The sequence below is a fragment of the Paenarthrobacter aromaticivorans genome, assembly GCF_019038615.1.
Taxonomy (GTDB): Bacteria; Actinomycetota; Actinomycetes; order Actinomycetales; family Micrococcaceae; genus Arthrobacter; species Arthrobacter aromaticivorans.
The window spans coordinates 1-101,956 of sequence record NZ_JAHOPC010000016.1; the positions used below are offsets into that span (position 1 = coordinate 1).

Here is a 101,956-nt window from a genome sequence, read left to right on the forward strand (position 1 = left end):
TGAAGTGACTCCGCTTCGAAGCACGCAACGGGACAACAAAATCCATAACGGACCTTTCCCCGCCCCGCACGTCAGGCCACGAGCGACACACAAACTGTCACACAGCAGCCTGACACACAGGGAGGTTCCCTGGGCTGTCGCAGTTTTCCGGCGAAGTCGTGGCAAGGGCTGGACGGCAGGCACCCGAACAGCGGGGTCCAGCCCGCAAAGGTTGCCTGCCGTCCAGCCCTGGAGAAGGCTACGCTTCCGCGAGCTCGTCAGACTCTTCGAACTCCACGGCCGCGATGATTTCCTTGGTCTCCGGGTGGATCATGAAGGCTTCCTCGTCGTCCTCCACCATGATGTAGTCACCGTGGTCGGTGGAGAAGTGCCAGGCGAGGGTCTTCACGCCGTCGTGCTCGTAGTTGGGGTCTCCCATGGTGATCTTCTGCAGCGCGTAGCCTGCCACATCGCACAGTTCCCGGATGATGACCTCGAACTCAGGAGCGCTTGCGAGGGCTTCTTCGTCTGCTTCGGCCTGGCGCTCGGCGAGGTCGGGGATGAGGGCGACGCGCTTGGCAATGTGTGCTTCCAACTCCTCGTCGGAAAGAACCAACAGCCCGGGCTGGTTCCGGAGGTAAGCGGCGTTGAGGTCGATGATGTCCTCTTCCTCCAGCAACGCTTCAAACTCGCCATCGAGCTCATCCAGGACGACGACGGCCTCGAGGGGCGCTTCGGAATCGTCCAGCTCGCCGTCGAGGTAGGCCTCGGCGTCGTCCTCACTCAACCCATCAAAGGCTGCAGCGGTGCAGTTGAACAGGTCCAGGTGCCGGGTGGCGCCCATGCCTTCCAAACCGGCACGCACGTAGGCGTCCACCTCTTCACGTTCCGGGGCGGTGAACACGTACTGGGCAAATCCCCCGGCCAACGCCTGGGTCAGGTAGAAATCAACAAAGTAGCTGTTGAGCGCAGCGGTCGAGATTTCGTCGCTGTTGAGGAGCTCCGCATACATCTGGTTCACGACGTTGACGTTGGAATCCACAACATCCGCATTGCCTGCTTCGAAGCTGGTCTTGCTCAGGACGACGGGGTACTCGTTGGTAGTCATGGGAAATCCTCACTGCTAAAAGCTGTTGGTGCTCCGGACCCTTTCAACGTACGCGCGGGAGCGGCGCGGCAATCGAGGTAGAGGTTAACAGAGGGCGAAGTTTGGGAGCCGTTTTCTGCTGACTAAGATTGAGCAGATAACCTCCTGCCGAAAGTAGCCCGACGCATGCCGTCCCACACAGACGAAACCTGGGAACTGGCCATTCAGACTCCTGCCATAAACGACCGCTCCTTGGCGGCCGGATTGGCCTATGCCATGGGCAGCCGCGTGAGCGGAATTTCGTTCGATTCGGCCACCGGCCTCTTGCTTGGCAAGGTCCGCGGCACCGGTCCGCAACCATATTCGACGTCGGCAAAGCTGGTTCGCAAGCCCAGCGGCTGGAGCTGCACAGTAGGTATTTGCAGCTGCCCTGTTCGCAAGGACTGCAAGCACGTGGCCGCCTTGCTTTTCACGGCTGAAGACCACCCCACCATCCGTGCCCAGCTCCTGTCCCAGGCTCCCGGGATCCAGACCTCGCGCCTTGGTTCCTCCGAGCAGGGCGGTTCGGCGCGGCCGGCTTGGGAGCAAGCCCTCAACAGGCTCATCGCGAAGCCGGGTACTGCGCCGAGCACTGCCGGCATTCCGCTCGCCCTGCAGTTCGAGGTTGAGGAACCGGCCGCCCACTTCTCCTACACAGGCCGCCGCGACCCCATGCGCAGTGTCCGGCAACTCAAGGCACGGCCCGTGATGATGGGCGCCAAGGGCAAATGGATCCGCGGCGACGTCTCCTGGAACAACCTCAGCTACATCAGTTTCCGCCGCGAATTCAATGAGGCCCACGTCGAGTGGCTTCAGACTTTCCTCGCTGCCCATGGTTCCAGCAATGGTCGCCAGCAACCGTCGGGCGCCATGTGGTTGAGCCTGAATGATTTCGCTGCCAAGAACCTCTGGACCCTCCTCGCCGACGCCACTAAAGCCGGCATTCCGCTGATTCACGCCGCTGGTAGCGAGCCTGTCCACGTCGAGACCCAACCCGCCGTCGTGGGACACAGTTTGGCGCGCCTTGAAGCGCTGGGCGCCGAAGACGGGAAGAAAACGCCCGACGGCGGCCTGCAGCTTGCGCCGTCGGTTGCGGTGGGCGGTGAGCAGATTGATGCCGGAACTGTGGGCTTCCTGGGCAAGCCCGCGTACGGGATCTTCTTCACGCATTCGGGCGCCGAGACCCTACCCGGGGTGCCGCAGCAGAACAACCTGATCACGCTCGCCCCGATTGAGGGTGGTATCACTGACGAACTGCTCGAGTTCGTCACCGAGGGCGAGACGCTTCTGATTCCGGCCGAAGATGAGAGCCGCTTCCTGACCTCGTTCTACCCGAAGCTGCGGCAGTCCACGCCCGTCAAGGCAGCGGATGAATCCGTGGAACTGCCAACTCTGGCGGTCCCGACGCTCTCTCTGCTCGCCAATTACGGCACTGATCACAAGGTGCGCCTGCACTGGGAATGGCACTACAAGTCCGGCACGTTGGTCACCGCGCAGCCCTTGTGGCGGCACCCGGATGACCGTGGCTACCGAGATGACGTCGAGGAAGCTCGGATCCTGGATTCGATCGGTCGGCCGTGGGACGTGGTTCCGGCGTTGGCGGAATCCGCTACCGGCGGCTGGGGCGCTCCGCGGCTCGCGGCCTCGGCTGAGCTTTCCGGTCTGGACACGCTGGCTTTCACCGAGGAGATCCTGCCGACACTCAAGGACCTGCCCGACGTCGTCGTAGAGACCTCCGGCGACATCGCTGATTACCGCGAGGCCGCCGAAGCTCCCGTCGTTTCCATCTCCACGAAGGAAACGGCGAGCGGCGACTGGTTCGATCTCGGCATCGTCATCACCCTCGAAGGCGAGCCCGTCTCGTTCGCCGCCGTGTTCTCCGCCCTCGCTGCCGGCATGAGCCGCATGCTGTTGCCCAGCGGCGCCTACTTCTCCCTCGACCTGCCTGAGCTGCACCAGCTGAGCGCACTGATCGACGAAGCCAGGTCCCTGCAGGACAACCCGGATAACAAGGACGGCACCCTGCAGATCAGCCGCTTCCAGGCCGGGCTCTGGGATGAGCTCGCGCAACTCGGCATCGTTGACGAGCAGGCCGCCGCGTGGCGTGAGGCCGTGGGCGGATTGCTCGACGACGGCGTGACCGGGCTGCCGCTGCCGGCGGGCCTTAACGCCGAGCTGCGTCCGTATCAGCTTGAAGGCTTCAACTGGCTCAGCTTCCTGTTCAAGCACAGCCTGGGCGGTGTGCTGGCCGACGACATGGGCCTGGGCAAGACTGTGCAGGCGATCGCGCTGATCTGTGCGGCCAAGGAGTTGGCTGCTGCTGTGGCACCCGATTCCTCGGCCGGGCTGACACCCCGCGCTCCGTTCCTGGTGGTTGCGCCCACCAGCGTGGTGAGCAACTGGGCCGCGGAAGCGCAACGCTTCGCTCCAGGGCTTGTGGTGAAGACCGTCGGTGAAACCTTTGCCAAAAGCGGGCTGTCACCTGTCGACGCGTTGGCGGGTGCCGACGTCGTTATTACGTCCTATGCGCTGTTCCGCATTGATTACGATGCCTACGCATCGTTCCAGTGGGCTGGGCTCATGCTGGACGAGGCGCAGTTCGTGAAGAACCATCAATCCAAGGCCTACCAGTGCGCGCGCAAGCTGCCGGCCCGGTTCAAACTGGCCATCACGGGTACTCCGCTGGAGAACAACCTCATGGAGTTCTGGGCACTGACGTCGATCGTGGCGCCCGGCCTGTTCCCGAGTCCCAAGCGGTTCGCGGAAAACTACCAGAAGCCGGTGGAGAAGAACGGTGACTCGGCGCAGCTGGCCAAGCTCCGGCGTCGTGTCCGTCCGCTGATGATGCGCCGTACCAAAGAACAGGTCATCAAGGATCTTCCGCCGAAGCAGGAGCAGGTCCTGGAAGTGGTCCTGAACCCGCGGCACCAGAAGGTTTACCAGACGCACTTGCAGCGCGAGCGGCAGAAGATCCTGGGACTGATCGACGACGTCAACAAGAACCGCTTCACGATCTTCCAGTCGTTGACGTTGCTCCGGCAGCTGAGTTTGGACGCGTCGTTGGTGGATTCGTCGTTGTCAGGAGTGCGGTCGTCCAAGCTCGATGTGCTGTTCGAGCAACTTGAGGACATCATTTCCGAGGGCCACCGGGCCCTGATCTTCAGCCAGTTCACCGGATTCCTGGGCAAGGTACGGGAGCGTTTGGATGCCGAGGGCGTGGAGTATTGCTACCTCGATGGCAGCACCCGCAACCGCGGGGATGTGGTGAGCGAGTTCAAGAACGGTGCCGCTCCGGTGTTCCTGATTTCGCTGAAGGCCGGTGGCTTCGGGCTCAACCTCACTGAGGCGGATTACGTGTTCTTGCTGGATCCATGGTGGAACCCGGCTTCCGAAGCGCAGGCTGTGGACCGGACGCACCGCATCGGGCAGGCCCGCAACGTGATGGTCTACCGGTTGGTTGCGAAGGACACCATCGAAGAGAAGGTCATGGCGCTGAAGGCCAAGAAGTCGCAGCTGTTCGCGGATGTGATGGAAGGCGATGCCCTGGCCGGTGGCTCGTTGACGGCTGATGACCTGGCGGCGCTGTTCGCGGAGTAGCTTTCCCAACTGACTGGCATTAGTTGTTGCTATGAGCACTGATAGCAACCACTAATGCCAGTCAGATTCCGCTGTTCGTCGGCGGCGAAGTGATGTCCGGGCGCTCAACGCCCTTGATGACCGCAATTTCCACATCTTCGTCAACACCGAAGAGACGTTTTCCAACGTCATTGACGTAGAGCCAGACGCCACTGCCATCAGGCATGACGTCCAAAACCAGCCCTAGCTGGAGGCCAGCGCCGGGCATCTTCACTTCGACTTCGTCGCCCGGCAAAAGGTACTCCCAAGCCTTGTAGTGCCGCAGGGGCAAAGTGCCCGCATCCAGCATTTTGAAAACACTGCTTTTCTCTCTCGACAACGCGTCTCCCCCACTTCCCGCTTGACTAGCAGTGAGGGTGGGGGACGGAAAGTGACGGCTAAATCAGTCGTCCAGGCGTACCCCGCGCAGTAACAGCATCGTTCCGCCCACGGCCACAGCCGACGCCAGGAACACCCCCGCCGCGCCTAGCCCTACCGCCACGACGCCGATTGCGCTGGGCAGGACCACCTGTCCCACCCTGTTGCCGGCGAGCCTCAAAGCCAGAGCACGGCCGCGCTGGCCTTCGGGTGCTTGGGCGGAGAGCCATGACATGGTCAGCGGCTGGCCGATTCCCAGGCCCAGGCCCAGGAATGCCATGACGATGAACAGCAGCCACACGGGCATAGGGATGGCGGCGACGGCCAGCGAAGCCGTTGAGACAGTGAGGCTCAGGACGAGCAGCCGCATCCGGCCAAGCTTCCTGGACACGCGTCCGAGGCCGAGGCGGGACACCATCGAAAAGACTGCCCTTACAGCCAGCATCAGGCCCACGGTTGCCGCCGTGATCCCCCGTTCGGCGCCCAGGGCCGGCAGGTAGACCACTGTCAGGTCGACCACAGCCAGCACCGTTGCACTTGTAGCCAACGCCCTGACGACGCCCGGGGTTTTGAGCAGTGAGACAGCACTGCCCTTACTTCGTTGAGCGCCCTTCGCCGCCCGCTTCCGCCTACTGACGCGGGAGGACACAACGAAGGTCGCCAGGAAAAGAACCAAGCTCATGCCAACGGACAAAATGAAAATTGCCTGCGTGTTGGGGCGTACCGATGCCCCGCCAACCAGCGAAATAGCCAAAGGACCAAGGGCCTGACCAAGCGAGGCTGCGAACGTCAGGTATCCGAAGGCTGAATCAAGCCGCGTCGATTCCGCATTATTAGCGACCACGGCCTGCTGACCCACGACGCACGCCAACTGACCCGCGCCGAGCAGCGCTGTGCCCGCGATCAGTGCCGCTACTGACGTCCCCCAGAAAAGCAGGAATGCGGAACAAGCGAGGACGACGGCGGACCCCACCGCCATGAGCCGACGCTCACCCAACCGGTCCACCAGTGAACCGATAGGCAGGGCAAGCAGCAACGGGAAGACCGCATAACTGGCAGCGAGGACCCCAAGTGCGAACGCGGGAACGTCGAGTTCGAGTGCCCGATACGTAGCCGCTGGACGGACGAGGAACGTCACTGCCTGGATGAGGGCCGAATGGAGCAGGAGAGCCGTGGACGAGCGCCAACCGAGTTCGCCGATCATTCGACTACGAGCCCCTGGCCAGCAATGACCCGTAGAGTCTCATCCCGGGCGGCTATGACGTGGTCGAAAGCGATCTTCGCCGCCTTATCAGGCTCCTTGGAAGCTATAGCCTCCACCAGCACTCGATGATCGGCAAGAGCCTCCTCACGACGATCAGGCGAGTTGTTGGTGAAATGCCGGTAGCGCTCAACCTGGCTCGATATCTGATCATGGAAGCGCCGGGCCCAGGAGTTGCCGGCGATCCTGGCGATAGCAGCGTGCAGTGTCACTCCATACTTCATGGCTTCTTCCGCAAACCCGACCATGGCGGCGTTGCGCTCGAGGATCCCGTGAAGTTCCTCGATGTCGGCGGGAGTGGCCCGGGCGCAAGCTTCACGTGCCATTAATGACTCCAATGCAGCACGCACATCGTAGAGCTCGGAAATCACATGTTCGTCCAGCGCCGGAACCACCACTCCCCCGGTGGCTTGCTGTTCCAGGAGGCTCTCCGAAATCAAGCGCCGAATGGCTTCCCGTAGAGGCGTGCGGCTGACCTGCAGCGCAGCGGCCATAGCGGGTTCGTAGATGCGCTCGCCCGGTTTGAGCTCGAGGCTAAGGATGCGCCGTTTGAGCTCGCTGTAGACCAGATGAGCCCCGGTGTTCCGCGGTTGTATGTCTGCCATCGCTACCTTGGGTAGAAGATGTGTACTTGTATACATCTATACATTGCACGCGGAGCCAAAGCAACGCGGGGTCACCTACGGCCCATGTTCTCGGCGTTAACCGGCCCTAAGTGACCCCGCGTTGCAGTCGAGGGCGACCACTTCTGACCAATCGCGACCGAGGCTGTTCGAGTGCCTTGTGACTCCCCCGGCGCCCTCATAGTCTCGGCTTGCCTGGCGGCGACGGAAGCCGGGCAAAAAGCACCCACCTACAACACCGAAACCCGACGATGAGGTCCTCCTATGGCGTTTACCCCGCGAAGATTCCGAAAGCCAGTGGCCGTACTGGCCGCAGCTGTCACGGCGGCAGCGAGCCTTGCTCTCGTGCCCGCAACAGCACCGCAAGCCCACGCAGATGACGCAACCGCCGTCACCATCACTCCGAACCCCGCCAGCCGCGGCGAAGCGTTCGAAGGCTGGGGAACCAGCCTCGTCTGGTTCGCGAATGCGACCGCGGGTTACTCTCCCGAGCTGCGTGAGGAGCTGTACCAGAAGGTCTTCAGCGAGGACGGGCTCAACCTCAATATCGCCCGCTACAACGTGGGTGGTGGGAACGCTTCGGACGTTGCCAACTACCTCAACGACGGCAGCGCCGTAGAGGGATGGTGGAAGCCGGTCCCCGAAGCTCAACCCGGCCAGCCGGCGTCGAACCTTTACAACCCGGACGGAACTGTTGACAAGACCCAGGCCAACAAGCTGGCCTTCCTCAACGCATGGGACCCAGACGATCCCGCCTCCTACAACCCCGACGCAGACCAGAACCAGCGTTGGTGGGTGGAGCGGCTCGCCCAAGACCAGCAGATTACCCATTGGGAAGCCTTCAGCAACTCCCCGCCTTGGTTCATGACAAAAAGCGGCTACGTCTCCGGCCAGGTCAACACCAACAAGGGTGAGAACCTCCTGCCGGAAGCGGAAGGCAAGTTCGCCGCATACACGAGGCACGCTGTAGAACTCCTTGAAAAGGGCAGTGGAATCACCGTTGACACCATCGATCCGTTCAACGAACCCAACTCCGGTTACTGGGGCACGGACATCAACGCCACCACCGGCAAGCCGCCCACGACGTACACGCAGAAGCAGGAAGGTTCGCTGATCTATCCAGCCGCCCAGGACCGCGTCACCAAGCTTTTGGCTGCCGAACTCACGAAAGGCAGCACAGGCGCGGTCATCTCCGCGATGGACGAGACTGACCCCACCAAGTTCATGACCAACTGGAACGGCTACAGCCAGGAAGCCAAGGACGCCGTCTCGCAGCTCAACGTCCATACCTACGGGACCAATGACCGCCGCCGGGTCCGCGACTTGGCCAGCTCCACCGACAAGCCGCTATGGATGAGCGAGGTAGGCGGGTTCTGGACCGGCAACCCGGCGCTCGGCGATTCCACCAGCGGTTGGGACCGCTCCAACATCACCAACGGTCTGGGCATCGCGAGCCGCATGGTCAACGATCTCCGCGAGCTGGATCCCAACGCCTGGGTCTTCTGGCAGCCTGTGGAGGATACGTATAAGCAGGAGAAGGCCGACAAAGGCTGGGGTTCCATCTACGTCGATTTCGACTGCAACTACGCCGGCCGTGAGGGCTATTCCAACCGCCGGCTCAATGACGGCGCTACCTTGGATGCAGCCAAGTGCAAGGTGCTGACCAACCAGAAGTACAACACCACCCGGAACTTCACTCACTACATCCGACCGGGCGACTTCCTCGTCCCGAACGACAACGCCAAGACCGCAAGCGCCCTCCGCGCGGACGGCACCGGAGCCACTCTGGTCCACTTCAATGACACCGCGACGCCGGAAAAGGTCACCATCGATCTCAGTCGCTTCGGATCCATCGCGCCCGACGCCAAGGTCACCCCCGTGGTCACCACGAAGTCCCCGTTGGACAACATCGAGAAGAACGCCCTTGTGAAAGGGGAGCCTGTCGCCGTCGATACCTCGGCTAAGGCCGCGACTCTCGAGGTGCCTGCCGCGTCCGTGGTGACTTTCGTCGTCGACGGCGTCAGCGGGGTTTCGGACGATGCGGCACCTGTACGCGACGGCCACAGCTACCACCTCACCGGCGAGGCCAGCGGCAAGTACCTTCATGGTGGCGCGAACGGTGCGGTGTCAATCGAGGAGCTAGGTGTGGATGCTGCGGGCGTTGCTCCGCAGATCTGGACTTTCAACGCTGTGAATGCTGACGACGAGTTCGCGAATGACCGCCGATGGGTCCTGACGAACAAGGAGGGCCGCGTACTCACGGGTAGTGGTGGGGTAATGAATGGCAGCCAATCGGGCGCTGCTTCGCTTGCCTCCCTGTCACTTGAACAGGCTAAGGCGACTCCTTCCGCTCAGTGGACAGTGACCACGGAGAACGGGAAGCAGTGGACCTTGGTGAACGCCGGCGCCGCGATTGCCCTGCAGGTTTCCGGCAACCAGACCGCCGCCGGTACGGGTGTGGCGTTGGCTTCGTCTTCGGGGACTACGGCTACTGCTTCAGCAAGCCCCCACCAGGCCTGGGCGTTCACGGACATCGCCGATTTGAAGCTCCTCGGTGTTTCCCCGATTGACGTGAGCACGCCTGTTGGCGCCCTGCCTGTCCTGCCAGCCACCGTCGTTCCGGTTTACGAGGCAGGTCCGGGCAGGCCGCTGCCTGTTACGTGGACCTCCGTTGATCCGACTGCCTGGCAGAAGGCAGGGAAAGTGACTTTGTATGGTTCCGGCGTCGATCCCTACGGGCAGGCGTTCGAGGCTGTTTTGACCGTGACAGTGGGCACTTACGCCGCGACGGATCCTGTCTCGGCGACTGTGGGTGTTGGATCGTCTGTTGCGGCCGTCCAGGCGGCCGCTCCAACCAGCGTCCCCGGGCAGATCGCCGACGGTCCAGCGCGGAATCCCCTTGCGGTGACATGGGACTGGTCCTCGCTTTCTGAGTCCGCGCTCCAGTCCGTTGGTACCGTGAGCGTTTCGGGCACCGCTGGCGGACTCCCCGCAACACTGACTGTGATTGTGGTGGACCGGGTTCTTTCCACGAACATCTGCAAGGACGATCCCGGCACATCAGTCACCGCCAGCTACACCGAGGGCTCCTACATCGCTAGGAACACCTGCGATACCAACACCTCAACGCGCTGGTCCAACTGGGTGAGTGGTGGCCGCAACGGCGACTCCCTCAGCTACTCATTCAGCCGCGACTACACCGTTTCTTCAGTGACCGTCACGTCTGCGGAGAAGGCCGCACAGAGCCTTAAAGTGCAGTACCAGGATGCAACGGGAGCGTGGGAAGACACGTCCGCGGGGGCAGTTGCGGGGCTTTCCATTGCTGCACCCGCTACCGTTTCCTTCGATCCGGTCACCACACGCGCCATCCGCGTCTCATTCGTGACCACGGGCTCCTACACCAAGGTGGCCGAGGTTGCGATTGCCGGGTCCCGCTTGGCAGATGCCGGGCTGGCGGACCTCGGGCGCCTCCTCGTCAACCAGGCATCCGTGGTTGGTTTCGGCCCGGCAACCACCGGCTACAGTGCGCTGACGGCGACGGCGACTCCCGCCGTCGCTGGCTACCCATTGGATACGAACGCCAAGGTGACGGTCCAGCAGCCCACAGCTGAAAGCCCGACGGCGGTAGTCACCGTGACCGCGCCGGACGGGACCGTGAAGGAATATCGTGTGACGATTTCGACCGGGAAGGAGGCGTGCAAGGACGATGGGTGGAAGCGGAGTCCCTCGCCTGTGTTTGCAAACCAGGGGCAGTGCGTGAGCAGCTTCGCGGCTGGGATGTAAGCTCTTCTTCGCCTCGATCTCGGGTCTCCTCCAATTGCGTGTTGGAGGAGACCCGAGGGCATAAGCGGTGAACAAGGGGATCCTTATTCGCATTTAGGCCGTCAAATGCAAATAAGGACGTCGTACTCACCGTCCTGGTCCTGAGCCGTCCCGGACTCGCTAGCCACGCTCCCATCGGTACGGGGTAGTCGTAGAGACTTTGAGCAGGCCTGAACGTTCCAGAATCGGGCGGGAGAATTCGGTCGAGTCGCTGTGGACGAGCGTCTTGCCCATGTTGAGCGCGGATTGGGCACGGCGGGCAGTGAGTGCACGGTAGATCCCCCGGCCGCACCATCCTTCGAGCGTCGCACCGCCCCAGACCCCGGCAAAGCCCGTGCCGGGGACGGGCTCAAGGCGCCCCGCACCCTAGGTAGTCAGCCGTTTCGACGGCTTGCTGCGCACCATGCCGTGCGCAACGTCGAATGCGCAGCTAAGCCCCGAAACGGGCGAGGATCTCGGCGGAGATGCGGGTGCCATCGGGAAACTCGAAGCGGCCGCCGGCATACCTGACCCCGGCATCCGGCGAAGTACCTCCCTCACCGGCGAGAATCACGACGGCGGCGTAGTCGCCGTCGTGCGCCGGGCCGGAGGTTCCCACCCAGGGGATGGTCAGTTCAGAACCCATCGGGTGCGCGCCGGGCCGGACGAACGTCCCGGACTCCACCAAAGCAGAGCCGAACCCGGGCACTTCCCGGACGGAGCTCACCATGGAAGAACCAGCATCCACCGGCCACCCGCCGATCCGCAGTGAAGCTCCGGAGGACCCCGCGCCCTCAATCCGAACCAGCCGCAGCTCAACGGCGCCACGCGTTGCGGAAACCACAGTCACAACGGGACCAGGAGTCGCCGTCCCGGAGACACCGCTGCCATGATCGGGCCCGGCGGCGGGATCGGGCTCGATCCAATTGGCCGTGAACCGCGAAGCCCCCACCTGCACGCCGCCCACGGAACCCGACCCCAGGTACTCGAACCCCGTCCGATGCGTCTGCCCACGCTTGGAATCAACAAAGACTACGCCGTTATCCAGAGACTCAGAGGTGAGGTCAGGGAAGGTGTGCGTGGAGTAGCCAAGCCGCGCATACAAGGGCGAGTCGGCCGCGGCAACCCCAACGTTTGCGTGATCCGTCGCGTGGTTCCGGATCCGCACTACCCCGTCTGCCTGGGTCCCATCCATCTGCCAGCCGGGCGCCGATATCAGCCGTTGTGTGTCGCCAAGCTCAACGGGCAAAGGTGCTTCAACGGACGTCCACACGGCATGGTCCGCCGGCAACGCGAGCCCAAGCATCCCCTTCGCGGCCCAGTATGGAGAACCGGCACCAGAGTACGCCTGCTTCATTCCAGCGAACTCGCCATGCCAACCGATCGAGAGAAGCCCATCTGAAGTGATGGAGCCATGGCGCGCGAAGTAATCCAGCATCCCCGAGGCAGCCCGACGAGTCAGGCCCGGGGCCAAACGGGTGTGCCCGGACAACTCTCCCACCCAGAATGGGGCGGCTGCGGCGAACCGATAGATCAAGCTGCGGCCCTGGATGAGAGGAGCCCCGTTGGCACCAACAAGATAGGCAGCGTCGTCGAGGAAATCAGCCAGCCGATCGCCGTCGAGTTGCTTTCTGGCCGCAACCCGCGGATCGTTAGGCGCCATGAGCGCCCACAGCTGCGGGTAGACCTGGAAAGCCCAGCCGACGTAGTGGTCGTAGGCGCGTTCGGGACCGTCGGCGAACCAACCACCACCCCGATACAGCGAGTCATGGATGGCGAGGCCGGCGTCGATGTCCTCGTCGGAATAGCGTCCGCCAACTGACGCCAGGAAGGTCTCCACCACAATCTGGAACCACACCCAGTTAATGGGCGGATATTCCTCGCCAATCACCGTCTCGAACCAGGCAATGAGCTGCTCCTGCACGCGGTGCGGCAGCTTGTCCCACAGCACGTCGCGGGTCAGCGCCAAGCCAACAGCCAACGACGCCGCCTCCACCTTCGCCTGCCCCAGCTCACCAGGCGTCGGCCACCGGTCGGGGTTCGCGGGGTTGGTCCCGGCATCGAGACCTTGCGCGTACCAGTCTGCGATCCAGCCCGTGTTCAACGGGTCACCCGCAATCCGGAACGACGCCAACAGGAACGTCCGGGCAAAGGCCTCCAGCGAATCACTCCGCGGACCGTACCGGCTGTTGGCCCCGGGCAGGTAGATGTTGGCGTGGTCATCGGTCCCAAAACGCTGTGCGGAGCGGAGTAGATAGTCGGCATACCCGGTCCAGTGGGAACGGGTGAGGCCGGTGTACGGCGAGAGGGAAAAATCCGGCGGCGGCACTACGAGCATTAGAGGGAATCCTCCAGGGCAGCATCGGCGCGCAATCGCGGGGCACCGACGGATGACTCCCGCACAATCAGCTCTGGGTTCAGGTCAATTCGATGCACGGGTCGCATCCTTCCTTCGGACAGGCGGGCAGCCATGAGCTGCACCGCTACCTTGCCGACATAGCTTTTTGGGGGCCGCACCGCAGAGATGGCAGGCTCAGCCAGGTAGGCCACTTCGTCGTCGTATCCCACAATTGCCATGCTGCCGGGAACGTCTACGCCCCGATCCACACAGTGCTGCACAAAAGCAACCGCTTGAGTGTCCGAGTGGACCAGCATGGCGGTAGTTCCGCTGGACTCGCAGAGTTCCAGGACACGATCAAAGTGCTTGGCCCGATCGCCGTTGTCCAGCTTGGCCGAGTCCTCATGGATGGACTTGTCCAGTGGAATCTTCAGCGCAGCCAGGGCCTGCTTCCAGCCCCGGACCACGTGCGGACTGGTGGGGCTGGTGGAATCCGTGAGGCAGCCGATCTTCCGGTGGCCTTCCTGCCAGAGATGCCGTACGGCCATCCCGGCGCCGAATGCGTGATCGGTGGCCACCCATTCGAGCTTGTGGGCAGGGATCTCGGACGGGGCGCGGCGTTCGGCCAGGATCACCGGAATCGGCAGGGCGTTGAGCCACCGGAGCAGTTCCTTGCCATGCTCCCCACCCATGTCCGGAGCGACAATGAGCCCATCGATGTTTTGGGTGTCAAGCAACGCTTGGACCTGACGGCGGTTGTCGGCGGCATCATAGGCCGAGCCGCGGACCACGATCCTGAGGTTTTGGGCCTCCGCTTCGCCACGCGCGCCACTGATGACCTGCGGCCAGTAGTAGTCCAGCGACGGAACCACCATGCCAATCGAGTAACTGTGTGACGACGCCCGCCCCGCCACCCCGGAGCGATCCAGGGGACTCGGCAGCGTGGCGCCTCCATGCACCCGGGACACGAGTCCTTCGTCAGCCAGGATGTTCACATCGCGGCGGATAGTCAGCTCGCTGACGCCCAATTTCGCGGCTATGTCCCTGACGGTGATGGCTCCATGCGCACGCAATTCGTCCATCAGCCGTTCACGACGTTGCAAGGAGAACAGCGATTTGCCGCCCGCTTCCGGGGTCTGTTCGGAACTCATGAATTTTCCTCCAGGGTGAGCGTAAACACGCCTGCAGCGTGGTTTTCATAGGGCATTCGGAAACGCAGCCGGGTAAGTTTTTCGCCCCAGATATCGCTGAGGAGCGGATCGTCCAGGTGCCATTCGTCCACCAGCACGACGGCGGTGGCCGGCTTCCAGCGCAAGTGCAGTCCTTTGGTGCTGCTGACTGTGGGAATCCCAACAGGTGTGACAGTCGCGGTCGCATCGTCACCGACGCGGACGGTGCCGGCGAGAAGGTAGGTGACGTCGACGTCGTGCGTTCCTTCAGGCGGGGGCGACGGAAGGTTCCAACGGTCATCAATGACTACAGATCCCGTCTTGTGGTTCAGCAGCGAAGTGCGGATCCATTGCTCGGGGTGGTCCAGTCCGTACGCAGCACCGAGGCCTAGCGCAAGGGTTGGTTCCTCGGATGTGGGCGCCTGAAGGACTGTAGCTGCGAACTCCTGGCCGGTCCCTTGTTCCAGACCAAACGGTGCGGGGACGCTGTGCCACCCGCTCTGCATGGCCCGAATCCCGTAGCGATCGGGGCCGAACGTCTGGGCCGTGTAGGTGGGCTGGCCGGCGTCCACCAGCAGCGGGATGCCATCCACTGCCACCACCACCGAGCCGACGTCCCGGTGGTTGTGGTGCTCGCCGTTGTGTCCACCTTTAGCCGCAAGGGTGAGCCCCTCTGTGGACCCGGGAGTTTGCCGGGCCACCATGATCTGGACCGACGGCAGCCACGTCCCCCAACTAAGTCGCAGTTGTGCGCGTTTTGAGGGCTCTAAACGCGCTGTGCTGCTACTTAGTTGGGTGAGGACGCGGCCCAGTCCGGAACGGGGATCGGGGTCGGGCGCGGCATCCATGAAGGTTGCGGCGAAGGCGGCAGCGTCGGAGTCCCCGAGACGGAAGGCCCAGCGGTGGAGCATGTCCCAGGGGAGTCCCTGTTGGGCGCGGGCTGGTCCGTCGGCGACGTTGAGGAACCAGTTGCCACCGAGGTGCATGCGGTGCGGGAACGCCACCAGTTCGCGGATAATGGGAAGATCCGGGTTGAGAACGCCTGCCGTAGCCTCCTCCAACAGGGCAAGCCCTTCCAGTGCGCGGCCAGCCCCATTCCACCAGTACGCAAAGCCTTCGTCGATCGCGCCGTCCGCCGGAACGGAAGCGAGGAAGCGGTCCAATCCCTCGATGCAGCGGCCCACGGCCTGCGCCTGCAACTGAGCATCTTCCACCAGCAACAGCGCGGCCACGATGATGTTCGAGTGGATCCACGGATTCCAGTTGTGCACGTCCCCATTGAGGCCTAGCCAATGCCAGTCAAGCCGGTCCAGGAACGGCCGGATCACGCGCTCGTGTGTCTCGAATCGGATGCGTTTCCGCAGGCCCGGGGCCCGTTCATCCAATGCATCACCGAGCACCAGATCCAACCACGCAAGCTGGGCAACAACCTCGCCTGCACCCAGGTCCAAGTACGGACGGGTGCGGTCTGGCACCACGTCGCCGGCACGGGTAAACACGTCGTCGTGCGCCGCCCAACTCCACGAGCTTTGCTCGCACAGCAGGTACGCGCCATCGATCACTTCATCAAGCCAGTCAGCCTCTTGGGAGATAGCGGCCATCACGACGGCGCGGGTCAGCCGCTGCTGCCTTCGCGCCACGAGTCCCTCATAAGCCGTGCGATTTCCGTCGCGGAAGTAGCGGGCGTAATGCGAAACGAGCGGTTGGGGCCAAGCCGTGCCCTTCTCCTCGACAGCTTCCGTGGCCAGCTGCCCAAGTGACGCCAACTTCAAGTGCTGCCACCCGGCGTCGGACGCTGGACGAACCGTCAGGCGATCCCGGGCGCCGCGGAGGGATCGGGCCAAAGGTGGGGCGTCGGTCTTGCCGGACCATTCGGCGAGCAGATGTGGCGCTACGACGGCAGCGTTGCCGGTTGCCATAGGGATTCTTCTCTCATTTGTTCGAGTATGAATGTTTTAGATCAATCTCGATTGAGTTGAATGAACTGTCTTGTTCATGAGTATGTACTGATTATTAGATGTGATGCAACACATAAATGTCCGGTCGAACAGGCCGGCTGAAATTCCGAAGGGAGGATCCCCTCAATGTCGCTCAAGCCCAAGGCACTGCTGGTCATGAATAGCGGAACCTTTGCTGACCAGTTCGATTCAGCGCGACTGGAGCGGCTGGCAGGACTCGTCGATCTTGGTAAAAACCCCTGGACCGATTCCCTTGACGCACCCGGGCTCGCAGGACGGTTGGAGGAGGTGGAGATCCTTCTCACCAGCTGGGGCGTTCCGCGCCTGAACGCTGAGCGTTTGGAACGCATGCCTAAACTTCGGGCTGTTTTCCACTGTGCAGGAACCGTCAGAAGCTTTGTCAGCGACGAACTGTGGGACCGCGGAATCACCGTCACCAACGGGGCCGATGCCAACGCGATCCCGGTGGCGGAGTTTACGTTTGCCTCGATCGTCCTGGCAGGTAAGAAGGCTCACGTCCTGGCCAACGATGCCCGCACCTTCCGCGAGGACTGGAGCTACATCACCGGCCGCGGTGAAGTGGGCAACATCGGCCGTGTGGTGGGTGTCATTGGTTTTTCACGCATCGGACGCCGGGTGGTGCAACTGGTCCAGCAACTCCAGGACGTCACCTGCCTTGTCAGCGATCCGTACGCCGATCCCCGCGAGGTAGCTGCGGCCGGCGGTAAGTTAGTACACCTTGAGGAGCTCCTGCCAGTGTCCGACGTCGTCAGTATCCACGCGCCCGCGCTGCCGGAAACGCGGAACATGATCGGCACCGCAGAACTGCAGTCCATGAAAGACCACGCGACGCTCATCAACACTGCACGTGGCTCACTGGTGGACACCGCAGCCCTGGAAAAAGAGTGTGCCACTGGACGAATCACCGCCCTCCTGGACGTCACAGAGCCAGAACCGCTCCCGGCGGACTCACGACTGTATGACCTCCCCAATGTGATCATCACACCGCACATTGCTGGCTCCCTCGGGACCGAAACCAGACGGATGTCCGATGCCGCGTTGGACGACCTTGAACGGTATCTCGCCGGCAAGGACCTCCTGGCCCAAGTAGTACATGACGACCTTGGCCTCAGCGCCTAGGCCCTCCAACCCCGGAGCCGCAGCTGCGGCAGACTTAAACACCCCACTAAGGAGAAACGCAATGAAGCGCACAACCCTCGCCGCAATCGCCCTGGCGGTGACAGCAGGGCTCGGGCTCACCGGCTGTGCCGGCGCCGCTGGTCCTGCTGAACCCAAGGCGGCCGAAGGCAAGACCCGCCTTACCGTCTCCGTCTGGAACTACGAGGGCACCCCGGAGTTCAAGGCACTTTTTGATGGCTACGAGGCCGCCAACCCCAACGTGGACATTGAACCCGTAGACATCCTGGCTGACGATTACCCCCAGAAGGTCACCACCATGCTGGCCGGGGGCGACACCACTGACGTCCTCACCATGAAGAACGTCATCGACTACTCCCGCTACGCCAACAACGGCCAACTGCAGGAAATCAACGGTGTGGTGGACAAGGTTGGCAAGGACAAACTGGCTGGCCTGGACGCATTCGACATGGACGGCAAATACTTCGCCGCCCCCTACCGCCAGGACTTCTGGCTCCTGTACTACAACAAAGACCTCTTCAAGGCTGCAGGTGTCGATGACCCGAAAGACCTGACGTGGGACCAGTACACGGCATTGGCCAAGAAGCTCACCACAACCGGCGCTGACGGCAAGAAGGTGTATGGAACCTACCACCACATCTGGCGTTCCGTGGTGGAAGCGATCTCCGCAGCGCAGAACGGCAAGGACCAGACCAGCGGCGACTACGGCTACTTCGAAGATCAGTACAACACCGCCCTGGACCTGCAGAAGTCCGGCGCCACCTTGGACTACGGCACAGCCAAGAGCCAGAAGACCAGCTACCGCACCATGTTCGAAACGGGCCAGACAGCCATGATGCCCATGGGCACCTGGTACATCGCCGGCATCCTCCAGGCCAAGAAGGACGGCAAGACCAACGTCAACTGGGGCTTGGCTCCCATGCCGCAAAAGAACGACGACGGCAAGGTCACCACGTTCGGCTCCCCCACAGCCTTCGCTGTGAACAAGAACGCTGTACATTCCGATGAAGCCAAGAAGTTCATTGAATGGGCAGCCGGCGAAGAGGGCGCCAAGGCCATCTCCAAGATCGGCGTAGTCCCTGCCCTGCAGGACGACGCTGTCAAGGACGCCTACTTCAAACTCGACGGCATGCCCACAGACGATCTCTCCAAGAAGGCTTTCACCCCGGACGCCACTGCTCTGGAAATGCCCGTCAGCGACAAATCCGCCGCAACGGACAAGGTCCTCAACCAGGAGCACGACCTGATCATGGTCGGCGAAAAGTCTGTGACAGATGGCATCGCTGAGATGGGCAAGCGCGTCAAAAGCGAAGTCCTCGGTCAATAGCCTCCCGGGTTCCGGTACCGCCCCATTACGCGGTACCGGGACCGGACCCTGAACTCTCCTGATCCTGAAATGGAGGAACGCTTCCGCCCCGGGAGCGGTCATCATGACTACAGAAACAATCACCCAGGTGCCTGCCCCCGTGCACAGCCGCGGCAACAGGAAGCAAGCAAGGCGGAATACGCTGATCGGCTGGACGTTCATCCTTCCGAACTTCCTTGGATTCCTGGCCTTCACCCTCATTCCCGTTGTGGCGGCTTTTGCCCTCTCCTTCATGGAATGGACCTCGTTCAGCGCCCCCAAATGGGTTGGCCTGGCCAACTTCCAGCGCATGTTCGCCAGCGACTCCTTCTGGATCGCCTTGCGCAACACAGTGGTCTATGCTCTTGGCCACGTCCCGCTCACCATGGCGCTCGCCCTCATTCTGGCGATGCTGTTGAACCGAAAGCTCAAAGGCATCGGCTTCTTCCGGGTGGCGATCTTCTTCCCGTACATCACCTCCCTGGTGGCTGTCGCGGTCGTCTGGAACATGCTCTTCAGCCCGGACAGCGGACCCATCAACCAGTTCCTGCACTCGATTGGCATCGCCAATGCGCCCGGCTGGACCTCCAGCTCCGACTGGGCACTTCCGGCAGTGATCATCACCAGCGTGTGGCGCGACATGGGCTATTACATGGTGCTGTATCTCGCCGGTCTGCAAGCCATCCCTACCGAGCTGTACGAAGCAGCCGAAGTTGACGGCGCCAGCGCCTGGCAGCGCTTCTGGAACGTCACCATTCCGTCCTTGCGCCCCACCACCTTCTTTGTGGTGGTCATGCTGACGGTCTCCAGCTTCAAGGTGTTCGACCTGATCGTGGTCATGACCGGTGGTGGTCCCGGGCGGTCCACTACCGTGCTGTCCCAGCTCATCTACCAGGAAGGCATCGGCGAAGGAAAGTTCGGCTACTCCTCGGCCATCTCGCTGGTCCTGTTCGTCATCGTGTTGACGGTCACCGTCCTGCAATTCAAGATCCAACAGCGGAGGGAACGCTGATGACCAACATGGCCGAAGACCTCAAAGCCGAGGCTCCATTCCTCGGTACCAGTGTCACGGAAGCCGCGGAAGATCGCCGTCGTACTGACCGCAAGCGCTCCCCGCGCGAGCAGAAGAAACGCACCGCGAACGTCATTATCTACGGCGTGCTCGTGGTCCTGGTGGTGGCGCTCATGGTGCCCTTCATCTGGATGCTCTCCTCATCGTTGAAGGAGAACAACCAGGTCCTGACCGTCCCCATCCAGTGGATTCCCTCCGAATTGGTGTGGAGCAATTACACGGATATCTGGACCCGCATCCCCATGATGGGTTACCTGCAGAACTCGCTGTACCTCGCGGTGGTCATCACGTGCCTCCAGGTCCTCACGGGCTCACTCGCCGCCTACGGATTCTCGAAAGTCCGCTTTCTCGGCCGCGACGTGCTGTTTCTCTGCTACATCGGCACCATCGCCGTTCCGTGGCAGGCCTACATGGTGCCGCAGTACATCATGATGCAGCAGCTCGGCCTTACGAACAGCTTCAACGCCCTGATCCTGCTGCAGGCCTTCGGCGCGTTCGGGGTGTTCCTTATGCGCCAGTACTACATGACCATCCCGGATGAACTTTGCGAAGCTGCCCGCATCGATGGCCTGAGCGAGTACGGCATCTGGGCCCGCGTTATCCTCCCGCTGTCCAAGCCCGCCCTCGCCAGCCTGGCCCTGCTCACGTTCGTGAACACGTGGAACGACTACATGGGCCCATTCATCTACCTCACGTCCAACCGGCTCTGGACCGTACAGCTGGGCCTGCGTTCCTTCGTGGGCCAGTTCGACGCCGAATACGCCATGATCATGACCGGTTCCGTGATCTCGGTAATCCCGATCCTCATCATCTTCCTCATCGGACAGCGCTACTTCATCCAGGGCATCGCGACGAGCGGGATGAAGGGATGAGTGCCTTGCGCGCTCCCCGGCGCTGGACCGGGCCAGGATTCGAGACCTTCGGAAGCATCTTCGGGTTCATTTACACCTTCCTGGCCGGAAACGTCCTGCTCGCGGTGGCCAACGCGCCACTGGTGCTCTGCCTCGCGTTGGTTGCAGACCCCGCGGCCGCATGGCCGTTCTTCCTGGCGCTCTCGGTCACCATAGCCCCATCGCTCGCCGGCATTTTCACTGCCTTCAAGGCGTTGAACGACGACGGCGGCGCGGTCATGCCGGTTGCCGCGTTCCTTCGGGGATACAAGCGCAGCTTCACTCGTTCCGCGCCTTTGGGTTTGGGCGCGGTGGCGCTGCTGTTGTTCCTGGGAGTGGACCTGGCCATTATCCAGTCCATGCCAGCTGCAGTTCTGGTACCGCTGATCGTCGTAGTAGCCGCCGTAACGGTGAGCCTGGCCGTTACGGCGATTGCCGGCGTCGTACTTTTGCCCGAAGCGAAGCTCAAAAGCATCCTCAAGGCCTCGTTGTTTCTAGTGATTCAGCGCTGGTACCTGAGCCTGGCCATGCTGGTCCTGCTGGGAATCATCGTGTCCGCGGCCGTGCTCCAACCAGTCCTGGGCATCGCACTGGCGCCCGCGCCGCTGCTGTTCGTGATCTGGAGCAACGCCTCCTACGCTTTCCACGCCGTGCTGCGCGCGGCATAGCCCAGGGCGCGACAGCGTGCCCGCCAATCCCGATGCTCTCTCACATCCTGACGCGTTTTCCCGGTTCCTCCTCACATGATGTGAGAGAACGTTCCGGATTAAGGGCTGTGATGTGAGAGAGCATCCAGGGTTGCCTGACCCGAATCGGTTCCTCTCGCACATCCCGACGCGTTTTCCCGGTTCCTCTCGCACATCCCGACGCAAGAAGGGGACCAGCTCAGCTGGTCCCCTTCTTCGCGTTCAGTGGCCGCTAGGCCGCGGATGTCATTAGCCGCGGCAGAGCTCGCCGTACTTGGTGCCGGCTTCCTGGTAGGCGGCGGAGAGCTCGCCCATCTTGTTCTCGTCCGGGGATTCCTTCACGAGTTCATCCGAGTATTCAAGGATGGCCGTGACCACGGGCTTCATCTCGTTGGAGGCAACGGGTTCAATGGGGCGGATGGCGTTTGCGACGCGAATGGTCGCAGTCTTGCTCGCGTTGCTCGGGAGGCTGGCTACGGCGACACCCACCCGGTCACATGTTTCTGCGGTGGTCAGCTGCGGCGAAGAGCAAGCTGAAGCCGTGGCAAGCAGCCCGGCAGCGATCAAGACAGTGGTGAGTTTCTTCATGATTCCCTCAATAGTCGGCGCGTCCCTTCGATTGTAAACAGTGCAGGGGCAAGGCCGCGCATTGGGCCCCGTATCGAACGGGACCGTGCACTGGCCTAGGCTGGAGATCATGGCGATTATTCACAAGGCAACCCTGTCCCCGTCCAAGCTCGAACTCATCGCTGGATACCTGCCGTCGCAGCCCTGGTTCATCCAGGATGGCGCTCCCGAGCTTATTGGGGCCTACCGTTTTGACGATCCCGCCGGCGAAGTCGGCCTCGAGACGCACGTCGTCGCCGCAGGTGAGCGCATCTACCAGGTCCCCCTGAGTTACAGGGGATATGAACTGGCAGGCGCCCAGGAATGGCTTATCGGCACCATGGATCACTCCGTCCTTGGCAAGCGGTGGGTCTACGACGCCTGCGCCGACCCCGTCTACGTCAAGGCGCTCGCCACCGCCATCCTCACCGGCCAGGAAGAGGCTGCACTGATCGTGGATGGCGAGCCCGAGCCCCGGCCCAGCACGGTTAACGTGAAGGGAAGCGGAACGCTCGACGGCGGCGTCCCCGCCCTGAGTGCCTCGGCCCCGGTTTCGGGCACGGGTGTGACGATTATCGACGCAGGCGGAGTGCGCTTGAAGGTCGCCAGGGTTCTGGAAGTCGCAACTGAGCTCCACAGCGAGTTGACCCTCAGCGGCAAGTGGGCCGGACTGGAGAACCCCGTGGAGCTGGCAGCCATAATCCCGGCCTGAAAAGAGCGCTGCGTTCGGGCACCTTTTGGTCGCGCACCCCGCAGCGTAGTCTGGCAACGGGGCCATCTACTCCGTGAGGGGTTCACATGTACAAAGCACAAAACATCATTCCCGCAGCACAGGACCTCGCAGCCGAGTGGGTGAAGCACGCAGCGGAGGGCACGTCGTCACAAGCTGACGCGGTTGTGGGTTGGGCGTTGTCCCGGATCAATCACGCCGATGTCCCATCTGTTGTGTACGGCGTAATGCTCACGCTGACCGGGAACCGTAAAGCTGCAAAGAGGGCTCAGCGCACCGCTGCCAGAGCGGTCAAGAGGACAACGCAAACTTTGAGTCGTCGAACCAGCCAGCGGAGTTCCCCGCGTGCCGGGTGGTTGGTTGCCTTAGCAGTCGCTGGCGTCGGGGCGGGCCTCGTGCTCGCATGGCGAATGATGGTGCCTCCCGGAGAGCCGGCTCCTGCCGAGCAGGCCATGAAGACCACCAAGCCTTCCCCACAGGATGGCGCTTCCGCTCCGTCTCCGGAGGTGCCGCCGGAGACTTACTGAAGCAGGTCGGATTAGTGTCCGGCTGGTCCGGTTCCTGCCGGGCTAGTCGGGCTTGGCTTCATCGTGTCGTCGCGTCCTTCTCCTGAGGACCATCCTGCTGAACAGTAAGTAGGCACCTGTTCCAGCGAGCAGGAACCCGACCACACCCACAAGGACGAGTTGTGTGATGATCCCGGCAATGACCATCGCGAAACCGGCCAAAACTGCCAGGACACCAAAAACTGAGCGCGCCACCGCACCGCGCGGACGCCCCGACTTCAGCTGGAGGTCCAGGTCAGGATCCGATGAAGCGAGATCCCGCTCAAGCTCTTCCAAACTCCTGCGTTCTTCATCCGACAACGACATCGGAATCTTCCCTCACTACACAAGCATGGGACGCTTTCCAGCGCCTACACGCCAACCACTAGCACGTGCCCTTCTTGCCGTGCCATGACTTCATTATCGTCCTTTTGTGGCCACTATCCACAGCTGAACCCAGGTGAACAGTCCTACTGGTCCTCATGTGCCGGGGCAGCCTCGTTCAGTATGCGCAGCGCGTTGAGCGTACGCGGATACCCGATGTAGGGCAGCAATTGCGTGATGACGTCGAGCATCAGCCCGCGGCTGTTTCCTACGTTCAGATTGGCAAGGACGTGGCCCCTGACCTGTGGTTCGCAGCCTCCCAGGGAGATAAGCATGGACAACGTGAGGAGTTCACGCCTCGGGACGTCAATGCCCGTACGTGTCAGGTAATCGCCGAAACAGTTTCCGGCCAGGTAGTCCTGGATGTGCATCTCATCTGATGCTGCTGCGGCACGCATCCCGTCGATGCTTTCGGCGCCTATGATCTCTTTCTGGATCGCCAGCCCTTTCTCCACCCGGTCTTTGGGCGTCGTGGTGGACTGGCCGGGAACAGGCAGTTCCACGCCGAATTCTTTGAGGATTTCATTGGTGGCGTGCAGGAAATCGGAAACTTTGCCCATGCCGACGTACGGGACGGCTTGGTAGACAAGTTCCTTCACCTCCACCGGGGTCACCCCAACGGTAAGGGCGGCGCCGAGCAACGCACGGTATTCACGCATTCCTTGTGACGCGATAAGGGATGCGAGTTGGACCATGAGCCTTGTCCGGGCGTCCAGTCTCCCGTGGCTCAAGACCTCGTCAAAGGCGAAGTTGTTGAAGACCTCCACGAGTTCGGGGTCTGTGACCGCCAAGGCGGGGAGCTGACCGGGAAAGAGGTCGTCGTGATTCCGTCGGGCCGTTTCGGTGGGTGACATCTTGGGGCCTCTCTTTCGTCACCTTAAATGACACCCCTTTTCCGCGCCCAGTCCAATAGAGCCGCCCAGCCCAATAGAGTGAGCGCCCAGCAAGCTCTCTCTGTGACGACCACGGCCGAGTGACTACTCCCCCGGCCGGGGCCTCCACACCACCACGGCTTGGGACCGCGCACGGGGTCGCTGACCGCGGGCCAGACTGACGACGTCGCCGGCTGCTCCCGCTGCGAATATGCGCGTGTCCAAGGGACTTCGACGGCGGGTCAGTTCTTCTGTGAGCTCAGCCACCCGGAACTGCAACGCCGCTACCTGGTTTTCAAGGTCCAGGATGCGCCTGATGCCTTCGAGCGAAACGCCGGACTGTGAGAGGCGCTGCACCTCCCGCAGCTTTTCGACGTCGTTCTGGGAGTACCGCCGCGACTTCCCGGGGGCACGGCTGGGCGAGACGATGCCCAGGCGGTCGTACTGGCGCAACGTCTGCGGATGCATGTCGGCAAGCTCCGCGGCGACGGAGATGACAAAGATCGGCTGGTTGACGTCGATTGCCATGACCGTCTCCTTACAACCGGGCCTTCGCGGCCAGGTCGTGACGCGGGTTGGCGTCGGTGGTCGCGGCAGCAAATGCCTTCACGGCCTCCTCCGCTTCCTTGTTCAGGTTCTGGGGGACGGCGACGTCGATAGTCACCAGGAGGTCACCGGTCGCCTTTGACGTTTTCACGCCCCGGCCCTTGACCCGGAGGGTACGACCCGACGGTGTTCCGGCCGGGACACGCACCTTGACGGTGTCGCCGTCGAGCGTTGGAACCTCAATGGTCGCGCCCAGCGCAGCTTCCGCGAACGTGACGGGCACGTGGATGCGGATGTTGTCGCCGTCGCGCTGGAAAAACTCGTGCGGCTTGACGTTCACCGTGATGATGAGGTCACCGTTTCCGGCTGGGCCAACGTTGCCCTTGCCGCGTTGCCGGACTTTCTGCCCGTCCTTGATGCCTGCGGGGATCTTGACGTCGATCACGTGGCCGTTGCTTTCACGCAGGCTCACAGTAGTGCCCTTGATGGAACCAGCAAAAGAGATGGACGTCGTCGCAGTGCGATCCGAGCCCTTCTGCGGTGCCCGCTGGAACCCGGTCTGGCCTCCACCAAAGCCGCCACCAAACAGGTCAGCAAACTCCGGAGGGATGCCACCGGTACCCGAAGGCTGACGCGCGCCGCCACCAAACAAACCACCGAACAGGTCCTCGAACCCACCGTTGGCGCCAGCACCGCCGCCACGCCCCGCCCCCGCACCGGGAGCGAACCGGGCGCCACCCATGGCACGGATGGCGTCGTACTGCTGCCGGTCCTCAGGATTCGACAAGACCGAATAGGCCTCGGAAATGTCCTTAAACTTCTTCTCCGCAGCAGCATTCCCGGAATTGGTATCCGGATGATGCTGCCGCGCCAGTTTGCGGTAAGCCTTCTTAATATCCGCGTCGGACGCGTCCTTGGCGATACCAAGGATCGCGTAAAAATCCTTTTCAACCCAGTCCTGGCTGGCCAAGAGCGTTTCCTTTCAATCTGTTCTAGCGTTGCGCTACGTGGAATATGGGCCCCCGCCCCTACGCGTGGCGGCTCGGTCCTAACGGACCAGAGCCGCCACGCTCCGGCAGGCCCGAAGCCACTCCCGGGGCCCATATTCCACTTCGCGCTGCGGTCAACTCACCTCAGGCGAGCTTACAGCGGGCGCGGAGCCGGATATGGGGCGGCGGCGTGGAGGGCATCGCGAAGCGGGCACCGCCCCATATCCGGTGAAGCGCCAAGGTGAGACTACGCCGGTACAGCCACGATCACTTGGGCCGCACGCAGAACCCGCTCACCTGAGCGGTATCCCGAGCGCAGCACCTGGCTGACCGTGTCCACGTCGATGTCCTCGCCGGGCTGCTGGATGAGTGCCTCGTGGATGGTGGGGTCGAATTCGACACCGGTTTCCGCGATGCGTTCCAGTCCGTACGTCTTCAGCGCGTTTTCCAGTTTGGTGGCGATGGCGGCGAAGGGGCCGTCTTCGAGGTCACCGTGCTGGCGTGCGGCGTCGACGTCGTCCAGCACCGGGAGCAGGGAGTTCAGGACGCCGATGACGGCCATTTCCCCTGCTACGGCGCGGTCGCGTTCGACCCGCTTGCGGTAGTTGACGTATTCAGCCTGAAGGCGAAGGAGGTCGTTGCGGAGCTCCGCTGCCTGGGCTTCAGCCGCGGCGCCGGAGGCTACCGATTCCTCGGCCGGGACTTCTACCCCGTTGAGGATTTCCTCAGCCTGGGAGAGAGCGTCACCTTCCGTGGGGGCGGCGTTGCCTTCGGTGTGAGCAGCAGCTTCGCCTTCGGGGTGGCGGGCAGCCCCGGTTTCCGGGTCAACCTTGCGGTTGTCCCGAATTACGGGCTTGCGCGGCTCGTTGCCTTCAGAGTGCTCTGCTTCGTTGCCGTGGTGGGGCATGGCTACTTCTTCGCTTCGTCTTCGTCGATGATTTCAGCGTCGACGATGTCTTCGTCTGCTGCAGTCTTCTCGCCGGCCGGAGCGCCTTCAGCACCGGCACCCGGAGCGTCAGCTGCGGCTGCCTGCGAGTAGATGGCTTCGCCGAGCTTGGTCTGGGAAGCCTGCAGCTTCTCGAAGGCCGTCTTCACAGCGGCGTCGTCGGTGCCTTCCAGCGCGGACTTGAGGGCGTCGACGTCGGCCTTGACCTCGGTCTTGACCTCTTCGGGCAGCTTGTCGTCGTTGTCGGCGATGAGCTTGTCCACTGAGTAGGCGAGCTGCTCGGCGGAGTTACGGGTGTCCGTAGCTTCGCGGCGGGCCTTGTCCTCTGCAGCGTGCTCCTCGGCTTCACGGACCATGCGGTCGATGTCTTCCTTGGAGAGTGCCGTGCCACCGGTGATGGTCATGGACTGTTCCTTGCCGGTGCCCTTGTCCTTGGCGGACACGTGGACGATGCCGTTGGCGTCGATGTCGAAGGTGACCTCCACCTGCGGGACACCGCGGGGTGCCGGAGCGATGCCGGTCAGTTCGAACGTGCCCAGCGGCTTGTTGTCGCGGGTGAATTCACGCTCGCCCTGGAAGACCTGGATGGCCACGGACGGCTGGTTGTCGTCTGCGGTGGTGAAGGTCTCGGAACGCTTGGTGGGGATAGCCGTGTTGCGCTCGATGAGGTGCGTCATGACGCCACCCTTGGTTTCGATGCCGAGGGACAGCGGCGTGACGTCGATGAGGAGGACGTCCTTGCGCTCACCCTTCAGGACACCGGCCTGGAGTGCAGCACCGACGGCCACAACTTCGTCCGGGTTGACGCCCTTGTTGGGCTCCTTGCCGCCAGCGAGTTCCTTGACGAGCTCGGAGACAGCGGGCATACGGGTGGAGCCACCGACGAGCACGATGTGATCGATGTCGGAGACCTTGATGCCGGCTTCAGCGATGACATCGTGGAACGGCTTCTTGGTGCGGTCCAGCAGGTCCTTGGTGAGGTCCTGGAACTTGGCGCGGGTCAGCTGCTCGTCCAGGTGGACCGGGCCGTCGGGGGTGACGGACAGGTACTGGAGGGAGATGTTGGTGCTGGTGGAGGAGGAGAGTTCCTTCTTTGCCTGCTCTGCAGCTTCACGGAGACGCTGGAGGGCGATCTTGTCCTTGGAGAGATCGATGCCCTTGATCTTGAGCTGGTTCAGCAGCCACTCGACTACGCGGTTGTCCCAGTCGTCGCCACCGAGGCGGTTGTCACCTGCGGTTGCACGGACCTGGATGGTGGAGAAGTTGTCTTCGTCCTTGCCGACCTCGAGGAGGGAGACGTCGAAGGTACCGCCACCGAGGTCGAAGACCAGGATGAGTTCGTCTTCCTTGCCCTTGTCCAGACCGTAGGCCAGTGCAGCCGCGGTGGGCTCGTTGACGATGCGGAGGACGTTGAGGCCTGCGATTTCGCCGGCTTCCTTGGTGGACTGGCGCTCGGCGTCGTTGAAGTATGCCGGAACGGTGATTACGGCGTCGGTGACCTTTTCACCCAAGTAGCTCTCGGCGTCGTTCTTGAGCTTCATGAGGATACGCGCGGAGATTTCCTGCGGCGTGTACTTCTTGTCGTCGATGGCGACGGACCAGTCGGTGCCCATGTGGCGCTTGACCGAAGCGATGGTGCGATCGATGTTGTTGACGGCCTGGCGCTTGGCGATCTCGCCCACCAAGACTTCGCCGGACTTGGAGAACGCAACGACCGACGGCGTGGTGCGGCCGCCTTCTGCGTTGGCGATGACGGTGGGCTCGCCACCTTCAAGGACAGAGACCACGGAGTTAGTGGTTCCGAGGTCGATACCTACTGCACGTGACATATCTTGTTTCCTTTCAATGGCCGATGTTGGAGATTGCCCCCGGCACCGTCCCGCCAGGCGGTTGGGTTTTTGGGAGCCCACTCAACAATCGGCTAGTTGAGCGTTCTGCACTCAACTGTACTCAGCCTCGTTTCAATGTCAATCCAAAGTTGAGTGAAGTACGCTCAAGTTTGGCTTTCGTACTCTCATTTGTCCCGGAAGTACGCGGCTTCCAGAGCTGGTTTCGCCCTGCGTGAACTGGCAGACTTGCGCGATGGAGTTCGCTGGATTCGTGCCGCCGGATGCGTTCTGGGCTATGAACGACGAGCTGGAAGAGAGGGTCCGGCAGGGCGCCGGGCGCCTCCCTTTGTTCCGTCTTGTGGACTGGGACGGGCCGTTGATGCTTGGTTCATGGCAGATGGACGCCACTGAGGGTGGCGTGGTGCACGGCAACGCGTTTCCTGCGAACCCAGCCACCGATCCGCTTATGGAAGTGGTCACAACTACGCGTGATCCCTTGGAGGTAGTGCGAAACCGGTGGCAGGCCATCGCCGGGCCGCCGAAGTCGCTGGAGGAATGGCAGAGCCAGTCCGCGGGATTCGCGGCACACACTACAGAGCACCTGAGCGCCATAGTGGACGGCACCCCTGCGGATTTCACCCTCTGGAACGGAACCGACTACTGGTTCGCGGCCGGGCGTGCGGGCGGCTACGGAATCGTCATCGACGCGCGGGGCCACCGTAGCGATACGCAAGCCATGGAACTCAGGCAGATTCCCGACGTCGAGCCTTTACTCCAAGCCAGGCGCGCGGCGCTCAAGGCCGCCCGCGGCGAAGCGTGACGACACGCAAACGCACCGACGTCAGTCCAGCGGGCGGGCGCCACGGATATCCGGATGTCCCTGGCGGATTTGCGTGGCGTCAGGGATTTGCGTGGCGCTTGTCCGGCTGGGCGGCGGCTCAGGTTTATACACCCACGCCACGAGCACCACGGAGATGATCATCAGCAGGAACCAGGCGAGGAGCTTATCGATCGAGACCGCCTGCCAGCCATTCAACTGGTTGGGGTAGAGCCACGCATGGGACCACGTGCCGATGTTCTCGGCGAACCAAATGAAGAGCGCCACCAAGAGGAAAGACACCAGGATGGGCATCCGGAAGCGCTTACGGAACACCCGGAAGTGCATCACGCACCGCCCGTAGACAAGCACGACGGCGGCAAGCAGCACCCAGCGAGCGTCAAAGATGTAGTGGTGGGAGAAGAAATTGACGTAGATCCCAGCCGCCACGAGTGCGGTGATCCAGCGCCACGGGTAGTGGTCGAAGTGGAGGTCAAAGAGCCGGAACACACGAACCATGTACGAGCCAACGGCCGCATACATGAAGCCGCTGAACAGTGGAACAGCCCCGACCCGGAGGAAGCCCTCGGTCTCGTAAGACCACGAGCCCACATCGGTCTTGAACAACTCCATGACCGTTCCCACCGCATGGAACAGCACGATCACCCGCAATTCGCGCAGCGTCTCCAGTTTGAAGCTGATCATCAGGACCTGAATGATGACGGCGGAGATGGTCAGGAAGTCATTGCGGGCCAAGGCGGCGTCGTCCGGATACCAGAGACGGGCTGCGATGATCACCGCGAGCAGTGCTGCGCCGAAGACGCAGGCCCACGCCTGCTTCAGCCCGAACACCACGAACTCGGTTAGCCGTAGGCGGAGCGGGCCCCTATGGGCGCGGTCCAGATAACGGTGGGCGAGGTCATCGATGGCTTGCTCCACCGAGGTCGAACTACGCATTCCCTGCCCCGCCCTTCGTCTTGAACGGGGCGGTTTCCAGGTGGCTGAGGTAGTAGTCCCTGGGCCAGTGCCGTATCCGCTTCGGGATCCGGGGATATAGGCGTCCCAGCCACCGCATGGTCCGCTCGAAGCGGCGGTCATCGATGGGAGTCCACTCCAAGCCAAAGCCTTCGCGCAAGTGGTCGGGAAGCAGGCCCGCAGTCAGGAAGCGCGCAAGCGGCATCGCCAGGCGCATTGGTGCCGGTCCACCTGCCGGATACAGCAGGTCCCTGGCTATCTTGCGGGCTTTTTCATCGGGTCGAAGCCGATCCACGTGCGATGCCCAATACCGGGCGAAGGCCGCGCGATCGGGCGGCCACATATTCGCGGGAAGCTGCAATGCCGTCCCGATGCGCGCATAGTCGCGGTACATGCGGTCGGCGGTCTCGTCGTCGAGCGGTCCATGCACTTGCTCGTAAACGGTGACGGCGGTGTCGTACAGGGTGGCGACAACCCAAAGCTGCGACTCGGGATCGAACGCGTTGTAGCCCTTCGTCGCATCATCAGGGTTCCGGCGCACCGGAGCATGGGCGCGGTTGACGGCGCGGCGAACCGCAGCAACTTGCTCGTCTGAACCGTAAACAATCGCATAAACGTAAGTCAGGGTGGCTCGTAAACGATCCTGCGGCCTTTGGGCAAAGTCGCTGTGATCAGCGACGCCGTGCCCCACCCTCGGATCAGCGATCTGAAGGAGGATGGCGCGACCGGCTCCGGCGAGCAATATGCCCTCCGCGCCGATGTCAGCAAGCCCTCGAACCATCTTGATACTTTACCGTCTGGTGCTGGTCACAGGCTCGCTGGTCACAGCCCCGCCATGCCCTGGAGGACGAGCAGCTGGTGCTCGAACAATTCCTCGCGCGCGGAAAACGTATCGCGCCCGTACTGGCCGAACACTTCAAAGCTCACAGCCCCGAAGACGGACGTCCACGCCAGCACGCCTCGCGCGAGCGCAGACTCGGGCACCGTGATCCCAAGTTCAGTCCGGATGTTCACCATGTCTGCCGCCAAGGCTGGTGGGATAACGACGGCGGGACTCGCCTGCGTCTTCAGGGCGCCCGCGCGATGGGCTGCGTCAAAAATGCTAACGAGGCGAAAGATGACACGCGTTCCGGGGACCGTGGTTCGTTCACCGGGCGCCTGATATCCGGGAACTGGGCTGCCGAAGAGCAGGGCGTAGCTGGCTGGCTCCCTGAGCGCCCACGCACGAACAGCCTTACCCAGGGCCCGGAACTGGCCTGCGAAATCATTCTCAGCGACGGCCGCTACAGCTGTATCCACTTCGTCGCCGAGCTCGTTGTAGCCGTCGATGAGCAAGAGCGTGAGAAGTTCGTCCCTGCTTTCCACGTAGCGATAAACGGCCGAAGAAACGACGCCAAGGTCCCGTGCAACAGCCCGCAGCGATAGCCCGGCCGCACCGTGGACCGCCAGGTGCTCCCGGCCGAGACGGACGATATCAGCGATGGTTTGGGCACGTGCACGCTCGCGGGGCGTTGGGGTTTTGGCTTTCGGCTGGGCTTTAGGGGCAGCTTCGGCATCCGGCGCTGTGGAAGGCATGCAACCAGCTTGCCACAAGAGAGAGCACCATCAACAAATGAGAGCACCGCTCTTGACTTTGACTTGATTGACGGTCATTCTGGATTCAGAGAGCAGTGCTCTCTTATTAGGACTGGACTTAGAGGAAAGAGATCAACATGCACGTCGTCACCGGAGCAGGACCCGTTGGTTGGACCGTCGCCGAACAACTCGCCGAGCAGGGGGAAAACGTCCGCATTCTCACCCGGTCCGGCAGCGGCCCGGACCATCCCCTCATTGAACGGATGCGCGTCGATGCCTCCGATGCCCAGCAGTTGGGCCAAGCACTCAACGGCGCTGTCGCGGTCTTCCATTGCATTCACGGATCCGCATACCGGGCCGCAGCGTGGGCGGCCGAGCTTCCGCAAGCCGAACAAGTGGTGATGGATGCAGCGGCAGCCGCGGGCGCCGTCGTCGTATTTCCAGAGAGCCTCTACTCCTATAGCCGGCCGGACAGTGTGATGACCGAAGCGGGTCCACGGGCGGCGGATGGAGGCAAACGAGGCATCCGCACGGAACTGCTGAACGCGCGGCAGGCGCACGCTGCAAATACTGTGAGTGTTGTGGCCGGCGACTTCTTCGGTCCGCTGGTGCGGACGGCGCATGCAGGCGAACGAATGGTCCCGCTGGTTGTGGAGGGAAAGTCGGTCCAGGTGATTGGCAGCGCTGGGCAACCGCACTCGTTCACATTTGTCCCTGACCTGGCAGCCGCCATGATCGCGGCAGCCCGGGATCCAAAGCTTTGGAACACCGTGCTCCACGCTCCGACCGGTCCGGCGCTAACCCAACGCGAACTTGCTACGGCGTTCGCTGACGCTGCCGGCGTTTCCGTTCCGAAGGTGAGTGCTGTTCCCGGATGGGTATTGAGGACCGCGGGTCTCTTTTCGACCGATATGCGCGAGCTTGCTGAAATGCTCTACCAGTTCGAGAGGCCGTTCGTGATGGATTCCTCGCAGAGCCAGCGCCTCCTGGGCCTCGAACCGACGCCCCTCCCGGAAGCTGCGGCAGCAACAGTGGCGTGGTGGCGGGACGCAGTCCGGGAATTGAAGTAGGCAGCAGGGTTTTCCATGCGGCAGGCGGTGGAGCGTCCAGAACGGTTGTGACGACGTCCTGCACGACGGCGGGCGCCCACCTGCAGATTCAATCGAATGGAGTTACTCCTGATTCCCCAGTGACTACACGCAACAGCGGGAGTAACCTAGTCCCAGTTGCAATTCTGGTCACCTTTCGAGTTCTGGGTTCTGCCGTGGGCTATGTGCGTTCGTCGTTGACCGACCTCCTGGGGGTACTTTCCGACGCCGTCACTCCCCAGCGCGTAAGGTTCGACGACGGCTCCCCCGACGCCGTCGCTCCCACCCCGGACGCTCCGGTCACCGTCCATGCAGTCACGCTCAACCGCGTGGGAAGGTCGCGTCGCGATGGCCCGGTCCTGGACCTCGAACTGCGGGTGGCAGTGGAATGCCATGGGCCCCAACAACTGGACAATATGGAGCAACTGCTCCTCGCCGTGGAACGCCACAGCCAGTACTCGGTAGTTTCCACCGGGGAATTCCGTCCCGAGGAGTACTCCGGAGCCATCCGGCAAGGGCTCGGGTTCCTGGTCCGGATCCCCGTGGCGCTGCGCTTCGAAGAACCTGCCGGCCCGCCCGTCCTTGAACCGCTCATTGCCAAGACCGGCGTTGCCCGCCGAATCCACGGACGGCTCGTGGACGTACACAACAAAGGCATCCCGGACGCCTACATCCATGCCCATTCTTCCGCCACGGCAGTCGTCAGCGATGCGACCGGCCACTTCGAGGTCCTGGCCTCGGCGGATGAACTCCAGCACTTTGCCGTAGCGGTAAGCGGCACCGAAAAGGAAGTCTCGGCCAGCACCAGCAGCCTGCCGGTCATCATCCGGTGGACCTGACCCGCTTGCTTGCGGGTAGGAAAGGGAGAGCACCATGGCGAACTATCAGGCGCCGGGAGTTTATGTTCAGGAAGTGCCCAGCGGCGCACGTGCCATTGGGCAGGTCAACACCAGCATCGCGGCGTTCGTAGGCGTGGCTCCGGACCAGGACGCGTTGGTGGATGAACTCCGTGTGCTGGACAACTGGACCCAGTTCGTGGACCAATATGTCGGCAACGCGACAGCGGGCACACCGCTCTCCAACGCTGTTTACGGCTTCTTCTCAAACGGAGGAAGCCGTTGTTATGTGGTGAACATTGGGGCCAACGGCAGCCTCACGGGCACGGCCACCAAGCCCACAGGCCTTACGCTTTTCGAGGCCGTGGACGACATCTCCATGGTGGCTGCGCCGGGCTTCGCGGATGCTGAATCTTATGCGGCACTAGCGGCGCATGTGGAGCACCCGCTCCGCCAAGATCGCATGGCCATCATGGACACGGTGGAAAAAGTCGACGACGTCGGGGCGCTCACCAGGGCCGCGACGTCCGGCGTTCCGGTGGGGGCGAGGGATCCCGGCGCCGCAGACGAGCGGACGACGGCGGATGAGGGTCCGGGCGGCGACGCTGGCCCGGACGATGGCGGCTCGGACGACGCCCGCCCAAGTGATGATGGCGGCTCGGGCGATGCCGACGCCGCGTCTGAGGAACCCGTGGACACGGAAGGCAGCGACAGCACGCCGTCGTCCTCCTCCTCGGTTTCCTCCGATGCCCCGGACTGGCCCGACTCACCACGACCCTCCGCCGCAGCTAGCCAGGAAGGGGCAGCCACCGAAGCCGGCGAGCAGCAGGACCTCGGCGCCCCGCAATCCCCCGGCGGATACACGGCCCTGTATTTCCCCTGGATCGTGATGATCGATCCCGTGTCCGGCAAAAAGGTGACGCAGCCGCCGTCGGGCCATATTGCTGGCGTTTGGGCGCGCGTTGACGCGACCCGCGGCGTCCACAAGGCCCCAGCCAACGAGCCCATCCAAGGCGCGATCGATCTAGTGCGGCGCGTGAGCCGCGGTGAGCAGGAGGTCCTGAACCCGGCTGGCGTGAACTGCATCCGGTACTTCCCGGGCGAGGGCATCCGGATTTGGGGCGCCAGGACCAAAGCTCCCGAAGCGAGCGAATACCGGTACGTGAATGTGCGTCGCCTAACCAACATGATCAAGGAGTCGGTGGCGGACGGGACGCGCTGGGTGGTGTTTGAGCCCAATGATCACACGCTGTGGAAGTCGATCCGGCGCGACATCGGGGCGTTCCTGACCAACGTGTGGCGGGACGGCGCCCTGCTCGGGACTACTCCTCAACAGGCATTTTTCGTGAAGTGCGACGAAGAAACCAACCCTCCAGAGGTCCGCGACGCCGGGCAAGTGGTCACGCTGATCGGGATCGCGCCCGTGAAACCGGCCGAGTTTGTGATCTTCAAGCTCATGCAGTCGGCGGACAACACCAGCGAGACAGAGAGCGCAGGAGCCTGACATGACAACCCCAACACCTGCAGCGCAGCCAGGCAACGTGGTGGACCCATACCGGGCCTACAACTTCAAGCTCGTCATCCAAGGCGTGGTTCAAGGCCACTTCACCAAAGTGGAGGGCCTCGGCCTGAAAATCGACCGGATCCTCTACCGCTCAGGCGGCGAAAACAGCACAGTCCGCGTCATCCCCGGGCAAGTGGAATACACCCCGGTGACTTTGAAGTACGGGCTCACCGACTCCACCGAGATGCTGCAGTGGCTCTTCAAAGCCGTAGACGGAAAGGTGGAACGCCGGAACGTCTCTATTGCGATGCTCAACGATGCCGGTTCCGTGGAAGTGCGCCGCTGGAACCTCCTGGGGGCCTGGCCGTGCGACTGGTTCGGCGCACCCCTTGACGCCATGGGCAAGGATCTCGCCATCGAATCCCTCAGCATCGCATACGACCGCCTGGAGCTCGACGATGCCCGCGCTCCCGTCGCCTGAGCCTGGCTTCTCGTGGCGGCGGGCGGCTGCGCACCGGTTGCGAGGTGTGGCCGCGTGGCTGGACCGTGGGTGGGGCCGGGGCTCGGGTTCTCCGGGTGCGGGCGCGCCGGCACCTTCGGGTTCGGAGCCCTCTTCGTGGGAAAGTTCGACGCCGGTGCGCGGCCTGAACGTGGAAGGCGCACCTGAGCACTGGGTTCAGTTACTGCGCGACGCCGGGTTGGTTCCTCCTGCCGTTCCGACCAACACCCCTCCTGTTGCGAGGCCCACTCTGCGTGCCTGGGGACGCTCTTGGCGCGCAAAGCAGGCCCCACAACAAACCCCCACCACGACACCCCTCGTTGTGGGGCCCGATATGCGCGACTCCGGGCCAACATGGGGCGAAGAGCAGGCCCCACAACAAACCCCCACGCTCCGCCTCCGCACAGACCGACCCGAAACACCCCTTGTTGCGGGGCACGATATGCGCGATTCCAGGCCCACATGGGGCACAGAGCAGGCCCCACAAAACGTCCCCACCCACGTTGCGGGGCCCGATGTGCGCGACTCCGGGCCAACATGGGGCGAAGAGCAGGCCCCACAACACATCCCCAGGCTCCGCCTCCGCACGGACCGACCCGAAACACCCCTCGTAGCGGGGCACGATATGCGCGATTCCAGACCCACATGGGGCACAGAGCAGGCCCCACAAAACGTCCCCACCCACGTTGCGGGGCCCGATGTGCGTGCTTCCGGGCCAACATGGGGCGAAATGCAGGCCCCACAACACATCCCCACCCACGTTGCGGGGCACGATATGCGCGATTCCAGGCCCACATGGGGCGCAGAGCGGGCCCCACAAAGCACGACCAACACCCCAGCCCACGTTGCGGGGCCCGAAATGCGTGCTTCAAGCCAAAAATGGGGCGCAGAACAGGCCCCGCAACACACCCACAGGCTGCGCCTCCGCACGGACCGACCCGAAACACCCCTCCTTGCGGGGCCCGATGTACGTGCTTCAAGCCAAAAATGGAGCGCAGAACAGGCCCCACAACGCACCCCTTCCCCACAACACACGCCCACCCACACACCCGCACCGGCGCTCAAGGGAGCCTGGCCGGAGCTCGCCACTCGGCCCGCGCCCACGGCAAACCCGGCAACCGCCCCTATAACCGAAGCGATCGCCCGCCAAGCCCGGCTCACCGACGAACATCGGGCGGTCTGACATGGAGCGCGTCGCCTTCCTGATCGAGGACACCGGGGAACACCTCGGCTGCCTGCTCAACCCGGAAACGGTGGTCATGCAGCGCTCGGCCGGCGTGGAGCCCCGGAGAAGTGCGGGCGGCAAACTCAGCGGCAGCGGACTGGCCGATGACCCCCTGCTCTTCACGGGAGGCGGCCACACCGAGCTGAGGCTGGATCTGCTCTTCGACGTCGACCTCGCGCCGGCGTCGCTTCATGTGCAGGACGTGCGGCAAATGACCAGGCCCATCTGGGCGCTCGCCGAGAACAGCGCGGAGGTGGAGCGCCAGCGGAGGCCTCCGTCGGTCCGCTTTGTGTGGGGCCGTGCGTGGAATGTGCCCGGAATCGTGACCGAGGTGGCGGAGCGCTTCGATCGCTTCGCCCCGGACGGTTCACCGCTCAGGTCCTGGATGCGGATGGTCTTTGTTCGCGTTGGCCAGTCCGCTGACGAGGAAGGCGGAGAGAATTACGAGCTAGCCCAGCGACTCCCTGTCGTGGATCTGACGGCCCCGCCGGTGGACACGCTGGCGGTCACGGGCGACGGCAGCACGGACAGGGACGCAGCAATGCCCGACGGCGGCGAGCTCCTTCCTGAGGTCCCGCCGGCTGAGTTGGGGCGACTTTCCGTTGAAGCCTTCGGGACGCCCCTGCTCTGGAAGCTGCTCCTGGAGTACAACGATATCGACGACCCCGCTCACTTCAGCGGGCCGCTCGCTGTCCCGCCGGTTGGTGAAGCACCATGAGGCGTGAAGCATCATGAGGCAAGTCCAGGGCCTTCCCGAGCTCGTCGTGACGTTGGGCAGGCGAAGACTGACAACTGCGGAGACGGCAGCCATCGTTTCAGTCCAGGTGCTGGGATCCTTGGCGAGGCCGGCCCAGTGCCTCATCAGCTGGCGGCCCGGTCCGGGCAGGACCGCCGCCGCGAGGGGTGGCGTCGATCCGGCCCCTGGTGATGCCCTCCGGGTTGAGCTCGGCGGTCACCGGACCCCGCTCTTCGTGGGGGAGGTGACCGTTGTGGAGTACAGCTACGGGGCCAACCTCGGTCAGGAAATCCGTATCAGGGCCTACGATGCCCTGCACCGGCTGAGGAAGCGCCAATTCACCAGGCTGCACGAGGACGTCGATCTCGCCGGACTGGCAAGAAAACTCTGCGAGGGCACCGGACTGGATGTAGTGGGCGGCGGCGCCAAGCTCGGGCAGGTCTACCAGTGCGCCCGCACGGACCTGAGCCTTCTCGTTGAACAGAGTGCACGGGTGGGCGCCTACCCTGTGGTGCACGACGGCACCCTCAGGCTCACAGGACTCGACGGCGAAGGCGAACCCTTGGAGCTCAGCCTCGGGGAATCCCTGCATTCGGCAGAGATCGAGGTCAGCCAGGAACCCGCGTACGCGTCCGCAATGATCAACGGCTGGCGTGCCGAGGACGCTTCAGTCCACCAGGCCGAAACGAGCAGCAGCGATGCCAAAGCCCAAGTGGCAGCTGACCCAACATTGGCCAGCGTGGGCGCAGGCGGCGAACTCCGGCGGGACAACGAAGTGCTCGACTCCACCCAGGAGGCGAATGGATTGGCGCAGTCCGAGCTGGACGTCAGGATAGCCGGGCAGGTCACGGCAGTGTTCGTGGCTGAGGGCAATCCCGGGCTCAGGGCGGGTGGGCGCGTGCGGATCAAGGGGGTGGCGCCGTCCATCGAAGGAACGTACCTGATCGCGAGCGCCTCACACCGTTTGGATGGCACGGGCTACGAAACCACCCTTACCACGCGACCACCGAGCCCGATTCCCGAAAGGCGCCCGGACGTCTTCACTCTGGGCACGGTGGTGGACGTTGACGATCCCGAGGCCCGTGGGCGTGCGCGTGTGCAACTACCGGCCTACCCGGACCTGCAGACCGCATGGGCTCCCGTGCTCACGGCAGCAGCTGGTCCTGGCAAGGGGATGGTCACACCGCCAGCTCCCGGCGACCACGTCCTGGTGCTGCTTCCCGCCACGGATCCGGCTCAGGCCATCATCCTCGGTGGCCTGTACGGCAGCGAACAGACGCCCGACAACCGCGTCAACACTCCCCGGGAGAGCCGGTACACGTTCCGGAGTGCGGACGGCCAACAAATAATGCTCGACGGCGGTGCGCGCACCGTGAGCTTCACGGACGGCCACGGCTCGTCAGTGGAGCTGGGCCCGGAGAAGCTCCGCATCACCGCTGCCACGGACCTGGTGCTGGAAGCCCCGGGCAAAGCCATGAAAATCCGTGCGAAATCAGTCGACTTCGAGGAGGCCTAAGCCATGAAGATCCTGGTCAAGGAGGCTATCCTGCGGTGCGGGCACGACGGCAAAGTGGAGAACGTCCCCTCGCAGGAGTGGGTCCGTGTCAAGGGGTCGCCGGTGCTGGTGGACAACGATCCCCAAGGCCGGGACATCAACATGTGCCCTCATATTGGCATCAACATCAAGCCTTGCAATAAGACGCTGCCGGTCACCAAAGGCTATTCAACCTTCATCAGAATCGGGGGCAAGGCCGTCTGCCTTGACACTGTGGAGGGCTTCACCGACGGCACACCCCCGGGCGCCGTGAAGTACAACGTGCGGCGGCCCGGACAAACGTTGGTGGGGTCGGGTTCATGAAAAAGGGACAGTCATGAGCGCCCCACGCTACACATCGATTGCTTTCATCCATCCGGATTTCGACGCAGCAGCCGGCGTCCCCGGTCTGCGCATCACCCCTTCAGGCAGGTTGGCGACTGTTACGGACGCAGCCTCCATCCGTCAGGCCCTCCTCCTCCTGCTGAGCACCAGGCCCGGCGAGCGCGTCAACCGCCCGACATACGGCTGCCATTTGTTCCGTTTGGCATTCGCTCCGGCTGACGACACCACCGCCGGACTGGCCATCCACTATGTGGCCCGCGCGGTGGAGCAGTGGGAGCGACGCATCACGGTCCTTTCCCTGGACGCGTCACGCTCGCCGGAGGATCCCGAAGTTCTCGAGGTGCGGCTGAAGTACTGTGTCCGCACCACCCAGCTTGAGGACGAGATCGCCATCGCATTGCCCGTGGAATCCGGAGGTGCAGTATGAGTGTCCCCGTGCCCAACCTGGACGATCGCAGCTTCGCGGACCTCGTGGCCGGCGCCCGCGAGCGCATCCAGCAAATTGCCCCTGAGTGGACGGACCTCTCGGTCCACGATCCCGGCATCACCATCGTGGAGGCCTTCGCCTACCTTACGGACACGCTCATGTACCGGCTCAACCGTGTGCCGGACAAACTTTACGCCGTTTACCTGAACCTCCTGGGCACGTCGCTGTACCCGCCGAGCACGGCCGAAACGATGCTGGAATTCAGCCGCTCATCCGCCACTGGCACAACCGCAGGCCAGGAGATCCGGATCCCCCGCGGCACGCAGGTCAGCTGCCCACCGGGCGTTCCTGGCTCACCCCAGCCGGTATTTACGACGACGGCCGCAGCCACTTTGGCTCCCGGCGAGAGCAGCGTCCTGGTCCCCGCAGCCGATGTCACCATGTACGACGCCGTACCGATTGGTTCCGGGACCGGCAGGCCGGGCCAGAGCTTCGTGATCCCGAACGCGCCGATCGTCTCGGGCGCAGGGCTGGCAATCGCCGTCGAAGTTCCGGCAGGGACGCGGCTAAGCAGTGGTGAGGCTGTGCTGGTAGACGGAAAACCTTTCCGGTACTGCAGGGAAGTGGAGGCGTTCGCCGACGCAAGGCCTGGTGAGATGCCGGTGCGGATCGACCGAAGTGCCGGCGTCGCGGTGTTCGCGTGGTGGGACGAAGAGTCCAGGACGCGAACGGAAACCGGGCAAGGGCCATTGGTACCAGGGGCAGGTGCCGAAGTTCGCGCTTGGTACCGCAGCGGTGGTGGTTCCGGCGGTAACGTCGGCGCGGGTCAGCTCACGGTGCTGCGTTCCCCTGTCCCGGGAGCCAAGGTCACCAATCCGGAGCCGGCAACGGGAGGCCGCGACGGCGAGTCCTTGGAGAACGCCCTGAGGCGCGCGCCTCAGGATTTTCAAGCCCGCGACCGCGCAGTTACCGTCCGGGACTACGAGGTCCTGGCACGGCGGCACGGCGGCGTGGGCCGTGCGAGGGCCTTCACACGCAAGGATCTGTGGGCGTTTGCCCGGCCCGGGGAAGTGGAAATTGTGCTGGTCCCATTCGTTCCCGGCGGCGGAGCAGGCGCGGCCCAACCATTACGCGCAGCGGACCTTATGTCACACGCACGCGACGAAGTGCGAATCGAAGTGGAACAATATCTCCGCAGGCGGTCCACGGTTGGCGCCGAGCCTGTAGTGCGCTGGGGCCTCTACAAACAGGTGCTGGTGGATGCGCGGATCGTTGTTCGTCCCGACGAGGATGCCGAAGCCGTGAAATCCAGGATCGTGGGCCGCCTGTCTGAAGGGATCAGTCCGCTGAGCCCGGATTCGTCCAGTTACGGATCCGGCTTTGGGAAGCCACTGCGTGTCTCCAATCTGTACCGCGCCATGGAGGAGGCCGAGCCTGGCGTTCAGTATGTGGACCGGGTCAGGCTGGAAGTGGACAAAGTTCCGGACAGTGATGCCGTGTCCTTGGTCCAGTCTGAAGGGCAAGACAAAACGTGGTTCGTGGCCCAGGGCGGCACCCTGTTCCGCACCACCAACGCCGCCGACGGCTGGGAAGCCTGTGCGGATTTTGGAGATCCCTCCGATGGCGACCAGGCGGAAGAAACCGTCCGCGCCATCGCCCCGTTCCGTTCCCCCGCACCTGGCCGGGTGGGTCCGGAGCGGCACCCGGGCATGGTGGCCGTGAGCACGGTGACCGGTACGGGTTCCCGTATTTATCTCAGCGAGGACCTCGGTGAATCGTGGCGCAAAGCAGCGGAACTGGGGTTCGTCGTCGCGGATTTGTGTTGGGTGGACCGCCAGGGTGAGCCGTTGCTGTTGCTGGCAGGCGAACGCGGCCTTTACGAACTTCCGATGAGCCAGGGTGCCATTCCCGTACAGAACGTGGTGGACACGTCCCAGCCGGATCGTGGCTTTTACGCCGTGGACGCCTTGGTGGACGTCCGCGGGCGAACAGGTGTTGTGGTGGCCGCCGAGGCCTCGGCAGGCGTCTGGCTCTCCCCCGATGCCGGTACAGCGGACAGCTTCAAGCAGGTCAAGGCCGCTGGCGAGGACATCCGCTGCATGACCATCCAGTACGACGGCGGTGCGAGCTACGTGTGGCTCGGCCGCGCAGTGCCGGAAGGGGCCGGGACGGGATGCCTGCGGCTGAAGATCGACGAGCTGGGCCGCACGGATTTTGATGAGTCCTTCATGAATTCGTGGGAGCAGTTCAGCACTGGCTGGACCGGGGGCAGTTGCTGGGGTGTCCACGTGATGGGTGACGCTGCCTACGCCGCTACCCAGAGCGGCGGGGTCTTACGGCTGCAGCTGGGCCAGGCGTCAGCTCAGTGGAGCGTGCCGGACGTTAACTGCAATCTGCCGTTGAGGGACCGTACCCGGTTCGAGCCTGTCCGTTCCGTGTCCGGCGCCATCCTTGGCGGCAAGCCCGTGGTCCTTGCTGCCGGCCCGAAAGGCGTTTATCGCAGCTGGGACAACGCCGTTCAATGGGAAAGTTGCACCCGGCGCATGGTGGAGGATGTTGTGACGCTGCCTGACACCTGGCTGTTCTGCTCGGGTGAGCACAGGATCGAGGTGGTCCATGGCAATGGCTGAGTCCGATGTGCCTCAGGAGTCCAATGGGCCTGAGGAGTCCAATGTGCCTCAGGAGTCAAAGCTGCTGAGGGTCCTGCCGGAAGTGTTCCAGGTGGCCGCCGACACCAGCTCTCCCCTGCAGGCCCTTCTTGCTGTGGCGGAGGATATGCATGGGCCCGTCCGGCAGGTCTTGGACCGCATCCATACCGTTCCCGATCCCGGGCGCGCGCCGTCGTCGTTGATTCCTTTTCTCTCGCGCTGGGTGGATCTGGACTGGTTGACGCTTCCCGGTCCGCAGGGCGGCGCTGGATCCGGCACCATTCCCGGGACCGGTGCCATTCCCATATCGCGGCAGCGGGACCTCATCGCGGCCGCGGCGCAGCTCTCCGCACGGCGCGGCACTGTGGACGGGCTCACCCGTTTCCTGCACCTGGCCACGGGCGTGCCGGGCTTCGAGGTGGAATCCGTTCCGGGTGCCTTCCATATCAGGGTGCTGGTTCCTGCGGAAGCGGGTGGGCAGCTGGAGTTGATCCAGCGGATCGTCAAAGGCATGAAACCCGCGCACGTGACGGATGAGGTCACGGTGCAGGCAAATGGATGACCCGGCATGAATAAGGAGAACCGAACCCCAATTCTCGTGGTGGTCGCCTGTGGAGTGATCGCGCTGTTAGTGCTGGTGTTCGGCGTCAGTTGCGGGGGCGGGAACAACGATGCAGCACGGGACTGGCAGGGCGGATTCTCCGGCGCAGCCGCGGGCGCGAAACTCACTTCGGCAGACCTGTCTGCCCACGGCGGTTCGTGTTCGGCATCGGATACCCAACTGGTGGTTACGGGCGCGTGTGTGTTCGATGTGAAGGAATTCGGTGGAGGCCTGTTCTATTTCGGACCTCCCACCAAGCGGGCAAGGCTCGCCCCGCAGCAGGCGGTCACCGTCTCGCTGTTGGTGCAGGGCACGCGGGCTGAGCAGAATTCAGGCCCAGGGAAAACCGTGGACCTGACCTTCGGGACCTCGGGCGGACAGATGGGAATCGTCTGTCCTGGTCTGGGGACCTGTGTGTTGCTGATCCAGGAAGCCGGAGGCTGAGATGTGCTGCTATGCACCGAAACTACAAACCGCGATCCCAGGAGTTGTTGTGCCATGACTGCCATCACCATGACGTTGAGCTCCCCGGATGTGGTTCTTAACGACGGGAAGGGATCGCTGACAGCTTCCGTCACCAACGGCTCCACCACTTCGGAGCGTGTGGTGCTCGGCGCCTTCCCGGGGCAGGTGACCAATCCGCCGTCGAAAACGTACACCACCATCCCCAACCCTCTGCGGACCATCGCTGGCGGGGCCACCGAACAGTACGTGGTCAATTTCGACACCGCAGGAGCTTCCGAGGGCAGCTACCCGGTGAAGTTGATCGCCTACTCCGCCGACGACGCACCTGAGGACTACGCGGACCAAGCGCATGTGGTCACACTGACTGTTCCGACGGCCGAAAAGCAGAAGCCCAAGCCGGGATTCCCGTGGTTGTGGGTGATCATCGGGGGTGTGGTGCTGCTGGCGGTTATCGGCGTGATCCTGTACTTCATGTTCAAGGACGCCAACGTTCCGGATGTGAAAACCAAACCGCAGGCTGAGGCGGTCAAGATCGTGACGGACGCCGGTTTCAAAGCGGCCACGACGGAAATCGAAAGCGCCTCGCCTGAAGGAACGGTAGTCAACCAGAGTCCCGCCGGCGGCGAGAAGGTAGGGCGCGGCAGCACGGTCAACCTGGAAATTGCGGTTCCCGTGAAGGCCACCGTGCCCAGCGTCCTGGGATCACGGATTGAAACAGCCCGTAACGCCTTCCAGACGGCACAACTGCAATTGGACTTCACCCAGGGTTCCGCCTGCCAAAGCTCGCCGCCCCTCTCCCTGGTGAGGTGCGTAGTGGTGGGCGTCAATCCCGACGTCGGCACCAAGGTCAACGTCAACGCGCTCGTTTTGGTACGGACTGAATTAAGGTCCAGCATCATCGTTGATCCGGTGAACATCTGTCTAAGCAACCCCCAACTTTGCGAGGTGCGGCTGAACCCGTGACTATTTCCGGACACGTTTGCCTGCCTGGGCAGCTGCCATGAAAAGATCAACCATGCGTCCGATGCAGCACTCCAGCAAACTCCAGAATGTCCGCTACGAACTCCGTGGTCCCATCCTCCAGGCCGCCAAGGCCATGGAAGCCGAGGGACACCGCATCCTCAAGATGAACCTTGGGGACACGGCACCGTTCGGGTTGGAAGCGCCGGAGTCAGTGGTGGTGGACATGATCCACCACATCCGTGGTGCCCAGGGCTACAGCGATTCCAAAGGCATTTTCTCCGCCCGGACCGCGATCTCGCAGTACTACCAAACGCGCGGACTGATGACGATCGGCGTCGAGGATGTCTTCATCGGCAACGGCGTCAGCGAACTCATTTCCATGACCCTGCAGGCGTTCATGGAAAACGGTGACGAGATCCTCATCCCGGCACCCGACTACCCACTCTGGACCGCGGCCGTGACCCTCACGGGTGGCAAAGCCGTTCACTACCTCTGCGATGAGGACGAGAATTGGTGGCCGGACATGGCCGACGTCGAAGCGAAGATCACTCCGCGCACACGGGGCATCGTGATCATCAACCCGAACAATCCCACGGGGGCCGTCTACCCTCGGCATATCCTTGAGCAATTCGCAGCGTTGGCGCGGAAGCATGATCTCGTCCTGTTTTCCGATGAGATCTACGAGAAGATCCGCTACGTCGACGCCCCGCACATTCATACCGCCGCGGTGGCGGACGACATCCCGGTTCTGACGTTCAGCGGACTTTCCAAGGCCTACCGCATGCCCGGCTACCGTGCAGGTTGGGTTGCCGTGACGGGACCATTGACCGCAACAGCTGCCTACCGGGAATCCTTGGAGCTGCTGGCCTCATTGCGGTTGTGCTCCAACGTTCCCGCCCAGCACGCCATCCAGACGTGCCTGGGTGGATACCAGAGCATCGAAGCACTCATTCGTCCCGGCGGGCGCCTGCGTGAGCAACGGGATCTGGCGTGGAAGTTGTTGACGGCGATCCCCGGCGTTTCGTGCGTCCCCGCGGCCGGCTCAATGTACCTGTTCCCCCGGTTGGACCCGGAGATCTACCCCATCGAAAGCGACGAGAAGTTTGTCCTCCAACTCCTGCAGGAACAGAAGATCCTCGTCTCGCACGGAACGGCCTTCAACTGGCCCACACCGGACCACTTCCGTTTCGTGATCCTGCCGACCGTGGAGGACATCGAGGAAGCGGTGCGCAGGATCGAACACTTCCTCGCTGCGTACCGGAACCGCCCGGTGGACTAACCCAACTAGGTCGCATTTGTGCGCGTTTTGACGGCTCAAAACGCGCTTAACTGCGACCTAGTTGGGGGTGCCAGGCAGTTAACGCGCCGGGTCGATCATGGTCATCCCGGCCACGGTCGCTGTATCGAAGCTCGGCAACAGGACCGCCGCTTCCTTCAGGCCGATGGTGCGTTCAATCAGCAGCTGTGGTTGCAGCAAGCCTTGTTCGATGAGCGCCATCATGCCTGGGTAATCAACTGCGGCCATGCCGTGGCTGCCGAGCAGGTCAAGCTCCCAGCCAATAACGCGATCCATCGGGACGCGCGGGTGCCCGTTGATGGAAGGCAACAGGCCGATCTGGACATGCCTTCCACGACGACGAAGGCTGAGGATCGCGTCGGCGCACGTTTGTTCACTTCCGACGGCGTCAATCGCCACGTGGCTGCCACCACTGGTCAGCCGGTTGACGGCTTCCGGAATGTCCGAGCCGTCAGCAAGGACGGTGTGTTCGGCACCCAGGCGTGCTGCCACGGCCAACGCCTGAGGGTTACGGTCCACGGCCACGACCCGCGCCCCAAGCGCCTTGGCAATCATTACTGCGCTCAGGCCCACGCCCCCGGCGCCAACGACGGTCACCCATTCTCCGCTCTTCACCTTTGCCCGGGCAGCGAGCGCCCGGTAGGCGGTGGCGAAGCGGCAGCCGAGGCTGGCCGCCGTCGTAAATTCAACACTGTCAGGGATTGCCACCAGATTGCTGTCCGCAGCATGCAGGGCGACGAACTCGGCGAAGGATCCCCAGTGGGTAAAGCCTGGCTGTTGCTGCTCCGGACAGACCTGGGCCTCTCCTGCCAAGCACCACTCACATTTGCCGCATCCGCAGACGAAAGGAACAGTTACGCGGTCGCCGGTTTTCCAGCGCTGGACGCCTTCGCCCACGGCAGCAATGACACCGGCGAGCTCGTGGCCGGGCACGTGGGGAAAGGCGATGTCGTCGTGTCCGGCCCAGGCGTGCCAGTCGCTGCGGCACATGCCAGTGGCCTCGACTTTCACCACCACCCCTCCGGCCGGGGCCTCAGGCGTGGTTAGTTCCCGCACTTCAGGCCGGGCCCGGACGTCATCAAATATCACTGCTCGCACGCACCGACTCTAACAAGGTCCTCAAGGCTGTCACACTTCGGCCCTCCCTTACGACATCCCTGATGTAAGGCACCACCACAGAAGGGAAACAGCATGACCCGCATCAATATCGGCCATAGCAACAAACTCGGCTACGCCGCTGTCATCGGGCTGGAAGGCTACGCCCGGAAGTCGGTTGATCCCGATTTGTACGAACTCATCAAGCTCCGCGCCTCCATCCTCAACGGCTGCGGCTTCTGCGTGGACATGCACGCCACCGACGGCAGGAAGCGCGGGATTCCCACCCGCAAACTGCATGCCGTGGCAGCGTGGCAGCATTCAAAGGTCTTCTTCGATGCCCGCGAGCAGGCCGTGCTGGCCTTGACCGACGCCATAACCCAGCTGGGGCCGGACACCGTCACCGACGAGGTCTGGAACGCGGCCGCCACCCATTTCGACGACAGCCAGATGGGTGGTTTGGTCCTGGCCATCTCCACGATCAATGTGTGGAACAGGATTGCCGTGAGCACGCAAATGGAGCCGCCGGTAGATGAGAAGAACCCGATCGTCTGAGGGGTAGCGTGGAGGGCATGAGTCTTGCGGTATCGGCCACGGCCGCGTGGCAGAGCGAGCGGAATCGTTTGCTGGGAATCGCCTACCGGATGTTGGGAGATTTCGGCCATGCCGAGGACGTCGTCTCCGAGGTTGCCATCGATGCCGTCCGGCAGGAACGGAAAACCGATGGCCGCCGAGTGGAGTCCTGGCCCGCGTGGCTGACAACGGTGTGCGTGCGGCGCTCGGTTGACCGGGTGCGCCAACTCGCCGCTGTGCGCGAGGACTACACGGGGCCTTGGTTGCCGGAGCCTGTAGATACCTCCAGGCTTCCGGAGGAAACCGTGGCCAACCGCGAGCTCCTGTCCTTGACCTTGCTTCACCTGGCTGAGCAGCTGGCGCCGGAGGCCCGTGCGGCGCTTGTGCTCCACCGCGCTTTTGGGATGTCCGCGCCGGAAATCGCGGACATCCTGGAAAAGACCCCCGCTGCCGTACGCCAAATGATTTCCAGGGCCGAGCGCCGTTTGGACATCGACCCGGACGCTCCCGCGCCCAGGACCAAGGACCGCGCGGCCTTGGAGAAGCTGGTAGGGGCCATCGAGCAAGGTGACATTGACACGGTAGTGGCCATGCTCGATCGGGACGCTGTTCTCTGGGCCGACGGCGGCGGCAAGGTCAAGAGCGCAATGAACCCGGTGTTCGGGGCCGAACGAATCGGGCGGTTCTTCGTGGGCATCCTCGGCAAGGCAGCCGCCTTCGATCCCGTACAGCCCATCACCGCCGAGCTCATCGCTGTGAACGGGGAACCAGCGCTGGTACTCCGGCACTCGGGCCGTGCCGACGTCTTGGTGCTCGATGTCTTGGCGCTCGACGGCGGCCCTGACGGCACCATCCGCGGGTTGCGGCAGATCTCGAATCCGGACAAGTTGACCCGGGTTTCGCTGTGAGTTGGCTCGAGGTAGCGGGAAAGCTGCCCGTTCGCGGGGAAACTTGCCTGCGAATTGGCAGGCTTCCCGCGAAGTCACCGCACTGGTGGCAAGGCTAGTCCCCCGCCGAGCCGCTCACGCGCAGAGCGTTGATGATCGCGGGAATGGACGCAATCAGCATGATCAGGGCCCACACGAGTGCCACCACCACAGTGATCAACGCCCAGAACTGATCTCCAATGGACACCAGCGGTCCGGGCAGGAACCCATGGATCAGCCCCAGGATCACCTGAAGCAGCACGGAAACCACCAGCAGCACCACCAGCCCTGTGACTTTGAGGAACTTGGGTTGGCTAAGGATCAGCAGCACGGCAAACACGATTTTCAGGACCAGCAGCAAACCCAGGATCGCCGCTGCCTGCCCTTTCGGAAAGCTCCCCCAAAGAGCCAGGTAGGCAATGGTTCCAAACGGGGTGGCCACGAACAACCCGATCATCAGGAACAGCTTCGCCAAGGCCAACATTGCCGTAAGGAACGCCGCGATAACCCACAGCAGCGTCACGATGAACGTTGCCAGGCCCTGGATACGGCCATAGGTTCGCAGGTCGATGATCAGGCTGAGGCCCAGCATCACCACGGTAAACAGCAGCAACCCATCCAGGAATGCAAGGAATCCGATGCCCGCGCCTGGCGGTTCGGCATCGGCCCGCTGCGTCTTGAGGAAGACATCCAGCGGAACGCCCAGGTTGTTGGCATCGCTTGCGGAGACGGGGTCGACGGCGGTCTGCCCCAGCAGGAGCGACATCCCCACCTCGACCAGGACTACCAGGGCAAAGACAACGACGGCCGCAATGAAGAAGGGACGGCGCAGGGCATCGGGGTCTGGCCCGCTGCGGAACCCCTCACGAATTGACCACGCTGCGGCCATGGCTCAATTGTGGCACCGGGGGTTTCAAATACAAGCGCCCCACCAACAATGCCGCAGCACCCAGCACGGCCGGAACCAGCAACGCCCACCCGCTGAAGAGCAAGACCACGAGCATCACGACGGCGGCCACGATCACGCCGTACCAGGCCGCGGTTCCGCGGGGCAACAGGAGTACCCCGGCGGCCAGACCAAAAGCGGTCACAGCCGTGAAGCATGCCGAGGCGGCGCCTATCTGGAATTCCATACTGAGGAACCCCACAACTGCTAGGGCGAAGGAAAGCGACGTCATGACAGCGAGTGCCGCCAGGCTCACGGAAGGCACCTCCCCTGCACCCACGCCACGCGCCAAGGGCCGCGGCAGCACGCCGTCGGACGCCAACCTGGCGCCAAGCTTGCTGGCCCCAGCCACGAACGTATTCAGGGGTCCGAACGTCAAGACGGCTGCCGCCACTGCCGTCACGGGGGCCGCCGCCGGTCCCAGTCCTTTCGCCAGCAATTCGGCCACCGGCACGCTGCTGCCCGAGAGCCCTGGACCGAGGACGGCGACGCACGCCGCCACCAAGCCGATATAGACAACACCGACGACGACGAGCGTTAGCCAGGTGGCCCGCTTCAGGTCGCGTTCGGGGTGGCGGAACTCGCCGGCCAGATGCGTCACGGCCTCCCAGCCGGCGAAACAGAAGAAGAGCAAACTCGCTGCGCCGCCCACAGCCCAGTAGCCGTTGGGGGCGAAGGGCACAAAGTTTTCTGCCTTGGCATAGGGCGCCGCCACGGCTACCGCCAGCGCAAGCAACGCCACGAGCAACACCATGAGGAGGAGTTGGAGTTTGCTTGAGACGCGGATCCCCACCGCGTTGCTCACGAAACCTGCCGCCAGGATCAGCCCCGCTGCTATGAGGGCCGTCTCCCGCCCTCCGCCCATGGCATGTGCGATGTACTCTCCGCCGATCACCGCGGTGGCGGGCGCCCCGAACGGGATGGCGAAGTAGAAGAGATAGCCGGCCACAACTGAGGCCCGTTGCCCGAAAGCGCGGGTCACGAACGTGGCGATCCCACCGGCGTCGGGCTGCTGCCTGGACATTTCAGCAAAACTGAACGCCACCGGGGTGCAGAACACCAACAGCAACGCCCATGCTAATAGCGACGCCGGCCCTGCAACTTGGGCGGCGATGGCAGGCAGAACCAGCACACCCGACCCCAGAATGGCACCTACATAGATTCCCGTGGCCCTGAACAATCCAAGGCCGGACTTACCCGAATTACTGACAGCTCTACTCACACCTCTACTGAACAGTGTTCGGGGCAGGTGCAACAAGCAGGGAAACTGCCTGCTCAGGGCAATATCCTGCCGAATTCTTGCTGCCCTTTTTGTTCCTGACCTTCTTTGAATTTCGTCGGGGCACGGTGCAACCCAAAAGGGCTGATTATCCGCCGTACCAACGCCAAAGAGAGTCAGGAAGCAGCGGCCATTTGTACCCGACGCCGAAGCCGGGCCACCAGGGTAGCGGCGAGTAGCGCCGTCGTGATTTCCAGTCCGATCACCAGCAATAGTCCGGCGGCGCCGGAAGTATCAACAGCGTTCGACGCCGGTCCGCCACCGTGCGCGTGTCCGGTACCGCCCGCTCCCAGCAGCAAGACGGAATGAAGGGCAATCATTGCCACAGCGGAAACAGTCACCTGGTGAAGAGCCCCAACGCGGCTGTGGCGCCAGATGTGAACAGTGCAGGGGACGCAGATTGCTGCCAAGGCAATCATGATGACGCCAAGCCACACGCCATGGTGTCCCCAGGCCGCGACCCAGAGGTGGACCATGCATGAGACAGCCGTGAGAGCCGCGCAGAGCCGGGGATGGAGGACGGGCCCGGTTGACTGGACCCGTCGCGTCGTGGTGGTCATGTGTCCGGGGATCCGTTTAGTGGCAGTGGCCGTGCTGATCTGAGCTGTCCGCGTCTGCAGCGGCGGTGGCAGAGCTGTGGCAGCTGGAACCTGAAGAGTTGGCCGGCACGTCCAGCACGGGGCTGCGATCGAAGAAGCCTTCGGGGCGGAGCTTGAAGCCAACCGTGTCCACGGGCATGATCGGCCAGTCCTCCACGCGCGGGAAGTGCGTCAGGCCGAACGTGTGCCAGAGAACGATGTCCTGTCCATCGATGTCGCGGTCCTGCGCCACGAATGCCGGCAAACCTGCTCCGCCGGAGTGCTGGTTCACGAAGTCACCCGTAGGGTACCGTTCCTCGTCGGAGTAACGCGTAACCCAGAGGTCCTTCGTGGCGAATGCGGCGCGCTTCGCGATGGAGGAACCTGGATCGGCCAAAAGGGTGGGCTGGTTTTCGGCGTGGAGCTTGTAGCCGACGGGCTCGCCCAAACGGTTCCGGGACCCGGGGTTGGAGATAATCCACGTCCGGCCTGCACGCGCGTTTGCTTCACGGACGCCTTCAGACTCCTTCGCCAGCACAACGCGCTTGCGGGAGAAGGCGTTGCCGCGTTCGTTGCCCGCACCCATGGCCTGGCGGACCACGTCCTCTTCCTCCACGCGGTTGGTGAAACCGTCAACGGCCATATCCAGGCGGGCGCTGAAGAGGTGCTGGTGGAACGGTGCGCCGAGCCCTGGAGCCAACTGCGAGATGTTGTCCGAACCTCCCTCGGGGAAGGCGCTGGTGAACACGACACCGGTGGCCTTGGCTTCGAACTCAATGGTGCCGTCCAGGTAGAGGTACCAGTAGAAACCGTAATCGTAGTTGCCGATGGTGGTGAAGAAGGAGATCACCAGGCGGCGGTTGCGTCGCGTGTAGGTGATCCCGGTCCAGAGGTCCGAGTGCTTGGAAAGGATGCCCCAGTCTTCCTCGTGCATGCAGATGCCATTGCGGATTTCCCGCGGGTTGCCGAAGGCATCGCTGATGACAGGGCTGAGGTAGGTGATGTCACCCAGGCAATCGCAGCCCAGTTCCAGGGAGTTTGCGTACTGGCCCACGAGGTATTCACCGGTGTCGAAGTAGTTCTGCCAAGACCGGATAGGCGACGGGTCACCGTAGGGCACAACCATCTCCGCGATGGACGCGCGATTAATGATGGGCCTAAGGCGGTCACCATCCCTGAAGGCAAGGTTGTGGAGGACCACTCCTTCGCGGACATCGAAGCCGACGTCCACGCTCCACTTCTCCCACTCCACATGGTTGCCGCCGGTGACCGTGAAACTCGGACCTTCGGGTTGGGTAATGCTGATGGGCTTTTGGGTGGTCCGGAGCGGGCCTGTGAGTTCAGGGTCGGTGTAGTTTCCATGCTCTTCAGGAATCGGCATGACGCCAAGATCAATCACCTGGGTGACTTCCTTGTTGACCACATCCACATACGCCACCAGCCCATCCACCGGGTGCGCCCAAGCGCTGTCCTCAGGGAAATCCTGCACAAAAGCCAGGCCGCGCAGGATCCGCCGGCCCCTCTCGTCGTCGTACTCAAACACGCCCGCGGACAGCGGAGCGACCCTCACCTTGGCCACATCCAGATCCCGTGCTGCCAGGGCGGCAAGCCACCGTTCATCCGTGGCGAGCAGCGTCTCAACAAGCTCGAACTCTTCCTCGAGCACGGGAAGTTCGCCGGAGACTTTGGTATCCAGTTCTGTTGCGGACAGGATCTGGCCGCGCGTCACCGACACCAGGACATCGGTGGGAGCCCCGCCGGAGATGTCATGGATGAACACACGGAAGCGGCGGTCTTCTTGTGCTTGCCCACGGGCCGGATCCACAAGGCCCAGGTAGGCGATCCGCTGCTCGTGGCCAAGATATCCGGCAGCCTGCAGGAGGCTCTGCACCTCGGAGATTTCGGCGCCTGTTGCCAGTTGGTACTGGGTTGCCTGAACGGCGGCTGCGTCAGTTGCTGTCTGGGTTGCTGTGGGCGTCATGGCTGCCTCTTGTCAGGGACCCGTGATGGGTCAGGATTTATTTTCTATAGGTGTAGAGAATAACCAGAACGTAAGATGAGTCACAAGACCTGTCCGCCAAATATTTCTCCGGGAGCTCCGCACAGTGCCAAAGATTGTGGACCACGATCAACGACGCCTCGAACTGGTGGACGCAACCTGGCGGATCATTGCAAGGCTGGGCATTGAAGGCGCCACCATGCGGGAAATTGCGGAAGAAGCCGGCTTTGCCAATGGCGCCCTCAAGCCCTACTTTCCCACCAAGGATCTGCTGCTGACGTCAGCTTTCGGACACGTTTTCAACCGCACCAACCAGCGCATAGCCGCCGTGACCACGGGTTTGGCCGGCGTCGCCGCCCTGCGCGCCTTCTGCGCCGAGGTCCTGCCGCTGGACGAGGAACGCGTCAACGAAGCGCGCATCGTGATCCCGTTTTGGCAGAAGGCACTCAACGACGCAGCGATGGCCACCCTGCACAGCGAGTCCATGAACCAGTGGCACAGCACCATCACGGCACATACAGCAGCAGCCCGCGCGGCCGGCGAGATTGCCGCCCCCATCGGGGACGCCGCCGTCGCCGATCATCTGCTCAACATGATGCTGGGCGCCCAGATCGTGGCAGCGCTGTCCCCTGCAGAGCACTTTGCCCAGGACCTTGAGGGGCAGCTGGACAACTACCTGAGGCTGCTGGCGGGATAACTACGAGCCGGCTGCCTAGCTGCTGGCGCCCGACGCCACCACGCCGACGCCCAGCCCCGCAATAATTCCGCTACTTACACGCTCGACGGCGGTACTCACCTTGGGGCGCTTGAGCCACCGCATTGCCCTAAACGCCACCACTGCGATCATCGAGAGGTAGGCAAAGGCAATGACGGCAACCACGATGCCCAGGATGAGTGATGTGCCCATGGTGTCGCCGCCATGCGGGATGAATTGCGGGACGACGGCCAGGTAGAACAGGCCCACCTTCGGGTTGAGCAGGGTGGAGAGCGCTCCTGCGCCCAGCGCCGCGAGCCTGCTGTACGGCAGGGGTGCCTCAGCGCCTGCTCCCCCAACGGATTCCTTGGCCGCCTTGGCAGCTTTACGGGACTTGATGAACGAAGAAACACCGAGGTACAGCAAGTACAAGCCGCCCGCGATCTTCAGCCACCGGAAGAGCTCCGCCGACTGTTCCAACAGCGCGGCCAATCCGATACCCACCAAGGCAGCCCACACAATCGCGGCACCTGCCGATCCAGCCGCCGCAGCGATCCCGGCGCTGGGCCGGTTCAGGGCAATACGCAGCACCAGGAACGTATCCGGGCCCGGGGTCACGGAGAGGACCAGGCAGAGACCAGCGAAGGCGGCGAGGGATGCAAGAGTCACCCGCCAAATTATCCGGTACGAACGGGGCTGCCGGAAAGCGTTCGCTTCCCGTCAAGGGCTGTTCGTGCATAGACAAGGCGACTCTGCGTGACGCCAACCACACTGGAATCATCGCCGCGCGCCTCACCGGCCGCCAAGACTTACTACCCGAGCGGAGTACCAATGGAGACTTACGACGCCTTGCTGGCCTCGATTACCGCAGCCCCCGGCCAGAACAGCCGCACGATTCTTGACCCTGCAACGGGTGCGGCTGTTGGTGAAACCCCCGTCCACACCGTGGAAGATCTTGACGCCGCTGTTGCAGCTGCCGCAGCTGCACAGCCAGCCTGGGCTGCTTTGGGCCATGACGCGCGGTCCGCTGCACTAATGAAGGCCGCCGACGCCGTCGAACGCTCTGCTGAAGAGCTCGCCCAACTGCTCTCCCGCGAGCAGGGCAAGCCCCTGAACGGCCCGAACGCCCGCTTCGAAGTCGGCGCTTGCGCAGCGTGGCTCCGCGCAACTGCTGCCACGCCGCTGGACCCTGAGACGGTGGTGGACGACGGCGAAACCCGTGCCGAACTGCACTACCGACCTATCGGCGTCGTGGGTGCGATCGGCCCCTGGAACTGGCCGATGATGATCACTGTCTGGCAGATCGCACCTGCCCTCCGGATGGGCAACGCCGTGGTGGTCAAGCCCTCCGAATACACTCCGCTGTCCGTGCTGGCGTTGGCCGCAATCATCAACCAGGAACTGCCCGAGGACCTGCTATCGGTGGTGTCCGGTGGCCGCGACGTCGGCGAGGCCCTGGCAGCGCACGAGGCAATCGGCAAGGTCATGTTCACCGGTTCCACGGCCACTGGCAAGGCGATCATCCGCTCGTCGGCTGATACGGTCAAGCGCCTGACGCTGGAACTCGGCGGCAACGATGCCGGCATCGTCCTCCCTGACGCCGACCCCAAAGCCATCGCCGAAGGCCTGTTCTGGGGTGCATTCATCAACACCGGCCAGACCTGTGCCGCGCTGAAGCGCCTCTACGTGCACGAGTCCCAGTACGAGGCCGTGTGCACAGAATTGGCCGCCGTTGCTGCTGCGATGCCGATGGGAAATGGCTTGGACGAGAACAACGTCCTTGGCCCGCTGCAGAACCGCCAGCAGTACGACATCGTGGCCCGGCTGGTTGAGGCCGCCCGCGAGTCCGGTGCCCGCATCCTGCTCGGTGGTAACCCCGACGCCGATCAGCCCGGCAACTTCTACCCCACCACGCTGGTAGCCGACATCGACAACGACAACCCGCTCGTGGCCGAGGAACAGTTCGGCCCTGCCCTGCCGATCATCAAGTACAGCACCGTTGACGAGGCCGTCGCCAAAGCAAACGCGCTCGACGTCGGACTCGGCGCCTCAGTCTGGTCCTCCGACCTGGCTGCCGCCCGCGAGGTCGCCTCCCGTATCCAAGCCGGAACCGTGTGGATCAACAAGCACGGCGCCGTGGACCCCCGCATCCCGTTCGGCGGCGCAAAGCAGTCCGGCTACGGGCTGGAGTTCGGCGCGGAAGGCCTCAAAGCCTTGGGAGTTCCGCAGATCATCAACGGCTGACTTCCCGGTTTCCTGGCCCAACTAAGTCGCAGTTGAGCGCGTTTTGACCCCTCAAAACGCGCTCAACTGCGACTTAGTTGGGTTGCCGGTCACAGGGTGGACCCGGTTGGGTTGCTGGGTGCTCAGCGTGAAACCATGAGCACCATGGCCCAGAAGATTGCGTATCAAGGTGAACCGGGAGCCAATTCGGATCTCGCGTGCAAGGAAATGTTCCCCGAACTCGAAAGCGTGCCGTGCGCCAGTTTTGAGGACGCGTTCGAACTGGTTTCCACGGGCGAAGTCGAGCTGGCGATGATCCCGATTGAGAATTCCATCGCCGGACGTGTGGCTGACATCCACGTGCTGCTCCCCCAGTCCAAGCTGCAAATCGTGGGCGAGTACTTCCTGCCGATCCGATTCGATCTCTTGGGCATTCCAGGCAGCACCATTGAAGGCGCAACAGAGGTTCACAGCCATATCCACGCTTTGGGCCAGTGCCGCAAGATCATTCGGGAAGCTGGCCTGAGGCCAGTTATCGCCGGAGATACCGCAGGATCAGCCAGAGAGGTGCGGGACTGGAACGATCCCCGCAAGCTTTCCCTCGCTCCGCCACTGGCCGCAGGCTTGTATGGTCTGGATGTCCTGGCCTCCGGCGTCGAGGATGACCCCACCAACACCACTCGTTTTGTGGTTCTGGCGCGGGAACGCGAAATCCCCACCAAGGAGGAGCTCCCGGGTCCCGCGATCACGAGCTTCGTGTTCCGTGTTCGCAACGTCCCCTCGGCCCTCTACAAAGCGCTCGGTGGTTTTGCGACCAACGGCCTGAACATGACCAGGCTTGAGAGCTACATGGTGGGCAACGAGTTCGCGGCCACCATGTTCATCTCCGACGTCGAAGGGCATCCTGCGGACGCACGTCTCCGCCGGGCGCTGGAGGAGCTGGAATTCTTCACCACGGAGGTGCGGATCCTGGGCGTCTACGCCGCCGATGGCTATCGCGAACGGAACACCGTCAACGTTTAGCTATGCCCCACTGTCAGCAAGCTCGCCGTACAGTTTCCCAACCCGGGCTTTGATATCGTCCCGGACCAAGCGCATGCGTTCCATGCCCTCGATGCCACGTTCGGATGGCTCGTCGGTCTCCCAGATCTCGAACAGCTTGCCGAAAGGCGGATCAAGTTTCGCTTCGGTTCCGAGGACGATGACCGCATCCACGAGACCCAGGACTTCGTCCGTCACCGGTTTAGGGTGTTCGCCCGTAATGTCGATACCCAACTCGGTCAGGGAGTCCACTGCTTGACTATTCAGAGATGGGCCAGGCTTGGTACCCGCTGAGTAAACAGTGATGGTGTTCCCTGCAAGATCGCGGAAAAGCCCTGCAGCAAGTTGGGATTTGCCACCGTTCTTGCTGCAGACGAAGAGGACAGCTGGTTTCTTGTGTGTCATGTAGGCACTGATTCTTTCGTGAGGGACGCCACCAAATCCTTGATCCGGTGGCGGATTTCATCGCGATCCCGCGATATCGGACTCTCTGGTGGACGGCCGTTAGCTTTGCCCGGAGCGTCCATGGGCGAGTCCGGTCGGGAATCCGATCAGGACCGGTTCGGGTGAAGCACAGCAGCCCAACTCCGCTTCTTCGTCGATGCCCGTTGCGGGAACATCGCAACTGGTCCCGGCGTCCGTGGAGCATACTCCGGTTTCCGGCAATTCCAGCTGCACCAAGTCCGCTGCCTCGTGGTCACCGGCCAGTGCAGCAGCGACGGAACGGACCTGCTCATAGCCCGTGGCCAGCAGGAAAGTGGGGGCACGGCCATAGGACTTCATCCCCACGATGTAAAAATCCTTCTCCGGGTGGGAGAGAAGCTTGGCGCCGTGCGGAGGCACCGTGCCGCAGGAGTGGAACTCCGGGTCAATCAGTGGGCCGAGCTCGGTGGGTGCCTCAACAGCAGGATCGAGGTTGAGACGGAGTTCGCGCAGGATCTCCAAGTCCGGGCGGAAGCCGGTGCATGGAACGATGACATCGACATCCAGCGTGCGGCCGTCGACAGATTCAACGCTCACTCCGGAATCGAGCGTTTTCAGGCCAGCTATGCCGAAACGTGTGTGCAGTTCGATGCTTCCGGCTTCGACGAGCCGACGAAGCCTGGCGCCGAGCTGGCCCCGGGCGGGCAATCCGTCCGCGGCTCCGCCACCGTAGACCTTATCTGCAGAGCCGCCTCGCACGGCCCACAGGATCCGGGTGTTGGGTTCTTCCTTGGAGAGGTCGGCCAAATTGATCAGGGTGTTCGCAGCTGAGTGTCCAGCGCCCACGACAAGGACGCGACGGCCGGCAAAGCTGGTCCGGTCCCGCCCTGTGACGTCAGGAAGGGGCGAGGATATGCGGTCCGCCACAGTCTCTTCGCCAATGGCGGGCAGGCCTGAGGTGCCCAACGGGTTGCGGGTTGACCACGTTCCTGAGGCGTCGACGACGGCAGCCACAACGTGATCACGGGTTTCGCCGTTTGCGTGCTCCACCCTGACCAGGAAAGGAGTGGTGTCCCGGTCACGGACGTGGGTCTTGTCCAGTCCTAGGCGGGTAACCGCGATAACTCGAGCGCCCGTCTGCAGCCGGGACGCCATGACCGGCATGTCTGCCAGCGGGGTGAGGTAGTTGTCGATGAGTTCCCCACCGTAAGGCAGCGCCGTGGGGCGGGGAGATTCCCAGCCCGTTTGCTCCAGGAGGCGGACGGCGGCTGCATCGATGTTGAAACGCCAGGGCGAGAAGAGCCGGATGTGGCGCCATTGTTCGATGGCCGCACCTGCGGAGTGCCCAGCTTCGAAAATGACTGGCTCGAGGCCGCGTTCGAGCAAGTGCGCTGCTGCGGCCAAACCGATCGGGCCGGCACCGATCACCGCGACGGGAAGATTCTTAGCTGACTCCATGGTGTCCTCTTTCATCCTTAAGATCCTCAGGCGTGGGTGGGTTCTTCCACCAGCGCCGTAGCTATGCTGTCTGCGTCCTCAAGTGCCGCCAGAAATCGTTCAGCGTCCAGCGCTGCAGCACACCCTGTGCCGGCGGCGGTGATCGCCTGACGGTAACGGTGATCAACCGCATCGCCGCACGCGAAGACCCCGGAGAGATTGGTGCAGGTGGTGGGCGAATCGACTTTGATGTAACCCTCAGCGTCCAGGTCTACCTGCCCGGCGACAAGCTCGGTGCGGGGCAAATGACCAATGGCAACGAAGATCCCTGTGGCAGCCTGTTCGCGGGTTTCTCCAGTGCGGGTATCTGTGAGGGTCACTCCGGTAACTTTGGTGTCGCCGTGGATCTTGGTGACGGCGGAGTTCCAGGCGAAACTGATCTTGGGATTGTCCTTGGCGCGCTGGGCCATGATGCGCGAGGCACGGAGTTCACCCTTGCGGACCACGACAGTCACGGACTTGCCGAACCGTGTTAGGAACGTTGCTTCTTCCATGGCAGAGTCTCCACCGCCAACCACGATGATGTCCTGTTCCCGGAAGAAGAAGCCGTCGCACGTGGCGCACCAGGACACGCCGTGTCCGCTGAGCTTTTTCTCTTCCGGCAGTCCGAGTTCCTTATAGGCCGAGCCAGTCGCGAGAATGACGGCGGGAGCTTCGTGCGTCTCCCCCGCGCCGGTGACCACCCGTTTGAGGTGAGCTTTTAGGTCGACTTCCGTGACGTCGTCGAACACGATGCGGGCGCCGAACTTCTCGGCCTGCTCCTGGAGTCCGTCCATCAACTCAGGGCCCTGGATACCGCCCGGGAAGCCCGGGAAGTTTTCGACCTCGGTGGTATTCATCAAAGCGCCACCCGCAGTGACCGACCCCGCCAGGACGAGCGGTTTGAGCCCTGCCCGGGCGGCGTAGATTGCAGCGGTGTAGCCGGCCGGGCCCGAGCCGATGATAATCAGTTGTTCGGCGCTGATGTCATTACTCACGAGAATCTCTCCTATGCGGGAAACCGGATTACTTGGACGCAGGGATGAGGGAGTCGATCAGGCCCTCGATGCGGGTCTTTATTTCATCCCGAATGGGCCGCACCGCGTCAACACCCTGGCCAGCTGGGTCTTCCAGGACCCAGTCCTCATACCGCTTGCCGGGGAAGTACGGGCATTCGTCGCCGCAACCCATGGTGATAACGACGTCGGACTCCTTGACGGCCTCTGTAGTGAGGATCTTGGGGATCTCTGCGGACATGTCGATACCAAGTTCGGACATGGCTTCGACGGCGGCAGGATTGACCTTCTCTGCAGGCTGTGAGCCCGCGGAGCGGACCTCGATCTGCCCCTTGGCGAGGGTGGTCAGGAACGCGGCCGCCATCTGGGATCTGCCGGCATTGTGGACGCAGACAAACAGTACGGAGGGCTTCTTGGCGGTTTCGGTGGTCATGGCTTCTCCTCCATGGGTGGGGCAGCAATCATCTCGGGAGTGAAATAGCGCTTGCGTGCCCACAGGGCTACATACACAAGTGCAACAAGGACGGGTACTTCAATCAAGGGCCCAACGACTCCGGCCAGTGCCTGGCCGGACGTGACGCCGAAAGTGCCGACGGCCACGGCGATCGCCAGTTCAAAGTTGTTGCCTGCCGCAGTGAACGCCAGTGTGACGGTTTTGGCGTAGCCGAGGTTCAGCCACCGCCCAATCGCAATGCCCGCCACGAATATGACGAGGAAGTAGACCAGCAACGGCAGCGCGATCCGGAAGACATCCCAGGGTTGGGCCAGAATGGTTCCACCCTGCAAGGCGAAAAGCAGTGTGATGGTGAACAACAATCCGTAAAGCGCCCAGGGACCGACTTTTGGAAGGAAGTGGGCCTCGTACCAGTCGCGGCCCTTCGCCCGCTCGCCCAACGTTCGAGTGAGGAAACCAGCCAGCAGCGGTATGCCAAGGAAAACCAGCACTGATGCCGTGATGGCCCAGAAAGAGAAGTCTGCGCTGGTGGTGGGCAGCCCCAAGAGTGCTGGAAGCCACTGGAGGTACAGCCAGCCGAGGCCTCCGAATGCGATCACCTGGAACACCGAGTTGATGAACACCAGCACAGCGGCCGATTCGCGGTCGCCACAAGCGAGGTCGTTCCAGATCATCACCATTGCAATACAGCGGGCCAGCCCTACGATGATCAGCCCCGTCCGGTATTCAGGCAGGTCCGGCAGGAAAAGCCACGCCAACGCGAACATGAATGCCGGAGCCAATAGCCAGTTGATAACCAGGGACGTAACCATTAGCCGCCGATCCGCCATCACCCTGTGCGCGTGGTCGTATCGCACTTTCGCAAGAACGGGATACATCATGACCAAGAGGCCAACGGCGATCGGCAAGGACACCTCGCCAACTTTCAATGCTTCCAGCCCCGCGTTCAGGCCACGAACAACACTCCCCAGAATCAGGCCGACAGCCATTGCAGCAATGATCCATACCGGGAGTAAGCGGTCCATGGCCGAAAGCCGCCCTGCGACGGCGGTGCCCCCTACGGGCCTCGGGGCTTTGGTCTGCGTGGAGGTGCTCACTGGTCTCCTGGATTATGCCCGGCATCACCGAAGGCAATAGATTGATGAAGTTCGATATAAGTATCATCAGCTATATCGATGATTGTCAATCTATGTGCATAATGGATCCATGGATGCTCCGCAAACCCTTCAACTGCTATCCCCGGACGAGCTCGCGGCCGTGGAGAGGCCGGCAAGTGCCGGCGATGAAGCTTGCTGCGAGCCTTCAGCCCAGCCGTCCCTCGATGCCTATGAGGCTCAGGTCCGCGCCTCCGTCTTTAAGGCGCTGGCCGATCCCAACCGCCTTCGCCTGTTGTCCATCGTCAAGAGCGCAGACGGCGGCGAAGCGTGCGTCTGCGATCTCACCGAGCCTCTGGACCTCGGCCAGCCGACAGTCTCACACCACTTAAAGATCCTTGTAGATGCGGGACTTCTGCACCGCGAAAAGCGGGGAACATGGGCCTACTACTCGTTGGTCCCGGGTTCCATTGAGCGGACTTCCGGCCTGCTGGAGACCCTGTGACGAGCCAGACTAAAAGGACAGGCGAGACTACAGGGACAGCGGAGACTGCAGGGACAGCACCCTCATCGACCAACATCCAGGTCCGGATCCGCAAAATGACCCGCCCCGATTGGCCGGTGGTCAGGGAGATCTTCGCTGAAGGCATCGAGTCCGGGAACGCCACCTTCGAACCCGCTGCTCCTGAGTGGGAGCAATTCGACGCTTCAAAACTGCAAGACCATCGGCTCGTTGCGGAGGCAGATGGCCGTATTTTGGGCTGGGCGGCGGTTTCGGCAATCTCCTCGCGAGCAGCGTATGCGGGTGTTGTAGAGCATTCCATTTACGTGGCCGGGGAAGCCCGCGGTTTGGGTGTAGGCAAGACCCTTCTCCGCGCATTGATCAAGTCCACGGAAGAAGCAGGAATCTGGACGATCCAGGCCAGCGTCTTTCCCGAGAATGAAGCAAGCCTCCGGCTGCATGTTGTGGAGGGCTTCACGATTGTCGGGCGGCGGAATCGAATCGCCCGGATGCCTCTTGGCCCACTCGCGGGGCAATGGCGCGACACCATAATGATCGAAAGACGGTCCGCGACGGTCTGAAACCGGAAGTGTCTGCGAAGAGGGAGAGTCATGGCTATGAGCGAGTTTCCGCAGCTTGGCTCTGCGAGCGCGGACCAGACGGTGTTGGGCAGCAAAGCAGCCACGCTTTCCGGGCTCACGGCAGCGGGTTTCAAGGTGCCAGCGGGGTTCGTCGTCACGTCGGAGATGGTCGGGCAACTCGGCAACGGTCTCGCCAATGCGCTGGAAGTTGCCGCCGCCATTATCGGCCCAGGGCCATACGCTGTCAGGTCCTCTTCCGCCGCCGAGGACCTCGCCGGCGCTTCCTACGCCGGTCTCTACGAAACCTTGCTGAACGTCGAGCGGGCTGACCTCGAGCATGCTGTCGGGCAATGCCTCGCTTCCGCAGGGGAGCACAGAGTTGCGGCGTATGAGACTGCTCTCGGAGCAGCGTCCCGGGGCGATGCGGCAAGCCCTTCCATGGCAGTACTCGTTCAACAGATGGTCCAGCCGAATGCCGCAGGCGTTGCCTTTACTGCCAACCCACTGACCGGCGACCCCGACGAAACCATTGTCACTGCGGTCGCCGGTCTTGGGGAGTCTCTGGTGTCCGGCGAAGCAGTCGGAGAGCAATGGACAGTCCGCGCCAGCGACATCACGTGCAACAGGGAAGGCAACATCCTCACCTCGGAGCAAGCACGGCAAGTAGCGGAGCTGGCCCATCGGATCCACGAACGAGCAGGAGTGCCGCAAGACATCGAGTGGGCGCTGGACCATGACGGCGCACTATTCCTCCTTCAGGCCCGCCCGATGACGGCGCTTCCCATGCCAGCAGTTTGGACAGCTCCGGGCGAAGGCTTATGGGCCAGGAACTTCCGCCTCGGTGAATGGCTTCCCGATCCTATGACGCCGCTGTTCGAGGACTGGCTTCTGCGCCGGATCGAGGCCGGGTATCTCGACGGCATGGAGGACGATATTCAGGTGCGGGTGCCATTTCGTTACGGCTCCGTCAATGGCTGGTACTACAACGCCCCGCCGATTCCGTCCCCACGGATTGTGGCGCCTTTGATAGTTCGAAGCCGTGGTCGCTTGCCGTGGTTCCTTTTCAACGTCCTTCTCCGGGTCTCCCACAATCCGGCTGCGGCACACCGCGCCGTTCTCCATGGGTTGGAGCTGAAATGGCGTCACCAGCTGCTGCCCGGCTATCGGGAGCTCGTGCGCAGTGCAGAGCAAGAGGTGGACACAGCTTCCCCGGCAAGGCTGATCGAGCTCGTGGATGCCATCGTCCGGCAGGCGGGAATCTACCTGTGGTCGCTGGCCGTCGTGGGCGGATCTGCCTGGAAAATGGAAGTGGCCCTGGCCAGATTCTGGCAAAGGTACTTAGCCGCTCCCCTGAGCGACATGCCGGCAGGTCGGCTCGGTCATCAGGCGCTGCTCCGCGGTCTCACAGTCAGCACAGGTATCACGGGCACTTCGACGACACCACCGGAATCAGCCGTTTATTCCCTCGACTGGTACCACCAGACCCTCGGAGAGGCCGGCATCCGAAGCCCTGAAACGGATTCAACCACCTCAGGCAAGGAGGCTCTTGACGCACAGCGAAAGGCAGCCGAAGCCGCAGCGAGGGAAGTGCTGCTTGATAATCCCAGGATCCTCACCCGCTTTGATTCCCTCCTCACGATGGCCCAGTACTACGCCGCCCTACGGGAGGAACAGTCCCTTTACCTCACTCTCGGATGGCCGGTTTTGCGCCGTTGCGCCAAACGGCTGGGAGAAAACCTGGTTGCCGCAGGAGCCATCGAGGACCCGCAGGACATCCATTTCCTCCACCTGGGTGAAGTAATTAACCCCTCGGCGGACCACAGGGAGCTGGTAGGAAGCCGCCGGGCAACCTGGGAGATGCAACGGCGCCTGGACGCACCGCTCATCATTGGGGAGCCCGGCAGGTTTGGAGCTGATCCCGTGGCAAGCGCAGTGGACGCAGCAAGGACAACCCGCGAGGTTCCCGCGGGTGCGATTGTCGGCCACCCGGCCAGCACCGGACGCGCGACGGGCAGGGTGCGGGTTATGTCAGGCCTGGAGGAATTCGACAGCTTCCTCGATGGCGAGATACTCGTGGCCCGATCCACCGCACCGGCATGGACGCCCCTTTTCGCTCGAGCCGCCGCCGTGATCACCGACGGCGGAACCCTCGCCGCCCACGCGTCGCTGGTGGCTCGGGAGTACGGCATACCGGCCGTCGTTGGAACCGGCAACGCAACCCGGCTACTCAAGACGGGCCAACGAGTCACCGTGGACGGAGGTGCGGGCTACGTCGTCGTGACCGAATAACGAACTACCGCCCCACCGCCGCCTGTTCCTCCTCGCGGGGACGCGTCACCGCATCAGGCTGGTGGCCAAGCTTCCCTGGCCACCAAATCCGGTGTCCGATGTCGTAGGCGAGCGCTGGCACCAGCAGTGAGCGGACCAGAACAGTATCCAGCAGCACCCCGAAGGCCACGATGAACGCCAACTGCACCAGGAACATGATGGGAATGACTCCGAGCGCAGCAAAAGTAGCAGCCAACACGACACCCGCGGACGTAATTACTCCACCTGTGACGCCCAAGCCACGCAGGATTCCGGGTCGCGTCCCGTGCTTCAACGATTCCTCGCGCACCCTGCTCATCAGGAAGATGTTGTAATCCACACCCAATGCCACCAGGAAGACGAACCCGAAGAGGGGAACCGTGGCATCGGCCCCTGGGAATCCGAAGACGCCGTTGAACACCCAAGCTGAAACACCCATGGCTGCCGCATAGGACAGGACCACGGACAACACCAGCAGCACAGGCGCCACAACGGAACGCAGCAGGAGCATCAGAATGAAAAGAATGACCACCAGGACGATGGGGATGATGACCACCAAGTCGCGCTGCGCGGTGATGTTGGTGTCCAGCGCAGTCGCCGTGACCCCGCCAACCAAGGCGTCGGCGTCGGCCTCTTTGACCGAAACCCGCAGCGACTTCACGGCCTCTTCCGCCTCAATCGAGTCAGCAGCAGAGTCGAGCGTCGCGTTGATCAGCACTTTTCCATCGCGAACGGCAGGTTCGGCAGGCGCACCGGGCGCGCCGGTGATTGGCACGTTGGACTCAGCCAGGAGGTAGGCGTCGCCCACGCCGTCGGCCGCTTTGACCTTGTCCAGCACTTCGTTCGCGGCATCTGCAGAGGCGACCACGACGGCGGGGCTGCCGCTGCCGGCGTCGAAATGCCGCGCCAGCGCTTCCTGGCCGTCCACGGCATCGGACGCCGAGAGGATGACGTCCGTTTGAGGGACTCCGTTGGCTTTCAATTGGAGAACACCGGCGGAGGCCACCAGGAGCAGCAGGACCGAAGCAACCCACACGACGCGCGGCCGGCGGGAAACCAGGGAAGCAGTCGCCCGCCACAGACCCTTTTGCCCTTCAAGTCCAGTAACCAGCTCGGGTTCGCGTTCGTCGTCGGGCAGGAGCTTGGGACGGAAAGGCCAGAAGGCTGCGCGTCCCAGCAGGGCCATGAGCGCCGGCAGGAGGGTAAGCGCAGCGAAGAGCGAGCACAGGATTCCGGCAGCTGCCACAGGACCCAGCACCTTGTTGGAGTTCAGGTCGGAGAAGAGCAGGCAAAGCAGGGCGATGATGACGGTGGCGCCAGACGCAAGGATCGGTTCGAAGGAGGCCTTCCATGCCGTGATCACTGCGCTCGTGCGGTTGGTGGTGTGGGTCAGGGCCTCACGGAATCGCGCCACGTAGAGCAGCGCGTAGTCGGTGGCCGCACCAATCACCAGGATGGACAGGATGCCCTGACTCTGGCCATTCAGCTGGATCCAGCCCAGCTTGGCCATCGCAAATACCAGGAGAATGGCCGCGCAGAGCGCAAACACCGATGTCAGAAGGACTGCTAGAGGCAGCACGAGCGAGCGGTACACGAGCAGCAAAATGACAAACACGGCGCCAAGCGCCACGAGGAGGAGGATTCCGTCGATGCCGCCGAACGCGTTCACCAGATCAGCCGTCAGGCCGGCGGGACCCGTGACGAACGCCCGCATTCCTTCCGGGGCGCCGGGTTGAACCACGTCGCGCAGTTCCTGGATTTTGTCACGCAGCTCATCCGAGGACGCTACCGGCACGATGAACTGGACCGCTTTGCCGTCCGCCGAGGGAAGAGGCCCGACGACGGCGTCACCCAGCCTGAGTGCCTCGATGTCCGCTTTAAGCTGGGCTGCTTCGCCAAGCTGGGCCGGGGTGAAGGCGGTCCCGTTCTCAACGATGACCACCTCGGGGATCTCCTTGGAGTCCCGGAACTTCGCCTGCCAGTCGCCAGCTTCCGTCGCTTCGGCGCCTGCTGGGAGGAACGAAGCCTGATCGTTGGAGGAGACTTCGTCCAAGCGCCCGAACGTTGGGCCCCCAATACCGGCAATGCCAAGCCATGTGATGACGAGCACCACCGGCACCAGCCATCGAAGCCAGAACGGTACCTTCTGCGGGTTCATGGGTCCTTCTTCCGGAAGCTTGATAGTCTCTTTATTCCACCACAGAATATCTCTATCATGGAAGTATTCCAAGCATACGTGGATGCCAATACCGGATTCGACGGAAGCTGCGAGTAATATCCGGAAGGCAGTTACGAAGGACAAAGCAGGCGGGAGGACGTCATGTCGGACGCTTCAGACCCGCGCCCGGAGGGTGGCGCGCCCCAGGACCTGGTGCGCCTTCTGCAGGACTTCACCCTGGAAGCCAACCACTACGTGGACGCCGCGGGCGGCAAAAACGACATGCATCGGACCGACCTCAACGCCTTGGCCGTCATCATGCGACACTCCGCTGCCGGGCGTGTTGTCACGCCGGGTGTCCTTCGAAGTGAACTGCGCCTAAGCTCCCCCGCCACCACGGCGCTGGTTGACCGGCTGCACGCTTCCGGCCACGTCACCCGTGACCGTCTCGGCACCGACCGTCGGCAGGTCCAGCTGCACATGACCCCCAAGGCCTACCGGGATGGAAGCGCCATGTTCATGCCGCTGGCCATGAGGATGGGCCAAGCCATGAGTGGCTACAGTGACGCTGAGTTGGATGTCGTCCGTCGCTTCATGGCCGACATGATCGAGGCCACCATAGCGGCCCGCACGGAAACCGCGGAGAACGGCAACCAACCGCATTCCGCCTAAATCCACCGGCGAAGTTGTAGCGTTTCCCTATGAACGCGCAGCAGCCTGAAGATGTCTACACCCACGGGCACCACGAGTCGGTTGTCCGGGCCCACGCCTCGCGGACGGCCGAGAATTCGGCCGCGTTTGTCATTCCGCATCTCACCCCGGGGACGTCGGTCCTCGACGTCGGGTGTGGACCAGGCAGCATCACGTGTGATTTCGCGGGGCTGGTTGCACCCGCGCAGGTCATAGGCTTGGATCGCTCGGCGGACATCGTCGCCCAGGCAACGGAGCTGGCCAAGGACCGTGGCGTGGAGAACGTAGAGTTCCGCACCGGCAACATCTACGATCTCGAGTTTGAGGACGAGTCCTTCGACCTCGTCCACGCCCATCAAGTCCTCCAGCATCTGACTGACCCCGTCGCCGCCCTGCGTGAGATGCGCCGCGTGGCCAAACCGGGCGCGATAGTGGCCGTCCGCGACGCCGACTTCCACGGCATGAGCTGGTACCCCGAAGTCCCCGAGCTCGACGACTGGATGGAGCTCTACCAGAAGATCGCCCGGCGCAACGGTGCCGAACCGGATGCCGGCCGTCGATTGGTCTCGTGGGCACAGCAGGCAGGCTTTGCCCAAGTGGCCCCCAGCAGCAGCAACTGGCTCTATGCCACAGCCCAACAACGGGCATGGCAATCCCGGGTGTGGAGCGAACGTGTCCTCCACTCCGCCTTTGCCGAGCAAGCCCTTGAATACGGGTTCGCCAATGAGGCCGACCTCGCCCGGATCGCTGCGGGCTGGCACCGTTGGGGAGCCACGGAGGATGGCTACTTCCTCATTCCCAACGGAGAGGTGATCGCCCGGGCCTAGGATGCGCGTGGCTTCCTGACCTTGTTTGACGTGAGTGGGACCTGAAATCAACCTCTTCAGGTCTCACAAAGGCCGCGGCGTCATCAAAACAGGTCAGGAAGGTACTTTCCCAAAAAAACTTTGCCGAACCATGTAGAAAAGTGCCCCGCAGTTCCGACCCATGAGTGAAAGCACCCAAACAGGGCGCCACTTCATAAGGAGTTTGAGATGAAATACATGATCATGATGTTCGGGTCCGCCGAGGGCATGATGGAAACCGCCGATCCGGAGTGGGTCAAGGAAATGATCGGGTTCATGATCCAGATCGACAAGGACCTTCGCGATTCCGGTGAACTCGTCTTCAATGCTGGCCTGGCTGACGGAAGCACAGCGAAGCTCGTCAAGCAGACCCCGGACGGCGTCATCACCACGGACGGCCCATACGCCGAGTCGAAGGAATCACTGATCGGGTACTGGGTGGTGGATGTGGCCAGCGAGGAACGTGCCGTGGAAATCTGCTCGAGCATCGTCAAGTACTCGCAGGTGGTGGAACTCCGCGCTATCCCGGACGGTCCCCCGGAGGTTTAGTTTGGCCGTTCCCCCACGCGACATCGAGGACCTGCTGCGCACCCTGGCGCCGCAGGTCCTTGGCGTGCTGGCACGCAACCACGGGCAGTTCGACGCCTGCGAAGATGCCGTGCAGGAAGCCCTCATTGAGGCCGCACTCCAATGGCCATCCGGGCTGCCAACAAATCCCAAAGGATGGCTGCTGGCGGTCGCATCCCGCCGGCTGGTTGATGTGTGGCGCAGTGAAAGCGCGCGCCGAGTCCGGGAGGAACGCGTCGCCGCAATGGAAATCAGCTTCCAGGACAACACTGCGTCCGAAGCCGACGACACGCTGACCCTGATGTTCCTGTGTTGCCACCCCTCCATAAGTGCACCCTCGCAACTCGCCTTGACGCTGCGGGCTGTAGGAGGACTCACGACGGCGGAAATCGCCTCCGCTTTCCTCGTCCCCGAAGCGACGATGGGACAGCGCATCAGCCGTGCGAAACAAGGGATCCAGAAGGCAGGTGCCCGCTTCGACATGCCGCCGAAATCCGAGCGCAAGGCGAGGCTCGGCGTCGTACTTCACGTCCTGTACCTGATCTTCAACGAAGGCTACGCAGCAAGCTCGGGCGACTCGCTGCAACGCGAAGACCTCACCACCGAAGCGATCCGCTTGGCACGCCTGCTGGTGAGCGCCGCACCGGCCGAGTTCGAGGCCACCGGTTTGCTCGCGCTGATGTTGCTGACGGACTCCCGCCGTGCCGCCCGCACCCTGGCTGACGGAATGCCCGTGCCGCTGTCCGAACAGGACCGGACTTTATGGAACCGCGGGCAGATAGAGGAAGGCATCGCGCTGCTGTCTTCCGTGCTCGGCCGCGGCGCGGCAGGGCCCTACCAACTCCAGGCCGCGATCGCGGCCGTTCATGCGGAGGCACCGTCTGATGCCGAAACGGACTGGCCCCAGATCCTCGCCCTGTACACGGTCCTTGAAGCCGTAGCTCCCAGTCCCGTGGTCACGCTGAATCGTGCTGTTGCCGTGGCCATGGTTAATGGGCCAGCCGCCGGGCTTGAGTTGCTCGCCGGGCTGGATTCAGCGCTCGGTCGGTCGCACCGCCTCGCCGCGGTGCGGGGTCACTTGCATGAGATGGCGGGCTCTTATCTGGACGCGCGCGCCGCCTACCTCGTGGCGGCCAAAAAGACAGGCAGCCTGCAGGAGCGGCGGTACTTGATGGGGAAAGTGGCGCGAATGGACGAGCATTGACCCCATATAGTCGAACCCATGGAACAGCGCATACTTGGTAAGACCGGCCGGTCGGTGTCCACCGTTGGACTAGGCACGTGGCAACTCGGAGCGGACTGGGGCGACGTCACAGAGGAAGACGCACTTGCCGTCCTGGAGGCCTCGGTTGACGGCGGCGTCACTTTCTTCGACACAGCCGACGTCTATGGCGATGGCCGAAGTGAACAGCTGATCGGACGCTTCCTGCGCGCCAATCCCGGGCTGGACCTGACGGTCGGCACCAAGATGGGCCGGCGCGTGGACCAGGTTCCCGAAAACTACACCCTTGCCAACTTCCGCGCGTGGACTGACCGTTCACGGCGGAATCTGCAGCAGGACACCCTGGACCTCGTCCAATTGCACTGCCCTCCCACCGCCGTCTACACGCGGGATGAGGTGTACGACGCTCTGGACACCCTCGTCAGCGAAGGGGTCATCCGCAACTACGGCGTCAGTGTCGAGCGGACAGATGAAGCCCTCGAAGCGATTAACCGCGGGAATACCGCGACCGTTCAGATCATCCTGAACGCCTTCCGGCTGAAGCCCCTCGATGAAGTTCTCCCGGCAGCAAAGCAAGCCGGCGTGGGCATCATCGCCAGAGTGCCGCTGGCCTCCGGGCTGCTGTCCGGAAAGTACACTCCGGAAACCGAGTTTCCGGAGAACGATCACCGCAACTACAACCGCGACGGCTCCTCATTCGACGTCGGCGAAACCTTCTCAGGCGTCGATTTCCCCACCGGTGTAAAAGCCGCCCAAGAGTTCAGCGCATTAGTGCCCGACGGCGTCAGCACCGCCCAGGCGGCCCTCGCCTGGGTCATCGCCCAGGACGGCGTCAGCACGGTCATCCCTGGTGCCCGATCTTCAGTGCAGGCTCATGCAAACGCTGAGGCGGGAGCGATGCAGTCCGTAGGTGCAGGGCTCATCGCTGGGGTCCAGGACATCTACGACCGGTATTTCCGCGCAGCGATCCACCCACGCTGGTAGCCGGCCTGCCGCCGTCGGACTGTCACCATCCGCTGCGGGTGGGGGTGTGCCCCTTTCGGGCCTCATCGGGCATCGACATTTCGGCGCGTAGTCCCAGAAGCCGGATGGGGCGGTCGGGCTCGATCCGGGTCGTGACGTCCAATGCCTGCGCGAGGACTTCGTCCCGGTCGAAGGTCTCTGGAATCTTCCTTGCATAGGTCTTGGTGAAGAACGGGGCGTACCGGACTTTGAGGGTCAGCCCCACCACCGGCCGCCCCTCGGCCGCCACGTCTTCGAGGACGCGCGCCGTCAGCTCCTTGATGGCGTCGCTGATCTGGGAGGGTTCCGTGAGGTCCTGCTGGAACGTGGTCTCGCGGCCGTGTGCCCTGGCAACCCACGGGGTGTCGTCCACTTCATTGGCGCCTTCACCTCGTCCCAGCTGCGCATACCAAGGGCCCATCTTGGGGCCGAACTCCGGGACCAATTGCTGAGGATCGGACGCGGCAAGCTCGGCGACTGTGGTGATCCCAAGTTTGGCCAACCGGGCCGAGACCTTGGGTCCAACGCCCCACAACTCCTTGGTGGCCCTGTTCCCCATGACCGTGAGCCAGTTTTCCGCCGTGAGCCTGAAGATCCCGGCAGGTTTGCCGAACCCGGTAGCCACCTTGGCCCGGACCAGGGTGTCGCCGATACCGATGCTGCAATGGAGGCGCGTTCGTTCCAGGACAGCAGCCTGCACCCGCCGCGCGTACGCCTCAGGGTCCTCGGTTTCTATCCCCACAAAGGCTTCATCCCAGCCCAACACTTGCACTGTTCCGCCGGGCTGCTCCCGCAGGGTGGACATCACCACGTCCGAGGCCGCCAGGTAAGCTTCGTGGTCGACGGGAAGGATCACGGCATCGGGCACTTTCCGGGCAGCTAAGCGCAGCGGCATTCCAGAACCCACGCCGAACGCCCTGGCTTCATACGATGCCGTGGACACCACAGCACGTTCCGTGGGGTCTCCCCGCCCACCCACGATGATGGGTTTGCCTGCGAGCTCCGGGCGCCGGAGGACCTCGACGGCCGCAATGAATTGGTCGAGGTCAACGTGCAGTACCCAGGGGATTCCGCTCACGGCACCAGTTTGCCCCAAGCCGTGGCTTGTGCTGTAGCTTCCTGACCTTCTTTGAGCCCAGTAGCTCCTGAAATCAACCTATCTGGGGTGCATATCGACTGGTCAGCCGCCAAAGAGGGTCAGGACCCCACGTGTCCTGACCACCCACCTGCCCGGCATAAGCTGAGGTGGTGCAGTTTTCACTTTGGCTGGCCCTGGTTGGCGCCGGCACCCTGATCAGTTTCACTCCCGGCGCCGGCGCGATCTTCACCATGAGCAACTCACTCAACTCGGGCTTCCGACGCTCTATCTGGGGCATCCTCGGCCAGCAAGTTGCGCTTGTCATCCACATCCTCATCGTCGCCCTGGGAGTGGGCGTCCTCGTTTCCAATTCACCGGTCATCTTCAACGTCATCCGCTACGCCGGCGCTGCCTACCTTGTGTACCTTGGCATCCGGCAGTTCCTGCACAAGCCTGATCTGGACAAAGAGCAGATCGATGACAAGAAGAACGAGCCCGCACTGTCCATGTTCCAGAGGGGTGTTTGGGTCAATCTGCTCAACCCGAAGGCCATCGTCTTCTTCCTGGCATTCATGCCGCAGTTCATCCGCCCGGACCAGCCGTTGGTGCAACAATATGTGGTGCTGACCGCCACCGTCCTGGCGATCGACATCATGGTCATGTGGTTCTTCTTTGCCTTAGCCGCCCGTTCCTTCCAACGCTTCACCCACGATCAGCGAGGCCAGAAGGTCCTCAACCGGATCTTCGGTTGCCTGTTCGTGCTGGTCGGTATCCTGCTCGCAACCATCCACTAGCCGAGCCAACCCAACGATTTAGCTCCGCTAACCCAGCGACGTTGAACCCCGCACCACCAGTGAGCTCTCCAGCGTCACGTGGGGCTCCACCAAATCCCGGCCTTCCATCAGCCCGCGGAGTTGCTCACCGGCCTTTCGTCCAAGCGGGGTCGCGGGCAGGTGCACGCTCGTAAGGCTGGGACTGCTGGTGGCCGAATATGGGAGGTCATCAAAGCCCGCCACAGCCAGTTCGGCAGGAATCCGTACGCCCGCCACGCGCGCTTCCTGCAGCACGCCATATGCGTGGGTATCGGTACCGCAGACGACGGCGGTAACCCCCTCACGCTGCCACGTGGGCCAAGCGTCGGCGAACGCGGCGGCGGCAGCACCGACGTCGATCGCGGTACTGATGACGTGCCCATCGGCTACCGAAAGCCCGCACGCGGCGGCCTCCTCAAGGAAGGCTTCCCTGCGCAGGTGGAAAGTGGTGGTGCCGGTAATGCCGTCCACGTAGGCGGCGCGGGTATGTCCAGACGCTGCGAGGTGCCGTGCCAACTCACGTGCGCCTTGCGCGACGTCGAGGTTTACGGACGGGGCGTAGGACTCGAGGCCGGGGGCATCAAGGAGCACAAGTGGTCCGGCCGCGGACAGGTCCTGAAGAAACTCAGCACTCGGGGCGCCCACGAGCAGGCCAGCCGGACGAAGTGCCAACAACTTGCGGACATCCTCGGCCTGCGGCGACTCCCCGGCGTCGGTCACCGAGAGCAGCAGTTGGTATTCCGGGCCGAGAGATTCCCGCACTCCGGCGATGACGTTGGCGAAGAAGGGGTTGGACACGTCCGGCGTCACGAGAATAACGATGGAGCTGACTCCGCGAGCCAGCGAACTTCCAATGCTGTCAACCACATAGCCAAGTTCGGCGATCGCGGAGCGGACCCGGGAGATGTTGTCCTCGGAGACCCGTCCTTGCGTCTTGCCGTTGGCCACCAAGGACACAGTGGCGGTTGAAACGCCGGCCCGTGCCGCCACCATGGCAGCGGTCACACGGGGCGCACGGGCGTTCCGTCGGTCCAAGGTATCCATGCATCGATCGTAGCGTCGTTGCAGCCCTCACAAATGCCGCATGGCATCAAGCGCTTGACGCAATCCACGTTAAGCGTTTGACGTAACTCATGATGCAGTGCCAGAATCACCCTGAATGCTTACCGCCCTGCTTCCGGCAAGAACCTGGCAGGCCCCAATGACGTGGAGAGAAAACGTGGACCCTAAACCCATGACAGCACGCAAGAAGATCATTCTTGACTGCGACCCTGGCCATGACGACGCCGTGGCATTGCTTCTGGCCCACGGCAACCCGGACATCGAGCTCCTGGCAGTGACAACCGTGGTGGGAAACCAGACCCTGGAGAAGGTCACACGCAACGCCCTCTCGGTAGCCACCATTGCCGGCATCACAGGCGTCCCGTTCGCCGCCGGCTGCGACCGCCCCCTGGTCCGCACCATCGAAACGGCACCCAGCATCCACGGCGACTCCGGCATGGATGGTCCGGAGCAACCCGAGTCCACCATCGAGCTGGACCCGCGCCACGCCGTCGACCTCATCATCGAAACCGTCATGGCACATGAGCCCGGCACGGTCACCTTGGTCCCCACCGCAGGGCTGACCAACATCGCCATGGCTGCCCGCAAGGAGCCACGCATCGTGGAGCGCGTCAAGGAAGTTGTCCTCATGGGCGGCGGCTACTACGTGGGCAACTGGAGCGCCGTGGCGGAGTTCAACATCATCATCGACCCCGAAGCCGCGCACATTGTGTTCAACGAAAAGTGGCCCGTGGTGATGGTGGGCCTGGACCTCACGCACCAGGCGCTGGCCACCGACGAGGTGGTGGACAGGATCGCGTCCATCGGGACCAAGCCTGCCAAATTCGTGCTTGAACTGATGGAGTTCTTCAAGAAGACCTACAAGGACGCCCAAGGCTTCGATTTCCCGCCGGTCCACGATCCGTGCGCGGTGGCCTACGTCATCGACCCCACCGTGATGACCACGCGCAAGGTCCCGGTGGACATCGAACTGCAGGGCAAGCTCACCCTCGGGATGACGGTGGCCGATTTCCGCGCACCCGCCCCGGAGGACTGCCACACGTCTGTGGCCGTGGATCTGGATCACAAGAAGTTCTGGGATCTTGTCACCGATGCGATCGTCAGGATTGGTGAACCAACGCTCGACGCCGACGCTGAAGCCACCACTGCTGCTGAAACCGCCGGTGTACTCGCAGGAGAGGCCAAGTAATGTCTTCGCTCGCAGAAACCAAGTCCTCCCGCGGCAACATCACCGCGCTCATGGTCGCCCTGCTGGCAGCCTGCGTTGCGTTCCAGCTCAACGCCTCCATGCTCAGCCCGGCCTTGGTCACCATGGGCAACGAGCTCCAGACGGACCAAGCCACCATCGGCCTGTCCCAGACCTGGTTCTTCACCGCCGCAGCCCTGTTCTCCCTCTTCCTCCCCCGCCTTAGCGACATCGTGGGCCGCAAGAAGATCCTTGTGGGCATGATGCTCCTGATGGCGGTCGGTTCGGTCATTGCGGCACTCGCACCCGATGTCACGTGGCTCTTCGTAGGCCGCATCATCCAGGGCGTCAGCGGTCCCACTGTCCCGCTCTGCCTCATCATGCTCCGCTCCGCAGTGAGCAATCCGCGCAAATACGGCACCCTCATGGGCCTGATCACAGCAGTCAACGGTGGCGTTGCCGGCGTCGACTCCTTCGTGGGGGGCTACTTCGCCGAGAACTTCGGATTCCACAGCATTTTCTGGCTCATGGTCGCCTTGGCCCTGGTGGCAACAGTCCTGATTGCCGTCCTGGCGGGCGAGAGCAAGCCTGCTGCCGGAACCACTATGGACTGGCTGGGCGTGTTCTTCATCGTGATTGCGGTAGGCGCCCTCCTGACAGCCTTGAACGAAGGCTCCAAACTAGCCACCGCTTTCGACGCGGGGACGTTAACGCTGGCTATTGGCCTGATCCTGGTTGCCGCCGTCGCGTTCTTCGCCTTCTGGACCGTTGAAAAGCGCGCCAAGCAGCCCATGGTGGAAACCGTGCACCTGCGGCAGCGTTCCACGTGGGCGCCGCTTTTGACCACCACACTGACCATGACCGGCATCTTCGCGGTCATCAATGGGATCGTCCCGGCTTTTGTTCAGGCGGCCGAACCCGGCTTCGGCGTCGGCCCCACCGAGATGTCGCTCATGATCCTCACCCCGTACGCACTGCTGGGTTGGCTCTTCGGCCCGATCAGCGGCAGGCTCGCCCCTGTCCTCGGCTACACGAAGGTCCTTCGCATCGGCCTGCTTGGCAGCCTCGTGGCTTTGGCCATTATCGCGTTCTTCGGCCTCAACAACCTGCCGATGATGATCGTGGGCACAGCCTTGCTGGGCATCATGTACGCCGGTACCGTCAACATCATGCTGAACGGACTGGGCGTAGTCCTCTCGCCCCAAGGCAACCCGGGCTTCCTTCCCGGAATGAACGCTGGCGCTTTCAACCTTGGTGCCGGCCTAAGCTTCCTGGTACTGCCCGCGGTCCTCGTTGCGACGTCCGCACTGGGTGACGCAAAGGCGTCGTACCTCACCGTTGTGGTGGTGGGTCTAGCCATGACCCTTGCCGCCTTCGCCGCCTCGCTACTGATACCCAAACCACTCGACGCAGAGGTTACAGAGGCAGAGCCGGTCGAAGCTGAGATCGCCAAATGAGCACGGATACCAGCGCGCGCACGGCGGGGATCGTCGTCGTCGGCTCCCTGAACGCCGATCTGACCATCTACTGCGACCGCCTTCCCAAGCCCGGCGAGACGGTCCACGGCAATGGTTTCGCCGTAAACCCCGGTGGCAAGAGCGCCAATCAGGCGGTGGCGGCCAGCAAGCTCGGCGCCCAGGTCAGCCTGGTGGGCGCAGTGGGCGATGACGCCAACGGCAGCATGCTCCTGGAGTCCACCGCCGACGCCGGCGTGGACGTCACCCGCGTTCGACGCTCGGACGCCGCGACGGGCGTCGCGGTCATCTCGGTGGATGCCAGCGGCGAGAACAGCATCATCATCTCGGCCGGGGCAAACGGGACGCTAACCCCGGCAGACGTGCGCGCAGCAGCGGACACCATCAACGATGCTGCGGTGGTCTGCCTTTGCCTTGAAGTCGCGATCGATACTGTGATCGCCGCTGCGCAAGCAGGAAACGACGCCGGCGCTACCGTCGTGTTGAACCTCTCGCCTTACGCGGAGGTACCGGAGATTCTGGCCGAGTTGAGCGACGTGCTGCTGGTCAATGCGCACGAGGCCTCACTGTTCCTTGGTGGCGAAGCCGACGTTCCTGACGCCGATGCGGAGGCCGAAGCATGGGAGCCGGTACGGAGCCAGTTTGCCGACAGGGGTTTGCAGCGAGTGCTTGTGACGCTGGGCGCCCACGGGTCTGTTGTATTGGATTCGTTCGCCCGGGGTACCCAGGACCAGATCACCCGTATTGCCCCTACCCGGGTTTCGGCCGTAGACACCACCGGTGCCGGTGATGCTTTCACGGGAGCCGTCGCTGCACGCCTGGCTGCCGGAGAATCACTCGCGGATGCTGCCAGCTTTGCCTCAGTGGCTGCCGCGTTGGCGGCCACGAAGAAGGGCACCCAAGCCGCCTACCCGACGCTTGCCCAGGTAGAGCAGTTGCGGGGCGTTTAGTCCCACCCAGCTAGGGGACAGGACCTGTTCTGCTAAGGCGTCAATGGAGCGGGTGTTGTCCCCTGGTTGGATAAGGCTTGGGTTAGCCAGCCTTGCGCGCCGCGCGCTGGGCTGAGCGCACGGCGGCCTTCCGGCTCAGCACGCCGTGGCCCGCGAACAGCCTCGGGACGACGAAGTACACCGCCGTGGGAACAACGAACGCCGTCAGGACGAGCGCGCGCAGCACAGGGTGCCATGGCTCCATGATCGGCCCGAGCAAGAGCATGCCGATGGAAACCAGGGGGAAGATCGCGATCCATGTGATCAGGGCGCGCATGTGCACGGACGGCGCCTGGGGCCGCGCCTGCGACGGCGCTTCAGGCCGCGCAGAAGCAATGGTCTCCTTGGCAGTCGCCGGCTCGGCAGCGTCGATTTCGGTAGCAGCTTGAGTGGTCATGGCATTCTCCAACCAGATAGTTGCAATTAGCTTGGTTTCACCATAACCGCACTCGACACCAAATACAACTACTTAGTTGGGAAATGGTAATCTGTATTTATGGCATGGGACACAGAACGCACCAAGTCACTGCTGCTCGAGGCGGCGACGTCCGAGTTTTGCACGCGGGGACTTGCCGGAGCCCGCATTGATCGCATCGCCGCAGAGGCGGGCGTCAACAAAGAACGCATCTACCAGTACTTCGGCAACAAGACCGGCCTTTTTGACGCCGTTATCGTCGCCGCTCTCAGCTCCCTCATGGATGAAGTTCCCATCCACGGCGAGGGACCAGAAGCCATGGCCAACTATGCGGGCCGCCTGTTCGATCATCATCAAGAGGACGCCACCGCACCGCGGCTCCTCTTCTGGGAAGGATTGGAACGCGGCACCGAAGTTGTGGGCCTGCCCAAACGGATGGCTAACTGTGCGTCCAAGGTCAACAGCACCATTGCAGCCCTTCCCGGAATATCAAGGGAAGATGCCGGTGATCTCCTCATCACCATCGTGAGTCTTTGCGATAGCGCCCCCGTGCTGCCCGCACTCGATGGACTCATGGCTGGGAACGACCCCGGCCGCCTCCAGAGGCGACGCGCCGCCGTCGTACGTACCGTCTACCTGGCCGCCTCCGCGCTGGCTGCCGAAGCAGCATCTCCCGGGTCATCGGCCACAGAAATTGCGCCTGTTCCAGTGGTCCAGTAGTCACCTTCATTTGCCGCCCCATACACCCTGTGACAGCTTTGACAGGAAAAGTGACTTCGTTGTGAAGTGGCCCCCTAGCCAAGAAGGGGTGCCATCAACCATGCTTGCTGCATGTACTCAACGACGAGCCCATACCGCATCATCACGGTCTGCACTGGAAACATCTGCCGCTCGCCCATGGCAGCGCTCATGCTTACCGAAGCCTTCGAAGCGGAAGGGCTCGGCAAGCTGGTAGTGGTCGACTCAGCAGGCACCACCGGGTACGAGGTGGGGCACCCCATCGATCCCCGGGCGGCCCGCAAACTGACGGCCCACCACATCGCGTCCGAGGACCACGTCGCACGCAAGTGGCGGCGCGAGTGGTTCGCTGAGCGGGATCTCATCCTGGCACTGGACGTCGATCATTTCGGCTGGCTTCAGGAGGGCGCGCCGGATCGCGAATCTCTGGCCAAGGTCCGGATGCTGCGCAGCTTCGATCCCGTGATGGTTGGGCGCAGCTCCCTGGATTTGGGCATCGAGGATCCTTGGTACGGCGGCCACACCGACTTCGAGAACACCTGGACCCTTATCAAAGCCGCTATTCCAGGCATTGTGCGCCACGTGAGCGCTGAAATTGCGGAAGACTCCGGGAGTAGCGCCACCGACTCCCGAGACGGAGCCACCGAGCAGCAGCAGGTAACCTCTATGTCATGACCCCTGCACCCGTGATCATCGCCGTCGACGGGCGGTCCGGCGCGGGCAAGACCACGCTGGCCGTTGAGCTTGCGGCCCGCCTTCGGGAGCACCACAAGGTTTCCCTTTTCCATCTGGAAGATATCTATCCCGGATGGAACGGCCTTGCCACAGGCATCGAAAGGTACGTCGCAACGGTCCTGGCACCCTTGAGCCAAGGCGAGGCAGCAGAGTGGGTCAGTTGGGATTGGGAACGGCATTACGACGGCGCGCTGCGCGTAACGTTGCCAGCCGAAATCGTGATCGTGGAAGGCGTCGGCGCTGCAGCCAACGCCGCGCGCCCCATGCTGGACGCCGTCATCTGGGTCGAAGCCGCCGGTGACGACCGCCGACGCCGGGCTTTGGCTCGTGACGGAAACACCTACGAACCGTACTGGGACACCTGGGCCGCGCAGGAGGATGTTTGGCTCGAAGCTGACCCGGTCATGGGCGCAGCAGACATCCGCGTCCAGAACCTCGCGGATGGCAACGCTCCGGATGACGTCCTGCAGGCTATGCGGTACCTGCCGTCACTGGCAGCGATCCTCTCGCCGGAACTCAGCGCGCGTCGCGGCCTGCAGCTCCGGTCCGAAAAGATCAGCGCCGCTCCTGACGCCGAGACCCTCTTTCAGGACCTCTACGGTTCCTCGACCAATGCTGTTTGGCTCGATTCCTCCAACGCATCCGTGGTTTCAGGGACGTCCCAGGCCGCTGCCCGCAGCCGCTTCAGCATCCTGGCGGACGACGGCGGCACGTTCGGACAGTCCGTCCAGCACCGTCAAGGAACCACCCAAGTAACGGCCGGAACAGCCACCGTGGAAACCGCCGGACCCTTCTTCCGCTGGCTCGATTCCGTATGGGGACGCCGGGCCGTGCGGGCCCCCCGCGGCTACGACGGCCAGTTCACGCTCGGTTGGTTGGGCTACCTGGGCTACGAGCTCAAGCGGGAAACCGGGGGGAACGACGTCGACGCCGGGACTCCCGACGCCGCACTGCTCTTCGCTGGACGGGCCGTGGTACTGGATCATCGCGAGCAAACAGTGTGGCTGCTCGCCTTGGACGCGCCCGACGCCGATGAGTGGTTGCGCGAGGCTCGAACCGCCGTCGGGGCTGCTTCAGCCGCCCCTGCTTCCGCCGTCGAGCCTGTTTCCGAGGCGGCTCCGGAATTCACTTGCCGTGACAGCGCGACGGACTATAAGCGCAAAATCGCCGACGCCCAGCATGAAATCAGCGAAGGCAACTCGTACGAAGTTTGCCTGACCACCATGCTTGAAGCCCCTGCCAGCGGGCTTGACCCGTGGCAGAGCTACCTGGCGTTGCGCCGCCGCAATCCGGCACCATTTGCCAGTTACCTTCGGTTCGGCGAGCTGGTTGTCGCGAGCACTTCTCCCGAGCGCTTCCTGCGGATTCTCTCCGACGGCGGCATGCGGGCCGAGCCGATCAAGGGGACGCGTGGGCGTTCCGCTGATCCCACGGAGGACGCCGAACTGCGCCGTGACCTGGAAACATCGCTGAAGGACCGCGCGGAAAACATCATGATCGTGGACTTGCTGCGCAATGATCTGAGCCATTTCGCCATTCCGGGCTCGGTGACGGTCAGCAGGCTATGCGCGATCGAAAGCTACGCCACGGTGCATCAAATGGTGAGCACAGTGGATGCGCACCTTCGTCCGGGCGCTCCGCGTGCAGAGGCCTTGGCTGCCGCTTTCCCCGCTGGTTCAATGACCGGGGCGCCGAAGATCAGCACCATGGACATTCTTGACCAGCTTGAGGCGGGTCCCCGAGGTATCTATTCAGGAGCAATCGGCTACTTCTCGCTGAATGCTGCCACGGACCTTGCGGTGGTGATCCGTACCCTCGTGGTGAATCCCGACGGCGACGGCGGGCGAACGCTCAGTCTTGGGGTCGGAGGGGCAATCACCGCCGATTCGGTGGCCGACGACGAGTACGAAGAGATCCGGACCAAGGCCTTTGGCGTGTTGTCGACGCTCGGGGCTGACTTCCCCGGCTGAGTCTGTGTACCGCCAGCGGCCCTCGCTTTGAGGGCCGCCCATGTTAGGCAAACTACTGGAGCGTCGCGGTCAATCTCGCGACGTTATCCACATACTTGGCCAACGGGGGTCTGTCCATCCAGTCGTCCAACGTAAGCTCACGGGATACCTCGCGGTACGTGGACTCCACGGCTCGCATGAGGTTCACGGTTTCGGCGCCCAGGAGCATCACCGAGACCTCCATGTTCAGGGAGAAGGAGCGCATGTCCATATTGCTGGAACCAAGAACCGCAACCTCGTCGTCGATCGTGAAGTGCTTGGCATGGAGCACGTACGGCGCGCGGTACAGGTAGATGCGGACACCTGCCCCGAGGAGTGCTTCGTAGTAGGAGCGTTGGGCGTGGTGGACCAGGAATTGGTCACCCTTCTCGGAGACGAAGAGTTCCACATCCACTCCCCGCTGGGCAGCAGTGGTGATCGCATAGAGCAGGGAGTCATCAGGCACGAAGTACGGGCTGCAAATGGAGATCCTGTGCTGCGCCGAGTAGATCAAGGTATTGAACAAGCGCAGGTTGTTCTCCGTGGCGAACCCCGGGCCACTCGGGACCACCTGGGCCGTGACGTGTCCCGGGGAGGGCTGGGAGGGAAGACGAAGCTGGCTTTCGAGTGACTCGTCGGTTTCGCTGAGCCAGTCCGTGGCGAAAACCACGTTCAGGGTGGCCACAATGGGACCCTCGAGCCGGGCCATGAGCTCAACCCATTGACGGCCCGCACGGCGATGCTTCGGGTTGTTGTAGGACGGCTCGATCAGATTCTGCGAACCCGTGAACGCCAACGTCCCATCGATAACCAGGATCTTGCGGTGGTTCCGGAGATCCGGGCGGCGCCATTGGCCGTGGATAGGCAACAGCGGCAACATTCGCTTCCACTGGATCTGGCCTGCCTTGAGCCGGCGGACCAGCCGACGGTAGCCCTTGATGCGCAGCGTTCCAATGTGGTCGAAGAGCAATCTGACGGTGACTCCGCGCTCGGCAGCCTTCTCGAGTTCGGTGAGCAACTCGTCCGTCACGAAGTCGCTGCTCATGATGTAGAACTCCGCGTTGACGTAGTCCGTGGCGCCGCGGACCGCCTCGGCCATGGCTTTGATGGACTCCTTGTAGCCAGGAATGAGCTCCACCTTGTTGCCGTCGACCATGGGCAGCGAGCCAAGGCGGTGGTTCAGCTCACCCGCTGACTTCACCCACTCCGGGCCGGGATAAGTGCTCACGGGATCGGCCAGGTCAGAGGTGACGGCGCGAACGCGATGATTAACTTGTTCCTGCTGCTCACGCCGCCGCTTGGACAAGCGGAAATTGCCAAAAAGCAGGAAGAGCACGAATCCAACGGTCGGGACGAGGAAAACAGCCAGAAGCCACGCCATGGCCGTAGTGGGGCGACGGTTGCCAGGGATGATGCCCAGCAGCACGATGCGCATGATGACTTCCGCAATGACCCAAGCACCCAGGAGCCAGGTCCATTCCGCGCCTATCGGAAAAGGAAAAAGCACTCCACAACCCCCACGGTTCAAGAACTAACGGTCACCACAGCCTATCCGCCCGCCCGTTTGGAGGGCCGCACTAAGCTGGGAACATGACTTCTCCCGCCCCCACGGTCCTCGTTTTCCTGGATCCGGCCTTCGAAAACGGCCGCATTGCCGATTCCAGCCAGCCCCAACTCATGGCCACTGACCTCGGTGCCACCCGTGGGGATGGCGTGTTCGAGTCCCTCTTGGCGGTCCAGGGCAGGGCCCGAAAAGTACAGGCGCACCTGAACCGGCTGGGCACTTCCGCAGCGGCCTTGGATTTGGCGATCCCGGAGCAGGATGTTTGGCGAAAAGCAATCGACACCGCCATCGCGGAGTTCCGCACAGTCCACCCGGCGCCAACGCCCGAGGAGGACGAAGTCGTGGTGAAGCTGATCGTGACCCGTGGCATTGAAGGTGCGGCGAGCCCCACATGCTGGGTACAGGCCTCGCCCTCACCCGCGGGCAGCCGCCGGCAGCGCGAGACGGGCATCGACGTCGTGCTTCTGGACCGCGGTTTTGACACCGAAGCAGGCGAGCGTGCGCCGTGGCTGCTGTTGGGAGCCAAGACACTGTCTTATGCCGTCAACATGGCGGCGTTGCGCTACGCGCACAAGCAGGGTGCCGATGACGCCATCTTCACCTCAACAGATGGCCGTGTCCTTGAAGGGCCGACGTCCACTGTCTTGCTCGCCCACCTTGACACAGTCGACGACGGCGACGGTTCCGTTAGGACGGTTCGCCGGCTCATCACGCCGCAGCACGATAGCGGGATCCTTCCGGGCACGTCGCAGGGCGCGCTCTTCGCCGCCGCGAAGGCTGCAGGGTGGGAGCTCGGATACGGGCCGCTGGTGCCGCAGGACCTGTTCGACGCAGACGCCGTTTGGCTCATTTCGAGCATCCGCTTGATCGCGCCCGTGAACCACATTAACGGCCACGAGATCGGTACTCCCGCTGTCCGGAAGCAGCTCACCGAAGAACTGAATGAGTTGTTCGCCGGGATCGAGTAATTCCGGCCGGTCAGACTGAGGCCTACTCTGCTCCGCTTGGAACTTAGCAGATGACAAGTAGAGTAATTGCTCGCATGACTCATCGATAAGGAATTCTTGGCCTCAGCATCGAGCTCCCTAGGGGTTCAATCGTGTTCCTTATCCTCCTTGCACTGGGTGTTCGTCATGTGATGAATCTTGTTCTCGTGTTAGTTGGATCACGTCCATCTGATGCCACTTCAAACTTTGCTGGCTAACTTCCCGGAGGGAATATGGGACACAGCTCCCCCACAACAGCCGAGGCATCGGCACCCGAGGTACAGTCCCAGACTGGCACCTCGCAGACAGGACTTCGCCGGTCCATGGAGGCCCGGCACCTGGTGATGATTGCCATGGGCGGCGTCATCGGCTCAGGCCTGTTCGTCAGCTCGGGCTACACCATTGCCACCGCGGGCCCCTTGGGCGCCGTTCTCGCGTTCCTTATCGGGGCCGTGGTGGTCTATCTGGTGATGGCATGCCTCGGGGAACTCGCCGTTGCGTTCCCCGTTTCAGGTGCCTTCCACATCTATGCTGCCCGGACTATCGGACCTGCCACCGGCTTCGCCACGGCCTGGCTCTACTGGCTTTGCTGGGCGGTGGCGTTGGGTTCGGAATTCACTGCCGCCGGCCTGCTCATGCAACGCTGGTTCCCTGGCGTCGACGTCTGGATCTGGTGCTTCATCTTCGCCAGCGTCCTGTTCACACTGAATGCCATCTCATCGCGCGTCTTCGGTGAATCAGAGTTCTGGTTCGCGCTCATCAAGGTTGCCGCCGTCGTCGGCCTGATTATCCTGGGCGGCGCCGCATTGATGGGCTTCCACCCGCTCGCCGCAGGCGAATACCCGTCGCTCACCAGCAACTTCAGCACACCCGAAGGGCTGTTCCCCAACGGTTTCACTGGTGTCTTCGTCACCTGTCTGGCAGTCTTCTACGCCTTCTCAGGCTCCGAGCTGATCGGTGTCGCTGCCGGCGAAACATCCAATCCCGGCGCCAACATCCCCAAGGCCATGAGGACCACGGTCATCCGTCTCATGATCTTCTTCGTCGGCGCGATTACCGTCATCGCGGCCACCATCCCCTATGAGAAGGTCAGCGTGGACGAGAGCCCGTTCGTCACGGTCTTCTCGATGCTCGGCATTCCGTTCGCTGCGGACATCATGAACTTCGTGATCATCACCGCCCTCTTGTCGGCTGGAAACTGCGGACTCTTCTCCTGCGCCCGCATGCTCTTCTCGCTGGCCGACGAAGGACACGCACCCAAGGCGTTCAGGAAGCTGACCAAGCGGGGGATCCCGATGATTGCCCTGTGCGTCAGCATGCTCGGCGGCCTCGCTTCGCTGATCAGCAGCATCGTGGCACCGGCAACCGTGTACCTGGTGCTCGTCTCGATCGCCGGCTTCGCAACCGTGGGCGTGTGGATGTCCATTGTGGCCTCGCACTTCGTGTACAGGCGCACGTTTATCAAGAACGGCGGCGACCTCAGCACGCTCCCGTACAAGGCGCCGCTCTTCCCGCTGGTTCCGATCCTTGCGTTCGCGCTGTGCGTTGTGTCCTTGATCGGCATAGCGTTCGACCCCAACCAGGTAGCGGCGCTGCTGTTCGGCGTTCCGTTTGTGGGGGCGTGCTACGCGTTCTTCTACTTCAAGTACGGACGACGGTCCAAGATTGCCGTGGCTTCCTGACCTTCTTTGCCTACAGATCAGCCCCTGTGCAACCATTTCGGGTTGCCCAGGGGCTGATGTTGTTTGAAAGTAGGTCAGGACCCCACACGGCCCACCCAAATTCACGACGGCGGCACTCACCCCGGCGTCCAGCGGCCGTGGCTTCCTGACCCTCTTTGGCGACAAATCAGCCCCTGCGCAACCATTTCGGGTTGCCCGGGGGCTGATGTCGTTGGAAAGCAGGTCAGGACCCCACACGGCCCACCCAAATTTACGACTTCGGCTTGACCGTCCTGACAGGGTGCTCGCTCAGGATGGACAGCCGGTTGAAGGCGTTGATCCCAATCGCGGCCATGCAGAGGACACTGATTTGCTCGTCGTTGTAGTGTTCCCGGGCCCGCTCGAAGAGTTCGGGGCTCGGCCGTGACGTGCTCATCCGGGTGATCTGCTCAGTGATTTCCATGGCCACGCGCTCAGCCGGCTCAAACAGCGTCACTTCCTTGTAGACAGCTACCAAGGACAGGCGCTGTTCCGTTTCGCCGTACCCCAAGGCGCGGCGATGGTGGAGGTCCAGGCAGAATGCGCAACCGTTGATCTGCGACGCAAGGTAGTTCAGAAGTTCGATGGTCCGTCGCGGTACACCTGTGCGGTCGGCTTCCCCAACCACCTGTTGGGCATAGTGGCTCAGTGTTGCGTAGAGCTCGGGCTGCTGCTTATCCAGATAACCGGCGAGACGTGCTTTTGTTTCCTGTTCAGGCATGCTTGGAGCCTAGCGCAGGGCATCAGGCCAAACACGGCGGGACGTGAGAGAGGGACCCTCAAAACACCGCGGGACGTGAGAGAGGGACCACCAAAACGCCGCAGGATGTGAGAGAGGGACCACCAAAACACCGCAGGATGTGAGAGAGGATCCTATTCGGTGGCGTCGAGCGCCAGGTGGATACCGTTCTCTGCCAGCCACACCGGGTTGAAAGCCTTGCTCAGATAGTTCGTTCCGGCGTCGGGCGCTATGGCCACCACCACCGAACCGTGGGGTGCGGCCCGGGCTACCCGCAGGGCAGCGGCCACAGCGAGCCCGGATGATGGACCCAGCGCAAGCCCTTCTTCGTCGAGGAGCCGATGCACCGTGGAGTAGACCTCGTCGTTGGGGATGCGCAGGAAACGGTCAACAATGGAGCGGTCAAAGGCCTTGGGCCATTCAGCCTGGGGCCAGGAGTTACCCACCCCGTCCACCAGGATCTCCCCGGGGTGTCCACCGCTGTAGGCGGAGCCGTAGGGGTCGGCACCCACAACTTCAAGGTGCCCGCCCGGCCGCGATGCTGCAACTTTCTCTTTCAGGAACCGGCCATTGCCGCTGATGGTCCCGCCGGTTCCGATCCCGGCCACGAAATGCGTCACAAGGCCGTGGGTCTGCTCCCAGATCTCCGGTCCGGTGGTTTGGTAGTGCGCCGCGGGATTGGCAGGGTTGTCGAACTGCATGGGCCGCCAAGCACCCGGCGTCTCCGCGGTGATTCGCGCTGCCACAGCTCGGGCGTTCTCCGGCGATTCCGAGGGCGCGCTCCAGTCCGTCAGGACCACGCGCGCACCATAGCTGTGGAGTGCGGCGAGCTTCTCCTGGGAGATGGTGTCGCCGGTAACCACCACGACGGGATGCCCAGTCAGCCGGCCAATGAGTGCCAGCCCGATCCCGGTGTTGCCGGATGTGCTCTCCACAATGGTTGCGCCCGGCTGCAACTCCCCTGAGCGCTCGGCCGCCCGGACCATGCTCAGCGCTGTGCGGTCCTTGATGGATCCGCCGGGGTTCTCGGACTCAAGCTTGATGTGGATGGTGCTGCGCAATCCACGGCCCAGGGCCTCCAATTTCACCAGCGGAGTGTTGCCCACTTTGTCCAGGACGGAGGCATCCAGGCCGTCCGGCAGCCCTGCCGCCGAGTGTGCGCCATGTTTGCGGATTGCAGTACTCATATGGTCCCTTCCCTTTCCGCCATAGGCGGCAATTCCAGCGCCACCACATCACGCAATTCCTCTCGCGCACGCTCCACGAGGTCCGGAGCCGACGGCCGATCCGCCAGCACATCAGCCAGCCGGCCCACGACGGTGCCAGTCCCCTTCCCGAGCGGCTGTGCGGCTCCCGCTTCGAGCAGCAGATACGACGCCGTCAGAGCCTCGATAGCAAGCAATTTCTCCAAAGCCCCCAAGGACTTTTCGAGTTGCTGCAACGCCAGCGGCGCCAAAGTGGAGTGGTCCTCGACGTCGGCCGAGAGGGTGGGTGCCCCGAGCGTCGCCGGCGCTGCCAGGAACTTCAGTTCGGACAGCAGTCCCGCTGCCGAGTACCAAAGCAGCCCGGGCAACTCCTCCTGCACAAGGGCTGCGGCCGGTCCGGATTCAGAAACGGCATTCGACGACGAAGCCTCCAGGTGCCCGGCGGCAGCCTCCAGATGCCTGGCCCGGATCACCCGTTGCGGCGGATACAGCTTGGCGATGCGCCGCTCGCTGGAAATCCCCACGTGCGCCAACGCAAGCCGCATGCCCTCAAAGCAAAGAGCCAGCTGCATCGGTTGGAAGTTCCCGCCGGACACCATTTGCCCGGTTTCAATGTCAACTAAAGGGTTGTCGCCACGTCCGTTGAGCTCCACGTTCAACGCAGCGCCGAGCTGTGAAACCAGGGAACGAAAAGCGCCATGCGTCTGGGGCGCAGCACGGAATGACAAAGCATCCTGCACCGAGACCTCGGGACGAACGTCCTCCAACCAGCCGCCGCGCAAAAGGTAACGAACCGCGGCGGCCGAGTCCTTCTGCCCGTCCACCGCCTTGCCCGCTTGGATAGTCGGCGAAAACGGGCTGAGGTTCCCGCCGCCGTCGTACTTTGCGATGGCCTCAAGCGAGAGGGACAGCGCGACGTCGGCGAGTTCCGCCAGCTGCTGCAGGCGCACCAAGGCGAGGGTGCCGGCGCCTACGGAGTACGCGTTGGCGCTGACCACTGCAAGGGCCTCACCGGGAGCTAGTCGCAGCGGCTGAAGTCCGGCGTCGGCGAGCGCTTTCGCCCCGGGTACCAGGGTGCCGTCCCCATCGATCGCTTCACCTTCACCGATGGCGACGGCGGCGACGGCGGCGAGCTGGGTGAGGTCCGATGAGCCGACTGAGCCTTCGCGGGGGATGGCGGGAAGAACTCCACGGTTGAGTAGTTCCGCATAGAACTGGGCGGTCTCCGGGCGTACACCAGAGCCGCCGCGGCTGAAGCCGATGAGCCGGGAGAGGATCACGGCGCGGGCGGAGGGTCGGTCCAGATAGTCGCCCACGCCACTGTTGTGATACCTGACTACTTGGATTTGATAGGCAAGGACCGACCTCTCCTCCACAGCCGTATCGCGTCCGGATCCGAGGAGGGTGTTGAGGCCGTAGACTCTCTGACCTGAGGTCGCAGCACGCTCCAGCACTTCGCGTGAGCGGCCGATCAAAGACAACGCATCGTGGTTGAGTTTCACGTGAAACGCCGGATTCAAGGCAGCCTGCGCCACGCTTGCAGGGTCCACGGGCGATGTGCCGATCACCAGGGTCCTGGGTTCGGAGGACATCGTCAGAAGTCCAGAAGATTCTGGCGGAAGCCACCGTCGCCGTAACTCTTCCTCAGCAGGCCACGGCGTCGCAGTTCGGGGGTGAGCTTGTCCAACACGCCGTGCACAGTCACGGGGTCTACGAAGCCGGAGAAGAGGAAGCCGTCGCCGCCCACGGCCTCGCCGGTTTCTTGAAGATAGTCCGCGATCTCGGTAACCGTGCCGATAATCGAATCGCCGGCACCACCGCTTCGTGCCTGCAGGATCTGGCGCAGGGTAGACCCCGGAGGCGCTGCCTTGGCGAAGTGCTCCAACGTGCCTTGGTTGCTGTTGGTGCTCAATTCAGGCAACGGCGCATCGAGGTCGAACTGCTTGAAGTCGATCACTGACAGATAGGAGATCGAGTTGAGCTGGCTGTCGATATCACGCTGGGTAAGCTCACGGCGCTGCGCACGCAACTCCTCGGCCTCCGCTGTTGAACCAACCACGGTGGGCTTCAACACGAAAAGGACCTTAACGTCGTCGGGGTTCCTGCCCGCCTTCGCAGCCTCGGCACGGATGGAATCCCGGTAAGCCTTCATGCCGTCAACGCCACGCGCCAAGGCGATCGCCACATCTGCATGCCCACCCGCGAACGCTTTGCCCCGAGGAGAAGCACCGGCCTGCACCAGTACGGGCTCCTCCGGCAGAGGCGCCGTGTTTAGTGGACCCCTGACCTTGAAGAAGTCGCCTTGGTGGTTAATCGGATGCACTTTGGTGTGGTCGGCGAACACGCCCGCCTCAACGTCCTCGAGCACAGCGTCGGGTTCCCAGCTGCGCCAAAGCTGCCGGACGACGTCGACGAATTCTTCCGCCTTCTCATACCGAAGGTCGTGTTCAATCTGCTGATCCAAACCGTAATTCTGTGCTGCGAGGTCACTGCCGGAGGTGACAACGTTCCAGCCGAGCTGCCCCTCGGAGAAGTGCTGCAGCGTGGCCAAGAGCCGGGCGGCTGTGAAAGGCGGGTAGAACGATGCGCTGACCGTCGGCACAATTCCAAGGTGCTTGGTGGCGGAAAGAAGGTACGGCACCAGGGCCAATGGATCATGCTTGGGCGCAAACGAGGCGTGTGCCAGCGAGACCTCGGCGGAGCCGCCATAAGTATCAGGAACAGTGAGAGAGTCCTCGATAATAAAAAGATCAAGGCCGGATTGCTCGAACGCGCGCACGGCGTCTTGATACAGGGCAGGTTTCTTCCAGTCGTAACCCAGGCTGTAGCCGGGAGTTCCCCATCCCTGGACACCGAAACCGTGCCCCACGAACCATCCGAAATGCAGCATGGGCTTGAGTGTAGAACTGCCTTGTCCGTTCACCGCGACCTGATTTCTTGCGAAGTTACAGGGGGTCGTACTGCGTCAATTATGCTCCTGGGGCGTCATATTTGGGCCGCTACTCCAGCACCGGCCGGTTACGCAACATGACGAGCACGTAACCGCCTGCAAGTGCGGGCCGCCACCGCGGGATGCTACTTTTTTCTTGAGTAATGAGCACCAGCGCAAAGCCCTGACTTGCTGGTCGGCAACCCTCTCTCCGGCGGGGTGCCTCAGGTGACTACTCGGCGTATCGACACTTCGAACTGCAAGCGTGACTGAGGAGCACCAGCCAATGCCTGAACCCACTGAAGAAAAACTCTCCTACCGCCTGATTACAGGTCCGGATACCCGTGAATTCTGCGAGCGGATCACCACGGCCCTCGCCGACGGCTACGTGCTCCACGGCAGCCCGGCAGCCACGTTCAACGGCACGGATGTCATCGTGGCGCAGGCGGTCGTCCTGCCCGCTGCCATCGCCAACGCAGACGCCGCCGTCGCGAATGCCGTTGACCAACTGGAGAACGACGACGACGAAGAAGCATTCGAGGGACACGCATGAGTTACGCAGGTGACCTGACCCCGCAGGACGCGTGGGCCAAGCTTGAAGAAGGCGCCATCCTGGTGGACGTCCGCACCGAGGCCGAGTGGGCCCACATCGGCATTCCCGACACGAAGGCCACAGAGAATGATCCACTGTTCATTCAGTGGAACCTTGCCGGTGGCATCCCCAACTCCCGCTTCATCGAGGACTTGCAACAGCAGGCACCCGAGGGCGAGGGCGTGGAACTCGTTTTCATCTGCCGCTCAGGCCAGCGCTCCATCTCCGCCGCCATCGCCGCGACGCAGGCCGGGTTCACTGCCTACAACGTGCTTGAGGGCTTCGAAGGCGACCCGGACCGCTACGGCGAACGCACCATCAACGGCTGGAAAAACCGCGGCCTGCCAACGAACCTGGGGAATGACTAAGTGACTTTCAATCCCGATGCCGCCAGCTGGAGCCCTGACACACAGGCAGTACGCGGTGGCCTTGACCGTACCAACTTCCAGGAGACGTCCGAACCCGTTTTCCTGAACTCCGGCTTCGTCTACGAATCCGCTGCAGCCGCCGAACGCGCCTTCACCGGCGAGGACGAACGCTTCGTTTACTCCCGCTACGGCAACCCGTCCGTGGCCACGTTCCAGGAGCGGTTGCGGCTGCTCGAAGGAACCGAGGCATGCTTTGCGACGGCGTCCGGCATGTCTGCGGTCTTCACCGCCTTGGGTGCCCTGCTGGCAGCCGGGGACCGCGTGGTCGCTGCCCGTTCCTTGTTCGGCTCCTGCTTCGTGATCCTCAACGAGATCCTGCCGCGCTGGGGTGTCGAGACGGTATTCGTCGATGGTCCCGACCTCGACCAGTGGCGTGCTGCCCTCTCAGAACCGACCACCGCCGTGTTCTTCGAGTCGCCCTCCAACCCCATGCAGGAAATCGTGGACATCGCCGCCGTCAGCGAGCTTGCGCATGCTGCGGGAGCCACCGTCGTCGTCGACAATGTCTTTGCCACTCCGCTGCTGCAGCGTTGCGGCGAGCTGGGCGCGGACGTGATCGTGTACTCCGGCACCAAGCACATCGATGGCCAGGGGCGTGTCCTGGGCGGTGCGATCCTGGGCACCAAGGAATTCATCGATGGCCCGGTCAAGCAGCTGATGCGCCACACCGGTCCGTCGCTCTCCGCGTTCAACGCCTGGGTGTTGACCAAGGGCCTGGAAACCATTGGCTTGCGCGTGAACCACAGTTCGGCCTCCGCTTTGAAAATCGCGGAATGGCTGGAGCAGCAACCCGCCATCAACTGGGTCAAGTACCCCTTGCTGAAATCGCACCCTCAGTACGAGCTCGCAGCCAAGCAAATGAAGGCCGGCGGTACCGTGCTGACATTCGAGTTGCTGCCCTCGTCCGGGCGTTCCGCCAAGGACGCCGCGTTCGCGCTGTTGGACGGACTGCGCGTCATCGACATTTCCAACAACTTGGGCGACTCCAAGTCCCTCATCACGCACCCGGCCACCACCACGCACAGGGCCATGGGGCCCGAAGGGCGCGCGGCAATCGGCCTTTCAGACGGCGTGGTCCGTTTGTCCGTGGGGCTTGAAGACGTGGACGATCTCATCCTGGATCTGGAGAAGGCCCTCAAACAGGTCTAACCTTCATGCCATGAGCGTGAAGCATCCCTATCGCCGTGCCGGAACGGTCATCGTTGCCGGCACGGCGGTGTGGTTGGCAGGGATCTCACCAGTCTCGCGCGTCTACATCACCCCCGATGCCGTCGAACGTCTTCGTATGCTCGAGGCCGGGCAGCGTGGCTGGGTTATCGGGCAGCACCTCGCTGCTGCTGGAACCGTCGCGGTGCCGGTGGGATTCGCAGCCTTTGCCCGTCGTCTTCCGGGCGGACGGGCAAAGCGGTGGGCTGTTGCAGCCGCGGCCGCCTTGCTCGCAGGTGCCCCGCTCTTTGTATCCAGTTTGTCGCGTCGGGCCTCGGACCTGGAACGCTTTGCTTACGGCCGCGGATCCAATGCGCCATTCCTGGCCTACTCGGGGCTCCACGTTCTTGCCTTGGCGGCGCTGGGCGGAAGCCTCCTGGCATCCCCCGCCAAACGATGGATCGGAGTCACTGCTGCAGCCAGCGCGCCCGTCTACGGCGCCATCCTTGTGGCCAAGAAGGACATCCCGCCTTTCGTGTTCTACATCGTCGAAGGCTTAGCGGGGGCGTACCTGATGACGTGGGAAGAGACTGACTCCGCAGAAGCCTAGGGCCTGCGGACCCTGGTCAGGATGGGCGCCCGCTCCTTGCGCGAGTCTGCGGTGGCGCCGCGAATCGTCGCCGTCACCGCATGCCCAACCACGGCCCCCAAGGCCTCGTTGCTGGGCGGACTCCCCGGCGGATTTTGGGCGTCGCGTTGCCGATTGTTGAAGCGTTCTGCTGCTTCGCGTTGCTCCCGGGCTCCGTTCCCGCGCTCAAGAATGTCCGAGATTCGGGCCTTCACGAGCTCCAGTTCACCTTGGTCATCCAGGACAGGGCTCAGGTAATCCACCAAAGCCCAGACAACGTCCGCCGCCGGTTGGGGACGGAAGTCGCCAAAGTCCAGAAGGTCTCCGCCAAGTCCCGAATTGCTCGCTTGCCAACTTGCCATCCGGAGCAGGGCTGTCGGCACCGAGGCGGGCTCAACGCCGTCGAGCATTTCCAGGGAAGCGGTCTCAACCAATGCCCTCACCAGCACGGCAATCAAGGCTGCGTCCTCCGAACGGAGGCAGACGTCAGCCACCCTGACTTCCACGGTGGGATGGTTGCGGGAGATACGGGCGTCGAAGTAGATCATGCCCTCGTCAAGGAGAACTCCTGTGTCCAGGAGGCGCTGGACCATGCGCCGGTAGGCAGTCAACGAGCCAAAAACGGCCGAAGGCCCGGACGTCGGCCATCGGTTCCAGGCCTGGATCCGATAGCTTTCGAAACCCGTAGGCAGCCCACGCCAGTAGGGGGAATTGGCGCTGAGGGCCGTCAAAACAGCAAGTTTGTCGCGGATGTGGTCAAGGACCACCACGCCCTCTTCAGGTGACTCCACGGCGGTGTGCACGTGGAAACCGCAGGTCAGTTGCTCATGGGCCGTCAACCCAAAGCGTTCAAGCATCACCGCGAAGCGGGGATCCGGGGTGGTATGGGTGTTCTTGGCCAGGGGCGAGGTGGCAATCGCGGCCACCCGGGCGTTGTGCTTCCTGGCGGCGTCGTTGGCCATCGCACGGCCACTCCGGATCTGCTGGAGGAGCTCGGTGTGGGTATGGCACGGACGGGTCTGGGTTTCGATCTGTTCCAGCTTCAGTTCGTGGCTGAGCCACATCCCGGTTTCAGGCGCCGCTTCCGGTCCTGCGAGCAGCGCATCCGCGAGAGCCAGGGGCTCGCCCGTCACAGGATCGACGATGAGTAGCTCTTCCTCCACCCCGAAAGTCCGCATGGCACCATTCTGCTTCATGCGGCATCCCGGATACAGCAACCCGGGGTCACTTACGGCCCATGTGAGGGTCGATTATGGGCTCTAAGTGACCCCGCGTTGCAGGTGGGTCTAGTCCTGGAAGTACTCCACCTTGGCGCCAATGGTGTTCAGTCGCTCGGCCAGGTCCTCGTAGCCGCGTTCGATGACGTAGATGTTGCGAAGCTCCGAGGTTCCACGGGCAGCCAACATCGCCAGGAGCAGGCACGCTGCCGGGCGCAGTGCCGGCGGGCAACCGATCTCCGCGGCCCGCCACTTGGTGGGTCCGTTGACGTAAATCCGGTGCGGGTCCAGGAGTTGGACTTGGGCGCCCAGCTTGTTGAGTTCCGTCAGGTAGATGGCGCGGTTCTCGTAGACCCAGTCGTGGATCATGGTCTGGCCCTCGGCGTTGCCCGCGATCACGGCGAAGAAGGGCAGGTTGTCGATGTTGAGCCCCGGGAACGGCATGGGGTGGATCTTGTCCTGCGGCGCGTGGAGTTCGGAAGGCTTGGTAGTGACATCCACCAAACGCGTCCGCCCATTGCGGGCCATGTATTCGCCTGAGATTTCGAGCTTCTGGCCCATCTGTTCCAGGGTGGCAAGCTCGATTTCCATGAATTCGATGGGAACCCGGCGGATGGTGACCTCGGAGTTCGTTACGATGCCTGCGGTGATCAGGCTCATGGCTTCGATGGGATCCTCGGACGGGAAGTACTCGATCTCCACGTCAATGGCTGACCGGCCAGTGATCTTTAACGTCGTGGTACCGACGCCCTCGATGGTCACGCCCAAGCCCTGCAGGTAGAAGCAAAGATCCTGGACCATGTAGTTGGGGCTCGCGTTGCGGATGACCGTGGTGCCCTCGCGGTGTGCGGCAGCCATAATGGCGTTCTCGGTGACGGTGTCGCCACGTTCGGAGAGCACGAAAGATCGGTCCTGCACATCGGCAGGGGGTGCCACCACGGAGTAGAAGCCGGACTTTGCCCCCACCGTGAGCCCGAACTGGCGCAGTGCCTGCATGTGTGGTTCGACGGTGCGCGTCCCGAGGTCGCATCCACCGGCATAGGGAAGCAGGTATTCGTCGGTCTCGTCCAGGAGCGGGCCGAGCAGCATGATGACGCTGCGGGTGCGCCGAGCTGCCTCCACGTCCATTGATTCAAGGTCCAGGACTTCGGGCCTGCGGATACGGAGGTCGCTGCCGTTGAGCCAGGTGCATTCGACGCCGATGGACGTCAGCACCTCCACGATCCGGTTGACTTCCTCAATGCGTGCCAAGCGACGCAGCGTGGTGGTCCCCCGGTTGATCAGGCTTGCACATAGCAGGGCGACACCGGCATTCTTGCTGCTGTTGACGTCCACTTCGCCGGACAGCGTGTGGCCGCCCTCTACCCGGAGGTGGGTCATCTGCGGCTTGCCTACCTTGACGATGGAACGGCCGAAGATGGCCTCCAGCCGTTCGATCATTCTGAGGCTGAGATTCTGCTTGCCCTGCTCCATCCGGGCGATAGCGCTCTGGCTGGTTCCCAGCTCGGAAGCCAACTGCCCCTGCGTCCAGCCCTTTTCGCTTCGTGCGTCGCGGAGCAGGAGGCCCACATTTTCGGCGGTAGGTTGCGTCATACTCAAGAAATATCACAAATGAGTTAGAAGCGCTGAACAAATCGCTGATTCAGCGGCAAAGATCACAGAGTACCCGCATAGTGCGATATCTTGGCTAACGCCAGACGAAACTCCACGTTCCAGCGCCGACTGCTGTCAGTACCGCAGCGGCAGCGATGACGAGGCCGCCGAGGAGTACCCAGACGTCCAGGAGGGAGTAGGTGGATTCCCGGGCCCACGTTCTCTTCCCGCCGCCGAAACCCCGTGCCTCCATGGTGATGGCCAGCCGGGAGGCCCGCCGGACCGCCTGGACCAGCAGCCCGAAGCTCTGTCCAAGCGTTGCCTTCAGCCGTTGCAGCGGGCTACCCTGCGAACCCACTCCGCGGGCACGCCTGGCCATGCCGATGGTCTGCCATTCCTCAGCCATCAACCCCACCAAGCGCATCGCGGCCAGCGAACCGAGGACAAAGCGGTGTGGCAGCCTTGCCTTCTGTGCCAGCGCATCAGCCAGGTCGGTTGGATCTGTACAGGTCATCAGCAGGATCGCGGGCAGCGCGATCGCCAAGCCGCGCAACATGAAGCCCAGCCCCAGCTGAAGGGAACCTTCGCTGATGGACCAGAGTCCGACGTCGAGCAGTACGGCGCCGCTGTCAGCCGCCACGATTGCGGTGCTCCAGCCACCAATCGCTGCAGCGATGATGAGCGGCCAGGCCCGCTGCCATAGAAGCCCCAGCGTGAGGCCGGCCAGCGGGAACAGGGCCAGCTCGGCGACGAGGGCCGTTGAAGCGGATACCCAGTCGATCGACAACGCCAGCACCAGCGAAATAAGGAACACGGACACGAACTTCACCAAGGGGTTGGCCCGCGTGAGGAGGGCCTGGTTGCCGCGCAGGTTCAAGGCGTCCCTCATGCGGCACCGGCTTCCTGGCGGGCTGGCTGGCTCTGTGAGTCAGGCACGCGCGGCGTCGCCGGATCCAGCCGGAGCTCCGTGCCGCCAAGGACCGCACTGAATTCTTCGTCGTGCGTCACGGACACAACGGCCGTTCCGGCGTCGAGCAGTTCGGACAGGAACGATGCCAACTCTGCCCAGGTGTTGGCGTCCTGGCCGAACGTTGGTTCGTCCAGCACCAGCACTTTAGGATGGGCCGCAAGGACCGTGGCCACTGACAACCGGCGCTTCTCGCCACCGGACAAGGTGTAAGGGTTCGCGTCCACCAAATGCGTGAGCCGCAAACGCTCCACCAATTCATCCACGCGTTCTTCACCGTGCCCCAGATGCTTGGGTCCGAACATCAGCTCGTCCAGGACCTTGCCCGTTACGAACTGGTGCTCCGGTTCCTGGAACACGGTGCCAATGCGCGAAATCAGCTGATCCGCCTTCCACTTGAACGGGTCGATTCCAGCGCCCTCGGAAAGCTCGACGGCGGCACTCACCTTGCCGTCCACTGGCGCCAGAAGTCCGGCCAATGTGAGTGCAAAGGTGGACTTCCCTGCACCGTTCGGACCTGTGATGGTAAGTGCCTGGCCAGCCCGTACTTGTGCACTGATACCCGATTGCACGGGAACGGGTGGGATGGTTTTGAACCGGCGACGGCGAGGCTTCTCACGGGAAACAGCCAGGTCCTGTGCCACGAGGAGGAACTGGGCGGTGGATTCATGGCCGCCCGTTTCCTGAGTTGTGGTCCTGCGGGCGCGAGTAGCCGGAACGTACCCGGGCACCCATACTCCCGCTGCCATCAACATGGTCCGGGCCTCTGTGAGCACCTGATCCGGTGTGCCGTCCAGGAGCACACCACCCCCGGCCGAGGGGGGCTGGAGGACCACGATCCTGTCCACCAGGTCCTTCCACACGGACACACGGTGTTCCACGACAACCAAAGTGGCACCGGTCTTGTCCAGGCATCGCTGCACGGCGTCCCGGACCTCAAGCACACCCACTGGATCCAGGTTGGCCGTAGGTTCGTCGAGCAGGATCAGCCCGGGACGCATCGCCAGGATGCCGGCCAACGCAAGGCGCTGCTTCTGCCCGCCGGAGAGTGCCGCCGTCGGGTGATCCAGCGCCAGACCGCCGCCTGCAGCGGTGCGCAACCCAACGTCGTCGAGCGCTTCATGGACGCGGGCCCAAATTTCATCCCGGGGAACGGCAAGGTTTTCGGCGCCAAACGCGACGTCGTCACCCACCCGGGAGAGCACTACCTGGGTTTCCGGATCCTGCTGCATCAGACCTGCGCCGCCGCGCTGTTCGCGGGGAGCGACGCCGTCGATCAACAGCGAGCCGGTCTCGTCGGAATCGTCTTCCTCATCACCCAGCACACCAGCGAGGGCGTGGAGCAGTGTCGACTTCCCTGCGCCCGATGGACCCAGCAAGAGCACACGCTCGCCGGGCTCGATCCGGAGGTCGAGGTCCTGGATGGCAGGTGTGGAACGCCCGGCATGCCGCCATGCCCACCCTTGGGCGTGGATGGCGGCAGGCCGCACGTGGTTGCTGCTTTGCGTGGCAGGCATTAGTTGAAGACGGGCTCCGAAGCAGCCTTGCGCGACGCGAAGGAGCTCAGGACGCCGGTCTTGGCCAGCCCGCGGGTGGCAACCCAGGACAGCGCGCCGGCGATGATCGCACCGGAGAGCGTGGTGAAGGCGATGTAGGCCAGCTTGTCGATTGCTTCGTAGGCGATGTTCCAGCCCCAAGGCAGGAAGGAATCGTTGAGACCGCAGAAGAGGCCCGAGCCCGCACCCGCGAGGAGTGCAGCGGAGAGGTCGAACTTCCTGTACCGGAACGCAGCGAAGACGAGTTCCGCACCCAGTCCCTGGAGGATGCCGGAGATGAGGACGGTGGTGCCGTACTGGGAACCCATGATGAGTTCGCCGGTTGCGGCGACGGCTTCGCAGAACAGGGCAGCGCCCGGCTTGCGGATGATGAGCATGCCCAGGACGGCCGGGATCATCCAGCCACCGGCGATCAAACCGGTGAGCGGAGGATACGTGGCGTTCATGGGGATGGATACGATTGCGGCGCCCTGGGACCAGGCCCAGAAGATCACGCCGCCGGCGATGGCAATCAAAGCTGCCACCACGATGTCTACAACACGCCAGTTATAACTGGTTTTCTTCACGCTTGCCGTGGTCATTTTTCTGCCTCCTGAGGTACAGGAGGGGAAAGTGCTCCCCGGAAACCCCCGGCCAGCCTTCGCCGCCCGGATCCGGACACTCTGAGAAGCTCGACTCCCTTGCGCCGGTACTAACCGGATCAGGTTCGAGGGTCTGCGGCTGTCCGCACTCTCAGCGCCCTCGCGTCTCCTGCATCTCTGCAAGGTCCGACGGCGGCGCTCCCCTGTCGTTATTAATCTGCCCTTATGGGCGTGGTTCAGTTTACACCTGTAGGGGTTCGTGCGCGCTGGGGTTGGTCACAAAGCGGTTGGCTGGCCTTCCCTGCGTTGTGGGGCCCGCTCCGCGCCCCATTCTCACGACTTAGCTCGCACACCAGGCCCCGCAACAAGACCTGAGAGAATGATCCAGCAGAATCGACGCGGCAAAGGGGCATTTCATGACGGACCATCCCACTACGGACACCCCGGTTCCCGAGCCGCGGCTGGCTGCGAGCGTTATCCTGCTCCGCGACACTCCGGGCGGCCTCGAAGCCTTCGTCCAGCACAGGGTTGCCACCATGGACTTCGCCGCCGGCATGGTGGTCTTTCCGGGAGGCCGGGTTGATGCCGCCGACCACGATGGATGGGCCTATCCGGCTGAGCTGCTGGAACGGCATGCCGCAGACTGGAACCTCAGCTCGATCGCCGTCGATCCCGAACAAGCCCCGGCAAGGTCAGGCATGGTTCTCACCGCAGCCCTGCGCGAGGTTTGGGAGGAGGCCGGGCTTCGCCTTAATGCCTCAGACCTTCGTCCCTGGGCCAACTGGGTCACGCCGACGGACATGCCCAAGCGCTTCGACACGTACTTCTATGTAGCCAAGCCTGCTCCGGAAGCAGCACCCCAGCACCAAACCACGGAAGCGTGGCAATCACTCTGGATGCCGGTGGATGGGATCCTGGCGGCCGAGGCAGCCGGTCAATTGCAGCTGATGCCACCCACGTATTACCTGCTCAAGGAAATTGCCGGTCTCGGAACCGTAGATGCCGTCTGGGAAGCCGAACACGATGTTGTCCCTGTCCTTGCACCACGCGGTTCCATGGCAGCTTTCCTCAAAGAACGGGAAAACCGTCGCTAGTCCCACCCCACCGGGATGTGAGGCTAGGCTGGGGGCATGAACCTCTTTTTCAAGCTGCTGGGTGCAGGAGTAAGCCTTGCAGCCGGATTCGTCGGCACCAAGTTGGTCAACAAGGGCTGGGAAAAGGCCACGGGCAACAAGCCGCCCACAGGCCACGACGATATGGAAACGAGCCTCCGCTCTGCCTTGTCGTTCGCGCTGATTTCGGCCTTCGTCAGCACGCTCATCCAGGTTTTCGCGAGCCGTGGCACCCAGCGTGCCATCGCCCGCTTCGCCAAGACGCAAGATATCGTCTAGGCCGCGCATAGGCATTCCAACGCGGGGTCACTTAGGCTCCCTCACCGCCGTCGGGAGGGTGCGTAAGTGACTGTGAGGATTGGGGTGGCTGGTCTGGGACTGGCTGGCAGAGTGGTAGTAGTCGTTCTGCCTCGCGGGTGTGACTCTGTAAGTGACTGGCCCTGTAGAGGGTGCCTTTGAGTGG

At 63.0% G+C, this 101,956-nt stretch carries 93 protein-coding genes, 1 pseudogene and 2 riboswitches; of the genes and pseudogenes, 51 read left to right on the plus strand and 43 right to left on the minus strand.

Annotated elements, in window-relative coordinates:
• Positions 1–238: 238 nt before the first annotated feature.
• Positions 239–1,087, minus strand: a complete 849-nt coding sequence (locus tag KSW38_RS20080; protein WP_216926719.1) for a DMP19 family protein — start codon at positions 1,085–1,087, stop codon at positions 239–241.
• Positions 1,088–1,252: 165 nt separating this feature from the next.
• On the opposite strand from KSW38_RS20080, the gene KSW38_RS20085 reads away from it, so the two are divergent.
• Complete coding sequence (locus tag KSW38_RS20085; protein WP_216926720.1) at positions 1,253–4,702, plus strand: DEAD/DEAH box helicase; 3,450 nt, start codon at positions 1,253–1,255, stop codon at positions 4,700–4,702.
• A gap of 61 nt (positions 4,703–4,763) precedes the next feature.
• On the opposite strand, the gene KSW38_RS20090 is transcribed toward KSW38_RS20085, so the two are convergent.
• The 3 genes from KSW38_RS20090 to KSW38_RS20100 all read right to left on the minus strand — a co-directional run bounded on the left by KSW38_RS20090 (position 4,764) and on the right by KSW38_RS20100 (position 6,964).
• A complete protein-coding gene (locus tag KSW38_RS20090; protein WP_216926721.1) occupies positions 4,764–5,030 on the minus strand; it encodes a hypothetical protein in 267 nt (88 codons plus the stop codon).
• 93 nt (positions 5,031–5,123) lie between these two features.
• On the minus strand, positions 5,124–6,302 hold the full coding sequence (locus KSW38_RS20095) for an MFS transporter (protein WP_216926722.1): 1,179 nt from the start codon (positions 6,300–6,302) through the stop codon (positions 5,124–5,126).
• Positions 6,299–6,964, minus strand: a complete 666-nt coding sequence (locus tag KSW38_RS20100; protein WP_216926723.1) for a GntR family transcriptional regulator — start codon at positions 6,962–6,964, stop codon at positions 6,299–6,301. The genes KSW38_RS20095 and KSW38_RS20100 overlap by 4 nt, the downstream gene beginning before the upstream one ends.
• Positions 6,965–7,279: 315 nt before the next feature.
• On the opposite strand from KSW38_RS20100, the gene KSW38_RS20105 reads away from it, so the two are divergent.
• Positions 7,280–10,765 (plus strand): discoidin domain-containing protein, encoded by a 3,486-nt coding sequence (locus KSW38_RS20105; RefSeq protein WP_216926724.1) that lies wholly within the window; start codon positions 7,280–7,282, stop codon positions 10,763–10,765.
• Positions 10,766–10,924: 159 nt separating this feature from the next.
• Here KSW38_RS20105 and KSW38_RS23560 read toward each other — a convergent pair.
• The 4 genes and pseudogenes from KSW38_RS23560 to KSW38_RS20120 form a co-directional block, all read right to left on the minus strand.
• Positions 10,925–11,167, minus strand: a pseudogene (locus tag KSW38_RS23560) (GNAT family N-acetyltransferase); the annotation flags it as partial.
• A 67-nt stretch (positions 11,168–11,234) separates the two neighbouring features.
• On the minus strand, positions 11,235–13,121 hold the full coding sequence (locus KSW38_RS20110; RefSeq protein ID WP_216926725.1) for a DUF2264 domain-containing protein: 1,887 nt from the start codon (positions 13,119–13,121) through the stop codon (positions 11,235–11,237).
• Positions 13,121–14,272, minus strand: coding sequence for a LacI family DNA-binding transcriptional regulator (locus tag KSW38_RS20115; protein WP_216926726.1), 1,152 nt, complete (start codon positions 14,270–14,272; stop codon positions 13,121–13,123). Before KSW38_RS20115 ends, KSW38_RS20110 begins: the two co-directional genes overlap by 1 nt.
• Positions 14,269–16,209: a heparinase II/III family protein gene (locus tag KSW38_RS20120; protein ID WP_216926727.1), complete on the minus strand. Its 1,941-nt coding sequence runs from the start codon at positions 16,207–16,209 to the stop codon at positions 14,269–14,271. Before KSW38_RS20120 ends, KSW38_RS20115 begins: the two co-directional genes overlap by 4 nt.
• A gap of 165 nt (positions 16,210–16,374) precedes the next feature.
• Between KSW38_RS20120 and KSW38_RS20125 the strand changes: the two genes are divergently transcribed.
• From KSW38_RS20125 to KSW38_RS20145, 5 genes are all read left to right on the plus strand, one after another.
• Positions 16,375–17,388 carry a hydroxyacid dehydrogenase gene (locus tag KSW38_RS20125; protein WP_216926728.1) on the plus strand — a complete coding sequence of 338 codons (1,014 nt, stop codon included), beginning with the start codon at positions 16,375–16,377 and terminating at the stop codon, positions 17,386–17,388.
• Between the two features lie 61 nt (positions 17,389–17,449).
• Entirely contained in the window at positions 17,450–18,733 is a 1,284-nt protein-coding gene (locus tag KSW38_RS20130) for an ABC transporter substrate-binding protein (protein WP_216926729.1), read from the plus strand.
• A 103-nt stretch (positions 18,734–18,836) separates the two neighbouring features.
• On the plus strand, positions 18,837–19,763 hold the full coding sequence (locus KSW38_RS20135; RefSeq protein WP_216926730.1) for a carbohydrate ABC transporter permease: 927 nt from the start codon (positions 18,837–18,839) through the stop codon (positions 19,761–19,763).
• Positions 19,763–20,695: a carbohydrate ABC transporter permease gene (locus KSW38_RS20140; RefSeq protein ID WP_216926731.1), complete on the plus strand. Its 933-nt coding sequence runs from the start codon at positions 19,763–19,765 to the stop codon at positions 20,693–20,695. Before KSW38_RS20135 ends, KSW38_RS20140 begins: the two co-directional genes overlap by 1 nt.
• Entirely contained in the window at positions 20,692–21,381 is a 690-nt protein-coding gene (locus KSW38_RS20145) for a hypothetical protein (protein ID WP_254186743.1), read from the plus strand. The genes KSW38_RS20140 and KSW38_RS20145 overlap by 4 nt, the downstream gene beginning before the upstream one ends.
• A gap of 267 nt (positions 21,382–21,648) precedes the next feature.
• Here the strand turns inward: KSW38_RS20145 and KSW38_RS20150 are convergent, their stop codons facing one another.
• The gene (locus KSW38_RS20150) at positions 21,649–21,987 is read right to left on the minus strand and encodes a hypothetical protein (protein WP_216926732.1); all 339 of its coding nucleotides are present in this window, start codon (positions 21,985–21,987) and stop codon (positions 21,649–21,651) included.
• A gap of 109 nt (positions 21,988–22,096) precedes the next feature.
• On the opposite strand from KSW38_RS20150, the gene KSW38_RS20155 reads away from it, so the two are divergent.
• Together KSW38_RS20155 and KSW38_RS20160 are read left to right on the plus strand one after the other, a co-directional pair.
• Positions 22,097–22,717 carry a CG0192-related protein gene (locus tag KSW38_RS20155; protein WP_216926733.1) on the plus strand — a complete coding sequence of 207 codons (621 nt, stop codon included), beginning with the start codon at positions 22,097–22,099 and terminating at the stop codon, positions 22,715–22,717.
• 86 nt (positions 22,718–22,803) lie between these two features.
• Positions 22,804–23,262, plus strand: coding sequence for a hypothetical protein (locus tag KSW38_RS20160; RefSeq protein WP_254186744.1), 459 nt, complete (start codon positions 22,804–22,806; stop codon positions 23,260–23,262).
• A 42-nt stretch (positions 23,263–23,304) separates the two neighbouring features.
• Here the strand turns inward: KSW38_RS20160 and KSW38_RS20165 are convergent, their stop codons facing one another.
• From KSW38_RS20165 to dnaK, 6 genes are all read right to left on the minus strand, one after another.
• Entirely contained in the window at positions 23,305–23,607 is a 303-nt protein-coding gene (locus KSW38_RS20165) for a DUF3040 domain-containing protein (RefSeq protein WP_216926734.1), read from the minus strand.
• Between the two features lie 143 nt (positions 23,608–23,750).
• Positions 23,751–24,518 carry a carboxymuconolactone decarboxylase family protein gene (locus KSW38_RS20170; protein WP_216926735.1) on the minus strand — a complete coding sequence of 256 codons (768 nt, stop codon included), beginning with the start codon at positions 24,516–24,518 and terminating at the stop codon, positions 23,751–23,753.
• 123 nt (positions 24,519–24,641) lie between these two features.
• Entirely contained in the window at positions 24,642–25,064 is a 423-nt protein-coding gene (locus KSW38_RS20175) for a heat shock protein transcriptional repressor HspR (RefSeq protein ID WP_216926736.1), read from the minus strand.
• A 10-nt stretch (positions 25,065–25,074) separates the two neighbouring features.
• Positions 25,075–26,052 (minus strand): DnaJ C-terminal domain-containing protein, encoded by a 978-nt coding sequence (locus KSW38_RS20180; RefSeq protein WP_216926737.1) that lies wholly within the window; start codon positions 26,050–26,052, stop codon positions 25,075–25,077.
• Positions 26,053–26,318: 266 nt separating this feature from the next.
• Complete coding sequence (locus tag KSW38_RS20185; RefSeq protein WP_216926738.1) at positions 26,319–26,978, minus strand: nucleotide exchange factor GrpE; 660 nt, start codon at positions 26,976–26,978, stop codon at positions 26,319–26,321.
• Positions 26,979–26,980: 2 nt separating this feature from the next.
• Positions 26,981–28,846 (minus strand): molecular chaperone DnaK, encoded by a 1,866-nt coding sequence (dnaK, locus tag KSW38_RS20190; protein ID WP_216926739.1) that lies wholly within the window; start codon positions 28,844–28,846, stop codon positions 26,981–26,983.
• 253 nt (positions 28,847–29,099) lie between these two features.
• Here dnaK and KSW38_RS20195 point away from each other — a divergent pair, with 253 nt between their 5' ends.
• Positions 29,100–29,666, plus strand: coding sequence for a hypothetical protein (locus KSW38_RS20195; RefSeq protein ID WP_216926740.1), 567 nt, complete (start codon positions 29,100–29,102; stop codon positions 29,664–29,666).
• A gap of 21 nt (positions 29,667–29,687) precedes the next feature.
• On the opposite strand, the gene KSW38_RS20200 is transcribed toward KSW38_RS20195, so the two are convergent.
• Genes KSW38_RS20200 through KSW38_RS20210 form a run of 3 tightly spaced genes read right to left on the minus strand, consistent with a single transcriptional unit; the run spans position 29,688 to position 32,213 of the window.
• Complete coding sequence (locus KSW38_RS20200) at positions 29,688–30,620, minus strand: DUF817 domain-containing protein (protein WP_216926741.1); 933 nt, start codon at positions 30,618–30,620, stop codon at positions 29,688–29,690.
• Positions 30,613–31,419 (minus strand): oxygenase MpaB family protein, encoded by an 807-nt coding sequence (locus tag KSW38_RS20205; protein ID WP_216926742.1) that lies wholly within the window; start codon positions 31,417–31,419, stop codon positions 30,613–30,615. Before KSW38_RS20205 ends, KSW38_RS20200 begins: the two co-directional genes overlap by 8 nt.
• A 41-nt stretch (positions 31,420–31,460) precedes the next feature.
• Positions 31,461–32,213, minus strand: a complete 753-nt coding sequence (locus tag KSW38_RS20210) for a TetR/AcrR family transcriptional regulator (protein ID WP_216926743.1) — start codon at positions 32,211–32,213, stop codon at positions 31,461–31,463.
• Between the two features lie 137 nt (positions 32,214–32,350).
• On the opposite strand from KSW38_RS20210, the gene KSW38_RS20215 reads away from it, so the two are divergent.
• The 13 genes from KSW38_RS20215 to KSW38_RS20275 all read left to right on the plus strand — a co-directional run bounded on the left by KSW38_RS20215 (position 32,351) and on the right by KSW38_RS20275 (position 46,363).
• Positions 32,351–33,283 carry an NAD-dependent epimerase/dehydratase family protein gene (locus KSW38_RS20215; protein ID WP_216926744.1) on the plus strand — a complete coding sequence of 311 codons (933 nt, stop codon included), beginning with the start codon at positions 32,351–32,353 and terminating at the stop codon, positions 33,281–33,283.
• 203 nt (positions 33,284–33,486) lie between these two features.
• Complete coding sequence (locus tag KSW38_RS20220) at positions 33,487–34,140, plus strand: hypothetical protein (RefSeq protein WP_308169455.1); 654 nt, start codon at positions 33,487–33,489, stop codon at positions 34,138–34,140.
• 34 nt (positions 34,141–34,174) lie between these two features.
• Positions 34,175–35,641 carry a phage tail sheath family protein gene (locus tag KSW38_RS23565; RefSeq protein ID WP_254186745.1) on the plus strand — a complete coding sequence of 489 codons (1,467 nt, stop codon included), beginning with the start codon at positions 34,175–34,177 and terminating at the stop codon, positions 35,639–35,641.
• Between the two features lies 1 nt (position 35,642).
• Entirely contained in the window at positions 35,643–36,122 is a 480-nt protein-coding gene (locus KSW38_RS20230; RefSeq protein WP_216926745.1) for a phage tail protein, read from the plus strand.
• Positions 36,123–37,324: 1,202 nt separating this feature from the next.
• On the plus strand, positions 37,325–38,083 hold the full coding sequence (locus KSW38_RS20235) for a CIS tube protein (RefSeq protein ID WP_216926746.1): 759 nt from the start codon (positions 37,325–37,327) through the stop codon (positions 38,081–38,083).
• A gap of 13 nt (positions 38,084–38,096) precedes the next feature.
• On the plus strand, positions 38,097–39,617 hold the full coding sequence (locus KSW38_RS20240; protein ID WP_216926747.1) for a phage baseplate assembly protein V: 1,521 nt from the start codon (positions 38,097–38,099) through the stop codon (positions 39,615–39,617).
• Between the two features lie 3 nt (positions 39,618–39,620).
• Entirely contained in the window at positions 39,621–39,959 is a 339-nt protein-coding gene (locus KSW38_RS20245; RefSeq protein ID WP_216926748.1) for a hypothetical protein, read from the plus strand.
• 13 nt (positions 39,960–39,972) lie between these two features.
• On the plus strand, positions 39,973–40,407 hold the full coding sequence (locus KSW38_RS20250) for a GPW/gp25 family protein (protein ID WP_216926749.1): 435 nt from the start codon (positions 39,973–39,975) through the stop codon (positions 40,405–40,407).
• On the plus strand, positions 40,404–43,037 hold the full coding sequence (locus tag KSW38_RS20255) for a baseplate J/gp47 family protein (protein ID WP_216926750.1): 2,634 nt from the start codon (positions 40,404–40,406) through the stop codon (positions 43,035–43,037). The genes KSW38_RS20250 and KSW38_RS20255 overlap by 4 nt, the downstream gene beginning before the upstream one ends.
• A 43-nt stretch (positions 43,038–43,080) precedes the next feature.
• Positions 43,081–43,617, plus strand: a complete 537-nt coding sequence (locus KSW38_RS20260; protein WP_216926751.1) for a phage tail protein — start codon at positions 43,081–43,083, stop codon at positions 43,615–43,617.
• A 6-nt stretch (positions 43,618–43,623) separates the two neighbouring features.
• Positions 43,624–44,100, plus strand: coding sequence for a hypothetical protein (locus KSW38_RS20265; protein ID WP_216926752.1), 477 nt, complete (start codon positions 43,624–43,626; stop codon positions 44,098–44,100).
• Positions 44,101–44,154: 54 nt separating this feature from the next.
• The gene (locus KSW38_RS20270; RefSeq protein WP_216926753.1) at positions 44,155–45,084 is read left to right on the plus strand and encodes a PASTA domain-containing protein; all 930 of its coding nucleotides are present in this window, start codon (positions 44,155–44,157) and stop codon (positions 45,082–45,084) included.
• Positions 45,085–45,136: 52 nt separating this feature from the next.
• Positions 45,137–46,363, plus strand: coding sequence for a pyridoxal phosphate-dependent aminotransferase (locus KSW38_RS20275; RefSeq protein WP_216926799.1), 1,227 nt, complete (start codon positions 45,137–45,139; stop codon positions 46,361–46,363).
• 78 nt (positions 46,364–46,441) lie between these two features.
• Here the strand turns inward: KSW38_RS20275 and KSW38_RS20280 are convergent, their stop codons facing one another.
• The gene (locus KSW38_RS20280; RefSeq protein ID WP_216926754.1) at positions 46,442–47,479 is read right to left on the minus strand and encodes a zinc-dependent alcohol dehydrogenase family protein; all 1,038 of its coding nucleotides are present in this window, start codon (positions 47,477–47,479) and stop codon (positions 46,442–46,444) included.
• Between the two features lie 93 nt (positions 47,480–47,572).
• On the opposite strand from KSW38_RS20280, the gene KSW38_RS20285 reads away from it, so the two are divergent.
• Both KSW38_RS20285 and KSW38_RS20290 read left to right on the plus strand, forming a co-directional pair.
• Positions 47,573–48,031: a carboxymuconolactone decarboxylase family protein gene (locus tag KSW38_RS20285; RefSeq protein ID WP_216926755.1), complete on the plus strand. Its 459-nt coding sequence runs from the start codon at positions 47,573–47,575 to the stop codon at positions 48,029–48,031.
• 17 nt (positions 48,032–48,048) lie between these two features.
• Positions 48,049–48,957, plus strand: coding sequence for a sigma-70 family RNA polymerase sigma factor (locus KSW38_RS20290; protein ID WP_216926756.1), 909 nt, complete (start codon positions 48,049–48,051; stop codon positions 48,955–48,957).
• Between the two features lie 94 nt (positions 48,958–49,051).
• On the opposite strand, the gene KSW38_RS20295 is transcribed toward KSW38_RS20290, so the two are convergent.
• The 4 genes from KSW38_RS20295 to KSW38_RS20310 form a co-directional block, all read right to left on the minus strand.
• Positions 49,052–49,864, minus strand: coding sequence for a hypothetical protein (locus KSW38_RS20295; protein WP_216926757.1), 813 nt, complete (start codon positions 49,862–49,864; stop codon positions 49,052–49,054).
• Positions 49,839–51,143, minus strand: a complete 1,305-nt coding sequence (locus tag KSW38_RS20300) for an APC family permease (protein WP_308169456.1) — start codon at positions 51,141–51,143, stop codon at positions 49,839–49,841. The genes KSW38_RS20295 and KSW38_RS20300 overlap by 26 nt, the downstream gene beginning before the upstream one ends.
• Positions 51,144–51,316: 173 nt before the next feature.
• Positions 51,317–51,760, minus strand: a complete 444-nt coding sequence (locus KSW38_RS20305; protein WP_216926758.1) for a hypothetical protein — start codon at positions 51,758–51,760, stop codon at positions 51,317–51,319.
• A 16-nt stretch (positions 51,761–51,776) separates the two neighbouring features.
• Positions 51,777–53,759, minus strand: coding sequence for a primary-amine oxidase (locus KSW38_RS20310; RefSeq protein WP_216926759.1), 1,983 nt, complete (start codon positions 53,757–53,759; stop codon positions 51,777–51,779).
• Positions 53,760–53,883: 124 nt separating this feature from the next.
• Between KSW38_RS20310 and KSW38_RS20315 the strand changes: the two genes are divergently transcribed.
• Positions 53,884–54,474 (plus strand): TetR/AcrR family transcriptional regulator, encoded by a 591-nt coding sequence (locus tag KSW38_RS20315; protein ID WP_216926760.1) that lies wholly within the window; start codon positions 53,884–53,886, stop codon positions 54,472–54,474.
• 15 nt (positions 54,475–54,489) lie between these two features.
• Here KSW38_RS20315 and KSW38_RS20320 read toward each other — a convergent pair whose 3' ends face one another.
• Positions 54,490–55,140: a LysE family translocator gene (locus KSW38_RS20320; RefSeq protein ID WP_216926761.1), complete on the minus strand. Its 651-nt coding sequence runs from the start codon at positions 55,138–55,140 to the stop codon at positions 54,490–54,492.
• A gap of 162 nt (positions 55,141–55,302) precedes the next feature.
• On the opposite strand from KSW38_RS20320, the gene KSW38_RS20325 reads away from it, so the two are divergent.
• Positions 55,303–56,715 (plus strand): aldehyde dehydrogenase family protein, encoded by a 1,413-nt coding sequence (locus tag KSW38_RS20325; RefSeq protein WP_216926801.1) that lies wholly within the window; start codon positions 55,303–55,305, stop codon positions 56,713–56,715.
• A gap of 144 nt (positions 56,716–56,859) precedes the next feature.
• Positions 56,860–57,717, plus strand: a complete 858-nt coding sequence (locus KSW38_RS20330) for a prephenate dehydratase (RefSeq protein WP_216926802.1) — start codon at positions 56,860–56,862, stop codon at positions 57,715–57,717.
• Here the strand turns inward: KSW38_RS20330 and KSW38_RS20335 are convergent, their stop codons facing one another.
• From KSW38_RS20335 to arsB, 5 genes are all read right to left on the minus strand, one after another.
• The gene (locus KSW38_RS20335; protein WP_216926762.1) at positions 57,718–58,140 is read right to left on the minus strand and encodes an arsenate-mycothiol transferase ArsC; all 423 of its coding nucleotides are present in this window, start codon (positions 58,138–58,140) and stop codon (positions 57,718–57,720) included. It abuts the gene before it with no gap.
• Between the two features lie 99 nt (positions 58,141–58,239).
• Positions 58,240–59,616 (minus strand): FAD-dependent oxidoreductase, encoded by a 1,377-nt coding sequence (locus tag KSW38_RS20340; RefSeq protein ID WP_216926803.1) that lies wholly within the window; start codon positions 59,614–59,616, stop codon positions 58,240–58,242.
• Between the two features lie 26 nt (positions 59,617–59,642).
• On the minus strand, positions 59,643–60,620 hold the full coding sequence (gene trxB / locus KSW38_RS20345; RefSeq protein ID WP_216926804.1) for a thioredoxin-disulfide reductase: 978 nt from the start codon (positions 60,618–60,620) through the stop codon (positions 59,643–59,645).
• A gap of 40 nt (positions 60,621–60,660) precedes the next feature.
• Positions 60,661–61,083, minus strand: coding sequence for an arsenate reductase ArsC (locus tag KSW38_RS20350; RefSeq protein WP_216926763.1), 423 nt, complete (start codon positions 61,081–61,083; stop codon positions 60,661–60,663).
• On the minus strand, positions 61,080–62,201 hold the full coding sequence (gene arsB, locus KSW38_RS20355; RefSeq protein ID WP_428982413.1) for an ACR3 family arsenite efflux transporter: 1,122 nt from the start codon (positions 62,199–62,201) through the stop codon (positions 61,080–61,082). Before arsB ends, KSW38_RS20350 begins: the two co-directional genes overlap by 4 nt.
• Positions 62,202–62,310: 109 nt before the next feature.
• On the opposite strand from arsB, the gene KSW38_RS20360 reads away from it, so the two are divergent.
• The 3 genes from KSW38_RS20360 to KSW38_RS20370 all read left to right on the plus strand — a co-directional run bounded on the left by KSW38_RS20360 (position 62,311) and on the right by KSW38_RS20370 (position 65,570).
• Entirely contained in the window at positions 62,311–62,703 is a 393-nt protein-coding gene (locus KSW38_RS20360) for an ArsR/SmtB family transcription factor (RefSeq protein WP_216926764.1), read from the plus strand.
• Positions 62,704–62,798: 95 nt separating this feature from the next.
• Positions 62,799–63,281 (plus strand): GNAT family N-acetyltransferase, encoded by a 483-nt coding sequence (locus KSW38_RS20365; RefSeq protein ID WP_216926806.1) that lies wholly within the window; start codon positions 62,799–62,801, stop codon positions 63,279–63,281.
• A gap of 36 nt (positions 63,282–63,317) precedes the next feature.
• Positions 63,318–65,570 carry a PEP/pyruvate-binding domain-containing protein gene (locus KSW38_RS20370; protein WP_216926765.1) on the plus strand — a complete coding sequence of 751 codons (2,253 nt, stop codon included), beginning with the start codon at positions 63,318–63,320 and terminating at the stop codon, positions 65,568–65,570.
• Positions 65,571–65,574: 4 nt separating this feature from the next.
• Here the strand turns inward: KSW38_RS20370 and KSW38_RS20375 are convergent, their stop codons facing one another.
• Complete coding sequence (locus tag KSW38_RS20375; protein WP_216926766.1) at positions 65,575–67,746, minus strand: MMPL family transporter; 2,172 nt, start codon at positions 67,744–67,746, stop codon at positions 65,575–65,577.
• 162 nt (positions 67,747–67,908) lie between these two features.
• On the opposite strand from KSW38_RS20375, the gene KSW38_RS20380 reads away from it, so the two are divergent.
• The 5 genes from KSW38_RS20380 (at position 67,909) to KSW38_RS20400 (ending at position 72,054) form a co-directional block, all read left to right on the plus strand.
• Positions 67,909–68,418, plus strand: a complete 510-nt coding sequence (locus KSW38_RS20380) for a MarR family winged helix-turn-helix transcriptional regulator (RefSeq protein WP_216926767.1) — start codon at positions 67,909–67,911, stop codon at positions 68,416–68,418.
• A gap of 29 nt (positions 68,419–68,447) precedes the next feature.
• Complete coding sequence (locus tag KSW38_RS20385; RefSeq protein WP_216926768.1) at positions 68,448–69,263, plus strand: methyltransferase domain-containing protein; 816 nt, start codon at positions 68,448–68,450, stop codon at positions 69,261–69,263.
• A gap of 207 nt (positions 69,264–69,470) precedes the next feature.
• A complete protein-coding gene (locus KSW38_RS20390) occupies positions 69,471–69,830 on the plus strand; it encodes a YciI family protein (RefSeq protein ID WP_216926769.1) in 360 nt (119 codons plus the stop codon).
• Position 69,831: 1 nt separating this feature from the next.
• The gene (locus tag KSW38_RS20395) at positions 69,832–71,052 is read left to right on the plus strand and encodes an RNA polymerase sigma factor (protein ID WP_254186746.1); all 1,221 of its coding nucleotides are present in this window, start codon (positions 69,832–69,834) and stop codon (positions 71,050–71,052) included.
• Positions 71,053–71,070: 18 nt separating this feature from the next.
• Positions 71,071–72,054, plus strand: coding sequence for an aldo/keto reductase (locus KSW38_RS20400; protein WP_216926771.1), 984 nt, complete (start codon positions 71,071–71,073; stop codon positions 72,052–72,054).
• 22 nt (positions 72,055–72,076) lie between these two features.
• On the opposite strand, the gene KSW38_RS20405 is transcribed toward KSW38_RS20400, so the two are convergent.
• Positions 72,077–73,150: a DNA polymerase IV gene (locus tag KSW38_RS20405; RefSeq protein ID WP_216926772.1), complete on the minus strand. Its 1,074-nt coding sequence runs from the start codon at positions 73,148–73,150 to the stop codon at positions 72,077–72,079.
• Positions 73,151–73,320: 170 nt separating this feature from the next.
• On the opposite strand from KSW38_RS20405, the gene KSW38_RS20410 reads away from it, so the two are divergent.
• Positions 73,321–73,944 carry a LysE family transporter gene (locus tag KSW38_RS20410; protein ID WP_216926773.1) on the plus strand — a complete coding sequence of 208 codons (624 nt, stop codon included), beginning with the start codon at positions 73,321–73,323 and terminating at the stop codon, positions 73,942–73,944.
• Between the two features lie 27 nt (positions 73,945–73,971).
• Here KSW38_RS20410 and KSW38_RS20415 read toward each other — a convergent pair whose 3' ends face one another.
• Positions 73,972–75,006 carry a LacI family DNA-binding transcriptional regulator gene (locus KSW38_RS20415; protein ID WP_216926774.1) on the minus strand — a complete coding sequence of 345 codons (1,035 nt, stop codon included), beginning with the start codon at positions 75,004–75,006 and terminating at the stop codon, positions 73,972–73,974.
• 190 nt (positions 75,007–75,196) lie between these two features.
• Here KSW38_RS20415 and uriH point away from each other — a divergent pair, with 190 nt between their 5' ends.
• The 3 genes from uriH to KSW38_RS20430 are packed head-to-tail and all read left to right on the plus strand — an operon-like array spanning position 75,197 to position 78,635.
• Positions 75,197–76,213 carry a uridine-preferring nucleoside hydrolase UriH gene (uriH, locus tag KSW38_RS20420; protein WP_254186748.1) on the plus strand — a complete coding sequence of 339 codons (1,017 nt, stop codon included), beginning with the start codon at positions 75,197–75,199 and terminating at the stop codon, positions 76,211–76,213.
• Complete coding sequence (gene uriT, locus KSW38_RS20425) at positions 76,213–77,667, plus strand: uridine transporter UriT (protein ID WP_216926776.1); 1,455 nt, start codon at positions 76,213–76,215, stop codon at positions 77,665–77,667. Before uriH ends, uriT begins: the two co-directional genes overlap by 1 nt.
• Positions 77,664–78,635: a ribokinase gene (locus KSW38_RS20430; protein ID WP_216926777.1), complete on the plus strand. Its 972-nt coding sequence runs from the start codon at positions 77,664–77,666 to the stop codon at positions 78,633–78,635. The genes uriT and KSW38_RS20430 overlap by 4 nt, the downstream gene beginning before the upstream one ends.
• An 82-nt stretch (positions 78,636–78,717) precedes the next feature.
• Here KSW38_RS20430 and KSW38_RS20435 read toward each other — a convergent pair whose 3' ends face one another.
• Entirely contained in the window at positions 78,718–79,071 is a 354-nt protein-coding gene (locus KSW38_RS20435; RefSeq protein ID WP_254186749.1) for a putative antibiotic biosynthesis monooxygenase, read from the minus strand.
• 99 nt (positions 79,072–79,170) lie between these two features.
• Here KSW38_RS20435 and KSW38_RS20440 point away from each other — a divergent pair, with 99 nt between their 5' ends.
• The 3 genes from KSW38_RS20440 to pabB all read left to right on the plus strand — a co-directional run bounded on the left by KSW38_RS20440 (position 79,171) and on the right by pabB (position 82,532).
• A complete protein-coding gene (locus tag KSW38_RS20440) occupies positions 79,171–79,809 on the plus strand; it encodes a TetR/AcrR family transcriptional regulator (RefSeq protein WP_216926778.1) in 639 nt (212 codons plus the stop codon).
• A gap of 111 nt (positions 79,810–79,920) precedes the next feature.
• Positions 79,921–80,502, plus strand: coding sequence for a low molecular weight protein-tyrosine-phosphatase (locus tag KSW38_RS20445; RefSeq protein ID WP_216926779.1), 582 nt, complete (start codon positions 79,921–79,923; stop codon positions 80,500–80,502).
• Complete coding sequence (pabB, locus tag KSW38_RS20450; protein WP_216926780.1) at positions 80,499–82,532, plus strand: aminodeoxychorismate synthase component I; 2,034 nt, start codon at positions 80,499–80,501, stop codon at positions 82,530–82,532. The genes KSW38_RS20445 and pabB overlap by 4 nt, the downstream gene beginning before the upstream one ends.
• A gap of 52 nt (positions 82,533–82,584) precedes the next feature.
• Here the strand turns inward: pabB and cls are convergent, their stop codons facing one another.
• Positions 82,585–84,057 (minus strand): cardiolipin synthase, encoded by a 1,473-nt coding sequence (gene cls, locus KSW38_RS20455; protein WP_216926781.1) that lies wholly within the window; start codon positions 84,055–84,057, stop codon positions 82,585–82,587.
• A gap of 83 nt (positions 84,058–84,140) precedes the next feature.
• Between cls and KSW38_RS20460 the strand changes: the two genes are divergently transcribed.
• Positions 84,141–85,082: an aminodeoxychorismate lyase gene (locus tag KSW38_RS20460; protein WP_216926782.1), complete on the plus strand. Its 942-nt coding sequence runs from the start codon at positions 84,141–84,143 to the stop codon at positions 85,080–85,082.
• 251 nt (positions 85,083–85,333) lie between these two features.
• Positions 85,334–86,782: an amino acid permease gene (locus KSW38_RS20465; protein WP_216926783.1), complete on the plus strand. Its 1,449-nt coding sequence runs from the start codon at positions 85,334–85,336 to the stop codon at positions 86,780–86,782.
• 250 nt (positions 86,783–87,032) lie between these two features.
• Here the strand turns inward: KSW38_RS20465 and KSW38_RS20470 are convergent, their stop codons facing one another.
• The 4 genes from KSW38_RS20470 to KSW38_RS20485 all read right to left on the minus strand — a co-directional run bounded on the left by KSW38_RS20470 (position 87,033) and on the right by KSW38_RS20485 (position 91,667).
• Positions 87,033–87,521: a carboxymuconolactone decarboxylase family protein gene (locus KSW38_RS20470; protein WP_216926784.1), complete on the minus strand. Its 489-nt coding sequence runs from the start codon at positions 87,519–87,521 to the stop codon at positions 87,033–87,035.
• Between the two features lie 152 nt (positions 87,522–87,673).
• A complete protein-coding gene (locus KSW38_RS20475) occupies positions 87,674–88,726 on the minus strand; it encodes a PLP-dependent cysteine synthase family protein (RefSeq protein ID WP_216926785.1) in 1,053 nt (350 codons plus the stop codon).
• Positions 88,723–90,336 carry an aromatic amino acid ammonia-lyase gene (locus tag KSW38_RS20480; protein WP_216926786.1) on the minus strand — a complete coding sequence of 538 codons (1,614 nt, stop codon included), beginning with the start codon at positions 90,334–90,336 and terminating at the stop codon, positions 88,723–88,725. The genes KSW38_RS20475 and KSW38_RS20480 overlap by 4 nt, the downstream gene beginning before the upstream one ends.
• A 2-nt stretch (positions 90,337–90,338) precedes the next feature.
• Positions 90,339–91,667: an NtaA/DmoA family FMN-dependent monooxygenase gene (locus KSW38_RS20485; RefSeq protein WP_216926787.1), complete on the minus strand. Its 1,329-nt coding sequence runs from the start codon at positions 91,665–91,667 to the stop codon at positions 90,339–90,341.
• A gap of 166 nt (positions 91,668–91,833) precedes the next feature.
• A riboswitch (SAM riboswitch) is annotated at positions 91,834–91,945 on the plus strand.
• 14 nt (positions 91,946–91,959) lie between these two features.
• Between KSW38_RS20485 and KSW38_RS20490 the strand changes: the two genes are divergently transcribed.
• The 4 genes from KSW38_RS20490 to KSW38_RS20505 are packed head-to-tail and all read left to right on the plus strand — an operon-like array spanning position 91,960 to position 94,449.
• Positions 91,960–92,226 carry a DUF1737 domain-containing protein gene (locus tag KSW38_RS20490; protein WP_216926788.1) on the plus strand — a complete coding sequence of 89 codons (267 nt, stop codon included), beginning with the start codon at positions 91,960–91,962 and terminating at the stop codon, positions 92,224–92,226.
• On the plus strand, positions 92,223–92,633 hold the full coding sequence (locus tag KSW38_RS20495) for a rhodanese-like domain-containing protein (protein WP_216926789.1): 411 nt from the start codon (positions 92,223–92,225) through the stop codon (positions 92,631–92,633). Before KSW38_RS20490 ends, KSW38_RS20495 begins: the two co-directional genes overlap by 4 nt.
• Entirely contained in the window at positions 92,634–93,842 is a 1,209-nt protein-coding gene (locus KSW38_RS20500; protein WP_216926790.1) for an O-succinylhomoserine sulfhydrylase, read from the plus strand.
• 10 nt (positions 93,843–93,852) lie between these two features.
• The gene (locus KSW38_RS20505; protein WP_216926791.1) at positions 93,853–94,449 is read left to right on the plus strand and encodes a hypothetical protein; all 597 of its coding nucleotides are present in this window, start codon (positions 93,853–93,855) and stop codon (positions 94,447–94,449) included.
• Here the strand turns inward: KSW38_RS20505 and KSW38_RS20510 are convergent.
• From KSW38_RS20510 to KSW38_RS20530, 5 genes are all read right to left on the minus strand, one after another.
• The gene (locus KSW38_RS20510) at positions 94,446–95,645 is read right to left on the minus strand and encodes a glutamate--cysteine ligase 2 (RefSeq protein ID WP_216926808.1); all 1,200 of its coding nucleotides are present in this window, start codon (positions 95,643–95,645) and stop codon (positions 94,446–94,448) included. The genes KSW38_RS20505 and KSW38_RS20510 overlap by 4 nt on opposite strands.
• Positions 95,646–95,753: 108 nt before the next feature.
• Positions 95,754–97,277, minus strand: coding sequence for a UDP-N-acetylglucosamine 1-carboxyvinyltransferase (locus KSW38_RS20515; protein WP_216926792.1), 1,524 nt, complete (start codon positions 97,275–97,277; stop codon positions 95,754–95,756).
• A 94-nt stretch (positions 97,278–97,371) separates the two neighbouring features.
• Entirely contained in the window at positions 97,372–98,166 is a 795-nt protein-coding gene (locus KSW38_RS20520) for an energy-coupling factor transporter transmembrane component T family protein (RefSeq protein WP_216926793.1), read from the minus strand.
• Complete coding sequence (locus KSW38_RS20525; RefSeq protein WP_216926794.1) at positions 98,163–99,761, minus strand: ABC transporter ATP-binding protein; 1,599 nt, start codon at positions 99,759–99,761, stop codon at positions 98,163–98,165. Before KSW38_RS20525 ends, KSW38_RS20520 begins: the two co-directional genes overlap by 4 nt.
• Positions 99,761–100,381 carry an ECF transporter S component gene (locus KSW38_RS20530; protein WP_216926795.1) on the minus strand — a complete coding sequence of 207 codons (621 nt, stop codon included), beginning with the start codon at positions 100,379–100,381 and terminating at the stop codon, positions 99,761–99,763. Before KSW38_RS20530 ends, KSW38_RS20525 begins: the two co-directional genes overlap by 1 nt.
• 78 nt (positions 100,382–100,459) lie before the next feature.
• Positions 100,460–100,596: riboswitch (TPP riboswitch) on the minus strand.
• Between the two features lie 201 nt (positions 100,597–100,797).
• Here KSW38_RS20530 and KSW38_RS20535 point away from each other — a divergent pair.
• Together KSW38_RS20535 and KSW38_RS20540 are read left to right on the plus strand one after the other, a co-directional pair.
• Positions 100,798–101,475, plus strand: a complete 678-nt coding sequence (locus KSW38_RS20535) for an NUDIX hydrolase (RefSeq protein WP_216926796.1) — start codon at positions 100,798–100,800, stop codon at positions 101,473–101,475.
• Between the two features lie 36 nt (positions 101,476–101,511).
• Positions 101,512–101,772 (plus strand): DUF4235 domain-containing protein, encoded by a 261-nt coding sequence (locus tag KSW38_RS20540; protein ID WP_216926797.1) that lies wholly within the window; start codon positions 101,512–101,514, stop codon positions 101,770–101,772.
• Positions 101,773–101,956: the final 184 nt, after the last annotated feature.

Excerpts from the sequence above, each read along its gene's own strand:
- KSW38_RS20080 (WP_216926719.1), bottom strand. The coding sequence starts at position 1,087 with ATGACTACCAACGAGTACCCCGTCGTCCTGAGCAAGACCAGCTTCGAA.
- KSW38_RS20085 (WP_216926720.1), top strand. The coding sequence starts at position 1,253 with ATGCCGTCCCACACAGACGAAACCTGGGAACTGGCCATTCAGACTCCT.
- KSW38_RS20090 (WP_216926721.1), bottom strand. The coding sequence starts at position 5,030 with ATGCTGGATGCGGGCACTTTGCCCCTGCGGCACTACAAGGCTTGGGAG.
- KSW38_RS20095 (WP_216926722.1), bottom strand. The coding sequence starts at position 6,302 with ATGATCGGCGAACTCGGTTGGCGCTCGTCCACGGCTCTCCTGCTCCAT.
- KSW38_RS20100 (WP_216926723.1), bottom strand. The coding sequence starts at position 6,964 with ATGGCAGACATACAACCGCGGAACACCGGGGCTCATCTGGTCTACAGC.
- KSW38_RS20110 (WP_216926725.1), bottom strand. The coding sequence starts at position 13,121 with ATGCTCGTAGTGCCGCCGCCGGATTTTTCCCTCTCGCCGTACACCGGC.
- KSW38_RS20115 (WP_216926726.1), bottom strand. The coding sequence starts at position 14,272 with ATGAGTTCCGAACAGACCCCGGAAGCGGGCGGCAAATCGCTGTTCTCC.
- KSW38_RS20120 (WP_216926727.1), bottom strand. The coding sequence starts at position 16,209 with ATGGCAACCGGCAACGCTGCCGTCGTAGCGCCACATCTGCTCGCCGAA.
- KSW38_RS20125 (WP_216926728.1), top strand. The coding sequence starts at position 16,375 with ATGTCGCTCAAGCCCAAGGCACTGCTGGTCATGAATAGCGGAACCTTT.
- KSW38_RS20130 (WP_216926729.1), top strand. The coding sequence starts at position 17,450 with ATGAAGCGCACAACCCTCGCCGCAATCGCCCTGGCGGTGACAGCAGGG.
- KSW38_RS20135 (WP_216926730.1), top strand. The coding sequence starts at position 18,837 with ATGACTACAGAAACAATCACCCAGGTGCCTGCCCCCGTGCACAGCCGC.
- KSW38_RS20140 (WP_216926731.1), top strand. The coding sequence starts at position 19,763 with ATGACCAACATGGCCGAAGACCTCAAAGCCGAGGCTCCATTCCTCGGT.
- KSW38_RS20145 (WP_254186743.1), top strand. The coding sequence starts at position 20,692 with ATGAGTGCCTTGCGCGCTCCCCGGCGCTGGACCGGGCCAGGATTCGAG.
- KSW38_RS20150 (WP_216926732.1), bottom strand. The coding sequence starts at position 21,987 with ATGAAGAAACTCACCACTGTCTTGATCGCTGCCGGGCTGCTTGCCACG.
- KSW38_RS20155 (WP_216926733.1), top strand. The coding sequence starts at position 22,097 with ATGGCGATTATTCACAAGGCAACCCTGTCCCCGTCCAAGCTCGAACTC.
- KSW38_RS20160 (WP_254186744.1), top strand. The coding sequence starts at position 22,804 with ATGTACAAAGCACAAAACATCATTCCCGCAGCACAGGACCTCGCAGCC.
- KSW38_RS20165 (WP_216926734.1), bottom strand. The coding sequence starts at position 23,607 with ATGTCGTTGTCGGATGAAGAACGCAGGAGTTTGGAAGAGCTTGAGCGG.
- KSW38_RS20170 (WP_216926735.1), bottom strand. The coding sequence starts at position 24,518 with ATGTCACCCACCGAAACGGCCCGACGGAATCACGACGACCTCTTTCCC.
- KSW38_RS20175 (WP_216926736.1), bottom strand. The coding sequence starts at position 25,064 with ATGGCAATCGACGTCAACCAGCCGATCTTTGTCATCTCCGTCGCCGCG.
- KSW38_RS20185 (WP_216926738.1), bottom strand. The coding sequence starts at position 26,978 with ATGCCCCACCACGGCAACGAAGCAGAGCACTCTGAAGGCAACGAGCCG.
- dnaK (WP_216926739.1), bottom strand. The coding sequence starts at position 28,846 with ATGTCACGTGCAGTAGGTATCGACCTCGGAACCACTAACTCCGTGGTC.
- KSW38_RS20195 (WP_216926740.1), top strand. The coding sequence starts at position 29,100 with ATGGAGTTCGCTGGATTCGTGCCGCCGGATGCGTTCTGGGCTATGAAC.
- KSW38_RS20200 (WP_216926741.1), bottom strand. The coding sequence starts at position 30,620 with ATGCGTAGTTCGACCTCGGTGGAGCAAGCCATCGATGACCTCGCCCAC.
- KSW38_RS20205 (WP_216926742.1), bottom strand. The coding sequence starts at position 31,419 with ATGGTTCGAGGGCTTGCTGACATCGGCGCGGAGGGCATATTGCTCGCC.
- KSW38_RS20210 (WP_216926743.1), bottom strand. The coding sequence starts at position 32,213 with ATGCCTTCCACAGCGCCGGATGCCGAAGCTGCCCCTAAAGCCCAGCCG.
- KSW38_RS20215 (WP_216926744.1), top strand. The coding sequence starts at position 32,351 with ATGCACGTCGTCACCGGAGCAGGACCCGTTGGTTGGACCGTCGCCGAA.
- KSW38_RS23565 (WP_254186745.1), top strand. The coding sequence starts at position 34,175 with ATGGCGAACTATCAGGCGCCGGGAGTTTATGTTCAGGAAGTGCCCAGC.
- KSW38_RS20230 (WP_216926745.1), top strand. The coding sequence starts at position 35,643 with ATGACAACCCCAACACCTGCAGCGCAGCCAGGCAACGTGGTGGACCCA.
- KSW38_RS20235 (WP_216926746.1), top strand. The coding sequence starts at position 37,325 with ATGGAGCGCGTCGCCTTCCTGATCGAGGACACCGGGGAACACCTCGGC.
- KSW38_RS20240 (WP_216926747.1), top strand. The coding sequence starts at position 38,097 with ATGAGGCAAGTCCAGGGCCTTCCCGAGCTCGTCGTGACGTTGGGCAGG.
- KSW38_RS20245 (WP_216926748.1), top strand. The coding sequence starts at position 39,621 with ATGAAGATCCTGGTCAAGGAGGCTATCCTGCGGTGCGGGCACGACGGC.
- KSW38_RS20250 (WP_216926749.1), top strand. The coding sequence starts at position 39,973 with ATGAGCGCCCCACGCTACACATCGATTGCTTTCATCCATCCGGATTTC.
- KSW38_RS20255 (WP_216926750.1), top strand. The coding sequence starts at position 40,404 with ATGAGTGTCCCCGTGCCCAACCTGGACGATCGCAGCTTCGCGGACCTC.
- KSW38_RS20265 (WP_216926752.1), top strand. The coding sequence starts at position 43,624 with ATGAATAAGGAGAACCGAACCCCAATTCTCGTGGTGGTCGCCTGTGGA.
- KSW38_RS20270 (WP_216926753.1), top strand. The coding sequence starts at position 44,155 with ATGACTGCCATCACCATGACGTTGAGCTCCCCGGATGTGGTTCTTAAC.
- KSW38_RS20275 (WP_216926799.1), top strand. The coding sequence starts at position 45,137 with ATGCGTCCGATGCAGCACTCCAGCAAACTCCAGAATGTCCGCTACGAA.
- KSW38_RS20285 (WP_216926755.1), top strand. The coding sequence starts at position 47,573 with ATGACCCGCATCAATATCGGCCATAGCAACAAACTCGGCTACGCCGCT.
- KSW38_RS20290 (WP_216926756.1), top strand. The coding sequence starts at position 48,049 with ATGAGTCTTGCGGTATCGGCCACGGCCGCGTGGCAGAGCGAGCGGAAT.
- KSW38_RS20295 (WP_216926757.1), bottom strand. The coding sequence starts at position 49,864 with ATGGCCGCAGCGTGGTCAATTCGTGAGGGGTTCCGCAGCGGGCCAGAC.
- KSW38_RS20305 (WP_216926758.1), bottom strand. The coding sequence starts at position 51,760 with ATGACCACCACGACGCGACGGGTCCAGTCAACCGGGCCCGTCCTCCAT.
- KSW38_RS20310 (WP_216926759.1), bottom strand. The coding sequence starts at position 53,759 with ATGACGCCCACAGCAACCCAGACAGCAACTGACGCAGCCGCCGTTCAG.
- KSW38_RS20325 (WP_216926801.1), top strand. The coding sequence starts at position 55,303 with ATGGAGACTTACGACGCCTTGCTGGCCTCGATTACCGCAGCCCCCGGC.
- KSW38_RS20330 (WP_216926802.1), top strand. The coding sequence starts at position 56,860 with ATGGCCCAGAAGATTGCGTATCAAGGTGAACCGGGAGCCAATTCGGAT.
- KSW38_RS20335 (WP_216926762.1), bottom strand. The coding sequence starts at position 58,140 with ATGACACACAAGAAACCAGCTGTCCTCTTCGTCTGCAGCAAGAACGGT.
- KSW38_RS20340 (WP_216926803.1), bottom strand. The coding sequence starts at position 59,616 with ATGGAGTCAGCTAAGAATCTTCCCGTCGCGGTGATCGGTGCCGGCCCG.
- KSW38_RS20350 (WP_216926763.1), bottom strand. The coding sequence starts at position 61,083 with ATGACCACCGAAACCGCCAAGAAGCCCTCCGTACTGTTTGTCTGCGTC.
- KSW38_RS20360 (WP_216926764.1), top strand. The coding sequence starts at position 62,311 with ATGGATGCTCCGCAAACCCTTCAACTGCTATCCCCGGACGAGCTCGCG.
- KSW38_RS20365 (WP_216926806.1), top strand. The coding sequence starts at position 62,799 with ATGACCCGCCCCGATTGGCCGGTGGTCAGGGAGATCTTCGCTGAAGGC.
- KSW38_RS20370 (WP_216926765.1), top strand. The coding sequence starts at position 63,318 with ATGAGCGAGTTTCCGCAGCTTGGCTCTGCGAGCGCGGACCAGACGGTG.
- KSW38_RS20375 (WP_216926766.1), bottom strand. The coding sequence starts at position 67,746 with ATGAACCCGCAGAAGGTACCGTTCTGGCTTCGATGGCTGGTGCCGGTG.
- KSW38_RS20380 (WP_216926767.1), top strand. The coding sequence starts at position 67,909 with ATGTCGGACGCTTCAGACCCGCGCCCGGAGGGTGGCGCGCCCCAGGAC.
- KSW38_RS20385 (WP_216926768.1), top strand. The coding sequence starts at position 68,448 with ATGAACGCGCAGCAGCCTGAAGATGTCTACACCCACGGGCACCACGAG.
- KSW38_RS20390 (WP_216926769.1), top strand. The coding sequence starts at position 69,471 with ATGAAATACATGATCATGATGTTCGGGTCCGCCGAGGGCATGATGGAA.
- KSW38_RS20400 (WP_216926771.1), top strand. The coding sequence starts at position 71,071 with ATGGAACAGCGCATACTTGGTAAGACCGGCCGGTCGGTGTCCACCGTT.
- KSW38_RS20415 (WP_216926774.1), bottom strand. The coding sequence starts at position 75,006 with ATGGATACCTTGGACCGACGGAACGCCCGTGCGCCCCGTGTGACCGCT.
- uriH (WP_254186748.1), top strand. The coding sequence starts at position 75,197 with ATGACAGCACGCAAGAAGATCATTCTTGACTGCGACCCTGGCCATGAC.
- uriT (WP_216926776.1), top strand. The coding sequence starts at position 76,213 with ATGTCTTCGCTCGCAGAAACCAAGTCCTCCCGCGGCAACATCACCGCG.
- KSW38_RS20430 (WP_216926777.1), top strand. The coding sequence starts at position 77,664 with ATGAGCACGGATACCAGCGCGCGCACGGCGGGGATCGTCGTCGTCGGC.
- KSW38_RS20435 (WP_254186749.1), bottom strand. The coding sequence starts at position 79,071 with ATGACCACTCAAGCTGCTACCGAAATCGACGCTGCCGAGCCGGCGACT.
- KSW38_RS20440 (WP_216926778.1), top strand. The coding sequence starts at position 79,171 with ATGGCATGGGACACAGAACGCACCAAGTCACTGCTGCTCGAGGCGGCG.
- KSW38_RS20445 (WP_216926779.1), top strand. The coding sequence starts at position 79,921 with ATGTACTCAACGACGAGCCCATACCGCATCATCACGGTCTGCACTGGA.
- pabB (WP_216926780.1), top strand. The coding sequence starts at position 80,499 with ATGACCCCTGCACCCGTGATCATCGCCGTCGACGGGCGGTCCGGCGCG.
- KSW38_RS20460 (WP_216926782.1), top strand. The coding sequence starts at position 84,141 with ATGACTTCTCCCGCCCCCACGGTCCTCGTTTTCCTGGATCCGGCCTTC.
- KSW38_RS20465 (WP_216926783.1), top strand. The coding sequence starts at position 85,334 with ATGGGACACAGCTCCCCCACAACAGCCGAGGCATCGGCACCCGAGGTA.
- KSW38_RS20470 (WP_216926784.1), bottom strand. The coding sequence starts at position 87,521 with ATGCCTGAACAGGAAACAAAAGCACGTCTCGCCGGTTATCTGGATAAG.
- KSW38_RS20475 (WP_216926785.1), bottom strand. The coding sequence starts at position 88,726 with ATGAGTACTGCAATCCGCAAACATGGCGCACACTCGGCGGCAGGGCTG.
- KSW38_RS20480 (WP_216926786.1), bottom strand. The coding sequence starts at position 90,336 with ATGTCCTCCGAACCCAGGACCCTGGTGATCGGCACATCGCCCGTGGAC.
- KSW38_RS20490 (WP_216926788.1), top strand. The coding sequence starts at position 91,960 with ATGCCTGAACCCACTGAAGAAAAACTCTCCTACCGCCTGATTACAGGT.
- KSW38_RS20495 (WP_216926789.1), top strand. The coding sequence starts at position 92,223 with ATGAGTTACGCAGGTGACCTGACCCCGCAGGACGCGTGGGCCAAGCTT.
- KSW38_RS20505 (WP_216926791.1), top strand. The coding sequence starts at position 93,853 with ATGAGCGTGAAGCATCCCTATCGCCGTGCCGGAACGGTCATCGTTGCC.
- KSW38_RS20510 (WP_216926808.1), bottom strand. The coding sequence starts at position 95,645 with ATGCGGACTTTCGGGGTGGAGGAAGAGCTACTCATCGTCGATCCTGTG.
- KSW38_RS20515 (WP_216926792.1), bottom strand. The coding sequence starts at position 97,277 with ATGACGCAACCTACCGCCGAAAATGTGGGCCTCCTGCTCCGCGACGCA.
- KSW38_RS20520 (WP_216926793.1), bottom strand. The coding sequence starts at position 98,166 with ATGAGGGACGCCTTGAACCTGCGCGGCAACCAGGCCCTCCTCACGCGG.
- KSW38_RS20525 (WP_216926794.1), bottom strand. The coding sequence starts at position 99,761 with ATGCCTGCCACGCAAAGCAGCAACCACGTGCGGCCTGCCGCCATCCAC.
- KSW38_RS20530 (WP_216926795.1), bottom strand. The coding sequence starts at position 100,381 with ATGACCACGGCAAGCGTGAAGAAAACCAGTTATAACTGGCGTGTTGTA.
- KSW38_RS20535 (WP_216926796.1), top strand. The coding sequence starts at position 100,798 with ATGACGGACCATCCCACTACGGACACCCCGGTTCCCGAGCCGCGGCTG.
- KSW38_RS20540 (WP_216926797.1), top strand. The coding sequence starts at position 101,512 with ATGAACCTCTTTTTCAAGCTGCTGGGTGCAGGAGTAAGCCTTGCAGCC.